The sequence below is a fragment of the Streptoalloteichus hindustanus genome (assembly GCF_900129375.1).
In the GTDB taxonomy this organism is placed as follows: domain Bacteria; phylum Actinomycetota; class Actinomycetes; order Mycobacteriales; family Pseudonocardiaceae; genus Streptoalloteichus; species Streptoalloteichus hindustanus.
This window is the reverse complement of the sequence record NZ_FQVN01000006.1, coordinates 227643-342985: the sequence shown is the minus strand read 5'-3', so window position 1 is coordinate 342985 and position 115343 is coordinate 227643. Positions and strand designations below refer to the sequence as shown.

At 73.5% G+C, this 115343-nt stretch carries 102 protein-coding genes, 2 tRNA genes and 1 pseudogene (2 of these 105 cut by a window edge); 29 read left to right on the top strand and 76 right to left on the bottom strand.

All coding sequences use genetic code 11. The annotated features are described in order from the left end of the window. The 16 genes from BUE43_RS20350 to BUE43_RS20275 form a co-directional block, all read right to left on the bottom strand. A protein-coding gene (locus BUE43_RS20350) for a YifB family Mg chelatase-like AAA ATPase (protein ID WP_073485561.1) crosses the window boundary here: on the bottom strand, positions 1-48 show its beginning. Its footprint begins 1464 nt before the window's first position; only the first 48 of its 1512 coding nucleotides appear in the window; it begins with the start codon at positions 46-48; its stop codon lies off the left edge, out of view. 1 nt (position 49) lies between these two features. Continuing rightward, a complete protein-coding gene (locus BUE43_RS20345) occupies positions 50-457 on the bottom strand; it encodes a YraN family protein (RefSeq protein WP_083959867.1) in 408 nt (135 codons plus the stop codon). A 327-nt stretch (positions 458-784) separates the two neighbouring features. Further along, positions 785-1108 carry a DUF2469 domain-containing protein gene (locus BUE43_RS20340; RefSeq protein ID WP_073485559.1) on the bottom strand — a complete coding sequence of 108 codons (324 nt, stop codon included), beginning with the start codon at positions 1106-1108 and terminating at the stop codon, positions 785-787. 20 nt (positions 1109-1128) lie between these two features. Next, entirely contained in the window at positions 1129-1893 is a 765-nt protein-coding gene (locus BUE43_RS20335) for a ribonuclease HII (RefSeq protein WP_073485556.1), read from the bottom strand. Then, positions 1890-2849, bottom strand: a complete 960-nt coding sequence (lepB, locus tag BUE43_RS20330) for a signal peptidase I (protein ID WP_073485554.1) — start codon at positions 2847-2849, stop codon at positions 1890-1892. Before lepB ends, BUE43_RS20335 begins: the two co-directional genes overlap by 4 nt. Before the next feature lie 35 nt (positions 2850-2884). Then, on the bottom strand, positions 2885-3241 hold the full coding sequence (rplS, locus tag BUE43_RS20325) for a 50S ribosomal protein L19 (RefSeq protein ID WP_073485552.1): 357 nt from the start codon (positions 3239-3241) through the stop codon (positions 2885-2887). Between the two features lie 146 nt (positions 3242-3387). Next, complete coding sequence (trmD, locus tag BUE43_RS20320; protein ID WP_200797622.1) at positions 3388-4170, bottom strand: tRNA (guanosine(37)-N1)-methyltransferase TrmD; 783 nt, start codon at positions 4168-4170, stop codon at positions 3388-3390. A gap of 4 nt (positions 4171-4174) precedes the next feature. Beyond that, the gene (rimM, locus tag BUE43_RS20315; RefSeq protein WP_073485548.1) at positions 4175-4693 is read right to left on the bottom strand and encodes a ribosome maturation factor RimM; all 519 of its coding nucleotides are present in this window, start codon (positions 4691-4693) and stop codon (positions 4175-4177) included. 27 nt (positions 4694-4720) lie between these two features. Beyond that, a complete protein-coding gene (locus BUE43_RS20310) occupies positions 4721-4960 on the bottom strand; it encodes an RNA-binding protein (RefSeq protein ID WP_073485546.1) in 240 nt (79 codons plus the stop codon). Next, positions 4957-5412 carry a 30S ribosomal protein S16 gene (gene rpsP, locus BUE43_RS20305; RefSeq protein WP_073485544.1) on the bottom strand — a complete coding sequence of 152 codons (456 nt, stop codon included), beginning with the start codon at positions 5410-5412 and terminating at the stop codon, positions 4957-4959. The genes BUE43_RS20310 and rpsP overlap by 4 nt, the downstream gene beginning before the upstream one ends. A 487-nt stretch (positions 5413-5899) precedes the next feature. Further along, the gene (locus BUE43_RS20300; RefSeq protein WP_083959866.1) at positions 5900-6706 is read right to left on the bottom strand and encodes a CPBP family intramembrane glutamic endopeptidase; all 807 of its coding nucleotides are present in this window, start codon (positions 6704-6706) and stop codon (positions 5900-5902) included. Between the two features lie 319 nt (positions 6707-7025). Beyond that, complete coding sequence (locus BUE43_RS20295) at positions 7026-8105, bottom strand: amidohydrolase family protein (RefSeq protein ID WP_200797605.1); 1080 nt, start codon at positions 8103-8105, stop codon at positions 7026-7028. Between the two features lie 7 nt (positions 8106-8112). Beyond that, positions 8113-9666 (bottom strand): signal recognition particle protein, encoded by a 1554-nt coding sequence (gene ffh, locus BUE43_RS20290; RefSeq protein WP_073485541.1) that lies wholly within the window; start codon positions 9664-9666, stop codon positions 8113-8115. Positions 9667-9751: 85 nt separating this feature from the next. Next, on the bottom strand, positions 9752-10357 hold the full coding sequence (locus BUE43_RS20285; RefSeq protein WP_073485538.1) for an AAA family ATPase: 606 nt from the start codon (positions 10355-10357) through the stop codon (positions 9752-9754). Between the two features lie 61 nt (positions 10358-10418). Next, positions 10419-11645 carry a glycosyltransferase 87 family protein gene (locus tag BUE43_RS20280; protein WP_143174269.1) on the bottom strand — a complete coding sequence of 409 codons (1227 nt, stop codon included), beginning with the start codon at positions 11643-11645 and terminating at the stop codon, positions 10419-10421. A gap of 668 nt (positions 11646-12313) precedes the next feature. Further along, positions 12314-13912: a putative glycoside hydrolase gene (locus tag BUE43_RS20275; protein ID WP_234995809.1), complete on the bottom strand. Its 1599-nt coding sequence runs from the start codon at positions 13910-13912 to the stop codon at positions 12314-12316. 392 nt (positions 13913-14304) lie between these two features. Between BUE43_RS20275 and BUE43_RS20270 the strand changes: the two genes are divergently transcribed. After that, positions 14305-15357, top strand: a complete 1053-nt coding sequence (locus BUE43_RS20270; protein ID WP_073485536.1) for a polysaccharide deacetylase family protein — start codon at positions 14305-14307, stop codon at positions 15355-15357. 43 nt (positions 15358-15400) lie between these two features. Here the strand turns inward: BUE43_RS20270 and BUE43_RS20265 are convergent, their stop codons facing one another. From BUE43_RS20265 to BUE43_RS20250, 4 genes are all read right to left on the bottom strand, one after another. Then, positions 15401-17860, bottom strand: coding sequence for a [protein-PII] uridylyltransferase (locus BUE43_RS20265; protein WP_234995808.1), 2460 nt, complete (start codon positions 17858-17860; stop codon positions 15401-15403). Next, positions 17857-18195, bottom strand: coding sequence for a P-II family nitrogen regulator (locus BUE43_RS20260; RefSeq protein ID WP_073485534.1), 339 nt, complete (start codon positions 18193-18195; stop codon positions 17857-17859). Before BUE43_RS20260 ends, BUE43_RS20265 begins: the two co-directional genes overlap by 4 nt. Then, entirely contained in the window at positions 18192-19622 is a 1431-nt protein-coding gene (locus tag BUE43_RS20255) for an ammonium transporter (protein WP_083959863.1), read from the bottom strand. The genes BUE43_RS20260 and BUE43_RS20255 overlap by 4 nt, the downstream gene beginning before the upstream one ends. Before the next feature lie 218 nt (positions 19623-19840). Continuing rightward, complete coding sequence (locus BUE43_RS20250; RefSeq protein ID WP_073485532.1) at positions 19841-20800, bottom strand: GlxA family transcriptional regulator; 960 nt, start codon at positions 20798-20800, stop codon at positions 19841-19843. 99 nt (positions 20801-20899) lie between these two features. Between BUE43_RS20250 and BUE43_RS20245 the strand changes: the two genes are divergently transcribed. Then, positions 20900-21538 carry an HD domain-containing protein gene (locus BUE43_RS20245; RefSeq protein ID WP_073485529.1) on the top strand — a complete coding sequence of 213 codons (639 nt, stop codon included), beginning with the start codon at positions 20900-20902 and terminating at the stop codon, positions 21536-21538. 105 nt (positions 21539-21643) lie between these two features. Here the strand turns inward: BUE43_RS20245 and ftsY are convergent, their stop codons facing one another. Next, on the bottom strand, positions 21644-23149 hold the full coding sequence (gene ftsY / locus BUE43_RS20240; RefSeq protein ID WP_073485527.1) for a signal recognition particle-docking protein FtsY: 1506 nt from the start codon (positions 23147-23149) through the stop codon (positions 21644-21646). Positions 23150-23298: 149 nt separating this feature from the next. On the opposite strand from ftsY, the gene BUE43_RS20235 reads away from it, so the two are divergent. From BUE43_RS20235 to BUE43_RS20210, 6 genes are all read left to right on the top strand, one after another. After that, positions 23299-24513, top strand: a complete 1215-nt coding sequence (locus BUE43_RS20235; protein ID WP_073485525.1) for an anhydro-N-acetylmuramic acid kinase — start codon at positions 23299-23301, stop codon at positions 24511-24513. Between the two features lie 12 nt (positions 24514-24525). Then, entirely contained in the window at positions 24526-26088 is a 1563-nt protein-coding gene (locus BUE43_RS20230) for a sodium:solute symporter (protein WP_083959861.1), read from the top strand. 33 nt (positions 26089-26121) lie between these two features. Then, a complete protein-coding gene (locus tag BUE43_RS20225) occupies positions 26122-26457 on the top strand; it encodes a GNAT family N-acetyltransferase (RefSeq protein WP_234995807.1) in 336 nt (111 codons plus the stop codon). Positions 26458-26731: 274 nt separating this feature from the next. Continuing rightward, positions 26732-27079: a type VII secretion target gene (locus BUE43_RS20220; protein WP_073485523.1), complete on the top strand. Its 348-nt coding sequence runs from the start codon at positions 26732-26734 to the stop codon at positions 27077-27079. Continuing rightward, the gene (locus tag BUE43_RS20215) at positions 27079-28011 is read left to right on the top strand and encodes a hypothetical protein (protein WP_073485521.1); all 933 of its coding nucleotides are present in this window, start codon (positions 27079-27081) and stop codon (positions 28009-28011) included. Before BUE43_RS20220 ends, BUE43_RS20215 begins: the two co-directional genes overlap by 1 nt. A 24-nt stretch (positions 28012-28035) precedes the next feature. Continuing rightward, complete coding sequence (locus BUE43_RS20210) at positions 28036-28464, top strand: hypothetical protein (protein WP_073485518.1); 429 nt, start codon at positions 28036-28038, stop codon at positions 28462-28464. 564 nt (positions 28465-29028) lie between these two features. Here the strand turns inward: BUE43_RS20210 and smc are convergent. Together smc and BUE43_RS20200 are read right to left on the bottom strand one after the other, a co-directional pair. Next, positions 29029-32631, bottom strand: coding sequence for a chromosome segregation protein SMC (gene smc, locus BUE43_RS20205; RefSeq protein ID WP_073485516.1), 3603 nt, complete (start codon positions 32629-32631; stop codon positions 29029-29031). A gap of 168 nt (positions 32632-32799) precedes the next feature. After that, positions 32800-33120, bottom strand: a complete 321-nt coding sequence (locus BUE43_RS20200) for an acylphosphatase (protein ID WP_073486112.1) — start codon at positions 33118-33120, stop codon at positions 32800-32802. Between the two features lie 237 nt (positions 33121-33357). Between BUE43_RS20200 and BUE43_RS33570 the strand changes: the two genes are divergently transcribed. The 4 genes from BUE43_RS33570 (at position 33358) to BUE43_RS20180 (ending at position 35368) form a co-directional block, all read left to right on the top strand. Next, on the top strand, positions 33358-33888 hold the full coding sequence (locus BUE43_RS33570) for a CAP domain-containing protein (RefSeq protein ID WP_143174268.1): 531 nt from the start codon (positions 33358-33360) through the stop codon (positions 33886-33888). Then, positions 33885-34418, top strand: coding sequence for a hypothetical protein (locus BUE43_RS20190; RefSeq protein ID WP_073485512.1), 534 nt, complete (start codon positions 33885-33887; stop codon positions 34416-34418). The genes BUE43_RS33570 and BUE43_RS20190 overlap by 4 nt, the downstream gene beginning before the upstream one ends. Beyond that, a complete protein-coding gene (locus BUE43_RS20185) occupies positions 34415-34618 on the top strand; it encodes a hypothetical protein (protein WP_073485509.1) in 204 nt (67 codons plus the stop codon). The genes BUE43_RS20190 and BUE43_RS20185 overlap by 4 nt, the downstream gene beginning before the upstream one ends. Before the next feature lie 111 nt (positions 34619-34729). After that, positions 34730-35368 (top strand): Pycsar system effector family protein, encoded by a 639-nt coding sequence (locus BUE43_RS20180; RefSeq protein ID WP_073485507.1) that lies wholly within the window; start codon positions 34730-34732, stop codon positions 35366-35368. A gap of 288 nt (positions 35369-35656) precedes the next feature. Here the strand turns inward: BUE43_RS20180 and BUE43_RS20175 are convergent, their stop codons facing one another. From BUE43_RS20175 to kdpF, 10 genes are all read right to left on the bottom strand, one after another. Then, positions 35657-36706: a hypothetical protein gene (locus BUE43_RS20175; RefSeq protein ID WP_073485505.1), complete on the bottom strand. Its 1050-nt coding sequence runs from the start codon at positions 36704-36706 to the stop codon at positions 35657-35659. Beyond that, positions 36703-39456: a hypothetical protein gene (locus BUE43_RS34300; RefSeq protein WP_073485503.1), complete on the bottom strand. Its 2754-nt coding sequence runs from the start codon at positions 39454-39456 to the stop codon at positions 36703-36705. Before BUE43_RS34300 ends, BUE43_RS20175 begins: the two co-directional genes overlap by 4 nt. After that, positions 39453-40271, bottom strand: a complete 819-nt coding sequence (locus tag BUE43_RS20165) for a hypothetical protein (RefSeq protein ID WP_073485501.1) — start codon at positions 40269-40271, stop codon at positions 39453-39455. The genes BUE43_RS34300 and BUE43_RS20165 overlap by 4 nt, the downstream gene beginning before the upstream one ends. A 115-nt stretch (positions 40272-40386) precedes the next feature. Continuing rightward, complete coding sequence (locus BUE43_RS34295) at positions 40387-41052, bottom strand: Crp/Fnr family transcriptional regulator (protein ID WP_073485499.1); 666 nt, start codon at positions 41050-41052, stop codon at positions 40387-40389. A 200-nt stretch (positions 41053-41252) separates the two neighbouring features. After that, positions 41253-41933 (bottom strand): response regulator, encoded by a 681-nt coding sequence (locus BUE43_RS20155; RefSeq protein ID WP_073485497.1) that lies wholly within the window; start codon positions 41931-41933, stop codon positions 41253-41255. Beyond that, positions 41930-44500 carry a DUF4118 domain-containing protein gene (locus BUE43_RS20150; RefSeq protein ID WP_073485494.1) on the bottom strand — a complete coding sequence of 857 codons (2571 nt, stop codon included), beginning with the start codon at positions 44498-44500 and terminating at the stop codon, positions 41930-41932. Before BUE43_RS20150 ends, BUE43_RS20155 begins: the two co-directional genes overlap by 4 nt. A gap of 92 nt (positions 44501-44592) precedes the next feature. After that, on the bottom strand, positions 44593-45228 hold the full coding sequence (locus tag BUE43_RS20145; RefSeq protein ID WP_073485492.1) for a potassium-transporting ATPase subunit C: 636 nt from the start codon (positions 45226-45228) through the stop codon (positions 44593-44595). Between the two features lie 7 nt (positions 45229-45235). Next, a complete protein-coding gene (kdpB, locus tag BUE43_RS20140; protein ID WP_234995832.1) occupies positions 45236-47275 on the bottom strand; it encodes a potassium-transporting ATPase subunit KdpB in 2040 nt (679 codons plus the stop codon). Between the two features lie 89 nt (positions 47276-47364). After that, a complete protein-coding gene (gene kdpA / locus BUE43_RS20135) occupies positions 47365-49026 on the bottom strand; it encodes a potassium-transporting ATPase subunit KdpA (RefSeq protein WP_073485487.1) in 1662 nt (553 codons plus the stop codon). Beyond that, a complete protein-coding gene (kdpF, locus tag BUE43_RS35255) occupies positions 49026-49124 on the bottom strand; it encodes a K(+)-transporting ATPase subunit F (protein WP_073485484.1) in 99 nt (32 codons plus the stop codon). Before kdpF ends, kdpA begins: the two co-directional genes overlap by 1 nt. Positions 49125-49517: 393 nt before the next feature. On the opposite strand from kdpF, the gene asnB reads away from it, so the two are divergent. From asnB to BUE43_RS35810, 3 genes are all read left to right on the top strand, one after another. Beyond that, positions 49518-51356, top strand: coding sequence for an asparagine synthase (glutamine-hydrolyzing) (gene asnB, locus BUE43_RS20125; RefSeq protein WP_073485482.1), 1839 nt, complete (start codon positions 49518-49520; stop codon positions 51354-51356). Between the two features lie 32 nt (positions 51357-51388). Further along, a complete protein-coding gene (locus BUE43_RS20120; RefSeq protein ID WP_143174267.1) occupies positions 51389-51811 on the top strand; it encodes a MarR family winged helix-turn-helix transcriptional regulator in 423 nt (140 codons plus the stop codon). Positions 51812-51985: 174 nt separating this feature from the next. Beyond that, the gene (locus BUE43_RS35810) at positions 51986-52276 is read left to right on the top strand and encodes a helix-turn-helix domain-containing protein (protein WP_073485477.1); all 291 of its coding nucleotides are present in this window, start codon (positions 51986-51988) and stop codon (positions 52274-52276) included. A gap of 108 nt (positions 52277-52384) precedes the next feature. Here the strand turns inward: BUE43_RS35810 and BUE43_RS20110 are convergent, their stop codons facing one another. The 11 genes and pseudogenes from BUE43_RS20110 to BUE43_RS20060 form a co-directional block, all read right to left on the bottom strand. Then, positions 52385-53602 carry an HAAS signaling domain-containing protein gene (locus tag BUE43_RS20110; protein ID WP_073485475.1) on the bottom strand — a complete coding sequence of 406 codons (1218 nt, stop codon included), beginning with the start codon at positions 53600-53602 and terminating at the stop codon, positions 52385-52387. Continuing rightward, positions 53599-53919, bottom strand: coding sequence for a PadR family transcriptional regulator (locus BUE43_RS20105; protein WP_073485472.1), 321 nt, complete (start codon positions 53917-53919; stop codon positions 53599-53601). The genes BUE43_RS20110 and BUE43_RS20105 overlap by 4 nt, the downstream gene beginning before the upstream one ends. Positions 53920-54015: 96 nt before the next feature. Then, positions 54016-54879 carry a bifunctional DNA-formamidopyrimidine glycosylase/DNA-(apurinic or apyrimidinic site) lyase gene (gene mutM, locus BUE43_RS20100; protein ID WP_073485469.1) on the bottom strand — a complete coding sequence of 288 codons (864 nt, stop codon included), beginning with the start codon at positions 54877-54879 and terminating at the stop codon, positions 54016-54018. Positions 54880-55001: 122 nt separating this feature from the next. Then, positions 55002-55838: a ribonuclease III gene (gene rnc / locus BUE43_RS20095; RefSeq protein ID WP_083959858.1), complete on the bottom strand. Its 837-nt coding sequence runs from the start codon at positions 55836-55838 to the stop codon at positions 55002-55004. Positions 55839-55852: 14 nt separating this feature from the next. After that, positions 55853-56035 (bottom strand): 50S ribosomal protein L32, encoded by a 183-nt coding sequence (gene rpmF / locus BUE43_RS20090; RefSeq protein ID WP_073485467.1) that lies wholly within the window; start codon positions 56033-56035, stop codon positions 55853-55855. 2 nt (positions 56036-56037) lie between these two features. Continuing rightward, positions 56038-56619: a YceD family protein gene (locus tag BUE43_RS20085; RefSeq protein ID WP_073486110.1), complete on the bottom strand. Its 582-nt coding sequence runs from the start codon at positions 56617-56619 to the stop codon at positions 56038-56040. Positions 56620-56807: 188 nt separating this feature from the next. Further along, on the bottom strand, positions 56808-57527 hold the full coding sequence (locus tag BUE43_RS20080) for a flotillin family protein (RefSeq protein ID WP_073486108.1): 720 nt from the start codon (positions 57525-57527) through the stop codon (positions 56808-56810). 115 nt (positions 57528-57642) lie between these two features. Further along, the gene (locus BUE43_RS20075; protein WP_073485465.1) at positions 57643-58074 is read right to left on the bottom strand and encodes a guanyl-specific ribonuclease; all 432 of its coding nucleotides are present in this window, start codon (positions 58072-58074) and stop codon (positions 57643-57645) included. Between the two features lie 356 nt (positions 58075-58430). Then, a complete protein-coding gene (gene coaD / locus BUE43_RS20070) occupies positions 58431-58913 on the bottom strand; it encodes a pantetheine-phosphate adenylyltransferase (RefSeq protein WP_073485463.1) in 483 nt (160 codons plus the stop codon). 270 nt (positions 58914-59183) lie between these two features. After that, positions 59184-59732: pseudogene (gene rsmD / locus BUE43_RS20065) on the bottom strand (16S rRNA (guanine(966)-N(2))-methyltransferase RsmD); the annotation flags it as partial. A gap of 59 nt (positions 59733-59791) precedes the next feature. Further along, entirely contained in the window at positions 59792-60526 is a 735-nt protein-coding gene (locus BUE43_RS20060; RefSeq protein ID WP_073486106.1) for an SDR family NAD(P)-dependent oxidoreductase, read from the bottom strand. A 70-nt stretch (positions 60527-60596) separates the two neighbouring features. Here BUE43_RS20060 and BUE43_RS20055 point away from each other — a divergent pair, with 70 nt between their 5' ends. Next, positions 60597-61151: a MarR family winged helix-turn-helix transcriptional regulator gene (locus BUE43_RS20055; protein ID WP_073485459.1), complete on the top strand. Its 555-nt coding sequence runs from the start codon at positions 60597-60599 to the stop codon at positions 61149-61151. 138 nt (positions 61152-61289) lie between these two features. Next, positions 61290-62246: an ABC transporter substrate-binding protein gene (locus tag BUE43_RS20050; RefSeq protein WP_200797604.1), complete on the top strand. Its 957-nt coding sequence runs from the start codon at positions 61290-61292 to the stop codon at positions 62244-62246. A gap of 315 nt (positions 62247-62561) precedes the next feature. Here the strand turns inward: BUE43_RS20050 and BUE43_RS20045 are convergent, their stop codons facing one another. The 4 genes from BUE43_RS20045 to BUE43_RS20030 all read right to left on the bottom strand — a co-directional run bounded on the left by BUE43_RS20045 (position 62562) and on the right by BUE43_RS20030 (position 71050). Next, entirely contained in the window at positions 62562-63392 is an 831-nt protein-coding gene (locus tag BUE43_RS20045; RefSeq protein ID WP_073485457.1) for an arginase family protein, read from the bottom strand. Continuing rightward, a complete protein-coding gene (locus BUE43_RS20040) occupies positions 63392-66772 on the bottom strand; it encodes a pyruvate carboxylase (protein ID WP_073485455.1) in 3381 nt (1126 codons plus the stop codon). The genes BUE43_RS20045 and BUE43_RS20040 overlap by 1 nt, the downstream gene beginning before the upstream one ends. A 233-nt stretch (positions 66773-67005) precedes the next feature. Then, the gene (gene recG, locus BUE43_RS20035; RefSeq protein WP_073485453.1) at positions 67006-69255 is read right to left on the bottom strand and encodes an ATP-dependent DNA helicase RecG; all 2250 of its coding nucleotides are present in this window, start codon (positions 69253-69255) and stop codon (positions 67006-67008) included. 97 nt (positions 69256-69352) lie between these two features. Further along, positions 69353-71050: a DAK2 domain-containing protein gene (locus BUE43_RS20030; RefSeq protein ID WP_073485450.1), complete on the bottom strand. Its 1698-nt coding sequence runs from the start codon at positions 71048-71050 to the stop codon at positions 69353-69355. 204 nt (positions 71051-71254) lie between these two features. Between BUE43_RS20030 and rpmB the strand changes: the two genes are divergently transcribed. Beyond that, a complete protein-coding gene (gene rpmB, locus BUE43_RS20025) occupies positions 71255-71446 on the top strand; it encodes a 50S ribosomal protein L28 (protein ID WP_073485448.1) in 192 nt (63 codons plus the stop codon). A 182-nt stretch (positions 71447-71628) separates the two neighbouring features. Then, positions 71629-72408, top strand: coding sequence for a VOC family protein (locus BUE43_RS20020; RefSeq protein WP_073486101.1), 780 nt, complete (start codon positions 71629-71631; stop codon positions 72406-72408). Positions 72409-72450: 42 nt separating this feature from the next. Here BUE43_RS20020 and BUE43_RS20015 read toward each other — a convergent pair whose 3' ends face one another. The 6 genes from BUE43_RS20015 to BUE43_RS19990 all read right to left on the bottom strand — a co-directional run bounded on the left by BUE43_RS20015 (position 72451) and on the right by BUE43_RS19990 (position 77014). Next, a complete protein-coding gene (locus tag BUE43_RS20015) occupies positions 72451-73128 on the bottom strand; it encodes a uracil-DNA glycosylase (RefSeq protein ID WP_073485446.1) in 678 nt (225 codons plus the stop codon). 91 nt (positions 73129-73219) lie between these two features. Further along, positions 73220-74206 (bottom strand): SDR family oxidoreductase, encoded by a 987-nt coding sequence (locus BUE43_RS20010; RefSeq protein WP_073486099.1) that lies wholly within the window; start codon positions 74204-74206, stop codon positions 73220-73222. Between the two features lie 159 nt (positions 74207-74365). Continuing rightward, positions 74366-74755, bottom strand: coding sequence for an inorganic pyrophosphatase (locus tag BUE43_RS20005; RefSeq protein ID WP_200797603.1), 390 nt, complete (start codon positions 74753-74755; stop codon positions 74366-74368). Positions 74756-74757: 2 nt separating this feature from the next. Further along, on the bottom strand, positions 74758-75279 hold the full coding sequence (locus BUE43_RS20000) for a gamma carbonic anhydrase family protein (protein ID WP_073485445.1): 522 nt from the start codon (positions 75277-75279) through the stop codon (positions 74758-74760). A gap of 162 nt (positions 75280-75441) precedes the next feature. Then, on the bottom strand, positions 75442-75978 hold the full coding sequence (locus BUE43_RS19995; RefSeq protein ID WP_073485443.1) for a GNAT family N-acetyltransferase: 537 nt from the start codon (positions 75976-75978) through the stop codon (positions 75442-75444). 70 nt (positions 75979-76048) lie between these two features. Next, positions 76049-77014, bottom strand: a complete 966-nt coding sequence (locus BUE43_RS19990; protein ID WP_268844437.1) for a thiamine-phosphate kinase — start codon at positions 77012-77014, stop codon at positions 76049-76051. A 98-nt stretch (positions 77015-77112) separates the two neighbouring features. Between BUE43_RS19990 and BUE43_RS19985 the strand changes: the two genes are divergently transcribed. Both BUE43_RS19985 and BUE43_RS19980 read left to right on the top strand, forming a co-directional pair. Next, a complete protein-coding gene (locus tag BUE43_RS19985; RefSeq protein ID WP_073485439.1) occupies positions 77113-77349 on the top strand; it encodes an Lrp/AsnC family transcriptional regulator in 237 nt (78 codons plus the stop codon). Between the two features lie 21 nt (positions 77350-77370). Continuing rightward, positions 77371-78009 carry a DUF3515 domain-containing protein gene (locus tag BUE43_RS19980; protein WP_083959856.1) on the top strand — a complete coding sequence of 213 codons (639 nt, stop codon included), beginning with the start codon at positions 77371-77373 and terminating at the stop codon, positions 78007-78009. Positions 78010-78357: 348 nt separating this feature from the next. Here the strand turns inward: BUE43_RS19980 and BUE43_RS19975 are convergent, their stop codons facing one another. Together BUE43_RS19975 and pdxR are read right to left on the bottom strand one after the other, a co-directional pair. Next, positions 78358-79455: a D-alanine--D-alanine ligase family protein gene (locus BUE43_RS19975; protein WP_073485437.1), complete on the bottom strand. Its 1098-nt coding sequence runs from the start codon at positions 79453-79455 to the stop codon at positions 78358-78360. A gap of 67 nt (positions 79456-79522) precedes the next feature. Next, complete coding sequence (gene pdxR / locus BUE43_RS19970) at positions 79523-80929, bottom strand: MocR-like pyridoxine biosynthesis transcription factor PdxR (protein ID WP_073485435.1); 1407 nt, start codon at positions 80927-80929, stop codon at positions 79523-79525. 134 nt (positions 80930-81063) lie between these two features. Between pdxR and BUE43_RS19965 the strand changes: the two genes are divergently transcribed. Continuing rightward, positions 81064-81660: a pyridoxamine 5'-phosphate oxidase family protein gene (locus BUE43_RS19965; RefSeq protein WP_073486093.1), complete on the top strand. Its 597-nt coding sequence runs from the start codon at positions 81064-81066 to the stop codon at positions 81658-81660. 307 nt (positions 81661-81967) lie between these two features. On the opposite strand, the gene BUE43_RS19960 is transcribed toward BUE43_RS19965, so the two are convergent. From BUE43_RS19960 to BUE43_RS19945, 4 genes are all read right to left on the bottom strand, one after another. Continuing rightward, positions 81968-82444 (bottom strand): cysteine dioxygenase, encoded by a 477-nt coding sequence (locus tag BUE43_RS19960; RefSeq protein ID WP_073485433.1) that lies wholly within the window; start codon positions 82442-82444, stop codon positions 81968-81970. A gap of 407 nt (positions 82445-82851) precedes the next feature. Continuing rightward, positions 82852-84021: a cystathionine gamma-lyase gene (locus BUE43_RS19955; RefSeq protein ID WP_073485430.1), complete on the bottom strand. Its 1170-nt coding sequence runs from the start codon at positions 84019-84021 to the stop codon at positions 82852-82854. Continuing rightward, positions 84018-85040: an NAD(P)H-dependent glycerol-3-phosphate dehydrogenase gene (locus tag BUE43_RS19950; RefSeq protein WP_073485428.1), complete on the bottom strand. Its 1023-nt coding sequence runs from the start codon at positions 85038-85040 to the stop codon at positions 84018-84020. Before BUE43_RS19950 ends, BUE43_RS19955 begins: the two co-directional genes overlap by 4 nt. Beyond that, positions 85037-85759 (bottom strand): lysophospholipid acyltransferase family protein, encoded by a 723-nt coding sequence (locus tag BUE43_RS19945; RefSeq protein ID WP_073485426.1) that lies wholly within the window; start codon positions 85757-85759, stop codon positions 85037-85039. Before BUE43_RS19945 ends, BUE43_RS19950 begins: the two co-directional genes overlap by 4 nt. Positions 85760-85882: 123 nt before the next feature. On the opposite strand from BUE43_RS19945, the gene cofC reads away from it, so the two are divergent. From cofC to BUE43_RS19925, 4 genes are all read left to right on the top strand, one after another. After that, entirely contained in the window at positions 85883-86524 is a 642-nt protein-coding gene (gene cofC, locus BUE43_RS19940; protein WP_073485424.1) for a 2-phospho-L-lactate guanylyltransferase, read from the top strand. Between the two features lie 296 nt (positions 86525-86820). After that, positions 86821-87030, top strand: a complete 210-nt coding sequence (locus tag BUE43_RS19935; RefSeq protein ID WP_073485422.1) for a hypothetical protein — start codon at positions 86821-86823, stop codon at positions 87028-87030. A 97-nt stretch (positions 87031-87127) separates the two neighbouring features. Next, positions 87128-89476 carry an RNA degradosome polyphosphate kinase gene (locus tag BUE43_RS19930; RefSeq protein WP_407697130.1) on the top strand — a complete coding sequence of 783 codons (2349 nt, stop codon included), beginning with the start codon at positions 87128-87130 and terminating at the stop codon, positions 89474-89476. Between the two features lie 130 nt (positions 89477-89606). Continuing rightward, the gene (locus BUE43_RS19925) at positions 89607-90626 is read left to right on the top strand and encodes an NUDIX hydrolase (protein WP_073485419.1); all 1020 of its coding nucleotides are present in this window, start codon (positions 89607-89609) and stop codon (positions 90624-90626) included. Between the two features lie 784 nt (positions 90627-91410). On the opposite strand, the gene BUE43_RS19920 is transcribed toward BUE43_RS19925, so the two are convergent. The 3 genes from BUE43_RS19920 to leuC form a co-directional block, all read right to left on the bottom strand. Continuing rightward, positions 91411-92034, bottom strand: a complete 624-nt coding sequence (locus BUE43_RS19920) for an HU family DNA-binding protein (RefSeq protein WP_073485417.1) — start codon at positions 92032-92034, stop codon at positions 91411-91413. Positions 92035-92328: 294 nt separating this feature from the next. Continuing rightward, positions 92329-92928 carry a 3-isopropylmalate dehydratase small subunit gene (leuD, locus tag BUE43_RS19915; RefSeq protein WP_073485414.1) on the bottom strand — a complete coding sequence of 200 codons (600 nt, stop codon included), beginning with the start codon at positions 92926-92928 and terminating at the stop codon, positions 92329-92331. A gap of 76 nt (positions 92929-93004) precedes the next feature. Further along, entirely contained in the window at positions 93005-94408 is a 1404-nt protein-coding gene (gene leuC, locus BUE43_RS19910) for a 3-isopropylmalate dehydratase large subunit (protein ID WP_073485412.1), read from the bottom strand. A 94-nt stretch (positions 94409-94502) separates the two neighbouring features. Here leuC and BUE43_RS19905 point away from each other — a divergent pair, with 94 nt between their 5' ends. After that, complete coding sequence (locus tag BUE43_RS19905) at positions 94503-95204, top strand: IclR family transcriptional regulator (protein WP_073485410.1); 702 nt, start codon at positions 94503-94505, stop codon at positions 95202-95204. A gap of 1818 nt (positions 95205-97022) precedes the next feature. On the opposite strand, the gene BUE43_RS19900 is transcribed toward BUE43_RS19905, so the two are convergent. From BUE43_RS19900 to gltX, 4 genes are all read right to left on the bottom strand, one after another. Beyond that, positions 97023-97095: transfer RNA gene (locus BUE43_RS19900), tRNA-Glu, on the bottom strand. Between the two features lie 52 nt (positions 97096-97147). After that, positions 97148-97219 (bottom strand) — tRNA-Gln (locus BUE43_RS19895). A 170-nt stretch (positions 97220-97389) separates the two neighbouring features. Then, the gene (locus tag BUE43_RS19890) at positions 97390-98154 is read right to left on the bottom strand and encodes an HAD family hydrolase (RefSeq protein WP_083959855.1); all 765 of its coding nucleotides are present in this window, start codon (positions 98152-98154) and stop codon (positions 97390-97392) included. 70 nt (positions 98155-98224) lie between these two features. Then, the gene (gene gltX / locus BUE43_RS19885) at positions 98225-99727 is read right to left on the bottom strand and encodes a glutamate--tRNA ligase (protein ID WP_073485408.1); all 1503 of its coding nucleotides are present in this window, start codon (positions 99725-99727) and stop codon (positions 98225-98227) included. A gap of 98 nt (positions 99728-99825) precedes the next feature. Between gltX and BUE43_RS19880 the strand changes: the two genes are divergently transcribed. Next, positions 99826-101082 carry an FAD-dependent oxidoreductase gene (locus BUE43_RS19880; RefSeq protein ID WP_200797602.1) on the top strand — a complete coding sequence of 419 codons (1257 nt, stop codon included), beginning with the start codon at positions 99826-99828 and terminating at the stop codon, positions 101080-101082. A 64-nt stretch (positions 101083-101146) separates the two neighbouring features. On the opposite strand, the gene BUE43_RS19875 is transcribed toward BUE43_RS19880, so the two are convergent. Next, complete coding sequence (locus BUE43_RS19875; protein WP_073485403.1) at positions 101147-101932, bottom strand: fumarylacetoacetate hydrolase family protein; 786 nt, start codon at positions 101930-101932, stop codon at positions 101147-101149. Positions 101933-102087: 155 nt separating this feature from the next. Then, positions 102088-103710, bottom strand: a complete 1623-nt coding sequence (gene cimA, locus BUE43_RS19870) for a citramalate synthase (RefSeq protein ID WP_073485400.1) — start codon at positions 103708-103710, stop codon at positions 102088-102090. A gap of 417 nt (positions 103711-104127) precedes the next feature. Here cimA and BUE43_RS19865 point away from each other — a divergent pair, with 417 nt between their 5' ends. Continuing rightward, on the top strand, positions 104128-105378 hold the full coding sequence (locus BUE43_RS19865) for a Tm-1-like ATP-binding domain-containing protein (protein WP_073485398.1): 1251 nt from the start codon (positions 104128-104130) through the stop codon (positions 105376-105378). A 178-nt stretch (positions 105379-105556) separates the two neighbouring features. On the opposite strand, the gene BUE43_RS19860 is transcribed toward BUE43_RS19865, so the two are convergent. The 7 genes from BUE43_RS19860 to BUE43_RS19830 form a co-directional block, all read right to left on the bottom strand. Beyond that, positions 105557-106603 (bottom strand): 3-isopropylmalate dehydrogenase, encoded by a 1047-nt coding sequence (locus BUE43_RS19860; RefSeq protein ID WP_073486087.1) that lies wholly within the window; start codon positions 106601-106603, stop codon positions 105557-105559. Between the two features lie 374 nt (positions 106604-106977). Further along, entirely contained in the window at positions 106978-110415 is a 3438-nt protein-coding gene (locus BUE43_RS19855; protein WP_073485396.1) for a S8 family peptidase, read from the bottom strand. Positions 110416-110733: 318 nt separating this feature from the next. Then, entirely contained in the window at positions 110734-111192 is a 459-nt protein-coding gene (locus BUE43_RS19850) for a hypothetical protein (RefSeq protein ID WP_143174264.1), read from the bottom strand. Positions 111193-111396: 204 nt separating this feature from the next. Next, positions 111397-112995: a phosphoglycerate dehydrogenase gene (gene serA / locus BUE43_RS19845; RefSeq protein ID WP_073485394.1), complete on the bottom strand. Its 1599-nt coding sequence runs from the start codon at positions 112993-112995 to the stop codon at positions 111397-111399. A 346-nt stretch (positions 112996-113341) separates the two neighbouring features. Beyond that, entirely contained in the window at positions 113342-114355 is a 1014-nt protein-coding gene (ilvC, locus tag BUE43_RS19840) for a ketol-acid reductoisomerase (protein ID WP_073485393.1), read from the bottom strand. A 69-nt stretch (positions 114356-114424) separates the two neighbouring features. Further along, positions 114425-114931, bottom strand: a complete 507-nt coding sequence (gene ilvN, locus BUE43_RS19835; protein ID WP_073485392.1) for an acetolactate synthase small subunit — start codon at positions 114929-114931, stop codon at positions 114425-114427. Next, a protein-coding gene (locus BUE43_RS19830) for an aspartate/glutamate racemase family protein (RefSeq protein WP_083959934.1) crosses the window boundary here: on the bottom strand, positions 114928-115343 show its 3' portion. The gene runs 379 nt beyond the window's last position; 416 of the gene's 795 nt are visible here — the last part of the coding sequence; its start codon lies beyond the right edge, outside the window; it ends in the stop codon at positions 114928-114930. The genes ilvN and BUE43_RS19830 overlap by 4 nt, the downstream gene beginning before the upstream one ends.

The window sequence follows — 115343 nt, the reverse complement described above, 5'->3', positions numbered from 1 at the left end:
GCCGTCCACTCCGGACAACGCGACCGACCACGTCCTGGCGAGTGCCATCTCAGAACGCCCCTTCCAGGTGGTGGAGGCGCACGGGGCCGTCCGGCGGCCAGGTCACGCCCACCAGGTCGAAGCGGAGGTCGCACCACGGCACCCGGAAGGTGGACAGCCACGCCATGGTCGCGTGGCGGATCCGTCGGCGTTGGGCCTCGGTGAGGACCTCGACCGGTTTGCCCCAGCCGGGTCCCGCTCTGGTCTTCACCTCGCAGATGACCACCCGGTCCCCGTCGGTGGCGACGATGTCGAGTTCGCCCTGCGGGCACCGCCAGTTCCGCGAGAGCACCACGAAGCCCTGTTGTTCCAGGTGGGCGGCGGCCATGTCCTCGCCCTGCCGGCCCAGTTGCGCGGTCGTGCGCTTCGGCGCCTTCCCTGGGGCGGTTTTCGTCCCCGATCCGATTCCCCGGTTCACGGCTTCTCCCTTCGTCGGCTGTCACGACGACGGTGCCGGGTCGGGGAGGCCGGGGCCAGGGCGAACGCGCTGGCTGGGGACAACTCGTGGCCCTGTGGACAACTGCTTTCCCCAACGGGTGAAGCAGGGCGGAAATGTCAGGCCGGTGCGCTACAGGCGGCGGGTGCGGGTGCGGAAAAACCGGAAAGCCACCCGCTGTGAACGGGTGGCTTTCTGGTTTCGTTCGATCCGCTGATCCTGCCGGGTGACAGTCCCGGCGCGGCGATCACGGAAGGTTCTGTCAGGCCCGCGAAAGGATGCCCTCCGGTCCGCCGGAGGAGCGAGACGTCAGCTCCCGAACGGGCCGGCCTCCGGCAGTCTCAGCTCGGGCTTGTCGAGCTCCTCGACGTTGACGTCCTTGAAGGTGATCACCCGGACGTTCTTCACGAACCGCGCCGGGCGGTACATGTCCCACACCCACGCGTCGGACATGCGCACCTCGAAGTAGACCTCGCCCTCGGCGTTGCGCACCTGCACGTCGACCGCGTTGGCCAGGTAGAAGCGCCGCTCGGTCTCCACCACGTAGGAGAACTGGCCGACGATGTCGCGGTACTCCTTGTAGAGCTGCAGCTCCATCTCGGTCTCGTACTTCTCGAGATCCTCCGCGCTCATCGCCCCCGCGCTCCTCCTCGTCACCAACCGCCGGACCCCGCGGCGCGGGGCTCCCCATTGTTCACCACGGAGGCCATCACACCACCGCGCGCCACCCGGTGTGGCGGGCGCATGCCGTGCCTCGCTCCTGCCGTGGCCACGTTGACGTACGACCACCGGTGCTCCGCGCTCGGCCCGTGCTCCGCCAGAGCCGCGGTGTGCTCACCCGTGCTGTAGCCCTTGTGCACGTCGAAACCGTAGACCGGGAGGTCGGCGTGCAGCTTCGCCATGATCCGGTCCCTGGTGACCTTGGCCAGCACCGACGCGGCGGCCACGCAGGCGGCGACCCGGTCCCCCTTCACCACCGCCACGGTCGGGGCGGTCAGTCCGGGGACGGGGAAGCCGTCGGTGAGCACGTAGCCCGGATGCACGGACAGCCGGGCCACCGCCCGGCGCATGCCCTCCAGGTTCGCCACGTGGACACCCAGCCCGTCCACCTCGGCCGCCGGGATCACCACGACCGACCACGCCAGCGCCCTGGCGACCACCGCGTCGTAGACCCGGTCCCTCGCCAACGCGGTGAGCAGTTTCGAGTCGGCCAGTTCGGTGAGGCGTCGACCGTCGCCGGGGCGCAGCACACAGGCGGCCACCACCAGCGGACCGGCACAGGCGCCACGACCGGCCTCGTCCACGCCGGCGACCGGGCCGAGTCCTCGGCGATCCAACGCGCCCTGTAGCGCCCAACTCCCCGTGCTGCGTCGCACGACGGCCCGTGGCGGGCGCAGGACCTCGGGTCCCGCCGTCACTCCTGGTCGCGCCTCCCACGCTGGATCGGCAGCCGCGCGCGCTGGATCGGCAGCCGCGCGCGCAGCCGACGACCGATCCACAGCACCGGGAACGCCCCGGCCACACCGATGCCCAGCGGGATGCCGGCCTGCCAGACCGGCGCGCCCAACGCGGACGCCTGGGCCTGCGGGTTGTGGTCGCCGATGCCCTGCCACCGCGACGGCGGCAGAACGATCACCCTGGCCTTGCCGATGACGTTGTCCACCGGCACCGTGCCCTGGGCGTCGTCCTGCATGTGGGCGCGGGAGTCAGCCGAGAAGTTCCGGTTGTCGCCCATCATCCACAGGTGCCCGGCCGGCACGGTCACGGGTCCGAACGGCTCGACGTTCTCCGGCCCGGTGCCCTCTTCCCAGTGGATGTAGGGCTCGTCGAGCAGCTTGCCGTCGACCTTGACCTTCTTAGCCTCGGCGTCCCACTCGACCGTCTGGCCGCCCACCGCGATGACCCGCTTCACGAAGTCCCGCTCGTCCGGCTGACCGATCCCGACCGCCGATCCCAGGTCCTGGAACCACCGCACCACCGGATTCGACGACCGGCTCCCGGCGAACTCCGAGTTCCGACCCCACGAGTCCGGGCCCTTGAACACCACCACGTCGCCCGGCCCCGGGTCCGAGAACCGGTACGTCACCTTGTCCACCAACACCCGGTCGTTGGTGCACCCCCCGCACCCGTGCAGGGTCTGCTCCATCGACTGCGACGGAATCACGTACACCCGCGCCAGGAACGTCTGGATCAGGAACGTGAGCACCAGCGCGGTGAGCACCAACAGCGGGAACTCCCGCCAGAAGGAACCCTTCTTCTTCCGCCGCTCGCCCGAAGACGACCCGGACCCTCCGGGGTCCGAGGACCCGCCGGCGGCGCCCGCCGTGCGGTCCGGGTCGTCCTGGGGTGCTGTCGAAGGCACTACGTCGGCCACGTGAGCCAGGCTACGACAATGATCGGCGCTCGGCCTCAGGAGGCCGGGGTCTCGCGGCGCTCCTTGATCTTGGCGGCCTTGCCGCGCAGGTTGCGCAGGTAGTACAGCTTGGCCCGGCGGACGTCACCACGGGTGGCGACCTCGACCTTGGCCAGGTTCGGCGAGTGCACCGGGAAGGTCCGCTCCACGCCGACACCGAAGGAGACCTTGCGCACGGTGAAGGTCTCGCGGAGACCGCCACCCTGACGACGGATCACCACGCCCTGGAAGACCTGCACCCGCTCGCGCGAGCCCTCGATGACGCGGACGTGGACCTTCAGAGTGTCGCCCGGGCGGAAGTCGGGGATGTCGGAACGCAGCGACTTGGCGTCCAGAGCGTCCAGGGTGTTCATCGGAAGTCCGTCCTCGTCGGTTCGCGTTGACTCTCGTACCCCGCTGGTAGCCGCGCGTCAGCCCGGCTGGCGGGGGTGGCTTGTGGCGCACGCCGGCACCTGGCCGGCTGCAGCAACCGGTCCAGTGTGCCAGACGGCCGCGCGCCTCAGGAAATCGACCCCTGCTCGGCCGCTCGTTCTCCCTGGTCGGAGTGGAGTCGGTCGAGCACCTTGCGATCGTTCCGGTCCAGCGCCTCCGCCGGCAGCGCGGCCAACAGGTCCGGCCGCCGGTGGAAGGTGCGCTCGAGCGCCCGGTCACGCCGCCAACGGGCGATGGCGGCGTGGTTGCCGGAGCGCAGCACGTCGGGCACCGCGAGGTCGCGCCAGACCTCGGGGCGGGTGTAACAGGGGCCCTCCAGCAGGCCGTCGGAGAACGAGTCCTCCTCGGCCGACGCCGGGTTGCCCAGCACGCCGGGCAGTAGCCGCGCCACCGCCTCGACGATGACCAGCACCGCGACCTCGCCGCCGACGAGCACGTAGTCGCCGATGGACACCTCGTCCACCGGCATGCGCGCGGCGTAGTGGTCCAGCACTCGCTGGTCGATGCCCTCGTACCGGCCGCAGGCGAAGACCAGCCAGGGCTCGGCCGCGTACTCCCTGGCCACCTCCTGGGTGAACGGCCGTCCCCCCGGCGTGGGCACCACGAGGCGGGGCGGGGTGGGACCCGCGCACACCTCGTCGAGTGCCTCGCCCCACACCTGGGGCTTCATCACCATGCCGGGACCGCCGCCGTAGGGGCTGTCGTCCACCGCCCGGTGCACGTCGTGCGTCCAGTCGCGCAGGTCGTGCAGGCCGAGCTGGAGCAGCCCCCGGTCGAGGGCCTTGCCCAGCAGGGCCGCGCGGAGCGGGGCCAGGTACTCGGGAAAGATCGTGACGACGTCGATGCGCAACGCTTCAGGCCTCATCCAGCAAGCCGGGGGGTGGGGTCAGCACGAGGCGCCCGCCGGCGACGTCGACCTCCGGCACGATCTCGCCGACGAACGGCACCAGGATCTCGCCGCCACCCTCCCCGGCGAGCACCAGCAGCTCGCCGGCCGGGCCGTGCACGACCTCCACGACCCTGCCGACCCGGGTGCCGTCGGTCAGTTCGGCGACCAGGCCCTCCAGCTCGTGGTCGTAGAACTCGTCCGGGTCCTCGGTCGGCGGCAGCGTCGCCGTGTCGACGGTGAGCAGGGTGCCGCGCAGGGCCTCGGCGGCGTCCCGGCTCGCCACGCCCTCGAAACGCACCAGCAGCCGCCCGGCGTGAGGCCGGGCGGCTGCCACGGTGACCGTGCGGGACGTGCCGTCGCGCAGTCGCGCGCCGAGGACCGAGCCGGCGGCGAACCGCTCCTCGGGGGAGTCGGTCCGCACGTCGACGACCAGTTCACCTCGGATGCCGTGCGCCTTGGCGACACGGCCGACAACGACGTCCATGGGTCCCAGAACCACCAGTACGAGTGATCAGCGGTCGGTGTCGACCACGTCCACGCGCACACCTCGACCACCGATGCCGGCCATCACGGTGCGCAGCGCGGTCGCGGTGCGGCCACCACGCCCGATCACCTTGCCGAGGTCGTCCGGGTGCACGTGCACCTCGAGCGTGCGGCCGCGGCGGGTCGTGACCAGGTTGACCCGGACCTCGTCCGGGTTGTCGACGATGCCGCGAACCAGGTGCTCCAGGGCGTCCGCGAGGACGGTCACGCCTCGCCGCCCTCGGCCTTCTCGGCGGCCTCGGCCTCGGCGCCCTCGGCCTTGTCGGCCTTCTTGCCACCCTTCTTCTTCGGGGTGGTGGCCTCGACGACGGGCTCCTCGCCCGCGGCGGCGAGGGCGGCCTCGAACAGGGCCTTCTTGTCCGGCTTCGGCTCGGCCTTCTTCAGCGTGCCCTCCGGCACGGGCAGGCCCTTGAACTTCTGCCAGTCGCCGGAGATCTCCAGGAGGCGCTGCACCGGCTCGGTCGGCTGCGCGCCGACGCCCAGCCAGTACTGCGCGCGCTCCGAGTCGACCTCGATGAGGCTCGGCTCGTCCTTCGGGTGGTACTTGCCGATCGTCTCGATGGCCTTGCCGTTACGGCGGGTGCGGGCGTCGGCGACGACGATGCGGTAGTACGGCTGACGGATCTTGCCAAGCCGCATGAGCTTGATCTTGACGGCCACGGTGCGGAGTGCTCCTAGCTCTCGTGTGCTCACGGGTGAGCGCCCGTGGCCCGTGTGGGGCAACGGGTCCGAGCGCTCGGACGTTTGCGTCCACGGCGCGGCGAGAGGGACCGGCCGAGGCAGACAGCATGCCATTCTGCCAGACGAAACCGGGTCGCGGGAAACGCGGCCGCCCCGGACCGTCGCGAACGGCCGGAGCGGGACGCCAGCGGAGATCAACGCCGGGCGCGCCGGACGCGCGTGCGCGACGGCTCCGGACGCGTCCCCGTGCAGGCAGAGCGACCTGGCGAGGGGTCGCCAGCACGGTGCCGACGACGGCCACGACCTCGCCGTGCTCGGCCAGGCGGAGGGCCCGCCCGACGACGGCGTCGGTTGGCCGTGGGCAGCGCGCCAGGTACGCCCGCGGGGCACGAGCGACCCGCCGGGGCGTAGCCGCAGTCGACGACCGCCTCGGGGGCCGAGGGGAGCCCAGCGGCCTCGGCGGCGGTCAGACCGGCATCATCCCGGACACGGTCAGCAGGACGCCGACCGCGGCCAGGAAGTTGTTCACCTGGTGCGCGATGATCGCGGCGGGCAGGCCACCGGTGACCAGGCGGGCCAGCCCGATCGGGATGGCGATCACCAGCAGCAGCGGGGTGCGGGACGGTTCGAGGTGGCCGACCGCGAACACCGCGGTGGACAGCACGAACACGCTCCAGCGGCTCCAGCGCAGGCGCTCCATCGCGCCCCACAGCAGCCCGCGGTAGATGATCTCCTCGCAGATCGGGGCGACCAGCCACACGTGGAGGAACACCACCACGGCCAGCGTGGGCGAGAGCCGGATGTCGGACAGCAGGGAGCCGACGGCGGAGTTGGCGTTGTCCTCCCCCACCCACCAGGACCACAGCCGGGCGGCGACGAGGGTGGGGACGAGCCCCAGGACGCCGATGGCCAGGCCGACCCGGACCTCCGCCCAGCTCCACCGCAGCCGCAGGTCGCGCCAGGGGCCGTTGCCGCGCACGACGGTGATGACGATCGCGGCGACGGCGGCGAGCACGGTGGGGACGACCAGGGCGACCACGATGCCGGTCGGGGGCAGCCGCTGCTCGTCGCCCGCCGGTCGGAACGGGATGACCACGAACACCGACGTGATCAGGAAGACGGCCTGGACCAGCAGGAACGCCCCGAAGCCCCAGCGGTGTCGCGGCGGGTCGCCGCTGCCGGGCAGGCTCTCGACACCCGGGACCAGCGTCCGCAGCAGCCGGGAGCGGAGGGCGGGCCGGCGCGGTGGCTCGGGTGTCTGCGGTGCGTGCACGGGCGCCTCCGAACGTCAGGGACGGTGCCGGTCCGGCATCGCTGCCCTCGCAGCCCTGGTGTCCTCCAGCCGACTGAGCCTATCCGCAGGTGAGCGGCCCCGATCGGATCAATCCGGCGGGACCGCCCCGCGGGCCGCGGTCGGCGCCGGCGGACGGGCTCGTCACGCGGGCCTCCTCCCCCGACCGGCTGGTCGTGGTGCGCCGGTCGAGGAGGCGGACCGCTGACGTGGCGACGGACGGTCGAGGCGAGCGTCCTCCCGGTGGTGCTTCACACCTTCCGGTTACCCGAACACCGTGAACCGATCACATCCTGGGTGGTCAACGAACGACGCGGCCCCGCAGCACGACGCGCGCGGGCTCCCGCAGCGCCCCCAGGTCGGCCCGGGGGTCGGTGTCGTAGACCACGAAGTCCGCGGGGTCGCCGTCGTCGAGCGCCGGCCAGCCCAGCCAGCGGCGCGCGGCCCACGAGGCCGCGCCGAGCGCCTGTTCGGCGCTCATGCCGACCTCGTGCAGGGCGACGACCTCGTCGGCGATGCGGCCGTGCTTGATGCCGCCACCCGCGTCGGTGCCGGCGTAGACCGGGACACCGGCCTCGACGGCCTTGCCGACGGTGGTGCGGACCCGCGCGTGCAGGTCGCGCATGTGGGCGGCGTAGGTCGGGTACCGGTCGGTCCCGTCCGCGATCGAGGGGAAGTTCTCGATGTTGATGAGGGTGGGCACGAGCGCGGTGCCCCTGGCCGCCATCTCGGCGATGGTGTCGTCGGTCAGGCCGGTGCCGTGCTCGACGCAGTCGATCCCGGCGGCCAGCAGGCCCGGCAGGGCGTCCTCGCCGAAGACGTGCGCGGTGACCCTGGCCCCGGCCTCGTGCGCGACGCGGATCGCCTCGGCCAGGACGTCGTCCGGCCACAGCGGCGCGAGGTCGGCGGTCGCCCCCTGGGACCGGTCGATCCAGTCGCCGACGAGCTTGACCCAGCCGTCGCCCGCGGCCACCTGCTCCGCCACGGCGGCGGGCAGCAGCTCGGGGTCCTCCAGCTCGGCGCCGAGGTAGCGGATGTAGCGCCGGGGTCGGGCCAGGTGCCGACCGGCGCGGATGATCCGCGGCAGGTCGAGGCGCTCCTGGAGCGGGCGGGTGTCCAGGGGCGAGCCGCAGTCGCGGATCAGCAGGACGCCGGAGTCCCGGTCGACGACGGCCTGCTCCTCGGCCTCGGCGAGGTTCACCGGGCCGGCGGGGCCGATGCCGACGTGGCAGTGCGCGTCGACCAGGCCCGGCACGAGGTAGCCGCCGTCGCTGACGGTGGTCGCGCCGGGCGCCGGCCGGGTGCGGACGCGCCCGTTGACCACCCACAGGTCGCGCGGCTGGCCCTCGGGCAGGACCACGGCGCGGAAGTGCAGCGCCATCAGCGGCTCACTTCTTGCCGAAGTTCAGCTTCGACGGGTCGAAGCCGGCGGGGAGCTGGTCGAGGCCGGACAGGCCGGGCGGCAGCTCGTTGAGGCCGGGGGGCAGGTGGGACAGGTCGGGCATGCCGCCGGGCATCCCGCCCGGCAGGCCGGGCAGGCCGCCGCGCAGCTTCGGCGGCGTCGGGCCGCGCCCCTTCTTGCCCTTCTTCCCCTTCTTGCCCTTGGCCTTCTTGCCGAGGCCGCCGGAGCCGGGCAGGCCGAACCGCCCCGCCATCTGGGCCATCATCTTGCGGGCGTCGAAGAACCGGTTGACCAGGTCGTTGACCTCGCTGACGGTGACGCCGGAACCGCGGGCGATGCGCTGCCGACGCGAGGCGTTGATCATCTTGGGGTCCTGGCGCTCGGCCGGGGTCATGCCGCGGATGATCGCCTGCACCCGGTCCAGGTGCCGCTCGTCGACCTGGGCCAGGGCGTCCTTCATCTGGCCGGCGCCGGGCAGCATGCCGAGCAGGTTCGCGATCGGCCCCATCCGCCGGACGGCGAGCATCTGCTCCAGGAAGTCCTCCAGCGTCAGCTCGCCGGAGCCGATCTTGGCGGCGGTCTGCTCGGCCTGCCGGGCGTCGAAGACCTGCTCGGCCTGCTCGATGAGGGTGAGGACGTCGCCCATGCCCAGGATGCGGCTGGCCATCCGGTCCGGGTGGAAGACGTCGAAGTCCTCCAGCTTCTCGCCGTTGGAGGCGAACAGGATCGGCTGGCCGGTGACCTGGCGGACGCTGAGCGCGGCGCCGCCGCGCGCGTCGCCGTCGAGCTTGGTGAGCACGACGCCGGTGAAGCCGACGCCGTCGCGGAACGCCTCGGCGGTGGTGACCGCGTCCTGGCCGATCATCGCGTCGACCACGAACAGGGTCTCGTCCGGGCGCACCGCGTCCCGGATGTCGGCGGCCTGGCGCATCATCTCCTGGTCGACGCCCAGCCGGCCGGCGGTGTCGATCACGACGACGTCGTGCTGGGCGTGCCGGGCCTGCTCGACGCCGCGGCGGGCGACCTCGACCGGGTCGCCGACGCCGTTGCCGCGCTCGGGCGCGAAGACCGGGACGCCGGCCCGCTCGCCGACGACCTCCAGCTGGGTGACGGCGTTGGGGCGCTGGAGGTCGCACGCGACCAGCAGCGGGGTGTGGCCCTGGCCGCGGAGCCAGCGGGCGAGCTTGCCGGCCAGCGTGGTCTTGCCGGCGCCCTGGAGGCCGGCCAGCATGATCACGGTGGGCGGGTTCTTGGCCAGGTTGAGCCGGCGGGTCTCGCCGCCGAGGACGCCGACCAGCTCCTCGTTGACGATCTTGACGACCTGCTGCGCCGGGTTCAGGGCCTGCGAGACCTCCGCGCCCTTGGCCCGCTCCTTGACGTGCGCGATGAAGCCGCGCACCACGGGCAGCGCGACATCGGCCTCAAGCAGGGCGATGCGGATCTCGCGGCAGGTGGCGTCGATGTCGGCCTCGGACAGCCTGCCCTTGCCGCGCAGGTTCTTCAGGACCGAGGTGAGCCGATCGGAGAGGGTGTCGAACACGGGCCGCCAGACCTCACTGCGTCGTCGATGCCGGGCGCGTGCCGCCGGAGTGCGGGCACGCAACACCCGAGGGTAGCCGGCGAACTCACGGTGAGGTGACGGCCAGGCGCAGGCCGTCCGCCGCCTGCCCCCGGGTGAGCACCGTGACGGCGCTCCAGCCGAGGGGCGTCCGGCCGTCCCGCAGGGCCCGGCGCAGCCGGACGGCGCGGCGGACGTGCCGCTCGAAGGAGCGCCCCGGGATGACCCGCCCCCGCACGCGCTGTCCGGCCAGCGCCTCCCACGGGTTGGCGTCGAGCCACAGCAGCCGCCGGGGCCGGCGCGACAGCACCCCGAGGACGACCAGGCCCGCGCGGGTGGTGACCCGCGTCGCGGGCTCGTGCACGACCAGCGGACCGCTGCCGAACAGGGCGTACGCGCCGATGCGCAGCCGGTGCAGCAGGTGGACCAGGGGCCGGTACCAGGCGTAGGGCAGGGCGTCGGGAAAGGCGGAGCGGAGCGCGTCGCGCACCTGGTCGGAGTCCAGGACGTGAACGCTGTCCCTGGCGCCGGCGCGCAGCCGGCCCAGCAGGGTGCTCTTGCCGGCGCCGGGCAGGCCGGCGACGACGAGCAGGTCGCGGCGGCCGACCAGCAGGGTCAGCGGCGGCGCCGCGGCGGCGGGTGGGGATGCCGGGGCGGGAGTGGCTGGGCTCATAGCCGCACAACGTGCCACGCCCGACGCGCCGTTCCTCCCGGGATGGGCGAATCGCGCGATTTCAGGGTGCGGTCAGGGCCGGCTCGGGGTTCTCCCCGACGGCCGGCCGCGACGCGGGCCGCCGCCGGTGGGCCATGACGAACGCCACACCGAGGCCGACGAGCGCGACGAGCACGAAGGAGTCACCGGGCAGGTGCTGCCACAGCGCCCATTGGCGCTCGCGCTCCTGCTCCCGGGGCAGCAGCCAGTGCAGCCCGAAGAGGAACAGCGCGCCGGCGAGCACCGGAGCCCACAGCCGCTGGCGGTGTGCGGCGGCCCAGTAGCCGAGCGCCAGGACGAACGGCACCGCGTAGACCCAGTGGTGGTCCCACGAGACCGGGGAGATCAGCAGCGCGGCCGCCGCCACGGCGAACCACGCGGTGACCTCTCCGTGCTCGTCCTCGCGGGTGCGGTGCGCCACCAGCGCCGCGACCACCACGACGACGGCCGCCAGCACCAGCCACAGCAGCTTGCCGGTCGACCCGGGCAGGTCGAACCGCTCCAGGACGCCGCGCAGCGACTGGTTGCCGGCGTAGGCCAGCCCGCCGACCCGGCTGGGGTCGAGCACCGCGCGGAACCAGAAGTCGGTGGAGCCCGACGGCATGACGGCCCAGGCCAGGCCGGTGCAGACGGCGAAGCTCGCGATCCCGGCGAACACCGGCCGCCACTGCCGGCGGGCGGCGAAGAACAGCAGGAACCCGGCCGGGGTGAGCTTGATCGCGGCGGCGACGCCGATCAGCACGCCCCGGGGCCAGCGGGGGTTCTTGCTCAGGCAGTCCACCGCGACCAGGCCCAGCAGCAGCAGGTTGATCTGGCCGAACTGCAGGGTCCCGCGCAGGGGCTCGGAGAGCGTGCCGACGAGGGTGGCGCCGGCGGCGACGAGAAGGGCGCGCCCGGGGTCGACGTCGAGCCGCCGGGCGACCAGCAGGCAGGCGGCGAACAGCGCCGCCACGCCCAGCAGTGTGAGCAGTGCCGCACCCACGTACAGCGGGGGCGTGAAGAGCACGAGGAGGGGGAACATCGCGAACGGTGGGTACGTGAAGGGCAGGTTGACGCCGGAGGTCGGGATGGAGGCGCGGTAGACGTCCTGGCCGGACAGCCACACCTCGACGCCTCCCCGGTACACCTGCGCGTCGATCAGCGGCGACGTGAGCGCGAACGCCAGCGCGACGACGGCGGCGCCGGCGACCAGCGCGTAGACCACCCGGCGGGCGCGTGCGGACGCCCCCGTCCGTCCCTCGATTCCCACGATCTCGATTCCCCTCGAAGTCCCCGACCGGGTGCGGGCAGACGAATGCCCCACCGATAAGGGACTTCTATCAGGGGATCGGTGTTGCCTGGTTGTCGCCCAGAACACAGAGGGGCGGAGCGCAGGACGGAGCGACGCCCAATTGGTGTAGCCCAAATGGCGTGCCCGTCGGACAAAACGTTGTCACGCGCGTCAAGGGGGAGAGATCGCGTTTTCCGGCCGAGGAGAGGCGGAAATCACGGGCGGACCGCACAGCGGGGCGGGTCGGCGGGGCGGCACGAGCCGGGATGACGGCGTGACCTCGGACATCCGGGGTTCGAGCCCGGGGCGGCCCGACCCCTCGTACAGGCCGCCCCGGTCGCTCGTGGTGTGACTGGATCGCCGCGTGTGGCCCCACCGCCCCACCCCCAGTGCACGGGCGGTTCCCCTGGCCGTCGCGTCCCTCACCGCGTCACGGGGCACAGCCTGCCGGCTCGGCGTTCACCCCGATCAGCGGGAACACCCGCGAATGGAACTGGGTAGATCTACTCAATCCGCCCAGGGGGTCGGACGGCGCGGGCGGGGGCACGGGCGCCGCGCGGGAGGGACCCGGAGAACTCGGGTCGCGCTCGGACAATGAGTAACACGTCGCCGGCCGGTGTGTGACAACTTCCGACGAAATCCGGTGTTCAGCGTGGCGACATCGCGTCACCGTGGTAGCGACACCCGGCGTTCCAGAGCAGGAAGGAGTCGATCCCGTTGTCCTTGGCGGCGCGGATCTGCGCGGCCACCTCCTCCGGGCCGTAGGAGTGCCCGAGGGAGAAGTCCTGCAGCCAGGGGATGATCCGCACCCCGGTGTTCTCCACCTGCTTGTTGAAGTCGGCCAGCGACCGCTGCGTGATGTCGTAGGGCTGCGCGTTCGGGTTGTCCACGCCGTACTCGCCCGGACCCCAGTGCGAGGGGTAGGTCATCGGCGCGATGTAGTCGGCGTGCCTGGCCATCGCCGGGATGTCCTGCGCGATCTCCTTGGGCCGGCTGGCCGCGACCCCGAAGACCGAGGCGCCCAGGATCGCGCCGTGCGGGCGCAGCTCCCGCTGGGTCTCGGCCAGGAACGAGGCGATGCTCTCCTCGGGCGTGCCGGTGAGGCCGGGCACGCTCATCTCCTCCAGCGGCCCGTCCGGCCGGCGCACGTAGTCGTAGAGGATGTCGTCGAAGCCGAGCTTCGCCGCCTCGACCGCGAGGTCGATGTTGTACCTGCGCACGTCGCGGTTGGCGTAGTTGGTGAACGACGCCTCGCCGTAGTGGGCACTCCACGGCGCGCCGCCGCCGTTCTGGACGAGCCAGTCGGACTTGCCGTTCTTCCACGCCCACGAGCCCAGGACCGGGTCGCGGAAGGCCACCACCCGGCCGACCACCCGCAGGCCCATCCCGTGCAGCTCGTCGAGGGCCTTCCTGGGGTTGTAGTGGTCGCGGGTCGCGCCGATCTCCCTGGCCAGCGGGACCTCGGACTGGTAGCCGACGTCGCCGGCCTCGTCCTTGATGTCGAGCTCGACGGTGTCGATCCGCTTCTCCCTGGCGAGCTGGAGCACCGGCTCGCGCAGGTCCGCCGACTCCCACGCGCCCGAGCTCATGTGCACCCCGCGCATCCCGGGGTGGACCACCCGGACGGGCACCTCCTGGCGGGTCGTGTTGCCGGCGACGTCGGTCGCCACGACCTCGGCGGCGGCCACCGGCCCCGGCAGCGCGGCGCTGAACCGGCCGTCGCCGTCCAACGGGACCTGCTGCCCCTGCACGGTGACGGCGCTGGCGCCGCGGGTCTGCCCGCTGACCGTCGGCGCCTGGCGCGGTGAGGAGACCTCCAGCCGCTCCGGGAGGGAGAGCTGCGGCGGGGTGGTGTCGACCACGAAGCGGCGGCGCTGCTCGTCGCCGGAGACCACGAACCCGCCGGGCACCCGCGCGGTGAGCTCGTAGGTGCCCTCCGGCAGGCCGGCCAGCTTGACCACCAGGACGTCGCCCCTGCGCTCGGTCTGGACGGGCTGGTTGTTCAGCCGGATCTGCACCCGGTTGAGCTCGTGCGGCCGGGCCATGCCCACCGCGACGGTGTTGGCGGCCAGCGTCTCGGTGCCGACGACCGCGGCCTCGGCCAGGCCGGAGATGGTCAGCATCGACCAGGTCGACCGGGCGAGAACCGTCCCGGTCGCGGCGAACGACGCGATGGTGACGCCGACCGCGACCAGCATCAGGAAGCGGTCCCGGTCGGACCGCCGGTGGGCCGAGGTGCCGCGCACGGACGGGGGTGGTCCCGGCGGGAGGTCGGGCGGCGCCTGCGGTGGCCGGTGGCCCTCGCCCGCCCACGGCGTCGTTCCGGGTGGGGGCGTCGGTCCGGGTGCGGGCGCTCCGCCGGGCGCGGGAGGCCCGCCGAAGACCGTCGGAGGTGTTCCGGGGCGGTCCGCTCGGTCTTCCGTCCACGGACGCCGACCGGGGGCGGATGCCCCGCGGAACAGTGGTCGTCTCATGGCGTCACCTCCAGTCGGGGCGCGCGGCGTTCGACCCTTCGGCGGTTGAGTGAGGGGTCCCTGGATGCTAGGAGCGATCGAGGGGGCGCGCTGGGTGACAATCCACCTTCTCAGCGACATCGGCGTCCCGGCGCGGCGGCGGGCCCGCCCCTACGGTCAAGCGCATGGGACATCAGCCGCACGGCTCGCTCCCCCACCACGCGGCCCTGCTGGCCGGCGCCACGTTGTTGGCGGCGGTCGCCTGCGGCACGTCGGGCGAGCCGGTCTCCGTGGAGGTTCCGGCCCCCGACGTCAGCAGCGCGGCCCCGGCCACCGGCGCCGCGGCCCCGGTGGATCCGGCGAGCGTGCGGGCCGACGAGCTCGGGATGGTCCCGGTGCTCATGTACCACCAGATCACCGACCAGCCGAGCAGCGTCTATGACCGCACGCCCGGGGACTTCCGGGACGAGCTGGAGCGGCTCGTCCGCGAGGACTACGTGCCGGTGCGCACCGTCGACTACGCGACGGGCCGGATGGACGTGCCCGCGGGGAAGCACCCAGTCGTGCTGACCTTCGACGACAGCACGGTGAGCCAGCTCGCGTTCGACGAGCGCGGCGAGCCCGCGGCGAACACGGCCGTGGGCATCCTGCTGGACGTCGCGCGCGCCCACCCGGAGTTCCGCCCGGTGGCCAGCTTCTACGTCAACAGCGCCCCGTTCAACGACCCCGGCGGCGAGCGCACGCTCAAGTGGCTGCACGAGCACGGGTTCGAGATCGGCAACCACACGGCCACCCACGCCAACCTGAGCAGCTCCGGCTCCGACCAGGTGCAACGGGAGATCACCGACGTCCAGCGGGAGATCCAGCGGGCGGTGCCCGGCGTGGAGGTGGTGACGATCGCACTGCCGTTCGGCGCCATGCCGGAGCCGGACGACCTCGCGGTGCGCGGGTCCTCGGGCGACTCCCGCTACGAGCACCGGGCGGTGCTGCTCGTCGGGTCGAACCCGGCGCCGTCGCCGTTCGCCAAGGACTTCGACCCGGCCCGGGTGCCGCGCATCCGGTCGCAGGGCAGGGACGGGGAGGAGGCGGCGTTCGGCTCGACCGCCTGGCTGGACAAGCTCGCCTCCGGCGAGGTCCCCCGTTACACCTCCGACGGCGACCCGGACCACGTGTCGTTCCCGAAGAACACCCGCGCGTCGGTGGCCCCGGAGCACGAGGGCAAGGCCCGCCCCTACTGACTCCGTCCCGCCGCTGACCGCTGAACAGTCGTGCTGGCCGCCCTCAGGAGAGGGCGGCCAGCACCGTTCGCTCGACCCGCGCGCGCTCCGCCGCGGGAAGCCGGGCGGCGGAGGGCGCCCCGGGGTCGACGTGGACGCAGAACGCGTCGACGGCCGTCGGCCCGTAGGTGGAGGCCCTGGCCCACCGCACGTCGAGGCCGCAGGACTCCAGCGCGGCGGCCACGTGGTGCAGGAGCCCGATGCGGTCGGCCGCGCGCAGTTCGAGCACGACCGCGCCGCTGGCCTCGTCGTCGAACCACAGCAGGCGGGGCGGCGGCGGGTCGACCGGTGGCCCGCCGTAGTCGCGTTCCTTCGCGGCCAACCGCTCGGCCAGGGGCAACGAGCCGTCGAGCGCCCGGTTGAGGTGCTCGCGCAGCAGCGCGGCGTCGGGCGGGGAGCCGAAGCGCGGCGAGACGGTGAAGACGTCGACCGCCGCCCCGGCGTGGCCGCGGAGCTCGGCCGCGTGCACCTGGAGCGAGTGGAGTGCCAGCACGCCGGCGGCCCTGGACAGCAGGCCGGGCCGGTCGGGGGCCACGACCGTCACCGTGGCGAGGTGGTCGGCGACGCTGACCAGCACGTCGGCCCGGCCCCCTGCCGCCACCGCCTCGGCCCGGCGCCGCTGCTCCTCGTCCAACGGCGCCGGGCGCGGTAGCGCGCCCTCGGCCATCGCGGCCCGGCAGTGCCCGACCAGGTCGTTGACCAGGGCGGCCTTCCACACCGTCCACACGCCGGGGCCGGTGGCCAGCGCGTCGGCCTCGGCCAGCGCGTGGAGCAGGTCGAGCAGCACCGGATCGCGGCCGAGGGTGTCGACCACCCGCCGGACGGTCGCCGGGTCGGTGACGTCGCGGCGGGTGGCGGTGTGCGGCAGCAGCAGGTGGTGTCGGACGGCGGCGGCGAGCAGGTCCACGTCGGCCGGCCACAGCCCGATCCGGTCGCCGACCTGACGGGCCAGGTCGGCGCCGACCGCGGCGTGGTCCCCGCCCCTGCCCTTGCCGACGTCGTGCAGGAGGGCGGCCAGCAGCAGCAGGTCGGGCCGGGACACCCCGGTCACCAGCCGGTTGGCCTCGACCACGGTCTGCACCAGGTGTCGGTCGACGGTCCAGGTGTGCGCGGCGTCGCGTGGCGGCAGGTCCCGCACCGCGCCCCACTCGGGGAACAGTCGGCCCCACAGCCCGGTCCGGTCCAGGGCCTCCACCACGTCCGGCAGGCCGGGGCCCGAGCCGAGCAGGGCGAGCAGCTCCTCGCGCGCCGGGCGGGGCCAGGGGCGGCGCAGCTCCGGCGCGCTGTCGGCCAGCCGGGCGAGCGTGCCGGCGGCGATCGGCGCGCGGACCCGCGCCGCCGAGGCGGCGACGCGCAGCAGCAGGCCCGCGTCCCTGCTGGGCAACGCCTCCCTGGCCAGCGCCACCTCCCCGGCGGCGGGCGGCGCGTCCCCGCCCCGCCGACCGCCCCGCGGCTCCGCGACACCGCCGTGCAGCACCACGCCGTCGTCGAGGGGCACCCGGTGGGGTGATCCCTTCCCGGCCCCGCGGTGCCATGCCACCCGGCCGAGTGGGCCCAGCCGGCGGCGGGGCGCGGCGGAGCGGGCCGCGCGCAGGGCCACGTCCACGGCGTAGGCGACGGTCCTCCCCGCCGACGACAACGCCCTGGCCAGGTCGAACCGGTCCGCCATCCCGAGCGCCGCCGCCACCTCGTCGCCGTCCTGCGCGCGCAGCACGTCCCTGGCCCGGCCGGCGAGCCGGTGCAGCTCGGTGCGCACGTCCAGCAGCAGCGCCCTGGCCCGGAGCACCTCGCCGCCGGGCCGGTCGACGACGTGCGCGGCGGCGAGGGCGTCGAGCAGACCGAGGTCGCGCAGGCCGCCCCGGCCGTTCTTCAGGTCGGGCTCGACGCGGTGGGCCACGTCGCCGCTGCGCGCCCACCGCGCCGCCGCGGCCTCGGTCAGCTCGCCCAGCCGGTCGCGGATGCCGGAGCGCCACGCGCGCCGGACCGCGTCGGTCAGGGCGCCGCTGACCAGCGGGTCGCCGGCCAGGTGCCGGGCTTCGAGCAGGCCAAACGCGACCCGCTGGTCCCTGCCGGCGACCCGCACCGCCTCGTCCGGGGTGCGGACCGCGTGGTCCAGGCCGATCCCCGCGTCCCACAGCGGGTACCAGAGCCGGTCGGCGAGCTCGGCCGGCGCGCGACGGCCGGTGTGGGCCAGCACGAGGTCGAGATCGGAGCAGGGGGCCAGCTCCCGCCGGCCCAGCGCGCCCACGGCCACCAGCGCGACGCCCGAGGAGCCGACGCCGGCCGCGGCGGCGTGCGCGGCCAGCCAGAAGTCGTGGAGGTCGGTCAACGCCGTCCGCAGGTCGGCCGCGGCCAGCCGGCGCTGGCCCGGCGCGGGCGCGAGCAACGCCGCCCGCGCCCGCACGAGGTCCCCGGCGGCGGGCCGGGCGCCGCGCCCGCCGAACCCCTCCGCGTCGCGGATCACAGCGCGTCGCTGCCGCGTTCCCCGGTGCGGACCCGGACCAGGGTCTCGACCGGCGTCACCCACACCTTGCCGTCGCCGATCTTGCCGGTGCGGGCGGCGCGCACGACCGCGTCCACCACCTTGTCGACCACGCTGTCGTCCACCACGACCTCGACCCGCGTCTTGGGCACGAAGTCCACCTCGTACTCGGCGCCCCGGTAGACCTCGGTGTGCCCCTTCTGCCGGCCGTACCCCTGGACCTCGCTGACGGTCATGCCCAGCACGCCCAGCAGCTCCAGCTCGGTCCGGACGTCGTCGAGGACGAACGGCTTGACGATGGCGGTGACGAGCTTCATGCCTTGCTCCCCTCCAGGGCCGCGCCCGGGTCGCCGGCGGCGGCGGTGTTCGTGGTCGGGTTGGCCGGGTGGGACACGGTCGGGGACGACACGGTCGGGTTGGGCGCGGTCGGCGGGGCTGCTCCGCTCCTGGTCGGCGTGGCGAGCCGACCGCCGGTCCGGATCCCGCCGAAGTCGTATCCGGTCTCGGCGTGCTCGGCCTCGTCGACGCCGCCGATCTCGGCCTCCCGGTCGACCCGGAACCCGAACACCGCGCGGACCGCGAGGGCGAGCGCCAGGCTGAGCGCGAACGAGTAGGCCAGCACCGCCAGCGCCCCGACCGCCTGCCGCCACAGCTGGTCGAGACCGCCGCCGTAGAACAGGCCGTTGACGCCGGCGGGCGCGGTGTCCGAGGCGACCAGGCCGATCAGCAGGGTGCCGGTCAGACCGCCGACCAGGTGCACGCCCACCACGTCCAGCGAGTCGTCGAAGCCCCACCGGTACTTCAGGCCCACGGCCAGCGCGCACAGGGCGCCGGCGACGCCGCCGACGGCCAGCGCGCCCACCGGGGTGACCGAGTGGCAGGCCGGGGTGACGGCGACCAGGCCGGCGACGATCCCGGAGGCCGCGCCCAGCGTGGTGGCGCGCCCGTCCCGCACCCGCTCGACGAGCAGCCAGGTCAGCAGGGCGGCGCAGGCGGCGGCGAGGGTGTTGACGAAGGCGACGCCCGCGGTGGTGTTGGCGGCCAGCGCCGACCCGGCGTTGAACCCGAACCAGCCGAACCAGAGCAGGCCGGCGCCGAGCACGACCAGCGGCAGGTTGTGCGGCTTCATCGGCTCCCTGGGCCAGCCGACCCGGCGGCCGAGGACCAGCGCCAGCGCCAGGCCGGCCGCGCCGGCGTTGACGTGGACCGCGGTGCCGCCGGCGAAGTCGATCGCCAGCAGCCGGTTGGCGATCCAGCCGCCGGGGTCGACGACCGCGCCGGCCGCGTTCCTGCCGTCGAGGTCGAACACCCAGTGCGCGACCGGGAAGTAGACGAGGACGGCCCAGGCCGCCGCGAAGGCCAGCCACGGGCCGAACCGGGCCCGGTCGGCGACCGCCCCGGAGATCAACGCGACCGTGATGACGGCGAACATCGCCTGGAAGGCGACGAACGCGGTGCTGGGCACGGTCCCGGCCGCCGCGTCCCTGCCGAGCAGGCCGTCGAGCCCGAAGAACTCGGTCGGGCTGCCGAGCAGGCCGCCGCCGAGGTCCCTGCCGAAGGCGGTGGAGTAGCCGAACAGCACCCACAGCACCCCGACCACGGCCATGCTGCCGAGGCTCATCATCAGCATGTTGAGCACGCTCTTCGCGCGGACCATGCCCCCGTAGAAGAAGGCCAGGCCCGGTGTCATGAGCAGCACCAGCGCGGCGCTGGTCAACACCCAGGCGGTGTCTCCGGTGTTCACAGGCTGTCCTCCGTGCTCGGCGTACCGGCCCGGTCCGCTGGCGGGCGCCGCGCGGGGCGGGCCACGCGCCGGGACCTGGCACGCAAGCCTCGGAGTGACGTGTTTCACCGGCCGACCGGCCACGTTTCCCGCCGGTGAACTTCCTGACCTGCGGTGTTACGCCTGGGTTGCGAAAACCTCACCGCGTGTCGTGGCCGGGGGCGGTGCCCGAGCGGGGCTCAGGGCGAGGGGGCGGTGGCGCGGAAGGCCTGCCGGTAGGCGCGGGGCGGGGTGCCCACCAGCCGCGCGAAGTGGTGCCGGAGGGTGGCCGGCGTGCCGAAGCCCGCCTCCTCGGCGATCCGGTCGACGGACAGGTCGGTGGTCTCCAGCAGTTGCTGGGCCCGGCGCACCCGGGCCCCGAGCAGCCAGCTCAGCGGGGAGCTGCCCGTCTGCTCGCGGAACCGCCGGCTCAGGCTGCGCACGCTGGTGCCGGCGTGCCGGGCGATGTCGACCAGCGTCAGCGGCTCCCGGAGGTGGGCCTCCAGCCAGGCGAGCGTGGGGTGCAGCGAGGCGGCCGGGTCGGCGGGGTCCGGGTGCCGGATGAACTGCGCCTGTCCCCCGTCGCGGTGCGGCGGCACCACGACCATCCGGGCCACCTCGGCGGCCAGGGACGCGCCGTGGTCGTTCCGCAGCAGGTGCAGGCACAGGTCGAGGCCGGCGGCCACCCCGGCGGAGGTGAGCACAGCGCCCTCGTCCACGAACAACACCGACGGGTCGACGTCGATCTCGGGGTGGCGGCGCGCCAGCTCGGCCGCGTACTTCCAGTGGGTGGTGGCCCGTCGACCGTCGAGCAGCCCCGTGCGGGCGAGGTCGAAGGCGCCGGTGCAGATGGCGGCGACGCGCGCGCCGCGCTCGGCCGCCGCGCGCAGGGCGGTCAGCACCGCCGGCGGCGGCTCCTCCAGGAAGCCGGCGCGGGCCGGCACGACGACCGTGTCGGCGGTCGCGAGAGCGTCCAGCCCCCACGGCGCGCGCAGCGCGAAGTGGGTGGCGGCGGTGCTGATCTCGGCGTCGTCGGCGGCGCAGACCCGCACCTCGTAGGGGGCGCCGGCGACCATCGCGGCGGTGCCGAAGACCAGGCACGGGGTGGTGAGCTCGAACCCGACGACCCCGTCCAGGGCCAGCACGGCGACCACGGTCATGGCCAGATGTTATCGATCATTGGTGTTCTGGCCACTGTTTCTCCGCCTCGCCCGCGACCGAGGATCACCACGAGACCCGAACGAGCGAGGAGAACCGCCGTGTCCGACCCGTACGAGACCTTCCACCTGCCGGAGAGCGAGATCAGCCGCGCCGCCTTCCGGTTCGCCGCGGAGATCGAGTCGCCCGCCGTGTTCCACCACAGCGTGCGCAGCTACCTGTTCGGCAGGGAGCTGGGCAGGGCGCGGGGGCTGGAGGTCGACGACGAGCTGCTGTTCCTCGGCTGCGTGCTGCACGACGTGGGCCTGTCCGAGGCCGGCGACGGCGACCAGCGGTTCGAGGTCGACGGCGCCGACCTGGCCGCGTCGCTGCTGCGCGAGCACGGCGTCCCCGAGGAGCGGGTCGAGGTCGTCTGGGACGCGATCGCCCTGCACACCAGCCCCGGGATCGCCTCCCGGAAGCGCCCGGAGATCGCCCTCGCGCACGCGGGCACCGGGGCCGACGTCCTGGGCCTGCACGCCGACCAGCTGCCCGGGGACCTGGTGGAGCGGGCGTTCGCGGTGTTCCCCCGCCTCGACCTGGGTCGGGTGATCACTGACGAGATCGTCCGGCAGGCGGTCGCGAACCCGGCGAAGGCTCCCTTCGCGAGCTTCCCCGCCGTGCTGCTGGCCGATCGCGGGCTCGCGCCCGAGCAGCCGAGCTGGGACCAGCTCGTCTCGGCCGTCCCGTGGCGGGACTGACGGCCTGACGAACCTCCGGCGGTCAGCTGGGCGGCAGAGCCCGAAACGCCGTGGCGCCGGCGGGGACCGGGTCCCCGCCGGCGCCACGGCCGCACTGCGAAGGGGTCAGGAGAGCAGGGCGTCCACGAAGGCGGCCGGCTCGAACGGGGCCAGGTCGTCCGGCCCCTCGCCCAGGCCGACCAGCTTCACCGGCACGCCCAGCTCGCGCTGGACCTGGAAGACGATGCCGCCCTTGGCGGTGCCGTCCAGCTTGGTCAGCACGATGCCGGTGACGTCGACCACGTCGGAGAACACCCGCGCCTGCGTCAGGCCGTTCTGGCCGGTGGTGGCGTCGAGCACGAGCAGCACCTCGTCCACCTCGGCCTGCTTCTCGACCACGCGCTTGACCTTGCCCAGCTCGTCCATCAGGCCGGTCTTGGTGTGCAGGCGGCCGGCGGTGTCCACCAGCACGGCGTCGACGTGGGTCTGCACGCCGCGCTTGACGGCGTCGAAGGCCACGGCCGCCGGGTCGGCGCCCTCGGCGCCGCGCACGACCTCGGCGCCGACCCGCTCGGCCCAGGTGGCGAGCTGGTCGGCGGCGGCGGCGCGGAAGGTGTCGGCCGCGCCGAGGAGCACCTCCCGGCCGTCGGCCACCAGGACGCGGGCCAGCTTGCCGGTGGTCGTGGTCTTGCCGGTGCCGTTGACGCCGACGACCAGGACCACGGCCGGCTTGCCGTCGTGCGGCAACGCGCGCACGGCGCGGTCCATCCCCGGGTGCAGCGCGTCGATCAGCACGTCCCGCAGCACCTGGCGGGCCTGGCCCGGGGTGCGCACGCCGCGGGCGGCGATCTCGGTGCGCAGCGCCTCGGTGATCTCCATCGTGGTGGCCGCGCCCAGGTCGGCCATCAGCAGGGTGTCCTCGACCTCGGTCCAGGAGTCCTCGTCCAGGTCACCGGCGCCGAGCAGGCCGAGCAGGCCCTGGCCCAGGGCGCCGCGGGACCGGGAGAGCCGGCCGCGCAGCCGCTCCAGCCGGCCGGCCGTCGGCTCGATCTCCTCGGCGACCTTCGCCGGAGCCTTCTCGGGGGCCTTCTCCGGCTCGGGAGCCTTTTCGGGAGCCTTTTCCGGGGCCTTCTCGGGGGTCACCTCGACCCCGGGCTCCGCCGGTGCGGGCCGCTCGGGGGCGACCGGCTCGCGCGGCGGGGCCTCCGTCGGGATCTCGGTCGCGGCCTCGGCCTCCGCCGGCCGGGCCTCGGGGCGCGGCGCGGGCAGCTCCGGCTCCTCGACCACCGGCGTGGTCTGCTCGGGCAGGGTCACGTCGACGATGCCGCGCCGGGGGGTGTCCCTCGGCACCGCGGCGTCGTCGCCGACCCCGGGCTCGCCGTCGACCTCGGTGCGGTCCCGGATTGGGTGCGGGGGTGTCTCGGGTGGGGCGGGCGCGGTGGTCGCGCCGCCCGGCGACAGGCTGATCCCGCCGCCGGCGCGGTAGCCACCGCCCTTGGGGGCGGCCGGTCGTCGCTCGGCGGCGGTCAGCCTGATGCGTCGGCGGCGGGCGAGCACCACGCCGGTGACGAGCGCGACCAACAGCACCGCGGCGACGACCGCGCCGATCCAGATCAGCGTCGAAGTGGACACACCGCCATCCTCGCATCTGGCGCGGCCCGCGCCGCGCACCCAGGCGGCGCCCCCGTGACGTCAGATTGTGACCACTTATGCCAACATTCGGGTAGTTATTCACAAGGACTCTTGCCAGGTCCGCGCCCTGTGCCGTAGACCACAGCGCTGTGCCCCGATCACGCGTCCTCGGCCTGCTGTCCGGAACGTCGGTCGACGCGATCGACGTCGCGGCGGCCGAGTTCCACCTGGTCGGGGATTTGCTGGAGCTGACGCCGCTGGGCTCGCTGGCCGTGCCGCACCCCGAGGGGCTGCGGGAGGAGATGCTCGCCGCCCTGCTCCCCGCACCGTCCGCGCCGTCCGTACCGTCCGTGCCGTTCTCGGCCCGTCGGCTGTGCGAGCTGGACACCCGGCTGGGCCTGGCCTTCGCCGCGGCGGCGGCCAGGGGCCTGGCCGAGCTGGCCGACGGCGCGGCCGACGTGGTGGCCTCGCTGGGCCAGACCCTCCACCACTGGGTGGAGGACGGCCGGTGCCTCGGCACGCTGCAACTCGGCCAACCGGCGTGGATCGCCGAGGCCACCGGCCTGCCGGTCGTGGCCGACCTGCGCGCCCGCGACGTCGCGGCGGGCGGGCAGGGCGCGCCGCTGGCCGCGGCCCTGGACGACCTGTGGTTACGGGACCACGCCCCGGCCGTCGCGCTGAACCTCGGCGGCATCGCCAACATCACCGCCGTCGGCCGGGACGGGGCCACCGCGGCCTACGACACGGGCCCGGCGAACGCGCTGCTCGACGCGGCCTGCCAGTGGCTGAGCGGGGGCGCGGCCACGCGGGACACCGACGGCGCCACGGCCGCCGCCGGGGACGTCCGGGGTGACCTGCTCGCCCGACTCCTCGCCGACCCCTACTACGCCCTGCCGCCGCCCAAGTCGACCGGCAAGGAGCGCTTCCACCTCGGGCACCTGCGCGCCGCGCTGGCCGGCCTGCCCACCGTCCGGGCCCAGGACCTGCTGGCCACCCTCACCGAGCTGACCGCGGTCACCGTCGCCGACGCCTGCCGCCGGCACGACGCCCGGCTCGTCGTGGCGTCCGGCGGCGGGGTGCGCAACCCCGCGCTGCTGCGCGCCCTGCGCCGTCGGCTCGCCCCCGCCGAGCTCCGGGTCAGCGACGAGCTGGGCCTGCCGGCCGACGCCAAGGAGGCCTACCTCGCCGCCCTGCTCGGCTTCCTCACCTGGCACGGTCTGCCGGGGAACCTGCCGGCCGCCACCGGCGCCGACGGCCCCAGGGTGCTCGGCTCGGTCACGCCCGGCCGTCGCCCGGCCCGCCAGCCCACCCCGGCCGCCCGCGCCCCCATCAGGCTGCGCCTCGCTCCCCCGACCAGCCGCTGAGCAGGAGGAACCGTGCACGCGCTCGACCTGATCGTGATCGTCGTCTACCTGCTGGCCGCACCCGTCCTCGGCATCGTCCTCGGCGGGCGGCAGAAGTCGGCGAACGACTTCTTCGTCAGCGACCGGGACCTGTCGTGGTGGGTGGTGTGCTTCGCGATCGTCGCCACCGAGACCAGCACGCTGACCGTGATCAGCATCCCGGCGACGGCCTACCTCGGCTCGTTCACCTTCCTGGCGCTGGCGGCGGGCTACGTGGTCGGCCGGATCGTGGTGTCCCTCGTGCTGCTGCCCCGGTACTTCGCCGGCGAGCTGGTCACCGCGTACGCCTTCCTCGGCCGGCGGTTCGGGCCGGTCCTGCAGGGGACCGCGTCGGCGACCTTCCTGGTCACCCGGCTGCTCGCCGACGGCGTCCGGCTGTTCGCCACCGCCATCCCGATCAAGGTGATGCTGGCGGCCTACGGCGTCCCGGTCGAGTACTGGCACATCGTGCTGGTGATCAGCGTCGTCACGATCGTCTACACCTACCTCGGCGGGACCAGGGCCGTCATCTGGGTCGACGCCGTGCAGATGCTGCTGTACGTGGTCGGCGCGCTGGTCGCGGTCGCGGTGCTGGCCGGCCGGCTGCCCGAGGGCTGGCTCGGCCGGGCGGTGGAGGCGGGCAAGTTCGAGCTGTTCGACACCGGCAACCCGTTGACCAACGAGTACTCGCTGGTGGTCGCGGTGCTCGGCGGCGCGTTCCTCTCCATGGCCTCGCACGGGGCCGACCAGCTCATCGTGCAGCGCCTGCTGGCCTGCCGGAGCCTGCGGGAGGGGCAGCGCGCCCTGGTCACCAGCGGTGTCGTGGTGTTCCTGCAGTTCGCGTTGTTCCTGCTGATCGGGACGATGCTGTGGTCGTTCTACCGGGGCGCGGCGCCGAGCGCGCTGGGCCTGACCAAGCCGGACGAGCTGTTCCCGACCTTCATCATCCACGAGCTGCCGCCGGGGGTGTCCGGTCTGCTCATCGCCGGCATCCTGGCCGCTGCCATGACCTCGTCGCTGAACTCGCTGGCGACCTCGACCGTGACCGACATCTACCTGAAGTTCAGCCGGCGGACGCTGAGCGACGGCGCGGTGCTGCGCCAGGCCAAGGTGTGGACCCTGGTGTGGGGCGTGGTCCTGTTCGGTTTCGCGTCGATGTTCACCAACTACAACGACCCGGTGGTGAAGCTGGGGCTCAGCGTCACCGGCTACACCTACGGCGCCCTGCTCGGCGCGTTCCTGCTGGGTCTGCTCGTGCGGCGGGCGACCCAGGCGGACGCGGTGGCGGCGTTCGTGGTCACCGTCGCGGTGATGGCGGTCGTGATCCTCGTCCCGAGGTTCCCGGCGGCCGACGGGAAGGAGGTCGCGCTGGCCTTCCCGTGGTACACCCCGCTCGGGGTGGCGGTGACCCTGCTGGTGGGCGGTCTGCTCGCGGTCCGTCACCGGGGCACGCCGGGCCGGGCGGACGAGGTGGCCGCGCCGGCGGGGCGGGCCGACGGCGAGGAGGCCGCGGCCAGCCCCAGGAATGGCGGTCCCGGCACGGCCGTTGCACCGTGAACGGGGCCCGTCCCTCCGCGGAGGGCGGGACCGGTGGACCGGGAGGAGGCCGTGGTGGACGTGGTGGTGACCGACTCTGCCGAGCGGGCCCGTTTCGAGGCGCACGTCGACGGCCGGATCGCCGGCTTCGCCCAGTACGTCAGGCTCGGGAACAAGCTCCTGTTCACCCACGTGGAGGTGGGTGAGGAGTTCGCCGGCTCCGGGGTGGCCAGCACGATCACCAGGCACGCCCTGGACGCGGCCCGCGCGGCGGGCCGGGCCGTCCGGCCGCTGTGCCCGTTCGTCGCCGCGTGGATCGGCCGCCACCCCGACTACCTGGACCTGGTGGACCCGGTCGACCGGGACCGGGTCACCGAGACCACCCGCTGACGTCACGCGGCTGGCTGACCCACGGAAGTGGTGTGCCCGGCCAGCCGCGTCGTCCCGGGCCTTGGCCGCCCTTGACGCCGTCCTGACGCTCCCGCCCTGGTCTCCGCGGTCGGCTCCGGCCGGCCGCCGCCCGGCCGGTTGACCAGGACAATCACGCGCCGTGACCCATGTGACCCGGGCATTCCCCAATTCGGACGAATCCGGGGGAACCACCGCCTGATCCACTCCGTCGGACCTCCCAACACATCAAGGTCGCGTCAAGACGGAGGACGGCGTGTCAGAGCACTTCAGGGTCGTGCCCGACGAACTACGGGGATATTCGGAGCTGCTCAAGCGGAACTCCGAGCACTTCCTGGCCATCCGCGACTACGCCGAGGAGAAGGGCGGCGACACCAGCGGGTTCACCGGGGTGCTCTCGCTGCTCCACCCGGCCGTGACCGGCGTGGCGAACCTCTACGGCATGACGCTCGAGTTCGCCAACGAGCGGCTGACCAAGGTCGCGGCCTCGCTGGAGGCGGCGGCCGGCGGCTACGAGCGGGCCGACCGGACCGGCCAGCAGCGGGCCGACGAGATCCACACCATGCTGGAGAGCGCCCGCGCCGTCCCGGGGGGTAACGCCTGATGACCGCCTACGCCGACGTCGAGGACCCGCGCTCAGCGCTCAAGGAGCCGGAGGCCAAGGACCGCCCCGGCAACCAGACCTCCGAAGAAATGATCAAGGCGGCCGGCTGGCGGCTGCGCGGCGTCAACTGGGTCTACGAGAAGATCGCCGGCGAGGACCTGATCGAGGCGCTGATCACCCCGCTGGTCGGCGACTTCGAGAAGATCGACAAGAACGCCGCCGCGTGGGACAACGTGGCCGCCGCGCTGGACTCGGTGCGGCACAACCTCAACGAGGGCCTCAAGCAGCTTGACCCGAACTGGGAGGGCTCGGCCGCCCAGTCCTTCGAGCGGCACATCCAGGTGCTGTGGACGGTCGCCATCGAGGCCGACTCGCAGATCGCCCGGATGATCGGCAACAAGTTCCAGTCCGTGGCCAACAGCTGCCGCACCGCCGTCAAGGTCGCGCTGTTCCTGCTGGACAAGCTGATCGACATCCTGATCAAGGCCGCGATCAAGGCGTGCATCCCCGGCCCCGGCTGGGCGGCCGCGGTGACGCTGGTCTACGACGCGATCAACATCGTCGACGACGTCCGGAAGCTGATCAACAGCATCGAGATGATCATCGACGGGATCAAGGGCATGGTCGAGGGCGTCAAGGCCATGGGCACCGCGCTGATGAAGCTCAAGGACGTCCGCGACCTCAACGACGCCGCCGACGTGCTCGACGACTTCCAGGACGGCCAGCAGACCTACCAGGACGGCGCGAAGGCGGCCAAGTCGGGCGCGCTCGGCGCGGCGATGGCCGGGTACAAACTGGGCAAGCACACCAGGGGCGCCCGGCAGAGCTACGGGACGGCGCGGGACTCGTTCGGCAACTCGGCCAACACGGCGGGCGCCGGCGCGGCCGGTGGCGGCGGCGCCGGTGGTGGCGGCGGTGGCGGCGGAAACTGACCCGGAGCGACGAGGAGCACTGACGTGTCCAACCCCCTTGAGAACCCCCAGCTCCAGGAGCTGCAGGCCGAGCTCGACCGCCGGTTGGCCGACCTGGACAGCATGGCGAAGGAGCTGAGCGAGCGCGCCCGGCCCTCGGCCGAGGTGACCGCCGAGGACATCGCGGAGATGGAGCGCTTCGCCCGCAGCGACAAGGCGCCCCAGGAGCTGCGCGAGCTCCAGAAGCGCGTCGACGAGGGCGAGCTGTCCTGGCAGGACCTGGCCGAGGGCCGGGGCTGGGACGACGAGCGCGTGCAGAAGGCGCTGTCGTCGGGGCTCGGCGACCTCCAGCGCGCCTACCTCCAGATCCAGGAGGGCGCGGACCTGGACGAGGTGATCGCCGCCGGCCAGCCCCGGCCGGTGTCGGGTCGTCCGGACGACGACGATGACGACGGCGACTCGTACCTGGTGTGAGCGTTCGCCGGAGGGGCGGAGGTTCCTCGCCGGGGCCGAACCCGGGACCGAACCCGGGCTGGGACCGGGCTGGGACCGGGCTGGGACCGGGCTGGGACCGCGCCGGGCGGCGCCGCCCGGCGCTGGTCGGGGCGGCGTTCCCCGGCGCCGCGACTCGCCCGGCCGCCGGCGTCCGCTGACGTGTCGTCGCTCGGCTGGCGGATTTCTCCGGCCCACGTCCCCCGATGTGGTGATCGCCGCCGTCGTTCCGTCAGACCCGCGTGAGACGTTCTGGAGTGGGGGGTTGCCCCCTAGGAAACTCTGGAGAGGGCACAGGAAATACGTGGGCCGGCGGTGGGCGGCGCGGGGCAGCGGCGGGCGACAGGCGGCGTTAGTCCACAGTGGACTGATACTGCGGCGAGGAGCACGGGGCCGTGGGGCCACACTGGAAGATGTGGCTCCACGGCCCCGCCGGTTCGGGAAAACCGGCCCGCGCCAAGCAGGTCCAGATGCCCACGCCAGGGCTGAAGTCCACAAAGGACTGACACTGTCCACAAGGGGCTGACTGTCGACGCCCGGCCGGGATCAGCGGCCGCGCAGGCGCTGCGAGATGACCGCGGAGATGCCGTCGCCCCGCATGCTCACGCCGTACAACGCGTCGGCGATCTCCATCGTCGGCTTCTGGTGGGTGATGATGATCAGCTGCGAGGTCTCCCGCAGCTCCTCCAGCAGCCCGATCAGCCGGCGCAGGTTGGTGTCGTCCAGCGCCGCCTCGACCTCGTCCATCACGTAGAACGGCGACGGCCGGGCCCGGAAGATCGCCACCAGCATCGCGACCGCGGTCAGCGACTTCTCCCCGCCGGAGAGCAGCGACAGCCGCTTGACCTTCTTGCCCGGCGGCCGGGCCTCGACGTCCACGCCGGTGGTGAGCAGGTCGTCCGGGTCGGTGAGCAGCAGCCGGCCCTCGCCGCCGGGGAACAGGGTCCGGAAGACCACCTCGAACTCGCGCGCGACGTCCTCGAAGGCGGAGCCGAACAGCTCCAGGATCTTCTCGTCGACCTCCTTGACCACGGTGAGCAGGTCGCGCCGGCTCGCCTTGAGGTCCTCCAACTGCGTGGAGAGGAACTTGTAGCGCTCCTCCAGGGCGGCGAACTCCTCCAGCGCCAGCGGGTTGACCTTGCCCAGCAGCGACAGGTCCCGCTCGGCGCGCTTGGCCCGCCGCTCCTGGGTCGCCCGGTCGTAGGGCACCGGCTGCGGGGCGGTGACCTGCTCGCCGCGCTCCTTCGCCGCCTCGTACTCGGCCAGCTCGCCGGGGCTCGGCGGCACCGGGACGGTGGGGCCGTACTCGGCGACCAGGTCGTCCAGGCCGATCCCGTGGTCGTCGCCGATCCTGGTCTCCAGCTGTTCGATGCGCAGCCGCTGCTCTGCCCGCAGCACCTCGTCGCGGTGCACGGCGTCGGTGAGCTTCTCCAGTTCGGTGGACAGCTCGCGGACCCGGGCCCGCACCTTGGCCAGCGCCTCCTCGTGCTCGGTGCGCCGGCGCTGCGCCTCGTCCCGCTCCTCGGTCGCCCTGACCAGCGACAACGCGATGCGGCCCAGCGCGGTCTCACCGCCGGCGACGACCGCGTGGGCGACGGCGGCGCCCCTGGCCCTGGTCCGCCGGGCCCGCTCGGCGCGCTCCCTGGCCTCGCGCTCGGCGCGGGCGGCCCTGCGCAGTTGGTCGGCCCTGCCCTGGAGGGAGCGGTGGCGCTCCTCGGCGGTGCGCAGCGCGAGCCGCGCCTCCACCTCCTCCTGGCGGGCCACGGCGAGCCGGCTGGCGATCTCGTCCCGCTCCTCGGTGTCCGGCTCGTCCTCGGCCGACTGCTCGGAGTGGGCGGCCGCGAGCCGCTCCTCCAGCTCGGCGAGCCGGGCCAGCGCCTCCTCGCGGGCCTGCTCGACCCGGACCCGCTGCCGGGTCAGGCGCTCCACCTCGTTCTCGGCGGAGCGGGCGGCCTGGTCGAGCCGGGCCAGCCGCTCGGCGCCGCGCGCCCTGCGCACCCGCGCGTCGTTGACCGCCTCCTGCGCGGCGGCGACCGCGGCGCGGCGTTCCTTCTCCTCGGCGCGGGCGCCGGTCAGGGCGGCCGACGCCTGCTCGCACCGCCGTTCGGCGGCGGTCAGCGCCTCCTCCGCCTCGTCGACGGCGGCCTGGACCTCGATGACGCTCTGGCTGCGGCTCGACCCGCCGACCGCCCAGTCCGCGCCGAGCACGTCGCCGTCCACGGTCACGGCCCGCACGCCGTCGTGCGCGGCGACCAGCGCCCGCGCCGCCGCGAGGTCGTCGACGACGGCGAGCCGGTCCAGGGCCCGGCCCAGGGCGGGGCGCAGCTCGCGGGGCGCGCGGACCAGGTCGACGGCCCACCGCGCGCCGGCGGGCAGCGCCGGCCAGCCGGCCCGCCGGGCGCTGTCGGCGGCAGCGTCCACACCGGCGGTGTCGGCGCCGACGAGCAGGCCGGCCCGTCCGGCGTCGTCGGCCTTGAGCAGCTCCAGGGCGGCGAGCGCGGCGTCCGGGTCGGCGACGGCGACGGCGTCGGCGATCGCGCCCAGCGCCGCGGCCAGCGCGACCTCCGCGCCGGGCTCGACGGTGAGCAGGGCGGCCACCGAGCCGAGCAGGCCGGGCAGCCGGGCGCCGGCGGCCAGCAGCGCGCCGGCGCCGTCCCTGCGGGTCAGCCCGAGCGACAGCGCGTCCACCCGCGCCCGCCAGGAGGCGATCTCCTTCTCGGCCGCGCGCTCCGCCGCGACCAGCTCCTCCACCCTGGCCCTCGCCTGCCGGTGCGCCTCGTCGGCGGCCGCGCGCCGCTCGTCGAGGTCGAGCCCGCCCTCGTCCTCGGCGGTGCTGGCGGCGCTCGCCTCCTCGTGCTCGAGGCGGGCCCGTTCGGCGCGGTCGGCGGCCTCGGCCAGCGCCGCGGACATCCGCTCGATCTCCTCGGCCCCGGCCTCCGTCTTGCTGCGCAGCGCGTCGACCTGGCCGGAGAGCCTGGCCAGGCCCTCTCGCCGGTCGGCGACGGCCCGGACCGCGGCCAGGTGCGCCCGCTCGGCGGCCTTGAGCGACTCCTCCAGCTCGGCGCGGGTCTCGGCGGCCTCGGCCAGCGCCTCCCTGGCCACGGCCACGCCCTCGGCCAGCTCCGCCTCCTGGCCGGCGGCCAGTTCGGCCTCGGCGTCGAGCTGGTCCGGGTCGCGGCCGCCCCTGGGCTGCTCGACCTCGGCGGACAGGTGCCTGGCCCGCTCGGCGGCCAGCCGCACGGTGCCGCGCAGCCGCTCCTCCAGCGCGGACAGCCGGTACCAGGTGTCCTGCGCCCCGGCCAGCCGGGGCGCGTCCGCGGCGACCTGCTCCTCCAGCGCGTTCTGCTCGGCCTGACCGAGTTGCAGCGCCCGTTCGACCTCGCCGCGCCGCGCCCGGGCGGCGGCCTCGTCGGCCTCGTCCCGCGCCAGGTCGGCGCGCGCGGTCACCAGGTCGTCGGCGAGCAGGCGCAGCCGGGCGTCCCGCAGCTCGGCCTGCACCTGCTGGGCCCGGCGGGCGATCTCGGCCTGCTTGCCCAGCGGTTTGAGCTGGCGGCGCAGCTCGGCGGTGAGGTCGGTGAGCCGGGTGAGGTTGGCCTGCATCGCGTCCAGCTTCCGCAGCGCCTTCTCCTTGCGCTTGCGGTGCTTGAGGACGCCGGCGGCCTCCTCGACGAACGCGCGGCGCTCCTCGGGTTTGGCCTGCAGGATGTCGGCGAGCTGGCCCTGGCCGACGATGACGTGCATCTCCCTGCCGATGCCGGAGTCGCTCAGCAGCTCCTGGATGTCCAGCAGCCGGCAGCTGTTGCCGTTGATCTCGTACTCGCTGGCGCCGTCCCGGAACATCCGCCGGGTGATCGACACCTCGGTGTAGTCGATGGGCAGGGCGCCGTCGGAGTTGTCGACGGTGAGGGTGACCTCGGCCCGGCCCAGCGGCTGCCGGCCGGCGGTGCCGGCGAAGATCACGTCCTCCATCTTGCCGCCCCGCAGGGCCTTCGCGCCCTGCTCGCCCATCACCCAGGCCAGCGCGTCCAGCACGTTGGACTTGCCGGAGCCGTTGGGGCCGACCACGCAGGTGATGCCCGGCTCGAAGCGCAGCGTGGTGCTGGAGGCGAAGGACTTGAAGCCCTTGAGGGTCAGGCTCTTCAGGTGCACGGCGGGGCGGCCTCCCGGCTCACGGTCTCGTTCTCGCCGGCGTCGCGTCTCCTCCAGCGGGACACCCACACCTGGGGCTACCGGTCTGGGAGAGGGTACTGGGTGGGGCCGACCGCCGGCGGCGACCGCGGGCCGACCGTGTCGGTCGCGGGCCGCGGGCCGCGGCGGTCAGCGTTCGACGAAGCCCGTGAGCCCGCCCCTGGGCGGTGTCCACCGCTCCACGACGGTGGACACGGCGCCGGGCGTCTCCGCCGAGCGCAGGTGGTCGAGCAGCCGCTGGCACGCGGCGCGCGGCCCCTCGGCGACCACCTCGACCCGGCCGTCCCGCAGGTTGTTCGCGCTGCCGACCAGGCCGAGCTCCAACGCGCGGGCGCGGGTCCACCACCGGAACCCGACGCCCTGGACGGCGCCGTGGACCCAGGCGGTGAGGCGGACCTCCTCGTCCGTCTCGTCGAGATCCGACTCGTCGAGCTCGTCCGGCTCGACCAACTCCGCCGACTCGTCCGGCCCGGTCGCCGTCGCGCCGTCGACCACCGCGCCGTCGACCGCCGCGCCCGGAGCCTGGTCCGACCCCGGCTTCACGGTGTCCCTGCCGGGGTCTGCCTCGGTGTCTGCCACGCGGGCATGGTGCCGCACGGCACGCGGTCCCGCCGGCCGCGCCCCGGGGAGATGACCTTCCCGACAGTCACGCGTTCGTGATCACTCTTTCGTGTAGCCTGCCGCGCCGTGAGTGCGCCCCGTCCCGCCCGCGCCCCCGCCGTTCCCGGCCTGGTCGCCCCGGACGCGGCGGTGGCCGTCCCACCCCTCGCCGGACCTGGCACAACTCCGCCCGGGACCCGGTCCGGCCACGCCGGAGCCGGCCGGGCGCCGGCCGCTTCCACCACCCCGACGCCGACCGCCAGCGGCACCACGCCACCAGCCGCCCGGACCGCCCCGTCATCCGGTCCGGTGAGCGCCGTCGCCGATCTGGTGATCAGTGAACGACGCGGCAGACACAGCGTCGGCACGGCGGAGCGCGGCCACTTCTCGCACACCAGCCCCGAGTGCGCGACGTTCACCGACCGGTCGCGGGCCGCCGGGTACCCGACCCCGGGCGGCGAGACCATCGCCAGGGGACAACGCAGCGCCGAACAGGTCATGGAGCCCTGGATGAACTCACCCGGCCGCCGGGCCACCACCCGCAACCGCGAACTGACCACCACCGGGACCGGGCCGGACGCGCGGGCGCGCCACCGGGCACGGGGGTTCGGGCGATGAGCGAGCCGCTCCCGACCGAGGACTCCGCGCCGGGGAAACCCGCGCCCCGCAACCCGTTCAACCTGCCGCCCGCCATGTCGCTCGGCGTCGCCGGGCTGTTGACCGCGACGGTGCTCGCCGGCGTCGCGGCGCTGGCCGCGCCGGCCCAGCCGGACGCCGGCCCCGGCCAGCAGCCCGTGCCCTCCGCCGCGTCGGTGATCTCGGTGACCCCGGCCGGCGCGCCCGCTCCGGCCTCGGACACCAGCGGCGCCGCGACGTCGACCTCGGGGACGACCACCGCCGCCACGGGCACGTCGGCCGCCACGAGCGCCGCGCCCCACCGGACCGGGACCGGCACCGGCACCGGTGCCACGAGCGCCCCGAAGACCACCCCCCAGGGCCAGCAGCCGACGCCGTCGCCCGGCCGGCCCGGCGGCGGCCAGCCGAGCGGCGACACGACCCCGCCGGTCCCGTCGCACTCCTCGCCGTCGTCCCCGCCCCCGATGACCGTGCCCCGCCCGTCGCCGACGAGCTCCGCCGCGTCGCCGTGAGCGGGCTGGCGGTCCACCCGTGCCGGTCCCTGTGCTCGTGGCACCGGACGCGAGCCGAGCTCGACGGCCTGCCGGTGGTCGCCTGCCGGGGGTGCGGCTCGCAGTGGGTCCGCACCGAGCCGTGGACGCCGATCGACTCCACCGGGCGCATCCCGGACGTGGTGCGCGCGGAGGTCGCCCGGCGGGCGGAGTCCGGCTGAGCTGGTTCCCGCTCACCCCAACGGCTCTTTCGACCAGGTGGGCGGGCTGCGATGGTGAGGAGAGGCGTGGTCGGACGACGGGGCAACCCGGGCACCGGACGAGGAGGCGCGATGGATCCTCCGTCGCGCGAGACGTCCGCCCCCTCCAGGAGCGGTCCGCCCGAGGCCGGGCCCGCCGCCGGCGGCGGCGACCCGTCGCCCGACGGCAGACACAGCCGCCGGGACGCCGGTCGCGGGGAACCCGCCCCCGAAGTGTCCACTCAGGACAGTTCACCGTCCACTGAGGACGCCCGGTTCGCGATCAACCACTTCGCCACCTGGATCGGCAACGCCGACACGAAGGCCGGGCTGCTCGCGGCGGCGACCACCGTGCTGGCGGGCGCCCTCGTCGGGCAGCGGTCGGCGGTGGTCGCCACCCTGGCCCGCCCCACCGGGTGGCAGGTCGTCGCGCTCGTCGCCCTCGCGCTCTCCGCGGTGGGCGTCGTGGTGACGACGTTGTTCCTGATCCGCGCGGTGGCGCCGCACGTGCGCCAGGACGGGTTCAGCCGCTACTCGTGGCCCACGGTCGCCGACGCCGACCTGACCGCGCTCCTGGCTGGGCAGCGGGAGGACGACCGGCGCGAGGCGTGGTTGAGCGCGTTGACCCTGGCCAGGATCGTGCGGCGGAAGTACGCCAACCTGCGGTGCGCCTTCGCCACCTGGCTGGTCGGGGTCGCCGGGCTCACGGTGTGGCTGGTGGTCGTGCCCTGAACCCGGCCGCGGCCCGCGGGAGGCGACGAACGGCGACGGAGACGCGGAACGGGCGGGCCGCACGGGCGCGAGGGGCGGCGATCGCCCCCGGCCCAGCGGGTCGGGACGGCAGGGGACCGCGGGGAGTTCCGGTGTCCCGCGTCCGGTCCGTCCCTCGGTGTGATCGCCCGGTGTCACACCCACCGCCCGTTCGCCGCGACCCGTGCCGGGCGGGCGAATCCCGGCACACCCCCGGTTCTCGGCCGAAGCGCGCCCGGCGGTCGTCCGCCGGGGAGTCGGCTTCCCGGTCTAGGGCGCGGCGGGCTCGGGCTCCGCGCCGTTCGGCGCCGGCTCGGCCGGCCCCGCGACCGGGGGCAGTCCCGGGACGTCGTCGGCCGCGGCGAGGTCGCCCAGCGCGCGGCTCGCCCCGGTCCGCAGGTGTTTGATCACGATCCGCAGGGCCTCCACGCCGAACTCGTCGAGGCCGATCCCCTCCAGGTCGACATCCCTGGCCAGCCGGCGGTCCAGCAGCTGGGCCACGATCTCCCGCGCCGCCTCCAGGCTGGTCCGCTCCTGCTCGGCGAGCAGTCGGACCACCCCGGCGACGTCCGCCGGCTGCTGCGCCAGGTGCCGGGCGAGCAGCGCGTGCTGGCCCTGCCGGACCGCCTCGACGACCTGCGCGCACCGGTAGTCGTGCAGCTCCGCCTGCTGCTGCTCCCTCACCATCGTGAGCTGGTGCTCCTTCAGCAGCGGGTCGGCGTCCAGGCGCAGCGCGCAGTGGAACAGCAGCACGCCCTCCTCCAGCCGGATCGGCGCCTGCCCGATCAGCCGGTTGAGGCGGACCTCCGCCTCGGCCACCGCCATCGGGTCGAAGGCCCGCGCCACCGGCCACAACATGCCGACCAGGTGCCGCAACCCCAGCTCGTGGACGTCGGCCAGCCCGCGTTGCACGACCTGCACCGGGTCGTGCACCCGCCAGCCGAACCGCACCTCCGCCACGAACCGCAGCCCGATCCGCGCGGTCGGCAGGTCCAGCGGCGGGCTGGTCCAGTGGTGGTCGGACATGTCGACCCAGTAGCAGCGGCAGAGCCCCGCCGACCGCCACTCGGACAGCGTCGGCATGCGCTTGAGCCCGATCAGCCGGCCCTCGTCGGTGTCGAAGACCAGCGCGGTGTGCGCCATGGGCACGGGGCGGCGGCTGAACCGCCGGCCGGCCGGCAGCTCGGACATCTCCAGGATCGGTCCGGGCGGGGTCTCGGCCGCCGGCTCCCGCTCGGGGTCGGGCGGCTCCGCGCCCGCCACCCGCTCGGGCGGGGTCGACTCGTCCCTGGTCTCGGTGGTGGTGTCGGCCTTGGTCACGGGCTCCTCCTCAGCCTGAGGTCACGCACGGTCGGGCGGTGGCGGGCGGGCGACGGGGCGCGCGCCGCCTCGGGGGGCAGGCACGCGAACACCGCGGCGGCGGCGTTCGGCGCCGCCGGCGCGGGCGGCGGCGGTTGCTCCCTGACCCGGAAGAGGGGCTCGTCCCGCCGGTGCCAGGGCGGCCGCTCCGCTTTGGTCCAGCTGCCCACGACGAGGCGGACGATCGCGCGGTCGCGCGCGGTCCGCGCGGCGAGGACCAGCAGGCGGGCGAGCGCGGCGCACGCCTCCTGGTCGTCCTCGCAGCTCCGGGCCCAGTTCGTCAGCACGTCGCGGGCGTAGTAGTGGCAGAAGGAGGCGTTGAGCAGCCGGCGCCAGAGGGCCGCGAGCACCTCGCGCCTGCTGTCGTCGGTGTCGGCCCAGGCCAACAGGTCCGGCGCCCGGCCCTCACCGGGGCGGGCCTGGTCGATGGCCAGCGACAGGGCGGCCAGCACGCCGGTGAGGTGGCGCTCCAGCTCGTTGCCGCAGACCCAGTCCCGGAGGGCGCGCACGATCCGCTCAAGCTGCTCGGGGTCGGCCCGGACCGCCAGCTCGATCACGCTGTCGACCACGGCGGTCCGCAGGGGCACGCCCTTCGGCCCGGCCAGTCTGTCCAAACAGGACAGTGCCTTGTCGAAGGCGGTGCGGCCGAGCGGGCCGCCGTAGGCGCGGACCGCCGTCCACTGGACCACGCTCCACGGCTCCTGGCCCCCGTTCGGGTCCTGTCCGCGCTGGGACCACCGCTCGACGATGCGTTCCGCCGCCGCGCTCAGCCGCGGGTCCGCGGCCACCAGCTCCAACGCGGTGAGCGCCGTCTCCCGTTGCTCCTGGTGCGGACTGGCCGCCCAGGGTTCGAGCACCTCCCGGCGCACGACGTCGAAGTCCTCCGACATCAACACGCCCACGACCGCCGCCACCGAGTCGCGCACCAGCCACGACTCGTGCCGGCCCAGGTTGTGCAGCCAGCGCAGCAGGGCCGGGCGCACGCGGTCCAACTCCGCCCACAACAGGCGGACCACCGCCGCGGCCTCCCTGGGGCGCTCCCACCGCACGACCTCGACCGGCACCACTCCGATGTCGCTGTGCTGCTCGTCGGTGGCGAACCCGGCGCGGAGCCGGTACGCCCGCGCCGCGCGGCTCTGGTCGAGCCCGCCCACCGACCGCTGACCGCGCATGCGGCGCAACAGGTCCTCCGTGACGTCCAACGCCACGGTGTAGGCGAGGTCGTGGCACATCACGACGCCGAGCAGGTACGGCAGGTCCGGCTCGGGCAGCTCGGCGAGCCACCGGCGCAGCTGCAGGAGCACCGTCCCGGCGAGCCGGTCGCCGGCCCGGTCCTCGGGGCAGGTGGCGAGAACCCTGGTCAGCTCGACGAGATCGCCCACGTCGGGCTGACCAGCGCAGCGCTGCTCGAACAGCTCGGCGATCTCGTCGTGCCGGTCGAGCAGCTCCCGCCCGCGCTCCCACGCGCCCATCGCCAGCAGGTGGGCCGTGACGACGTCCCTGGCGGGCGGCGCGTCCACCTCGACCACCCACTCGGCCGGAATCCGGTGGTGCGCGGGGAGCTCCCCCGCCGTGGTGAGCACGAGGCGGATGTCGCGGGCCCGGAACTCCTTGTCCAGCCGGCGGAACGTGTGCTCGTCGGTCCGCGCCGTCCGCTGCGGGTCGAGGTCCACGGCGAGGACGCCGTGCGGGCCGTCCGCCGCGGCCGGCCCCTCCTCCGCGACGCCCAGCGCGGTCAGGTCGGCGATCCGGCCCAGCGACCGCAGGTTCGCCCCGCAGATCTCGCCGAGCAGCACGGTGGCCAGGGTGGCCTTGCCGCTGCCCCTGGGGCCGGTGAGCACGACCAGCCCGGGCTCCCGGAGCCGGGCGCGCACGCGGTCGACGCAGGGCGGCGCGACGAAGACCTCGTCCAGCGCCGCGAGGTCGGTGGCGTCGACGGAGAGCGCGGCGTGCCCCGACGCGGCGCGCCGGCCGAGCCGGATGTCGCGCCCCGCCATGTCGCCCTGGACGTTGTAGACGTTGAGGTAGGTGGGCCGGTACCGGTCGACCAGGTCGTCGGTGTACTCGCGCCGCGCCCGGTTCAGCTGCTGCTTCTCCTCGTCGTTGAGCCGGTCGGCGACCTCCTTCTCCGCCTCGGCGAACGCGTTGGCGCGCTTCTCCCTGGCCTCGGCCTCCTCCCTCGCCTCCTTCGACTCCCTGGATTCCTTCGACTCCTTGGCGTCCTGGGATTCCTTGGCGTCCGGGGGATCCTTGTCGTCCTTGGGCTCGTTGGCCTCCTTCCCCTCCTTGGCGTCCTTCGACTCCTTCGACTCCTTCGCCTGCCTGGCGTCGCCGCCCTCGCCGGGGTCGTCGGCCTCCCGGGGCTTCCCCGCGTCCTTCGCCGCCGCCCGGCCCTTCGCCCCACCGTCCTCAGGGGACGCGCCGACGTCCCTGGCCCCGCCGGCCTCCGACGACCTCGCCGGGGCGGCCCCTCCCCGGTCCGCGTCGGACCTCTCCCTTGCCTGGTCGGGTTTTCCCGCGCGGTCGCCGGCCTCCTTCTCTCCCCTCCGCGCGGCCGGCTCGTCCTTCTCGGCACCGCCCTTCCCGACCGGGTCCTTCCCGCCCTGGTCGGACGAGGCGGCCCGCTTCGCTGCCCGCAGGCCCAGCAACCCCGCCATGCCGCGGAGCCGCCGCCGGTCCGGCTCATGGCCCTCGTCGTCTCCCCGGGTCACCTGGCCCCCCAGACGTGCTTGTCCCTGCCCACGACGTCGTTGCCCACGCTGCCGATGTGGCCGATGCTCACGTTGCCCTCGCCGGCGACCACGGTTCCGCCGGGCGGGGGCAGGGGCTGGGGCGGCGGCCCGGTGGCCGTCAGGGGCGGGGGCCCCGCCGGAACCCGGCCCCCGGCCCCGAATCCGGCTCCGGCTCCGGTGTCGGGTTCGCCGTCGGGCTCGGCGGGCAGGGGGCGGTGGTCCAGGCCCGGCACCCGGATCCAGGCCGTGGTCCGCACCTCCTTCTCGCCCACCTCGACCGGGTGGTAGTGCGCCGGGTCGATGCCGCCGTAGCCGTGCCGCACCACCGCGCGGTGCATCTCGGCGGAGACGACGACCACGAGGTCGGCCTCCGGAACCCGGTGCAGCGCGCGGTAGGCGGGCGCGCAGTCGACCAGGCGGCAGGCCAGGTTGAGGTCGGTGCCCGCCCAGCCCTCGGCGTCGCGGTGCACCTCGCCCGCGTGCGCGGCCATCCGCATCCGCATCCTGGCCTGCTCGCTGGAGCGCGCGTTGTGGTGGCGCAGGGCGTCGGCGAGGTGCCGGACGAACCCGTCGACGACGTCCACTTTGGACACCGTGGGCGGGATGACCAGGATCTTGCTGTCGCCGCGGTCCTCCACCGCCAGCTCGTCCCACGGCATCTGGGCGCTGCCGGCGGCGTACCGGACCACCGCGGCCAACGCCTCGCGCAGCCACAGCTGGAACCGGTCGTCCCGCCGTCCGAACTCGGCGATGTCCACCACGATGATCGATCGGTGTTCGGGCAGGTGTCGCATGCCGCCTCCGCTCCGGCCGTCCTCTGGTCGTTGGGTGTACGCCGGACCGCCGCCGGCGTCCGTGACCCAGCGCACGGAACGACCGGTACCGGCCGGCATCTCGTCGACGTGGTCGTCAGTCGGGGTTGCGCGCGAGGCGGGCGAGCTCGGCCAGGCGCAGCACGGTGATCCGGCGGCGGGAGGTGCTCAGCACCCCCGCCCCGCGCAGGTCGGCCAGGGCGCGGGAGACCGACTCCCTGGTGGCGCCGATGGCGCTGCCCAGCTCCTCCTGGCTGAGCACGGCCACCTCGTAGCCGCCGGTCGGCGTCGGCCGACCCCGGCTCTGCACGAGGTCGACGAGCAGGCTGGCCAGTCGCTGCGGCACCAGGCAGGTGCCGACCTCCATCCGCCGGCGGTCGGACTCGTCGACCCGCGCGACCAGCAGGCACAGCACGTCGTAGGCGAGGATCGGGCGTTGTCGCAGGAGCAGGCGGAAGCGGTCGGCGGGCACGGCCACGACGACCGAGTCGGTGGCGGCGACGACCGTCGCCGAGCGTCGGCGCGCGGTGATCACACCGAACTCGCCGACCAGCTCGCCCTCGCCGCGGAGGGCGAGCACCAGGTTCTGACCGTCCACTGTGTCGGCGGAGATGCGCAGGAGCCCGTGTTCGATGAGCAGGACGGAGTCGGACTCCTCGTCCTGGCGGAACAACACGGTCGCGCGGGGCACGAGGCGGCGGGTTCCCTCGGCCGCGAGCAACTCCCGGTTCTCGCGGCGCAGTTTGTCCCCCACGGTGGTCACACCGTGAGCGTCTCCGGCGGGCGGGACTCGGCAAGGAGCCGCGGCCACGTTCACCCGCTGGCCGCGCGATTCCACCCGCCCGGCCCAGTGCGGTGTACTGGACGGCCGGAACTCCGGGCGCGCCCACCGCTCCACTGTGTCCACCAGCGGGGGCGATCGGCCGCGGCCGTCAGCGGGGCGCCGGCGGGGGCGCGCCCCGGTCAGGGCTCGAAGCGGTAACCCATGCCGGGCTCGGTGATCAGGTGGCGGGGGCGCGAGGGCTCCGGCTCCAGCTTGCGGCGCAGTTGGGCGAGGTACACCCGCAGGTAGTGGGTCTCGGTGGCGTAGGCCGGGCCCCAGACCTCCTTGAGCAACTGCTTCTGCGCCACCAGGCGCCCGCTGTTGCGCACCAGCACTTCGAGGATGCCCCACTCGGTCGGCGTCAGGTGCACCTCGGCGTCCTCCCGCAGCACCTTCTTGGCCGCGAGGTCCACGGTGAACGACGCGGTGCGGACGACCGGCTCGCCGTCGCTGACGGAGGCGGCGGAGCGGCGCACCGCCGCGCGCAGCCGGGCCAGCAGCTCGTCCATGCCGAACGGCTTGGTCACGTAGTCGTCCGCGCCCGCGTCCAGCGCCTCGACCTTGTCGGCGGAGTCGGTGCGCGCGGACAGGACGATGATCGGGACGGTGGTCCAGCCGCGCAGCCCGGCGATCACCTCGGTGCCGTCCACGTCCGGCAGGCCGAGGTCGAGCACCACCACGTCCGGCCGGCCCTCGGCGGCGGCCTTCAACGCGGTCGTCCCGTCGTGCGCGGTGAGCACCTGGTAACCCCGCGCCGCGAGGTTGATCCGCAACGCCCGCACGATCTGCGGCTCGTCGTCCACCACCAGGACCTTCGTCATGCCTCCGCGACCTCCTCGCGCTCGTGCCGCCGCGCGACGGGCAACGAGACGACCACGGTGAGGCCCCCGCCCGGGGTGTCCTCGGCCCTGATCGTGCCGTCCATCGCCTCGGTGAACCCCTTCGCCACGCTCAGGCCCAGCCCGACGCCGGTGCTGGCGTCCCGGTCGCCCAGCCGCTGGAACGGCGCGAACACCTCGTCGGCGGCGTCCCTGGGCAGCCCCGGGCCGTGGTCGACGATCCGCAGCTCCACCCGGTCGGCGTGCGCGCTGGCCCGCACGGCGACCTCCGGCCGGAGCTGGTCGGGCCGCCGGCCGTACCGCAGCGCGTTGTCGACGACGTTGGCCACCACCCGCTCCAGCAGGCCGACGTCGGCCCGCACCAGCGGGAGGTGGTCGTCCACGTCGACGGCGACCCACCGCCGGCCCTCCAGACCGGTCAACGCGCGCGCCACCACCTCGTAGTACCCCACGGCCCGCAGGCGGGGCCGCACCGCCCCGGTGGCCAGCCGCGAGGAGTCCAGCAGGTTGCCCACCAACGCCGTCAGCCGGTCGGCCGACTCCTCCACCGTGGCCAGCAACTCCTGGGTGTCCTCTTCGGACAGTCGGAGGTCCTGGTCGCGCAGGCTCCCCACCGCCGCCTTGATCGACGTGAGCGGTGTGCGCAGATCGTGCCCCACGGCCGACAGCAGCGCGGTGCGCAGCTCGGTGGTGGCCGCCTTCCGCTCCGCCTCCATGGTCGCCACCGCCATCCGCTGCTGCCGCAACGCCATCAGCGCCTGGCCGGCGGCGGCCTCCAGCACCCTGCGGTCGGCGGCGGCGAGCTTTCGGCCCCGCAGCGCCAGGTGCACGTCCCTGGTCACCGGGATGTCCAGGTCCGCGTCCTCGGGCCGCTGGCAGCCGTCGTCGCCCACCGAGGTCACCCGCTCCCACCGGCCGTCGCGGCGTTCCAGCAGCGCCACCGAGTTGAGCGCGAAGTTCTCCCGCACCTTCTCCAGCAGCCGGGCCACCGGGTGCGGGTGGGTGAGCACGGTCCGCGCGTAGGAGGCCAGCAGCGCGGCTTCGGTGCCGGCCCGCGCCGCCTGCTCGGCGCGCCGGGCCGCGCGGTCCACCACGATCGCCACCATCACCGCGACCACCACCATCGCCACCAGCGTGATGATGTTCTCCTGGGTGGAGATGCCGAGCGTGTAGACCGGCTCGGTGAAGAAGAAGTTGAGCATCAGGCCGCTCAGCGCGGCGGCGAGCAGCGCCGGCCCCAGCCCGCCCACGAGGGCCACGATCACCGTGGCCAGGAAGTAGTCGATGACGTTGGTGGACAGGATCAGGTCCTGGGCCATCCACAGCCCGAGCGCGGTCGCCACCGCGGGCAGCAGCACCGCGAGCAGCCAGCCCAGGACCTTGCGGAACGAGGTGAGCCCGCTGCGCACCCACTGCATCGCCCTGCCGTGCCCCGCCTCGTCGTGCGTGACCATGTGGACGTCGATCGGCCCCGACTCCTGCACCACGGTCGCGCCGATGCCCTCGTCGAACAGCCGGGCCAGCCGGGACCGCCGCGAGGTGCCCAGCACGAGCTGGGTGGCGTTGACGCCCCTGGCGAAGTCCAGCAGCGCGGTCGGCACGTCGTCGCCGACCACGGTGTGGAAGCTGGCGCCCACGTCGTCGGCGAGCTTGCGGTAGCGGACCACCGCCTGCGGCGGAGCGCCCGCGAGCCCGTCGCCGCGCAGGATGTGCAGCACCAGCAGTTCGGCGCCGGCGCGGTTGGCGATCCGGCGCGCCCTGCGGATCAACGTCTCGCTCTCCGCGCCGCCGGTGATCGCGACGACCACCCGCTCCCTGGCCTCCCAGGTGTCGGTGATCGCGTGGTCGGCCCGGTAGCGCTGCAACGCCACGTCGACCTGGTCGGCCACCCACAGCAGCGCCAGCTCCCGCAGCGCGGTGAGGTTGCCCGGCCGGAAGTAGTTCGACAGCGCGGCGTCGACCTTGTGCGCCGGGTAGACGTTGCCGTGCGCGAGCCGGCGGCGCAGCGCCTCGGGCGTGAGGTCGACCAGCTCGACCTGCTCGGCGCGGCGCACGACCTCGTCGGGCACGGTCTCCTGCTGGCGCACCCCGGTGATGCTCTCGACGACGTCGTTGAGGCTCTCCAGGTGCTGGACGTTCACCGTGGACAGCACGTCGATGCCGGCGTCGAGCAGCTCGTCGATGTCCTGCCAGCGCTTGGCGTTGCGCGAGCCCGGCGCGTTGGTGTGCGCCAGCTCGTCGACCAGCGCGACGGCCGGCCGGCGCGCGATGACCGCGTCGACGTCCATCTCGGTCAGCTCGACGCCGCGGTGCGCCAGGACCATCCTCGGCACCACTTCGAGCCCCTGGAGCAGTTGCGCCGTCCTGGCGCGGCCGTGCGTCTCGACGTAGCCGACGACGACGTCGGTGCCCCGCTCGGCGCGCCGGTGCGCCTCGCCGAGCATCGCGTAGGTCTTGCCGACGCCGGGGGCCGCGCCGAGGTAGATGCGCAGTTCCCCGCGTCGTCGTCGGGTTGGTCGGTCCGTGCTCACGTTCTCAGTGTCCGTCATTCCTGGGCCGGGTCGACCAGCGGTGAGACCGTCGTCGACAGACAAGGGACCCCGTAGCCGCAAGAGGCGGCCACGGGGTCCCCCGGTGGTTGTCAACGCTTGGCCTCGCGCTGGACGGCGAGGTTGAGTGTTGTCACGTTGACCCCGGGTTCGCCGAGCACGCCGAGCGCGCGGCCCCGCGTGTGCTCGGCGACCAGGTCGCGCACCCGCTGCTCGGCGATGCCGTTCTCCCTGGCCACGCGGCGGGCCTGGAGGTCGGCGTAGGCCCGGCTGATGTGCGGGTCGAGGCCGCTGGCCGAGGCGGTCACCGCGTCGGCGGGCACGCTGGCCGGGTCCACCTGCTCGCGGGCGGCGACGGCGCCCCTGCGCTCCTCGACGGCCTTGCGCAGGTCGTCGTTGTCGCCGGCCTTGTTCGAGCCGCCGGAGGGCAGCACGTCGTCCGGTCCGAGCTGGTCGGTGACGGTGGCCGACGGGCGGGTGTGGAACCAGCGGTCGGCCGTGGGGTTGTCCTTGGCCCTGGGGTCGACCGGGTCGACGCCGATCAGCTCGGAGCCCATCGCGGTCTCGTTGACCCGGACCACCGAGCCCTCCGCGTTGTCGCGCAGGCCGGGCAGCCGGGTGACGCCCCACACGGCGAGCGGGTAGAGCACGCCGAGCAGCACGGTCATCACCAGCAGGACCCGCAGACCGGCTCCGGTCTGCCGCAGCAGGTTGGTGAGGGACTTCATCTCGTGATCACCCGATTCCCGGGATCAGCCGGACCAGCAGGTCGATGAGCCAGATGCCGACGAACGGCGTGACGATGCCGCCCAGGCCGTACACCAGCAGGTTGCGCCGCAGCAGCGCGGAGGCCGTCGACGGGCGGTAGCGCACGCCGCGCAGCGCGAGCGGGATCAGCGCCACGATCACCAGGGCGTTGAAGATGACCGCGGACAGGATCGCCGACTCCGGGGTGGCCAGCCGCATGATGTTGATCTTGTCGAGCTGCGGGTAGATGGCCATGAACATCGCCGGCAGGATGGCGAAGTACTTCGCCAGGTCGTTGGCGATGCTGAAGGTGGTCAGCGCGCCCCGCGTGATCAGCATCTGCTTGCCGACCTCGACGACCTCGATCAGCTTGGTCGGGTCGGAGTCCAGGTCGACCATGTTGCCGGCCTCCTTGGCCGCCATGGTCCCGGTGTTCATCGCCACGCCCACGTCGGCCTGGGCCAGCGCGGGGGCGTCGTTGGTGCCGTCGCCGGTCATGGCGACCAGCCGGCCGCCCTCCTGCTCCCGGCGGATCAGCTCCATCTTGTCCTCGGGCTTGGCCTCGGCGAGGTAGTCGTCGACGCCCGCCTCCTCGGCGATCGCCCTGGCCGTCAACGGGTTGTCGCCGGTGACCATGACGGTGCGGATGCCCATGGCCCGCAGTTCCTCGAACCGCTCCCGCATGCCGGGCTTGACCACGTCGGACAGCCGGATCACGCCGAGCACCCTGGCCGAGCCGTCGCGCGCCTCCGCGCACACCAGCGGCGTCCCGCCCTCGGCCGAGATGGCGTCCACGACATCGTCCACTTCGGACGGAACCGTGCCGCCGTGCTCGCGGATCCACGCCTTCACCGAGCCGGCGGCGCCCTTGCGGACCTGCCGGCCGTCGAGGTCGACGCCGCTCATCCGCGTCTGCGCGGTGAACGGGACGTTGACCACCTCGCCGGCCGGGGCGCCGTCGCCCGCCGCGCCGTTGTTGTCCACACCGTGGTTCTCCGCGCAGAAGGCGACGATGCTGCGCCCCTCGGGCGTCTCGTCGGCCAGGCTGGACAACCGCGCGCCGGCGGCCAGCTCGCCCCGGTCGACGCCGCCGACCGGGATCAGCTCCGTGCACCGCCGGTTGCCGAAGGTGATGGTGCCGGTCTTGTCGAGCAGCAGCGTGTCGATGTCGCCGGCGGCCTCGACCGCGCGACCGGACTTGGCCAGCACGTTGCGCTGCACCAGCCGGTCCATGCCGGCGATGCCGATCGCGGAGAGCAGCGCGCCGATGGTGGTCGGGATCAGGCAGACCAGCAGCGCGGTCAGCACGATCACCGAGACCTGCCGGCCGGAGTAGGCGGCCATCGGCTGCAGCGCCAGGGCGACCAGCAGGAAGATGATCGTCAGCGTGGACAGCAGGATGGTCAGCGCGACCTCGTTCGGCGTCTTCTGCCGCTCGGCGCCCTCGACCAGCGCGATCATCTTGTCCACGAAGGACTCGCCGGGCTTCGTCGCGATCCGCACGACGATCCGGTCGGACAGCACGGTGGTGCCGCCGGTGACCGCCGAGCGGTCACCGCCGGACTCGCGGATCACCGGGGCGGACTCGCCGGTGATCGCCGACTCGTCGACGGTCGCGATGCCCTCGACGATGTCGCCGTCGCCCGGGATGACCTGCCCCGCCTCCACGACCACCAGGTCGCCGACCCGCAGGTCGTTGCCGGGCACCTCCTCCTCGGCGCCGTCCTCGCGCAGGCGGCGCGCCACCGTGTCCCTGCGCATCTTCCGCAGCGACTCGGCCTGCGCCTTGCCCCGGCCCTCGGCGACCGCCTCGGCCAGGTTCGCGAACAACACGGTGAACCACAGCCACGCGGCCACCGCGATGCTGAAGACGGTCGGCTCCAGCACGGCGAACACCGTGACCAGCACCGACCCGACCCACACCACGAACATGACGGGGTTCGGGAGCTGGTGCCGGGGGTGCAGCTTGCGGAACGCGTCCGGCAGCGAGGTCACGAGCTGGCGCGCGTTGAACGCGCCGGCGCTCATCCGGCGCCCGGTGCGCTCGGCGTGCAGCTCCTGGGCCTGCTCCGGGGTGTACGGGTCGTGCTCCGGCGTGCGGAGCGGGGTGGTGGTGCTCATGCCAGAGCCTCCGCGATGGGGCCGAGCGCCAGCGCCGGCAGGAAGGTCAGCGCGGCGACGAGGACGACGGTGCCGAGGAGCATCCCGGCGAACAGCGGGCTGCCGGTGGGCAGCGTGCCGGCGGTGGCCGGCACCTTCCGCTGCTGGGCCAGCGAGCCCGCCAGCGCCAGCACCGCGAGGATGGGCAGGAAGCGGCCGAGCAGCATCGCGACGCCCAGCGTGGACTGGAAGAAGTCGCTGGTCACGGTGAGGCCGCCGAACGCGCTGCCGTTGTTGTTGCCGGTGGAGGCGTACGCGTAGAGCACCTCGGACAGCCCGTGGGCGCCGGGGTTGTTGAGGGCGCCCGTGGTGCTGGGCAGCAGCAGCGCGACGCCGGTGCCGAGCAGGACGACCGTCGGCATGGCGAGCATGGCGATCGCGGCGGCGGTGACCTCCCGGCGGCCCAGCTTCTTGCCCAGGTACTCGGGGGTGCGGCCGACCATCAGGCCGGCGAGGAAGACCGCGATCACGGCCATCACCAGGATGCCGTACAGGCCGGCGCCGACCCCGCCCGGCGCGACCTCGCCGAGCAGCATGTTGAGCAGGGTGACGCCACCGCCGAGGCCGGTGAGGCTGTCGTGCGTGCCGTTGACCGCGCCGGTGGAGGTGCCGGTGGTGCTCACCGCGAACAACGCCGTGCTCGGGATGCCGAACCGGACCTCCTTGCCCTCCATCGCGGCGCCCGCGGCGAGCGAGGCCACGCCGTTGGGGTGCGACTCGGCCCACCACGCGACGCTCAGCAGCGCCGCCCAGAGCAGGCCCATCACCGACAGCAGGACGTAGCCCTGCTTCCGGTCGCCGACCATCGAGCCCAGCGTCCTGGTCAGCGCGACCGGGATCAGCAGGATCAGGAAGATCTCGAAGAGGTTGGTCCAGGCGTTGGGGTTCTCGAAGGGGTGCGCCGAGTTGGCGTTGAAGATGCCGCCGCCGTTGGTGCCCAGTTCCTTGATGACCTCCTGGCTGGCGGCGGGGGCCAGCGCCAGCGTGCGCTGCACGCCGTCCACCCCGGTGATCTGCACGCCCTTGGCCAGGCTCATCACCGCGCCGAGCGCGACCAGCACGATCGCGGCCACGAAGGCGATCGGCAGCAGGACGCGGGTGACGCCGCGGGTCAGGTCGACCCAGAAGTTGCCGAGGCGGTCGGTCCGCGCCCGGACGAAACCGCGGACCAGCGCCACCGCGACGGCCATGCCGACGGCGGCGGAGACGAAGTTCTGCACGGTCAGGCCGGCCATCTGCACCGTGTGCCCCAGCACCGCCTCGGGCGAGTAGGACTGCCAGTTCGTGTTCGTCACGAAGCTGACGGCGGTGTTGAACGCGATCCCGGGCTCGACCGCGCCCCGACCGAGGTCCAGCGGCAGCAGCGGCTGGAGGCGCTGCAGCAGGTACAGCAGGACGATCGAGACGAAGGAGAACCCGAGGACGCCGGCGGCGTAGGTGGTCCACCGCTGCTCGGAGTCCGGGTTCACCCGGACCAGGCGGTACAGCGCGCGCTCCACCTTCCAGTGCCGGTCGGTGGTGTAGACGCGGGCCATGTGGTCGCCGAGGGGCCGGTAGCACACGGCCAGGGCCACGACGAGGAGGCCGACCTGGGCCAGGCCGGCCAGGGTTGGGGACATCAGAACTTCTCCGGACGGACGAGGGCGACGAACAGGTAGACGATCAGCAGCACCGCGAGGACCGCGCCGACGACGTTCGCCACGAGGCCGGTGCTCACAGCCGCTCCAGACCGCGCAGGGTCAGCGCGAGGAGCAGGAACACACCAATCAGCAGCACCGCGTAGGCCAGATCGGCCATCTGCGTGCACCCCTCTTCGGTGACGGGTCACCCCTTCTGGTGACCGGTTCGCCGGAAAGCGTGCTCTGCGGGTAGGGCCGTTCGGGCGCATCTGATGGTCTCTTGACGCCGCCCCCACCCGCGTTGACGCGTTCTTGACGGGAGACGGTGCGGATTCACCCGTTTTGGTGGAACAAACAGGACCGAACGGACCATCGGTGACCGAGTGCAACAGGTCACGTCGACATGACCACCCAGTCGCGGGACTGTTACCGTCCGCTCAAGTACATAGATTGCCTATGTATGTGAACCCGAGCGCAGGAGGAGTAGCGACGTGTGCGGTATCGCTGGCTGGGTGGCCTTCGACCGGGACCTCACCACCGAGCGTCCGGCGCTGGACGCCATGACCGAGACGATGCTCTGCCGGGGGCCGGACGCCTCCGGCGTCTGGCTCAGCCGGCACGCCGGCCTGGGCCACCGCCGGCTGTCGATCATCGACCTGGCCGGCGGCCGGCAGCCGATGACCGTGGACACGCCCACCGGCCCGGTCGCCATGACCTACAGCGGTGAGGCGTACAACTTCGTGGAGCTGCGCGCCGAGCTGCGCCGCCGGGGCCACGAGTTCCGGACCGACAGCGACACCGAGGTGGTCCTGCGGGGCTACCTGGAGTGGGGCGAGGCCGTGGCCGAGCACCTCAACGGCATGTACGCCTTCGCGATCTGGGACGGCCGGGCGGACAAGCTCGTGCTGGTCCGCGACCGGATGGGCATCAAGCCGCTGTACCACTACCCCACCGCCGACGGCGTGCTGTTCGGCTCGGAGCCCAAGGCGATCCTGGCCAACCCGCTGGTCGAGCCGGTGGTCGACGCCGACGGCCTGCGGGAGCTGTTCAGCTTCAGCAAGACGCCGGGGCAGGCCGTCTACGCCGGCATGCGCGAGGTGCTCCCCGGCACCGTCGTGACGGTCGACCGCAACGGGCTGCGGGAGCACACCTACTGGCGCCTGGAGGCCGTCGAGCACCGCGACGACGTCCCCACCACCGTCGGCCGCGTGCGCGAGCTGCTCGACGACATCGTGCGGCGCCAGCTCGTCGCCGACGTGCCGAGGTGCGTGCTGCTGTCCGGCGGCCTGGACTCCAGCGCGATCACCGCGCTGGCCGCGCGGCAGCTCGACGAGCAGGGCGAGCGGGTGCGCAGCTTCGCCGTGGACTTCGTCGGGCAGGCCGAGAACTTCCGACCCGACGACCTGCGCGGCACCCCGGACGCGCCGTACGTGCGCGACGTGGCCCAGCACGTCGGCTCCGAGCACCGCGACATCGTGCTCGACCACACCGCGCTGGCCGACCCGGAGATCCGCCGGCAGACCGTGGCGGCCAGGGACTTCCCGATCGGCTTCGGCGACATGGACTACTCGTTGCTGCTGCTGTTCCGGTCGATCCGGGAGCACTCGACGGTCGCCCTGTCCGGCGAGTCGGCCGACGAGGTGTTCGGCGGCTACAAGTGGTTCCACGACCCCAAGGTGCAGCAGGCCGACATGTTCCCCTGGGTGGCGACCGCGCTGACCAGCCCGCACCTGCCCACCTCGCTGCTCGACCCCGGCCTGTCGGCCACCCTCGACCTGGGCGGCTACCTCCGGGACCGGTACGCCGAGGCGGTGGCCGAGGTCCCCGCGCTCGACGGCGAGGACGAGCACGAGCGGCGCATGCGGCGGATCTGCTACCTGCACCTGACCCGGTTCGTGCGGATGCTGCTGGACCGCAAGGACCGGATGAGCATGGCGGTCGGCCTGGAGGTCCGGGTGCCGTTCTGCGACCACCGGCTGGTCGAGTACGTGTTCAACACGCCGTGGTCGATGAAGACCTTCGACGGCAGGGAGAAGAGCCTGCTGCGCGCGGCGACGCAGGACGTGCTGCCGCGCTCGGTCGTCGAGCGGGTGAAGAGCCCGTACCCGTCGACCCAGGACCCGCAGTACCTGGTCGCCGTGCAGCGGCAGGTGGGCGACCTGGTCGCCGCCGACCACCCGGCGCTGGAGCTGTTCGACCGCGACGCGGTGCGCGACCTGGCCCGCCGGGCGCCGGAGGAGGTCGCCCCCGGTCAGCGCAACGGCATGGAGCGGCTGCTCGACGTGGCCACCTGGTTGGACATTCGCCGCCCAGTGCTCAAACTGTCCTGACCGGGAGAAGTCGGACAGGCGGGAGAGTGCCGGTGGAACGTCAGGTGACCGAGGACGACGCGCTCCAGCTCGTGCTGGCCGTGCACCGGTTGAACCGGACCTTGCGGTTGTCGACCACCGACCTCCCGCCGACCCAGCTCATCGTGCTGTCGCTGCTCGCGGAGCACGGCCCGATGCGCATCGGCGAGCTGGCCGCGCGGGTCCCCTGCTCCCAGCCGACCGCCACCACCGTGGTGGCCGTGCTGGAGGCGGCGGGGCTCGCGCGGCGCGAGCCGGACCCCGCCGACGGGCGGGCGGTGCTGATCATCCTCACCGACGAGGGCCAGGAGCGCATCACCTCGGTCGCCCGCCGGGAGGCCGAGCTGCTCGACCGCAGGATGGCGGAGCTGGAGCCGGACGAGCGGGAGATCGTGCTGGCCGCCACCCCCCTGCTACGCCGGCTGGCGGGCCGCTGAGAGCACTACCACTCACCCCGGTCCGGCACAAGGCTGCCCGACCGGATCAGGTCAGAAATGCGCGGATTTCGTGGAGCGCCGACCCCGTTCGTTGCTAATGTTCCACTCATCTTCGATAGATAGTGAATTACTCACCTCATTCCCTCCGAGGAGGGCAAGGAGAGGGGAACGACGGTGCACGAGCGGGAGTTACGTGCGTTCGTCCGCATCGCCGAACTGGGCCGGATGGACCTGGCGGCCCGGGCACTGGGGTACTCCCAGCCGGCGATCAGCTACCAGATCCGCTGTCTGGAGAAGACACTGGGGGCACGACTGTTCCACCGGGAGCCCGCGGGGTCCCGGCTCACCCCCGACGGTCACCGCATCCTGCCCTGGGCGCGGGCCGTCCTCACCCTGATCGAGAACATGCGCGAGGTCACCGGAGCCCGGCTTCCGCTCCACCTCATGGAGCCGGCCGCCTCCTGAGGCGTTCCCGGCGGCGGGAAGCCGGGGACGTCGAGCGCGTGTTGTCGACCAGGTAAGCACACCGGGAGCGCCGGGCCACTGCGGTGGCCCGGCGCTCCTCCTCTCTTCTCAGCGACCGGCCGTGGTCGCCGGAGCGGATGTCGCGCTCGGAGCGGACGTGGTGGCTGGAGCGGACGACGGAGCGCCGGACGCCGACTGCTCTGGCGTCGCGCTGGTCGACGGCTTCGCCGACGAGCTGGGCTTCGACTTCGGGATCGCCACCGAGAACGGGGTTCCCTCGACCTCCCGGCACTTCCCGTCACTGCCGAAGCGGGCCATCGGACGCGGGTACTGGTTCCCCTTCTCACCGGGGTGTGTGAAGTCGCAGGACCGGCTGACAAGGTCGACGGGCCGGCCCTCGTGGTCGTAGACGTACACGTCGGTCAGGGGCTTGCCGTCCCGGTCGAAGACGTACAGGTTCTCCACGTGGCGACCACCGTTCCAGAGCCCCTGCGGGACTGACACGGTGCCGGCCTGGCGGGACGGGGTGGCGATGTCCGAGCCGATGCTCGCCAGGGTCAGGCACAGCCCGGCCGCGAACGCGTTGGCCGGCACGACCAGCCACAACCAGCGCCGGTCGGTCCGGCTCCGCTGACCCAGCCACAGCGAGGGGACCAGGACGACCGCGCTGACGACGACCGCGGTGAGGACCTGGTTCGCCGAGGGCGCGATCCAGGCGGCGAGCAGGCCGACGACCATCGCGCGCACCAACCACCACGCCGGCTGCAACGACGCGAGGTAGGACGTCACCCGCCGGGAGCGCCCCTTCAGGTCGGCGACCCAACCCAGCGCCAGCCGCACCTCGAACAGTCGCGCCGCCTCGGGCACGCCGGGAGAGGTCCGGCTCAGGAACGGCGCTGAGACCAACGCGACCCCGACGAGCAGGAGGACCACCAGCGTGGCCAGCAACCGGACGTCGGTGTAGTGACCCCGGGTGGCCACCATCACCGACGGCAACACGAGGAACACCGCCGCTGCGGCGGCGGCGCTCCAGACCGCCACCCTGGCGGCGACCGCCCCGCCGCGCCCGGTCGACGCGCTCGCGCTCGCGCTCGGCTCCGGGTAGCCGGCCGCCGCCCGCAGCTCGGCGGCGTACGCCTCCGGCTCGCCACACCGCTGCGCCAGCGCCTGGACCGTGGGCGCGCCGCCGAGCTCGGCGGCGACCTCCGCGAGGTGCGGCGCCACGTCCTCCAGCACGTCGGCGACCTCCCCCGGCGGGAGGTCGGACAACGCCGCGCGCATCCGCTCCAGGTAGGCCCCGACGCCGTTCTCCACCGTCGTGTTCATGCCGCCTCCACCAGGTCGTTCATCGCCGTCGCGAACGCCCGCCACGTGGTGGCCGCCTCGGCCAACCGCTCCCGTCCCGTGGCGTTCAGGCTGTAGTACTTGCGGTGCGGGCCCTCCTCGCTGGGGACCACGTACGACGTGAGCAGGCCGGCCCGGTAGAGCCGGCGCAGCGTGCCGTACACCGAGGCGTCGCCGACCTCGGCCAGGCCGGCCTTCCGAAGCCTGCGGAGCACGTCGTAGCCGTAACCGTCCTCCGCGCGCAGCACGGCCAGCACCGCGAGGTCGAGCACACCCTTGAGCAGTTGGCTGGTGTCCACGCCACCTCCCCCTCTGTTGTGGCACGAACACTACTACGCAATGCGCACTAGTGTGCGAAGCAGCCCCCACCACAGGGCCTGACCAGGGAGAGGACGTCAGTCGCCGCGCGGCCGGGGCTGGCAGCTCGGACAGGTGAACGACGAGCGGTTCATGAACGGGTCACGCCGGATCGCGGCACCGCACCGCGGGCACGGCCGGCCCTCCTGCCCGTACACGTTGAGCGAGCGGTCGAAGTACCCCGACTCGCCGTTCACGTTGACGTACATCGCGTCGAAGGAGGTGCCGCCGAACCCGAGCGCCTCGGTCATCACCTCGGTGGCCGCGGACAGCAGCGCGTGCGCCTTCGCCAGGGGCAGACCCGAGGTCGCCCGCGCCCCGTGCAGCCCGACCCGCCACAACGCCTCGTCGGCGTAGATGTTGCCGATGCCCGACACCAGGGTCTGGTCCAGCAACGCGCGCTTGATTTCCGTGCGCCGCCGACGCAGCGCGGTCACCGCGGCGTCCGGATCGTAGGCGGGGTCGAGCGGGTCCAGCGCGATGTGCGCGACCGGCTCCGGCACCAGCGTCCCCGCCGACGGGACCAGGTCGGTCAACGCGAGCCCGCCGAACGTGCGCTGGTCCACGAACCGCAGTTCGGGGCCGCCGTCGGCGAACCGGAAGCGCACCCGCAGGTGCGTCTCGTCCGGCGCGCCCACCGGCTGGACGAGCATCTGCCCGCTCATGCCGAGATGGGCGAGCACCGCCTCGGTCCCGCCGTCGAGGTCGAGCCACAGGTACTTGCCGCGCCGCCGGGCCGCCTCGAACCGGCGGCCGACCAGCCGGGCGGCGAAGTCCGCCCCGCCCGGCAGGTGCCGCCGGACCGCGCGGGGGTGCAGCACCTCCACCTCGGCGACCACGCGACCGGCGACGTGCTGGTGGAGTCCACGACGGACGACCTCGACCTCGGGCAGTTCGGGCACGTCCCCGATTGTCACCGCCGGCGGTGACAGAACCCGCCCCGGGGCCCGCCCTGTGCCCGGAAACACGACAGGACCGGGCCGGGGAGAGATCCCCGACCCGGTCCCGTGGTCGATCGTGCCGCTCAGCTGACGGAGCCGGGCTCCCCACCGTCGGCCACGCCGTTGCGCGCGGCGGCGTCGGGGACACCGGACGCGTCGGCGGTTGCGCCGGACGTGTCGGCAGCGTCACCCGCGTCGCTCTCGGACCCGACGGACAGCGCGCGCCAGGCGGCCTCGGCGGCCTTCTGCTCGGCCTCCTTCTTGGTCCGCCCGTCCCCCGTGCCCAGCGGGTTGCCCGCCACGAGCACGGTCGCGGTGAACTCCTTGCGGTGGTCCGGACCCTCCTCGGCGACCCGGTACTCCGGCACGCCGAGGTTCTCCGCCGCGGTGAGCTCCTGGAGGCTGGTCTTCCAGTCCAGGCCGGCGCCCCGCCGGGGCGCCTCCGCCAACAGCGTGTCGAACAGCCGGTGCACCAGGTCCCTGGCCGTCTCCACCCCGTGCTGGAGGTAGACGGCGCCGATCACGGCCTCCAGGCCGTCGGCGAGGATGCTCGCCTTGTCCCGGCCACCGGTCAGCTCCTCACCCTTGCCCAGCAGCAGGTGCGCGCCGAGCCCGCCCGGTCCCAGCGCACGGGCGACCCCGGCGAGCGCGTGCATGTTGACCACGCTGGCCCGCAGCTTCGCGAGCTGGCCCTCGGCCAGGTCGCTGTGCGCCCGGTACAGGTGGTCGGTGACCACCAGGCCGAGCACCGCGTCGCCGAGGAACTCCAACCGCTCGTTCGGCGGGATGCCGCCGTTCTCGTACGCGTAGGACCGGTGGGTCAGCGCGAGCGTGAGGAGCTCGGCGTCGAGTTCGACGCCGAGCGCTTCGAGCAGCGAGGCCCGGTCCACAGCCCTGCCCCGCGTCGCCCTACCCCCCACGAGCGCCGCCCCGCTCAGGCCGGCTGGACGACCTGGCGGCCGTCGTAGGTGCCGCAGTGCGGGCACGCCACGTGCTGCAGCTTCGGCTGCCGGCACGCGCGGTTGCTGCACGCCACCAGGACGGGCGCGCTCGTCTTCCACTGCGCGCGACGCGAGCGGGTGTTGGCACGCGACATCTTCCGCTTCGGGACGGCCACGACTAGTTCTCCTCCTCGGTGTCGCCGAGCCGCTCCCTCAGCGCGGCCCAGCGAGGGTCAATCCTCTCATGCCCGTGGTCGGGGCCGAGCTCGGCCAGCTTGCCGCCGCACTCCGGGCACAGCCCCGGGCAGTCCGCCGAACACAGCGGGATCCGGGGCAGCGCCAGCACCACGGCGTCGCGGACCACGGGCTCGAGGTCGATCAGGTCGTCGACGACCCGGCTCACCTCGTCCTCGTCGGTGCTGGCCTCGGTCGCGCTGTCCGGGTAGGCGAACAGCTCGGTGACGTCCACCGAGATCCGCCCGGACAGCTCGTCCAGGCAACGCGAGCACTCGCCGAAGGTCGGCGCGGTGACGGTCCCGGAGACCAGGACCCCCTCCACCACCGACTCCAGCAGGAGGTCCAACTCCACGTCGGTGCCCTCGGGCACCTCGATCACACCGGGGAAGCCGAAGCCGACCGGAGCCGGCGCGGTCCTGACCTGGCGACGACTGTTTCCAGCGCGACGGCCGAGGTCCCTGGTGTCGATGACCCAGGGGCTCGTCGGTGCGGGGTGCGCCGCTGCGGCGGTGTGCTCGGGCATGGCGGACTCGGACATCTTCTCCAGAGTTGGCTCGCTGGCGAACGGACGCGGCCAGCTCGCCCAGGGTACGGGACGCGTCGGCGCTTGTGGAAATCGGTGCGCCGGCCCTGGTCAACGGCAGGTGGAGGCCGGGTAACGGCGGAGCGACGGTCAGTGAGGACCGCGCCACGCGGCCGGGCGGCTCAGGCTCACATCTGGTAGTCGAAGCCGGCAACGCCGTTGCCGCTGCCCACCGGGCTCCTCAGCTGCTGACGGCCCTTCTCCACGGTGCGCATCGTGCGCCCGAGCAGGTCCTCGAAGTCGGCCAGCTTGTTGTCGACGTAGGCGTCGCACTCGCCGCGCAGCCGCTGCGCCTCGGCGGTGGCGGCCTCCACGACGCGCTGCGACTCCGCGCGCGCGGCCTGGACCACCTCGGTCTGGGACACCAGCCTGGCCTGCTCGGCGCGGCCGTCCTCGACGGCGCGCTCGTAGGACTCCCGGCCGGCCTGCAGCATCCGGTCGGCCTCGGCCTGCGCCCGGCCCACCAGCTCCTCGTAGTGCGCGCGGCCGGCGGCCACGGCGCGCTCGGCCTCGCCCCGCGCGTCGGAGACCACGCGGTCGGCGTGCGCCCGGGCCTCGGACACCAGCCGCTCCGCCTCCGCCCGCGCCTCGGCCAGCGACCGCTCCACGTCGGCGCGGGCCTGCCCGACGAGCTTCTCCGCCTCGGCGCGCGCGTTGGCGACGACCTCGTCCCGGTGGTCGAGCACGTCCTGGGCGTCGTCCAGCTCGGCGGGGATCGCGTCCCGCACGTCGTCGAGCAGCTCCAGCACGTCGCCCCTGGGGACGACGCAGCCGGAGGTCATGGGAACGCCGCGCGCCTCCTCGACGATGGTGACCAGTTCGTCGAGAGCCTCGAACACCCGGTACACGCCCGTCTCCTCGCCCGCCGGCGGCAACTTCCGCACCAGTCTGCCCTCCGCGCTCACCAGCCCCGGGGATTGCCTTCCCACGCGTGTCAGCCGCGTGGGAAGGCAACCGGACGGATCAAGCGTAGATGTTGACCAGAACGAAGCTGCGGTAGTGGTCGGAGGTGTAGAAGTACTCGCCGTCGTCACCGGTGACGATCCGCCGGGCGCCGCGGTGCGAGCTGCCCGGGGTCTTGACGGTGTACTCGTGGTAGTAGCCCTTGGGGCACTTGGGCAGGATCTTCTCGCGGTTCTTGAAGACCGTGCCGTCCTGCGGGTACGGGAACGGACCGTCGTTCTTGATCAGCCGGACGGTGTCGGCGGCCTGCTTGGGCAGGCTGGAGAGCTTGACCTTGCGGAAGTCGGACGTGTCCCCGCAGGAGGCGGAGGCCAGCGAGGCCGTGGCCTCGGGGGCGGCGAGGGCCGGCGAGGCGAGGCCGCCCACCAGGCCGAGCACCGCGAACAGGGAGACGACTAACGCCTTGGCGGCGCGCACTGAGATGTGACCCATGGCCGCGGACGGTAGTGCGGCGAAGTGATCGTTGGTTGTCGATCACGTGAAATCGACAGCAGCTCGCGACGACTTCCGGTGATTCGCGGGCACGGTTGTCCGCTGTGCCGGAAATGCGGCGTTCCCCTGAGTCTGGCGCGGCTCCGCCCCGGACGACATCCCCCGAAGCGCCGCTCTCACTCCACCGAAGGTCACACGATCGGGTAGGCCAACTCGGCAGTAGAGGAGACACCCGTCGGCACGCCATCCGCGCACGCGGCCGGGCACGGCCGACTCCGGGCGCGCCGACTCGATTCGGCGACGCGGGGCGGGGCGTGACGAAGTGCGGCGTGGCGAAGTGTGAATGGCGACGCGCGTCAGGCGCGCTCGGCGAGCCGCTGCTGGACGCGCTTCTCCACCAGCGGCGGCAGCAGGCCGGAGACGTCGCCGCCGAACTGGGCGACCTCCTTGGCCAGGGAGCTGGCGAGGAAGCTGTAGAGCGGGTTCGCGGCCATGAACAGGGTCTCCACCCCGGACAGCCGCTGGTTCATCTGCGCCATCTGCAGCTCGTAGTCGAAGTCGCTGACCGCGCGCAGGCCCTTGACGATGGCGTTGATCTGGCGCTGCCGACAGTAGTCGACGAGCAGGCCGTGCCAGGAGTCCACCCGGACGTTCGGCAGGTGCGCGGTCACCTCGCGGAGCATGTCCATCCGCTCCTCGACGGTGAAGAGCGTGCTCTTGCTCTTGTTGATCATCACCGCGACGACGACCTCGTCGAACAGCCGAGCCGCCCGCTCCACGATGTCCAGGTGACCGTTCGTGACCGGGTCGTAGGAGCCGGGGTAGACGGCACGCCTCATGAGCCCGGACCGTAGCAGCCGAACGGGCGATCTCCACGAGGTCGATCCCGCAGCGTGACCGTTGTCACCTGGCAGTGTGGCGGGCGGTGAGCGGAGCCGGCGAGGGCGCCTCGCGAAGCCGGACGAACAGCGGAAAGCGGCACGTCCGAACGCCCGTCCGCCGGGTCAACTCCCCGTCGCGGCCGGGTCGTTCCCGGCGCCCGAGTCCGCCCCCGGTCCGGCGTCCGCACCGGCGTCCGCATCGGCACCGGCACCGGCGTTCGCCCCCACGTACTCCGCCCAGTGCACGGCGGTGTCCCCGTACCTGCGGCTGCGCAGGACCGTGAGCGACGCGGGCCACTCCGGGTCGGCGCTCCTCACCGAGCGCTCGACCAGGACCACCGCGCCGGCCGCCAACCACCGCCGGTCGACCAGCCGGGCGAGCACGTCGCGCAGCTCCGCCTCGCCCAACGCGTAGGGCGGGTCCGCGAAGACCACGTCGTAGGGCAGGGCGGGCGTCTCGGCGAGCACCGCGGCCACCGCGCCCGTCCGCACCTCCGCGCCCCGCAACCGCAGGTCGGCCACGTTGCGGCGCAGCAGGTCGGCGGCCTTCCGCTCGGCCTCCACGAACAGGGCGTGCCCCGCGCCGCGCGACAACGCCTCCAGCCCGAGCGCCCCGGAGCCGGCGTAGAGGTCCAGCACGCGCGCGCCGTCGAGGTCGAACATCGCCTCCAACGCGCTGAACAGGGCCTCCCGCACCCGCTCCGAGGTGGGGCGGGTGCCGCGGGGTGGCACCGCGATCCGTCGTCCACCGGCCGTCCCGGCCACGATCCGCGTCACCCGCCCATCGTCGCACCCCGGCGCTCCCCCACTCGTCCGGCTGGGGGAGCGCCGGTGGCCTACAGCCCCCGGTGCGCGCCCCCGTTGACGTGCACGACCTGCCCCGTGACGTGCCCCGCGTCCGGCGAGGCGAGGAACGCGACGGTGGCGGCGACGTCGTCCGGCCGGCCGGCGCGACCGGTGGCGGTCTGGGCGACGAGCCACCGCCGCCGGTCCTCGGGGAGGGCGTCCCCGAAGAACTCGGTGTCCTCGATCAGGCCGGGCGCCACGACGTTGGCGGTGGCGCCCCGCTGCCCGAGGTCGGCCGCCAGCGTGGCGTTCCACGCCTCCATGCCGGCCTTGGCCGCGCCGTAGCCGTGTCCGCCGCCGGTGCGCCCGGCGATCGAGCCGATGCTGACCACCCGGCCACCCGGGGCGATCCGGTCCCGCAGCGCCGTGGTGACCAGCACCGCGGTGAGCAGGTTGGCCTCCAGGTTGGCCAGCCACGCCGCGCGGATCTCGGCGAGACCGGGGTTCTCCGGCAGGGGGTGGTAGTTCTCGACGTTGCCGCCGGCGTTGTTGACCAACACGTCGATCCGGTCCGGCAGTTCGGGCAGCGCGGCCAGCACCGAGTCCGGGTCGGCGGCGTCGAACGCCACCGCCCGCACCCGGTCGCCGAGCTCGGCCGCCGTCGCGGCCAGCCGGTCGGCGCGCCGACCGGTGATCACGACGTCCACGTCGGCGGCGGCCAGCCGGGCGGCGACCGCCCGCCCGATGCCGGTGGCGCCCCCGGTCACGACGGCCGTCCTGGTCATCGTTCCTCCCTCGTACATGCGATTCGTCCTAGATGTTTAGACCTAAACATCTACCGGTAGACTAGATCAGGTGCGCCCACCGGAGAAGCCCGACTTCGACGCCGTCGACGCGATCGAGCACGCGTGGCGCCGCGAACGGCCGGAGACACCGGTGCGCTCGATCGGCGTGATCTCGCGGGTCTGGCACGCCGCCAAGCTGCTCGGCGACGACCGCCGCCGCACCCTCGCCGCGCTCGGCGTCGACCAGGCGACCCTCGACCTGTTGTCCACCCTGCGCCGCGCCGGCCCGCCCTACCGGATGACCCCCGCGCAGCTCGCCGAGCAGTGCCTGGTCAGCGCCGGGGCGATCTCCCAGCGGGTGGTCAGGGCGGAGGCGGACGGCCTGGTCCACGTGGAGCGGACAGCCTCCGGTCGCCGCACCCGGCACGTCGAGCTCAGCGCCCGGGGGCACCACGTCGTCGAGGTCACGGTGGACCGGCTGTTGACCCACGAGCAGGAGTTGCTCGACGACCTCTCGGACGAGCAGCAGGAGCGGCTGGCCGATCTCCTGCGGGTGCTGCTGGCCGGGCTCAGGACGCGCCTCGGGGCGCCGGACGAACCCGGCCAGGTCGGCGACCAGCGGTGATGGGCCCAGCACTGCCCGAATTGTGACCTTCGCCCACCTGACCAGCCCATGGTCGACTCGGGTTAGGACAGGCTAACCTCCCGAGGACCGTTCGGGGGACGGTCAACCCCGAGGCCGCGACCGTCGAAGGAGGACCGAGTGCGCCTACGCCGCATCCGTCCGCTGACCACCCTCATCGCCCTGGCCACGGTGGCCGGGCTGGCCCTGTCCGGCTGCGGCGGGGGCTCGACCCCCGCCGGCGGCGCGTCCACCGGCCAGGGCGCCGAGCGCACCGTCAAGCACGCGATGGGCGAGACGAAGGTGCCGGCCAACCCCCAGCGCGTCGTCGTCCTGGACACCGGCGAGCTCGACAGCGTGCTCGCGCTCGGGGTCACCCCGGTGGGCGCGGTCACCACCGAGGTCTCCGCCGACTTCCCCGCCTACCTCAAGGACCGGCTCAAGGACACCAAGCGGGTCGGCACCATCCCGGCCCCGAACTTCGACCGGATCACCGAGGCCCGGCCGGACCTGATCCTGTCCAACAAGGTCCGCCACGCCCAGCACTACGACAAGCTCAGCCAGATCGCGCCCACCGTGTTCGCCGACCAGATCGGCTCGACCTGGCGGGAGACCTTCCTGCTCTACGCCGACGCCCTGGGGAAGAAGGGCGACGCGGAGAAGCTGCTCGCCCAGTACAGGGACCGGGCGAAGCAGGTCGGCCAGCAGCTGGGCGACCCGGCGTCGAAGAAGGTGAGCGCGGTGCGGTTCGTCACCGGCGCGCAGACCATCCGCGCCTACACGCCGAACTCGTTCCTGGGCACGGTCCTCGCCGACGTCGGCGTGGCCCGACCGCAGTCGCAGCAGGGCGAGAAGGTCTTCCAGGACATCTCCCGGGAGAACATCGGCCAGCTCGACGGCGACGTGCTGATCTACGCCTCCTTCGGCGACCCGGAGAAGTCCGGGGAGAAGGCGGTGACCGAGATGCCGCAGTGGAAGTCGCTCGGCGCGGTGCGGGCGGGCAAGGCGTCCCGGGTGGACGACGACCACTTCTACGTGGGCCTCGGGCTGCTGGCGGCCAACCGGATCCTGGACGACCTCAAGGGCATCCTCAAGTAACGCCCGGGAAAACGACGGAAGAGCGGCGCCCATGGGCGCCGCTCTTCTGCTTTTCCCCGCGAAACGACAACCCCCTGGGCAGACCCCCGCCCTCCCGGGGGACGAGCCCCGCTCAAGCCTATCCGGCGGAGACCGGCCGCCGCCAGGGAATTACCGTCCCCTGTGGACAGACCGCGGCACTTGTCCACAGGCCCGCCACCAGCACTTGACGGAAGTCCACTCTCCACTCACCACGAAAGCGCATCTCTCAACGTGCGATTGACACTCGGGAAACCGCTGTCGTTGTGAACGCTCCGTTTTCCTGATCGCCGCCAGTCACTCCAGCGCCGCGCAGGCGGCTCGCACGATCGGGAGGATTCGGCCGAGCTCGTCGCGGTCGGTGGTCACGCACTCGGTGATGCCCACCCCGACCACCGGCAGCGCCGCCGCCACCGCCTCGATCCCCGCGACCACCTCGTCGACCGTCAACCCGTCCGGTTCCGGACAGCACGCGCCCGAGAAAACACCCGGGTCCAGCACGTCCAGGTCGACGTGGAGGTAGGCCTGCCGCGCGCCCGTCGCGACCAGCGCGCCCGCCACCCGTCGCGGGTCGCGCGCCGCCTCCGGCGGCAGGTGCGCGACCAGACCCGCCTCGATCGCCGGGCGTTCGTCGGCGTCCACGGCCCGCGCCCCCGCCAGCACCACCTGCCCCGCGGTGATCGGGGGGTCGGCGACGAGCGCGGGATCGCCCTCGCCCAACGCCGCCCGCAGCGCCATCCCGTGGAACGCCGCGGACGGCGAGGTCCGCGGCGTGTGGAGATCCGCGTGGGCGTCCCACCACACGACCCCCAGCCCCTCGCCGACCCGTTCCCGCGCCACCGCGAGCGCCGCGGTCTCCACGCCGCAGTCGCCGCCGACGAGCAGGACGGGGTCCGTCACCCGGCGGAACGCGGCGAGCTGCGCCCACCGGTTGGCCACCAGCCCGCTGAGGCTGGCCACTCCCCCGGTGCGGGGCGTGGTCCCGGACGCGACGGCCACCACCCTGGGCGAACGGCGGAGCGCCGCGCCGGCCATTTCGGCCAGCGCGGCGCATCCGGTGGGCAGTCGACCGCCGTTGACGACGACCGCCCCCTGGTGCTGGGGAACAGCGACCAGTTCGACCGGCATCAGGCCAGCTCCAGCAGGAGGTCACCGCCCTCGACCTGCTGCACCGAGCCGATGGCCAGCCGCTTGACCACGCCCGGCTTGGGCGCGGTGATCGCGGCCTCCATCTTCATGGCCTCGATGGTGGCGATCGTCTGACCGCTCTCCACCTGGTCGCCCTCGGCCACGGCCAGCGTGACGACCCCGGCGAACGGCGCGGCCACGTGGTCCTGGTTGGTCCGGTCGGCCTTCTCGGCGGCCGGGATGTCCGAGGCCACCGAGCGGTCGCGCACCTGGATCGGCCGGAGCTGGCCGTTGAGCGTGGCCATCACCGTGCGCATGCCGCGCTCGTCGGCCTCGCCGATGGCCTCCAGGCCGATCAGCAGCCGCACGCCCGGCTCCAGGTCGACCGAGTACTCCTCGCCCGGCCGCAGGCCGTAGAAGAAGTCCTTGCTGCGCAGGACGCTGGTGTCGCCGTAGGCCTCGCGGTGCGCGGCGAACTCCCTGGCCGGGCCGGGGAACAGCAGCCGGTTGAGGGTGGCCCTGCGGTTGTCCACGAGCCCCGCGCGGTCCTCGTCGGACAGCTCGACCAGGCGCCGGGGCGCGGTGCGGCCGGCCAGCGCCCTGGCCCGGAACGGCTCCGGCCAGCCCCCGGGCGGGTCGCCCAGCTCGCCGTGCAGGAAGCCGACGACCGAGTCCGGGATGTCGAACCGGCCGGGCTCGGCCTCGAACTCCTTCGGGTCCACCCCGGCGCCCACCAGGTGCAGCGCCAGGTCGCCGACCACCTTGGACGACGGGGTGACCTTCACCAGCCGGCCGAGCATCCGGTCGGCGGCGGCGTACATCGCCTCGATCTCCTCGAACCGGTCGCCGAGGCCGAGCGCGACGGCCTGCTGCCGCAGGTTCGACAGCTGCCCGCCGGGGATCTCGTGGCGGTACACGCGGCCGGTCGGCGAGGCGAGGCCGGACTCGAACGGCGCGTACACCCGCCGCACGGCCTCCCAGTACGGCTCCAGGTCGCAGACCGCCTGCAGGTCCAGGCCGGTGGCCCGCTCGGTGTGGTCGGTGGCCGCCACGATCGCCGACAGCGCCGGCTGCGACGTGGTGCCGGCCAGCGACGCGGCCGCGCCGTCCACCGCGTCCACACCGGCCTGGATGGCCGCCAGGTAGGTGGCGAGCTGGCCGCCGGGCGTGTCGTGGGTGTGCAGGTGGACCGGGAGCCCGAACTCCGAGCGCAGCGCGGTGACGAGCTTGGCCGCGGCCGGCGGCCGGAGCAGGCCGGCCATGTCCTTGATCGCCAGCACGTGCGCGCCGGCGTCGACCATCTGCTCGGCCAGCCGCAGGTAGTAGTCGAGCGTGTAGAGCTTCTCCGCCGGGTCGGACAGGTCGGCGGTGTAGCAGAGCGCGACCTCGGCCACGGCGGTGCCGGTCTCCCGGACCGCCTCGATCGCCGGCCGCATCTGGTTGACGTCGTTGAGGGCGTCGAAGATGCGGAAGATGTCGATCCCGGTCGCGGTGGCCTCCTCGACGAAGGCCTTGGTCACCTCGGTCGGGTAGGGCGTGTACCCCACGGTGTTGCGGCCGCGCAGCAGCATCTGGATGCAGATGTTGGGCAGCGCGGAGCGCAGCGCGGCCAACCGCTCCCACGGGTCCTCGGCGAGGAACCGCAGCGCGACGTCGTAGGTGGCGCCGCCCCACGCCTCCACCGACAGCAGTTGCGGGGTCATCCGCGCGATGTGCGGGGCCACCGTCAGCAGGTCCTTCGTGCGGACCCGGGTGGCCAGCAGCGACTGGTGGGCGTCCCGGAAGGTCGTGTCGGTGACGCCGACCGCCGGGTTCTGCCGCAGCCAGGAGGCGAAACCCTCCGGGCCGAGCTCCAGCAGCTTCTGCCGGGAGCCCGCCGGCGGCGCGGCGGCGAGGTCGAGCCCGCGCGGCAGCTTCAGCGCCGGGTCGACGGAGGTCGGGCGGGGACCGTTGGGCTTGTTGACCGTGACGTCCGCCAGGTAGGTCAGCATCCTGGTGCCCCGGTCCGCCGAGTGGCGGGCGGTCAGCAGGTGCGGTCGGCGCTCGATGAACGACGTGGTGACGCGACCGTTGCGGAAGTCGTCGTCGTCCAGCACCGCCTGAAGGAACGGGATGTTCGTCGCCACGCCGCGGATGCGGAACTCGGCGACGGCGCGGCGGGACCTGGCCACCGCGGCGGCGAAGTTCCGGCCGCGGCAGGTCAGCTTGACCAGCATGGAGTCGAAGTGCGCGCTGATGCCGGCGCCGGCGTGCACGGTGCCGCCGTCCAGCCGGATCCCGGAGCCGCCCGGCGACCGGTAGGCGCTGATCATGCCGGTGTCCGGCCGGAACCCGTTGGCCGGGTCCTCGGTGGTGATCCGGCACTGGAGCGCGGCGCCGCGCAGCTGGATCGAGTCCTGGCTCAGGCCGAGGTCGGCCAGCGTCTCGCCGGAGGCGATGCGCAGCTGGGACTGCACCAGGTCGACGTCGGTGACCTCCTCGGTCACCGTGTGCTCCACCTGGATGCGCGGGTTCATCTCGATGAAGACCGGGTTGCCCTCCCGGTCCACCAGGAACTCGACGGTGCCGGCGTTGACGTAGCCGATGTGCTTGGCGAAGGCCACCGCGTGCGCGCAGATGCGCTCGCGCAGCTCCGGGTCCAGGTTGGGCGCCGGGGCGATCTCGATGACCTTCTGGTGCCGCCGCTGTACCGAGCAGTCCCGCTCGAACAGGTGGATGACGTTGCCCTCGGCGTCGGCGAGGATCTGCACCTCGATGTGCCGCGGCTCCACCACGGCCTGCTCCAGGAACACGGTGGGGTCGCCGAAGGCCGCGTCGGCCTCCCGCATGGCGGCCTCCAGCGCCTCGCGCAGCGCTTCGCGCGTCTCGACGCGGCGCATGCCCCGGCCGCCACCGCCGGCCACCGCCTTGACGAACACCGGGAAGCCGACCTCGTCGGCGGCCGCGAGCAGCCCCTCGACGTCGGAGGAGGGGGCGGAGGAGCGGAGCACCGGGAGCCCGGCCTCCCTGGCCGCCGCCACCGCGGTGGCCTTGTTCCCGGTCAGCGTGAGCACCTCGGGGGTGGGTCCCACGAAGGTGATGCCGGCCGCGCGACACGCCTCGGCCAGCTTCGGGTTCTCGGACAGGAAGCCGTAACCCGGGTAGATCGCGTCCGCTCCGGCCTCCCTGGCCGCCTTGACGATCTCCTCGACGGACAGGTAGGCGCGCACGGGGTGGCCCGGCTCGCCGATCTCGTACGCCTCGTCGGCCTTCAGCCGGTGCAGCGAGTTGCGATCCTCGTGCGGGAACACGGCGACGGTGTTCGCGCCCAGCTCGTAAGCCGCGCGAAAGGCGCGGATCGCGATCTCGCCGCGGTTGGCGACGAGCACCTTGCGAAACATCCCGCTTCCTCCCGAAGGTGGTCAGGGGTGGATGGCCCGACGGTATCCCGAGTATTCCGCGTCACGGGAGCGATATCCCAGGTGACGGACATCATCTCCGGTCACCGGACAGCCACTTGACGAGCCACCGTACGGCTGTTGTTCGAACGGAGTCGGGAAAGATTTTCGTGGCTCATTTTCACCCGTTTGCCGGCGACACGCCAGAGAATCACCGGCGCGTTCGCCGACGGCGATCACGTCTTCTCCAGGTACTCCGCGCGCTCGTCGTCGACGAGCTCGGCGACCATCCGCGCCAGCCCGGGGTGGCCGACCAGGTCGGGGTCGGCGGCGACCAGGCGCTGCGCCTCCACCCGCGCCTCCGCGATCAGCTCCTCGTCCCGCAGCAGCGACAGCAGCCGCAGCGTCGAGCGCCGCCCGGACTGGGCCGCGCCGAGGATGTCGCCCTCCCGCCGCAGCTCCAGGTCCAGCCGGGCCAGCTCGAAGCCGTCGAGGGTGGCGGCCACCGCGTCCAGCCGCTCCCTGGTGGTCGTGCCGCCCGGCGTCTCGGTGACCAGCAGGCACAGCCCGGGCGCGCTGCCCCGGCCGACGCGGCCGCGCAGCTGGTGCAGCTGGCTGACGCCGAACCGGTCCGCGTCCATGATCACCATGGCCGTCGCGTTCGGCACGTTGACACCGACCTCGACGACCGTGGTGGCGACCAGCACGTCCACGTCGCCGGCCGCGAAGGCCCGCATCACCGCGTCCTTCTCCTCCGCGGGCAGCCGACCGTGCAGCACCCCCACCCGGACGTCGGCCAACGCCCCCGACGCCAGCGCCGGCGCCACGTCCAGCACCGCCAACGGCGGTCGCCGCTCGGTGTCCGAGCCGTCCGGCCCGTCGGACTCGCCCGGCTCCGGCTCGGCCGCGCCCGACGCGGCGTCCGGCGCGTCCTCGTCGCGGCCGTCCTTCCCGCCCCCGCCGTCGTCGCCGATGCGCGGGCACACCACGTACGCCTGGTGGCCGGCCCGCACCTCCTCGACGACGCGTTGCCACACGCGGTCCAGCCAGGCGGGCTTCTCGGCCGCCGGCACGACCGTGGTCGCGATCGGCGACCGCCCCACCGGCATCTCGCGCAGAGAAGAGGTCTCCAGGTCGCCGTAGACGGTCATCGCGACGGTGCGGGGGATCGGGGTGGCGGTCATGACCAGGACGTGCGGACTGGTCTCCTCCCCGCCCCGCGCCCGCAGCGCGTCCCGCTGCTCGACGCCGAACCGGTGCTGCTCGTCCACCACCACCAGGCCGAGGTCGGCGAACGACACCCGGTCCTGGATCAGCGCGTGCGTGCCGACGACGATGCCGGCGGCGCCGGAGGCCGCGTCCAGCAGCGCCTGCTTGCGCTGCGCGGCCGGCAGCGAGCCGGTGAGCAGGGTGACCCGGGTGGCGTGCTCGGCCGCGCCCAGCTCCCCCGCCATCGCCAGGTCGCCCAGCATCTCCCGCAGCGACCGGGCGTGCTGGGCGGCCAGGACCTCGGTGGGCGCCAGCATCGCCGCCTGCCGCCCCGCGTCCACGACCTGGAGGATGGCCCGCAGCGCGACCATGGTCTTGCCCGAGCCCACCTCGCCCTGGAGGAGGCGGTTCATCGGGTGCTCGCCGGACAGGTCGGCGGCGATCGTCTCGCCCACCTCCCGCTGCCCGGCGGTGAGCTGGAACGGCAGCCGGGCGTCGAAGGCGTCCAGGATGCCGCCGGACCGCGGCGGGCACGCCGGGGCGGGGCGGGTCTGGGCCACCTGGCGGCGCTGCGCCAGGGCGAGCTGCACCGCCAGCCCCTCGTCCCACTTCAGCCGGTCCCTGGCCGCCTCGACGGCCGCCCGGTCCGCCGGCCGGTGGATGCCGCGCAGCGCCGCGCCGAGGTCGAGCAGGCGGTGCCGCGTCCGCAGCTGCTCCGGCAGCGGGTCGTCGGGCTCGTCGAGGGTGTCCAGGACCTGCGCGACGCAGCGGGCGATCGACCAGGAGGGCAGGCCCTGCGCCGCCGGGTACACCGGGATGAGCGTGCCGGCGAACTCCTCGGCCTCCGAGCGCTCCTCCCCCTCGTCGACGGCGTCCAGCAGCCGGTACTCGGGGTTCGCGAGCTGGAGCTTGCCCCGGTAGGCGGTCACCTTGCCGGCGAACAGGCCCTTCCTGCCCGGCAGCAGCTCCCGCTCCCGCCAGGGCTGGTTGAAGAAGGTGCAGGTCATGTGCCGGTGGCCGTCGGTGATGCGGACCTCCAGGATGTTGCCCCGCCGGCTGCGCATGCTGCGACTGCTGACGCGCTCCACCTGGGCCAGCACCGTGGCGTGCTCGCCGATCTCCAGGCCCGCGATGCTGGTCAGCTCACCGCGCTCGGCGTACCGCCGCGGGTAGTGCCGCAGCAGGTCGCCGGCGGTGCGCAGGCCCAGCGCCGCCTCCAGCGCCTTGCCGCTCTTCGCGCCGAGCACCCGGTCCAGCTTGTCGTCCAGCGTGGTCATCGGAACTCATTCAACCCCGCGCGACCGACATCGGCCCACGTCGCCGTCCCCGGCTTCACCCCGGTCGTCGTCGCGACCGCCACCGCGGGCCCACCGTTCACTCGACCCCCAGCCGGAGGACGGCCGTCGCCTGCCCGCCCGGGTAGACGGCGAGCTCGACCTCCGGGTGGGAGCGGCGCAGGTGCTCCTCCAGCTCGGCGGCCAGCTCCTCGGGCGCGTCCGCGCCGAGCAGCGCGGTCACCAGCTCGCCGCCCACCGACAACATGAGGTCGGCCAGCCGGCAGGCGGCGCCCGCGAGGTCGGCGGGCTCGGCGATGAGCACCACCTCCCCGTCGGCCATGCCCAGGACGTCCCCCGGCTGGCAGCGGCCCACCCAGGTCAGCGCCTCCCGCTGGGCCACCACCAGCTCACCCCGGCGGGTGGCGGCCGCGGCCTCGGCCATGGCGACGACGTCGTCGCCGGGCCGGCGGGTCGCGTCGTGCACGGCCAACGCGGCCAGCCCCTGCACCGGTGAGGCCGTGGGCACCACGATGACGTCCTGCCCGGACCGCACGGCCTGGTCGGCGGCCTGCTCGGCGACCGGCGTCAACTCGTCGGCGTTGGGCACCACGACGACGTGCCGCGCCCGCGCGCCGGCGATCGCGGCCAGCAGCTCCGCGACGCTGGGCCGGCCGAGGAGGACCGCGGCGCCCTCGCCCCGGAACAGCTCGGCGGTGCCCGCGCCGTCGGCGACGGCCACCACCGCCCGGTCCCTGGCGAACCGGCTGGGCTCGGCCGCGACCTGGTCGGCGAACCGGACCACGGTGATGCGGTGCGGGCGCCCGACCTCGATCCCGACCTCCACCGCCGCGCCCACGTCGTTGGTGTGGACGTGGACGGTCCACAGCCCGCGCCCGCCCGGGGTGCCGTCGGCCACCACGGACACGCAGTCGCCCAGTTCGGCCAGCTCCGCGCGCAGGCGCGCCGCGCCGGCGTCGTCGGTGCGGTCGAGCAGGTACATGACCTCGTACTCGAACTCCGTCGAGCCGCTCTCCCGCTCGGCGCGCAGGACGACCGCCGACCGGGCCACCCGGTGGGTGGCGACCACGGACGGCTCGGCCCGGCCGGTGACCGTCGCCGCCAACGCGTCGAGGAGGACGACCAGCCCCCTGCCGCCGGCGTCCACCACGCCCGCCCTGGCCAACGCCGCGAGCTGGTGCGGGGTCTCGCTGAGCGCGGTGGCGGCCGTCCTGGCCGCGACGAGCACCACCGCAGCCAGCTCAGTCAACTCAGGCAGCTCAGTCAGCTCGTTCCCGTCCCCCTCGGCGGCCGTGGCGTCGGCGACGCCGTCGGCCACCGCGCGCAGGACGGTCAGGACGGTGCCGGGCGCGGGCTCCGCGACCGCGGCGTGAGCCAGGTCGGCGGCCCGCCGGAACGCGTGGCGCAGCGCGACGGCGTCAACGTCGGCGCTGTCGTTGGCGTTGTTGTCGGCGTTGTTGTCGGCGGCGGCGCGGTCGCGGAACGCCTCGGCGAAGCCGCGCAGCACCTGCGACAGGATCACTCCGGAGTTGCCGCGCGCCCCCGTGAGCGCGCCCCTGGCCATGGCCGCCGCGGCGGTCGCCGCCGGCGCCTCCGGCTCCACCCGCAACAGGGCGTCCAGCGCCGCCCGCATGGTGTGCAGCAGGTTGGTCCCGGTGTCGCCGTCGGCGACCGGGTAGACGTTGATGCGGTCGATGTCCTCGCGGCTGACGTCGAGCGCCTCGACGCACGCCGCGGCCCAGCGGCGGAGCGCCGCCGCGTCGAGCACCCGCAGCACGGCTCCGCCTCCCGCCGGTGGTGGTGATCGTCTGACCAGGCGAGACTAGACGGGCCGAAGGGGGGCGGTTTGGCTGCCCCAGCGCTCACGGGCTACCCTGTCCGAGTTGATTGCCCGGCCCGGCCCGGGCACGTGCATTTTTCCGCGCCCCGCATCCGTGTGGTGCGGCCGCGCGTTCCAGGAACGACGTAAGGAGTGTCTGACGTGGCTGCCGTCTGCGACGTCTGCGGCAAGGGGCCGGGCTTCGGCATGTCGGTCTCGCACTCCCACCGGCGTACCCACCGCCGGTGGAACCCGAACATCCAGACCGTGCGCGCGAAGGTCGGCGTCTCGCAGCGCCAGCGCATGAACGTGTGCACCTCCTGCCTGAAGGCGGGCAAGGTCGTTCGCGGCTGACGCGACACGGTTCCGCGGTTCGACCGGAAGGCCCGGGTGGCTCGCCACCCGGGCCTTCTGCCGTGCGCGCCACCCGGTTCACCGCCGCGCGGCTCGGATGGCGGGGCGCCGGGGACGGTGCCAGCATCGGCGCGACGGTGGCCGGCGGCGGCACGCACCCGGTCCGCGCGGGGAGGTCCGGCATGAGCGAGGTCACGTCCTACGCCCAGGGGACACCCTGCTGGGTCGACCTGTCGGCCTCCGACCGGGAGGAGGCGATGGACTTCTACCGGGAGCTGCTGGGCTGGGACTACGCCGTCGGGACGGCCGAGACCGGGTACTACACCCAGGCGCTGGTCGACGGGCGGAGCGTCGCCGCGATCTACACCCCGCCGCCGGACCAGCAGCAGCCGGTCACCTGGCTGACGTACCTGGCGACGGACGACACCAGGGCGACCGCCGAGGCGGTCGCCACCCACGGCGGCCGACTCCTGATGGACGTCATGGACGTGATGGACTTCGGCACGATGGTGGTGGCCGCCGACCCGTCCGGCGCGGTGTTCGGGGCGTGGCAGGCGGGGCGCCACATCGGCGCGAGCCTGGTCAACCAGCGCGGCGCGGTGGTGTGGAACGAGCTGGCCAGCCGGGACGCGCCCGCCGCCCGCCGCTTCTACTCGGCGGTGTTCGGGGTGGAGATCTCCCCGCCGGTCTCGGACCAGTTCGACTACACGACCTTCCGCGCCGACGACCGCGAGGTCGGCGGGATCATGACGATGGACGCGGGGTGGCCGGCCCAGCTCCCCTCGCAGTGGCAGGTCTACTTCGCCACTCCCGACGTCGACGCCGCCCTGAGGGTGGTCGAGAGCCGGGGCGGTGGCGTGTTCCACGGCCCCCTGGACTCCCCGCACGGCCGGACGGCCGCGGTCCGCGACCCCCAGGGCGCGTTGTTCTCCCTGATCAGCCCGCCGGCCGAGGGCTGGTGAGCCCCCGGACGGCTTGGCCGGCCCCGGGTCACCCCGGGCGGGCTACGGCAGCTTCCAGTCCACGGGCTGCACGCCGAGCTGCTCCAGCAGCTCGTTCGCCCGGCTGAACGGCCGGGAGCCGAAGAAGCCGCGGTCGGCGGACATCGGGCTGGGGTGCGCCGACTCGACGCACGGCACCCCCTCCAGCCACGGCCGCAGGCCGCGGGCGTCGCGTCCCCAGAGGATGGCCACCATGGGCTTGCGGCGGGCCACGAGCGCGCGGATCGCCTGCTCGGTGACCTCCTCCCAGCCCTTGCCCCGGTGCGAGTTGGGCCGGCCCGGCTCGACCGTGAGCGACCGGTTGAGCAGCAGCACGCCCTGCTCGGTCCACGGCGTCAGGTCGCCGTTGGACGGGGCGGGGTGCCCCAGGTCGGCGCTGTACTCGCGGAAGATGTTGATCAGGCTCTTGGGCAGCGGGCGGGTGTCCGGCGCGACCGAGAAGCTGAGGCCGACGGGGTGGCCGGGAGTCGGGTAGGGGTCCTGGCCGACGACCAGCACCCGGACGTCCTCGAACGGCTGTTGGAACGCGCGCAGCACGTGCTCGCCCGCCGGGAGGTACCGGCGACCGGCCGCGATCTCGGCCCGCAGGAACTCGCCCATCGCCCCGATGCGCTCGCGCACCGGAGCCAACGCCTCCGCCCAGCCGGCTTCCATGATCTCGTGCAGGGGACGTCCACTCACGGGCAGTGACCCTAGTCCAACGCGCCGCTGGTCCATTCCGGCCTCCCCGCTGGCCTCCCCACCGTCCTCCCGGCCCGGGTCGACCCCGTGGTCAGCGATAGCCCGTGTCATTGGCTGGCAGCCCCCTGTCCTGTACCTCGACGACGTAACGCCAACAGTCCGGTCGCGTTCCGTCGGTGTCCGTGAATCCGTAGATCGGCGCGAGCTGGCCGCTGGAGACGACCTGCCCCGACCAGCGAGCGCGCTCCGGGTCCCCGGCCAGGGCGACGACCGCCCTGGCCACGTAGGTGGGGGACTCGGAGATGCAGAAGTGCGGCTCGTACGCGGGGAGCCGCTGGTCGTGCCCGTGTTCCTCCGGCGCCCCGGACCCGCCCTCGGGCGCCGGCCCGGGCACGGTCGCGGCACGCCAGTTCCGCTCGGTGACGCCGTAGAGGTCGAGCATCGCCTCGGAGCGCAGCCACCCCGGGGTGACGGCGACGGCCGTGCCGCCGTGGGGCGCCAACTCGACGCTCTGGGCCAGGGTCATCCGCTCGACCGCGGCCTTGACCAGGTCGTAGAAGAAGCCCTCGCGGTGGCGGTAGGCCCGGTTGTACTCGGCGGTGCCGTCCGTCATCTCCACCACCAACCCGCCCGGCCGGCGGATCAGCAGGGGCAGGGCGTGGTGGCTGGTGATGACGTGGGTGTCGATCCCCAGCCGGAGCATGCGCAGCCCGCCGTCGAGCCGGTGCTCCCAGAGCGTGCTGCCGAAGTCCGCGTGGATGTCGCCGCCGAAGATGTCGTTGACGAGCACGTCCAGTCGTCCGTGGTCGAGGTCGATCCGCCGGACGAGGTCCCTGACCTGGTCGACGTCGAGGTGGTCCACGCGGAGCGCGACGCCGTCGCCGCCGGCCGCGGTGATCAGCTCGCCGGTCTCCTCGATCGTCTCCGGCCGGTTGATCTCCGACCGGCCGGCGCGGCTGCTGCGGCCGGTCGCGTACACCGTCGCCCCGGCCCTGGCCAGCTCCACCGCGATCGCCCGCCCGGCACCCCGGGTCGCGCCGGCGACCAGCGCCACCTTCCCCGTCAACGGCCCGCTCACCACCGCCACCTCCACCCGAGCTCGGCAACCGGACGCGCTGAGTGTTCCGGGCGGCACTGACAGTTTCCGGCGACGCCGGGTCTCCGCAGGTCGGAGCCGGCGGATCGGCACGAAGTCGATTGGGGAGGGACCGATCGGGGCGGGCCGCCGTCGGCGGGGTCAGCGGGTGCCGGACGGTGGCGGCGACGGGGACGAGGCCGGGGACGGGGGCGGGCGCGGCACCAGCTCGCCGCCGATGCGCAGGACGTCGGCGCAGAACGCCCTGGCCGCGGCGATCTCGTCGGCGGTGCAGTCGAGCAGGACCTTCGTCTCCACGTCGCCCTTGGCCAGGTCGGTCGTGAGCAGGACGCCGACGACGCCGAGGCCGCGCGCGGAGCCCACGAACACGTCCACCTCCGCGCCGTCGCCGCCCCGCGTGCCGAGGAGGTGGCCGTAGTCGAGCGGGTAGACGGCCTCGGGGATCCGCGGGTGCGGCCGTCCCCTCGGCCGGTCGACCACGAGGTCGTTCCCGCGCGCCAGCGCGTCGAGCAGTGCGAAGAAGTCGCCCACGGTCAGTCGAGCCGGCGCAGCTTCTGCCGGTAGAGGTCGATGTTGGCGACGTACTTGTCGACCGCGAACTGCCAGGCCCCGTCGGGCACCTCGAAGTTCTCCCTGATCCGGGCGGGCACGCCGAGGGCCATCGCGCGGGCCGGCACGTGCCCGTCGAAGGAGACCACCGCGCCCGCGCCGACGATCGCGCCCGTCTCGACGACCGCGCCGTTGAGCACGACCGAGCCGGAGGCGATGAGGCACCGGTCGGCGATGGTGGCGCCCTCGATGTGGACGTTGTGGCCGATGACGCAGTCCGCGCCGATGACGGCGGGGTGGATCTCGGTGCAGTGCACGACCGTGCCGTCCTGCACGGACGTGCGCTCGCCGATCTCGATCCGGCCGTAGTCGCCCCGCAGCACGGCCTGGGGCCAGACGGACGCGTGCGCGCGGATGCGGACGTCGCCGATCACGGTGGCGTCCGGGTGGACGTAGGCGTCGGGGTGGATCCGCGGCTCGACATCACCCAGCGCGTAGATGGGCACGGGCGGCTCCTCTTCGGCTCGACGGGAGCAGTGATCCGCGTAACGTTACGTATTGAGGCCGTTGCGACGCGCGAGTGGTCGTCACTTGCCCTCAAGTGGCGCGAGTTGTCACCGCCGGTCTCCGCCGGTTCGCCTGCCGTCGCGGGAGCGGTGGAGTGGTCGTCATCCGGCGGCGAGGCCGGTCGCGGCGACCCCTGGGTCACCGGCATCGGAGCCGACGGCGGGCCCGAGGAGGGACTTGGCGAAGCAGCGGCTTTCCGGCTCCGTCTTGTAGACGCCGAAGTTGGCCGACGGGGCGTAGCCGGACGAGGTGTAGAGAGCGATCGCCTCGGGTTGCCTGGTGCCGGTCTCCAGCACGAGGCGGCGACGTCCGGCGGCGAGGGCGGTGCGCTCCAGCTCGGCGAGCACGGCGCGGGCGAGGCCGCGGCCGCGCGCCGCCGCCACGACGTACATGCGCTTGAGCTCGGCGTCGCCGTCGACGAAGTCCTCCTCGTCGCCGTCGTGCGCACGCCACCCGCCGCAGGCCACCGCGGCCCCGTCGACGTAGGCGACCACGAACAGCCCGCGGGGCGGGGAGAAGTCGGCGGGGTCGACCGGCGTGACGTCGATGTCGCCGTAGCGGCGCACGTACTCCTGCTGGACCTCGGCGACCAGCCTGCGGGCGTCGGGGTGGTCGTAGGCGACCGCGCGCATCTCCATGGCCCCGCACCCTAGGCAGGACCCGACCGCGTAACAATCCCTTTTAGTGCATAACTATGCAATCAGCTGCTCAGCGCCAGTGCTCCCAGCCCTGCGGCCCCTCGTAGGGCTGGCCGTCCACCGTGACTCCCTGCCCCTGGCGCACGGCGCCGATCACCCGCCAGTCCGGGGGCACGGCCTCGACGGTCGGGAAGGTCGCGGCGAGCGCGTGGTCCTCGCCGCCGGTCAGCACCCAGTGCCGGGGGTCGGCGCCGAGCGCGTTCGCGATGTCGACCAGGCGCTGGTGCACCTCCAGCAGCTCGGTCCGCACGTCGATGCCGACCTGGGAGGACTCGGCGACGTGACCGAGGTCGGCGAGCAGCCCGTCCGAGATGTCGATCATCGCGGTGGCGCCCGCCGCCGCGGCGGCCGGTCCCGCCGCGTACGGCGGCTCGGGCGCGCGCTGCGCGCCGACCACCGCCACCGGCGACCGGAATCCTCGGCCGAGCACCGCGAGCCCGGCCGCGGCCCACCCCAGGCGGCCGGCCACGGCGAGGACGTCCCCCGGCCGCGCTCCGGAACGGGTCACCGGCGCGCGGCCCTGGAGGTCGCCCAGCACGGTGACCGAGATCACCAGGCGCTCCGAGGTCACCATGTCGCCCCCGACCACGCCGGCCCCGGCGCGCGCCGCCTCAGCCCACATGCCGTTGGCCAACTCGTCCATGACCGACGCCGGGGTGTCGGGCGGGCAGGCCATGCCGACCAGCAGGGCGGTGGGCACCGCGCCCATGGCGGCGACGTCCGCCACGTTCACCGCGACCGCCTTGCGCCCCACCTGCTCCGGAGTGGACCAGTCGAGTCGGAAGTGGACGTTCTCGACGAGAACGTCGGTGCTGGCCACCACCCGTCCGTCCGGGGCAGCCACCACGGCGGCGTCGTCGCCGGGACCCAGCAGGGTGCTCGGTGGCTGAACGCGCCCCTCCGTCACCCGTCGGATAAGACCGAACTCACCCATTCCAGCGACAGTGTCCGCGGGTGACGGTCCGTCCGCGCCCAACTCAGCCTCCGATCACGAGCGTCGCGCTCACCTGCTGGGGTACTTTGCTCGTCACTGTTCCTACCCCGAGCATCGCCGTCGAGACGAAGGGGCGCGCCGTGGTCCAGGCATACATCCTGATCCAGACCGAGGTGGGCAAGGCTGCCGCCGTGGCCGAGCGGATCGGCCAGATCACGGGTGTGATCACCGCCGAGGACGTCACCGGTCCGTACGACGTGATCGTCAGGGCCGAGGCCGACACGGTGGACGACCTGGGCCAGCTCGTGGTCGCGCAGATCCAGGCCGTCGACGGCATCACCCGCACCCTGACCTGCCCGGTCGTCCACATCAAGTGAGCCGCGTGCTGTAGTGAGCGGGTGACGAGCGAGGAGCCCACCGGACAGCCACCCACCGCGTCCACCGCACCGACCGCGCCCCGGCCCCCGGGTCCGCCCCGCCCCCTGCTCCTGGCGGCGCTGGGGTTGGCGGTGCTGCTCGCCGGCGCGGTCGCCGTGGTCGGCGTCCTCTCTGGATCGTCCACTTCGGACAGTCAGACTGCCCGGCCCACGCGGTCGGCGGGCTCGTCCGGCTCGTCGGGGCCGCTGTCGGTCTCCGCGACGCCCGCGCCGCAGGCCGGCGCCGAGCAGTGCGCGGCGTTGCTCGGCGCGTTGCCCGCCGAGCTGCCGGCGCCGAACACCACGCTGCCGCGCCGCCCGCTCGCCGATCCCGCCCCGCCCGGCGTCGCCGCGTGGGGCGGCGCGGAGTACGAGCCGGTGGTGCTGCGCTGCGGCGTGCCCCGGCCGGCGAGCCTGGTCCAGACCTCGCAGCTCTCGGTGGTGGACGGGGTCGCCTGGCTGAGCGACTACAGCCCGGCTGGTGTGGTGTGGACGGTCGTGGACCGGCCGGTGTACCTCACGGTGAACCTGCCCGAGGCCAGCGGCACCGGGCCGATCCAGGAGATCTCGGCCGCCGTGAAGCGCACGCTGCCGGAGCAGCCGGTCGACCCGAACCGCTGAATTCCGTTCACATCCTGTCGAGCGCGGGCCCCGCCAGGTCGGTGTGCTTCACCTAACAATCGGGTGATACAACACGACCGGTGGGGCCCGTTGTCGCGCGGGTCGGGTTCGCGGGGGCGTGGCCGGCGGCCACGGTGAGTGGAGCCGGCCGGCCTCTGTCAAGCCGCTGTCCACAGGGGCCGGCAGTTGTCCACAGCGACCCGATCTCCGGGTGAACGGCGACCCCGCCCGAGGCGAGTTGTCCACAGGGCGCGGATTCACCCTCGGGCCGGGGGCGTCGTCGGGGATAGGCTGGAGCGGGGCTCGCCCCCCAGGGCGGGTGGGGGCTGTCCTGAGGGGCGCAGTGGGTCAGCGCAGGCCGGTGCCGCGCGCGACGGCGGTCTCGATCAGCGTGGTGAGCAGCTTGGTCAGGTCGACGCCGGTGGCCGCCCACATCCGCCAGTACATCGAGGCTCCCGTGAAGCCGGGCATCGTGTTCGCCTCGTTGACCACGAGCTCGCCGGCGTCGGTCACGAAGAAGTCCACCCTGGCCAGGCCCTGGCACTCCAGCGCGCGGAACGCCCGCACCGCGAGGTCGCGCAGCCGCTCGGACACGTCGTCGTCCAGCTTCGCCGGGATGTCCAGCTCGCAGACGTCGTCGAGGTACTTGGCCTCGAAGTCGTACCACTCCACGCCCTCGGCGACGAACCGGATCTCGCCCGGCAGCGACGCCTCGACCCGGCCGTCCGGGTGCTCCAGCACGCCGCACTCGACCTCGCGGCCCACGATCGCCGCCTCCACCAGCACCTTCGGGTCGGTCTGCCGGGCGAACGCGACGGCATCGGACAGCTGCGACCAGTCGGTGACCCGGGTGATGCCCACCGACGACCCCGCCCTGGCCGGCTTCACGAAGACCGGCAGGCCCAGGCGCTCCCGCTGCTCCCCGGTCAGGGTGTCCTCGCCCCGCCGCAGCACGACGTAGTCGCCGACCGGCAGCCCCTCGGCCACGAGCAGCTTCTTCGTGTACTCCTTGTCCATCGCGACCGCGCTGGACAGCACGCCGGGACCGACGTAGGGCACCCCGGCCATCTCCAGCAGGCCCTGGATCGTCCCGTCCTCGCCGTAGGCGCCGTGCAGCACGGGGAAGACCACGTCGACGCCGGAGAGCACCTCGCCCGCCCGCCCGGGCTCCAGCAGCAGGATGCCGCCCCGGGTCGGGTCGCCGGGCAGCGCCAGCGCGGCGCCGCCCGCGTCCACCGCGGGCAGCTCGCGGTCGCGGATGGCCAGCGCCTCCGGGTCGTCCGCGCCGAGCACCCACGCGCCCTCGCGGGTGATGCCGACCGGCACCACCTCGAAGCGGTCCCGGTCCAGGTGGGACAGGATGGTGCCCGCCGACACACAGGAGATGGCGTGCTCGGTGCTGCGACCGCCGAAGACGACAGCCACCCGGATCTTCCGCTCGGTCATGAGGCCCGACCCTACCCGGATGGCGGTTGCCGTCCGGCGCAAGCACACGGGGTTCCGCACGCGAGGGCTACTGCGCGGATCGCAGCAGGTCGACCAGCACGGGCACGGCCGCGCGCAGCCGCGCCCTGGTCGGCGCGGTGTAGCCGACGGGGATGCCGTGGCGGTCCGGTACGCCGTTGTAGTGCCGGGAGAGCACGTCCAGCCGCAGCCCGCGCCGCTCCCCCTCGGCGACGACCCGGCGTTCCGCCTCGGCCGAGCGCACCGGCACCAGCACGTGCGCGCCGGCGTCGTCCCCGAGCACGGGCAGGCCGGCCGAGGTCAGCGCGTCCACCACGAACGCCCGGCGGGCGGCCAGCTCGCGGCGCAGCCGCCGCAGGTGGCGCCCCAGGTCGCCGTGCCGGGCCATGGCGACGACCACGCGCTGCCCGGCGGCGGCCGGGCTCGTGCCGGTGCGGTCCCGGTGCTCCAGGACGGCCCCGGCCACCGCCGGCGGCGCGACCATCCAGCCCGTGCCCAGCACCGGGCTGATGATCTTGCTGGTGGTGCCGAGGTGGACCACGACGTCCGGGGCGAGCGCGGCCAGCAGCGGCAGTGGCGCGACGTCGTAGCGCAGCTCGCCGTCGTAGTCGTCCTCGATCACCAGCCAACCCCGCGCGCGGGCGCGCCCGACCAGCTCGACCCGGCGAGCGGCCGGCATCCGACCGCCGACGGGGTACTGGTGCGCCGGCGAGCAGAACACCGCGCGCACGTCGTCCGGGATCGCCGCCACGACGAGGCCGTCGGAGTCCACCGGCACGCCGACGACCTCCATGCCGGCCGCGCGGAACACGCCCACCGCGCGTTGGTAGCCGGGTTCCTCCACGGCCACCCGGTCGCCGCGCCGGAGCACGGTCTGCGCCAACTCGGCCACCGCCGCGGTCGTGCCCGCCGTGGCCAGGACCGGGTCGCACCGCTCGGACTCGGCCGGCACGACGAGGCCGCGGTGCCGCAGGAGGTGCTCGGCGACGGCCGCCCGGAAGGAGGGCAGCCCCGCTCGGCGCGGCAGGATCATCGGCGGCTCGTCGGCCGCCGCCCGCCACGCCCGCCGCCACGCGGCCCGGTCCAGCCCCTCCGCCCACGCCGCGCCGGGCACCAGGTGCACGACGTCGTCCGGCGCCGGCTCCTGGCGGGGCACGGCCCTCGGCCGCAGGCGCGCGCCGGGCGGGGTCGTGGTCACGAAGGTGCCGGAGCCGTGCCGCCCGTCGATCCAGCCCTCCGCGTGGAGCTGCTCGTACGCGGCCGCGGTGACGGTGCGGCTGACGCCGAGGTGGGTGGCCAGCGTGCGGGTGGAGGGCAGCCGGTCGCCCCTGCGGAGCTGCCCGGCGGCGGCCGCGGCCCGCAGCGCGTCCGCGAGCTGCACGGCCAGCGGCACGTCCCGCGCGCGGTCCAGCGCGATGGGCAGCTCGGCCGGCAGCGGCTGGGACGGCACGGACATCCCGGTGGCCTTTCGTCTTCGGCGGGGAATGGCCCTTCAACGATGCCACTGGTGGCCACCAGTCTGGGCTGGTGACCCGCCCCGACCTCTCCCCCACCGACCGGTCCACCATCAAACGAGGCAAGAACCGGGCGATGACCGATCGCTCGGCCCTGCACGACGTCCTGGACGCGGGCCTGGTCTGCCACCTCGGTGTGGTCGTCGACGGTAGCCCGCTCGTGTTGCCGACCGGTTACGGCCGCGACGGCGACACCCTCTACCTCCACGGGTCGACCGGAGCGCGCAGCCTGCGGGCCGCCGCCGACGGGGTCGACGTGTGCGTCAACGTGACCGTGCTGGACGGCGTCGTCTACGCGCGTTCGGTGTTCCACCACTCCATGAACTACCGCTCCGCCGTCGTGCACGGACGGGCGACCCTCGTGACCGACGACGACGAGAAGTTGCACGGGCTGCGCGTGCTCACCGAGCACCTCGCGCCCGGCTCGTGGGGGCACGCCCGGCTGCCGAACCGCAAGGAGCTGGCCGCGACCGCGGTGCTCGCGCTGGACCTGACCGAGGCGGCGGTGAAGGTCCGCACCGGGGGCCCGGTCGACGACGAGGAGGACATCGGCACCGTCCCGGCGTGGGCCGGGGTGCTGCCCGTCCGCCAGGTGTTCGGCGAGCCCGAGCCGTGCCACCTGCAGCCCGAGGGCACCCCGGTGCCCGGGCACGTGCGGCGCCGGGCCGGCTGACTCGCCGCGTGGGGCGGCGGGTCCGCGCCACCTCCCGCCCCGCCGCCCCACGCGGCTTCCCTCCCCGCTCCAACTCCCGCTCCAGCTCTCCGCTGCGGGTTTCCCGGCGGACACGTCGGGTTCGGGTGTTCGGGCCACCAGGCTCGGGCGCCCGGAAGTCCACGGGTGCGCGTGACCCGCAGACCACTGGGGGTGTGGGTGTCCCGCGCGCGTTGACGCGCGCGGGACACCCACCGGACACCGCGCGGGGTGACCGCCCTGGGACACCGGCGGCCCCGTCGGCGTCCCGAGGCGCGGGAGGCAGCCCCTAACCGAGGCGGATCGGGCCGGCGGGGCTCATCCGGTACCGGTTCATGCCCCGCCGGCCGGGGCGGAACACGTGCACGCTGACCGCGGGGTCCGCTCCCTCGTTGGACACTTCGTGCACGTGCCCGGGGCCGAACACGCGGGTCTGCCCGGCCCGGACGACGTGCATCACCTCGGCGGCGGGGGTGTGGCCGGCGCCGCGGGCGACCCGTTCGGTCAGCACGCCGGAGACGACGGTGAACGCGCCCGCCGAGCCGCCGTGGTCGTGCAGGGCGGCGCGCTGCCCCGGCAGCCAGGACATGAGCCACACCTCGTGGTCCTCGGTGCTCTCCAGCGGGGCGGTCCAGCGCTGGTCGGGGTCGTACCGCAGCAGGCGCCGCCACCGGCCGTCGGCGGCATGGGCCAGGGCGACCAGGGCGGGGTGGGCGAGGGTGTGCGATGCCGTCACGGCGACGGTGTTGGGGGGAACGGCGAACACTGTGCTCTCCGGGATGCGTCCGGCACGGGCCGGCCACGGCGCGCGGCTCCTCCGCTGGGGAGGGCGGTCAGTGGCCCGGCACGGCCCGCTGCTGCCGAGGATCAGGGACGGGCGGGATGCGTCACCGGGTCGAACAGAGCGCGCTGGCCACGCGGCGGAGGTCGATGTGACCCCTCCGGAGTTCCATGGCACGCGTCAGCACGGCAACGAGGGAACCAGGCGCCGCCGTTCGGGTCAAGCGCGTCCACGTGCTGGAACACGCGGGCGCCGGACGGCCGCCCGCCACCGGCGCGGGCAACCGCCCTCCACTGGGGCGGGTAGCCGCCGAGTTCGCCACCTGAGGTCGACACCCGAGGTCTCTGCCTGACGTCTCTGCCCGAGGTCGCCGTCCGAGGACACGCCCGGGGTCAGGGCCAGCTGATCCCGTCCAGCGCCGCGCGGATGTCGGCGACGAGGTCGGCGGTGTCCTCGCACCCGACGGACAGCCGGAGGAAGCCCTCGGGAACGGGGTCGCCCCAGCGGGCGCGGCGGTCGGCGGTCGTGTGCAGGCCGCCGAAGGACGTGGCCGCGCCGACGAGGCGGCTGCGCTCCAGGAACCGCCGCACGGCGTCGGCGTCGGGCAGCTCGAAGCCGAGCACGCCGCCGAACCGCCGCATCTGGCGCGCGGCGACGGCGTGCGCGGGATCGCTTTCCCAGCCGGGCCACCGGAGTCCGCGCACGGCGGGGTGGTCGTGCAGCGCCTCCGCGACGGCGCGGGCGTTCTCCGCCTGCCGCGCGAGTCGCAGGTCGAGGGTTCCCAGGCCGCGCAACGCCAACCACGTCTCGAAGGGGCCGGGGATCGCGCCGCTCAACGTCCTCGCCCGGCGCAACGCGTCGGCGAGGTCGGCGTCCCGCACCGTGACGTGGCCGAGGAGCACGTCGCTGTGCCCGGACAACGCCTTGGTGTCACTGGCGATCACGACGTCCGCGCCGAGTTCCAACGGGCGCTGGCCCAGCGGGGTCGCGGTGGTGTTGTCGACGGCGACCATGGCGCCGGCGGCGTTCGCCCGCCGCGCCAGTTCGCGGATGTCGCAGACGTCGAGGCCGGGATTGGACGGGGTTTCCAGCAGCACCAGCACGGCGCCGTCGAAGACGTCCTCCGTCCACGGCCCGGCGGTGGGCGCCTCGCGGACCGAGACCCCGCTCAGCTCGGTGCGCGCCCACTCCCGCACGGCGAAGTAGCCGTCCGAGGGCAGCACGAGGCGGTCTCCCGGGCGGAGGAGCACGCGCAGCAACGTGGTGATCGCGGCCATCCCGGACGGGAAGACCACGCACCGCCCGCCGTCGAGTTCGCCGATCGCCTGTTCCAGCGCCCGCCAGGTGGGGTTGCCCGCGCGGCCGTAGACGTCGGTTTCGCCGCCCTCGCCGCCGGGCGAGAGGTGGTACTGGGTGGACAGAACCGGCCCAGCCACAAGGGGTTCGCCGGGCACGGCCGCGTGTTGTCCCGCGTGCACGCACCGGGTTCCGTCGCCCCACGCGTGGTCGAGGTCCGCGAATTCCGGGTTCCCACCGACGGGAACGCGCTCCCCCGCGCTCACGCGAACTCCGCCTTCCGTTGCCGTCCCAGGAGATCCGCCGCCATGGCCCTCGGGCTCAGTCCCTCGTGGCAGACCCGGTGCACCGCGTCGGCGATCGGCATCTCCACGCCGTGCCGCGCGGCGAGCTGCCGGATCGAGGAACAGGACTTCACGCCCTCGGCGACCTGCCCGTGCGCGTGGGCCTGCGCCTGCTCCATGGTCTCGCCCCTGCCGAGCCGTTCGCCGAAGGTCCGGTTGCGGGACAACGGCGAGGCGCACGTGGCGACGAGGTCGCCGAGGCCGGCCAGTCCGGCGAAGGTCTGCGGGTCCGCGCCGAGCGCGACACCGAGCCGGGAGGTCTCGGCGAGCCCGCGGGTGATGAGCGTGGCCATCGTGTTGTCGCCGTAGCCGAGGCCGCTGGCCAGTCCACACGCGAGCGCGATGACGTTCTTGCCGGCCCCGCCGACCTCGCAGCCGACGACGTCGGTGTTGGTGTAGGGCCGGAAGTAGCCCGTGGAGCAGGCGTGCTGCAACGCCACCGCCCGCTCGTGGTCGACGCACGCGATGACCGTCGCGGTCGGCTGCTCCTCGGCGATCTCCCGCGCCAGGTTGGGCCCGCTCACGACCGCGACGCGGTCCTCCTCGACCCCGGCGACCTCGCGCACCACCTCGCTCATGCGCGCGAGGGTGCCGAGCTCGACTCCCTTGGCCAGGCTGACCAACGTCACGTCGGGCGGCAGAACGTCGCGCCACGCCGCCAGGTTCGCCCGCAGCGTCTGGCTCGGCACCGCGAGCACCACGGCGTCGGCGCCGCGCACCGCGGCCAGCGGGTCGGAGGTCGCGCGCAGCGCGTCCGGCAGCCGGATTCCCGGCAGGTACCCGGAGTTCTCCCTCCGCTCCTGGATCTCGTCGGCCACGGCGGCGCGGCGCGCCCACAGCACGACGTCGCGGCCCGCGTCGGCGAGGACCTTGGCGAAGGCGGTGCCCCACGATCCCGCGCCGAGCACCGCGACCCGCCCGACCGGCGTCGCGCCCGTCACCGGGCCTCCCCGTGCTCCCGGCTGCGGCCGGGGTGGAACTCGCTGGGCGGCTCCTCCCCCCGCACCTGGCCGAGCTGCTCCCGGATCCGGGTCATGAGCAGGTCCGTGACCTCGCGCAGCAACGCGTTCGTGACCGGCCGGCCGCGGTACTCGGAGAGGTCGACGGGCTCGCCGGCGCGCACGGTCACGGTCCGGCGCGGGCGGAGCCGCAGCTTCTTCTTGTAGTGGTCGTAAACCTCGTGCGTTCCCCAGTGGACGACGGGCACGACGGGGACGTCGTGCTCCAGCGCGAGCCGGGCGACGCCGGTGCGGGAGCGCATCGGCCAGAAGTCGGGATCCCTGGTGACGGTGCCCTCGGGGTAGATCACCACGACCCGGCCGGCGACCAGGGCGTCGCCGGCGGCGGCGAGGCTCTGCTGCGCGTCCGCGCTGCCGCGCCGCACCGGGATCTGGAGCGCGCCGACGAGGACGTTCCGCAGCACCGGGACCTTCCACAGGCTGTCCTTGGCCATGAAGCGGGGGACGCGGCCGCGCTTGTGCGTGAACACGGCGGTGTAGGGCGGGTCGAGGTAGGAGATGTGGTTGCAGACCAGCAACGCCGGCCCGTCGGCGGGGACGTGCTCGAGCCCCTCGAACCGGCGGCGCGCCAGCAGCCGCGTCGCCGGGTGGAACAGCACGGCGGCCAGTCCCACCCAGAAGCCGCCCTTCTCCTTGGCCACCCGTCCTCCTCGTTCTCCTCGCGGCTGGTGCGCCGTGGCGAATCCCGCGTGAGTCTTCCCCGGTGGGGCGCGTGGAGTCCAGCCGGGCCGCCTCCCGCGCGGCGCGTCGAGGAGGATGGACCCGTGCGTGCGGTGGTGGACGTGCTCGTCCCAGTCAAGCGGCTGAGCGCCGCGAAGTCCCGGCTGCGCGGCGCGGTGGGCGCCGTGGAGGACCGGCGGACCCACACGGCGTTGGCGTTGGCACTGGCGATGGACACGGTGCGGGCGGCGCGGGCGGCCGGGGCGGTGCGCCGGCTGGCCGTGGTGACCGCGGACCCGCTCGTGGCCGAGATGCTGCGCGAGGACGACGTGGAGATCCTCGCGGACCAGCCGGACGACGGCCTGAACCCGGCTCTGCGGCACGGGGCCGCGGTCCTGCGGTCCGAGGACCCGGGAGCCGCGTTGGCGGCCCTGCAGTCCGATCTGCCGGCCCTGCGGCCCGCCGAGCTCGACGCGGCGTTGACGGCGGCGCTGGCCGCGGGCCGCGCGTTCTGCCCCGACCGGCAGGGAACCGGCACGACGCTGCTCGTGGCCGGCCGGGGGCAGCCGTGGGACCCCCGGTTCGGGCCGGGCTCCGCGCTGGCGCACGCGGCGTCCGGGGCGGTCGCCCTCGACGGCCCGTGGCCCTCGCTGCGGTGCGACGTGGACACCGAGGTGGATCTCCGGCTGGCCACGGAGTTGGGCGTGGGACCGCACACCACGGCGCGTCTGGTCGCCGCCAGCTAGCGCCCTTCGCCGTGCCCGTGAACTCGCGGTACCGGTGAATTCGCAGTACCAGCGAACCAGCGTCCCGTGCTGGCCGCTCGTTCACCGCCGGGCCTGCTTTACCGCCTGCCCGCCGAACGCGCGAGGTCCTCGCGCATGACGACCGCGGAGTGAGAAGCCCCGCGCGTGCGCCTCATCACAGCAGGTGCCCACTTCTGTGTTTCGGCACGGGAATCGGGGCAACCCATCTCCCGAAGCACGGTGTCCACGGCCTTCGGGCGGTCTGACGACGCCGAACCGCCGCTTACGATCGGGGGGTGAACCCGCAGCAGGAACAGGCCACTGTGCACACCGTCCACCCGGACGGTTCTGTGGTGCTGCTCCGCGACGACGGCGTGCTGGTCGACGCGCCAGCCGCGGCCGTCGCGGCGGGCGGGTGGCGCGCGCCGCGCCAGGGCCAGCGGGTGACCGTGCGTCGTCAGGAGGGCACGATCAGCGCAGTGCTTCCTCCAGTCACCCGCGCGTAACGTCGGTGTCGCACGGCCGTGTGCGTGGTGGAGGAGAATCGGAGCTGTGAGCAGCGGAAATCGCGAGGATCGGGTGACTGACCGATCCCCCGATCAGGTGACAGCGACCACGTCGGCCACCCCGACGTCGGCGGTGTCCTCGGCGACCTCGGCGTCCATCGGAACCCAGGGGACCACCGCGTCGGCCAAGGCCGCGCCGAAGTCCGGGGACTCCCGGTCGGGCAACGGACGCCGGACCACGACGCGGAGCCGGACCCCGCGCGCCGCCACCCGGCGCGAGGGCGGGCGTTCCTCCACCACGACCACCCGCCGCCGCGCCGACAGCGGCCAGCAGGCCGCGCCCACCGTTCCCGCTGTTCCCCCCGCGGTGACCAGGACGGAGCGGTCGACCGACCTGCCGGACGACCGCTACCTGAACCGCGAGACCTCCTGGCTGGACTTCAACGCCCGGGTGCTCTCCCTGGCCGAGGACGTCTCGCAGCCGCTGTTGGAGCGGGCCAAGTTCCTCGCGATCTTCGCGTCCAACCTGGACGAGTTCTACATGGTCCGGGTGGCCGGCCTGAAGCGCCGCGACGAGACCGGGCTGTCGGTGCGCAGCGCCGACGGACTCTCGCCGCGCGAGCAGCTCGCCCGCATCTCCACCCGCACCCAGGACCTCGTCGAGCAGCACGCCAAGGTGTTCCTCGGCAGCGTGCTGCCGGAGCTGGAGAAGCAGGACATCCGCATCGTCACCTGGGACGACCTGGACGACCCCGACAAGCTGCGGCTGTCCGACTACTTCACAGAGCACATCTTCCCGGTGCTGACGCCGCTGGCCGTCGACCCGGCGCACCCGTTCCCCTACATCTCCGGCCTGTCGCTGAACCTGGCCGTGACCGTGCGCGACCCCGAGGGCGGCACCGAGCGGTTCGCCCGGATCAAGGTGCCGGACAACGTGCCGCGCCTGGTGCGGGTGGAGACCGACCGCGAGTCCGACCTCGCGACGTTCCTGCCGCTGGAAGAACTCATCGCGGCCCACCTGGGCAAGCTGTTCGCCGGCATGGACGTGGTGGAGCACCACATCTTCCGGGTCACCCGCAACGCCGAGGTCGAGGTCGAGGAGGACCGCGACGAGGACCTGCTGCAGGCGATGGAGCGCGAGCTGGCGCGCCGCCGCTTCGGCCCGCCGGTCCGGCTCGAGGTCGCCGACACGATGAGCGAGCACGTGCTGGAGCTGTTGCTGCGCGAGCTCGACGTGGACCCGCACGACGTGGTCGAGGTGCCCGGCCTGCTCGACCTGTCCTGCCTGTGGCAGCTCTACTCCCTCGACCGGCCCCCGCTCAAGGACGCCCCTTTCGTGCCGGCGACGCACCGGGCCTTCGGTGAGGGCGAGACGCCGAAGAGCGTGTTCGCCACGCTGCGCGAGGGCGACGTGCTCGTGCACCACCCCTACGACTCGTTCTCCACCAGCGTGCAGCGGTTCGTCGAGCAGGCTGCGGCCGACCCGCACGTGCTCGCCATCAAGCAGACGCTGTACCGCACCTCCGGCGACTCCCCCATCGTCGACGCGCTCATCGACGCGGCGGAGGCCGGCAAGCAGGTCGTGGCGCTGGTGGAGCTGAAGGCCCGCTTCGACGAGCAGGCGAACATCAAGTGGGCCCGCGCGCTGGAGAAGGCGGGCGTCCACGTCGTGTACGGCCTGGTGGGCCTGAAGACGCACTGCAAGACCGCCCTGGTGGTGCGGCAGGAGGGCTCGACGATCCGGCGGTACTGCCACATCGGCACCGGCAACTACCACCCGAAGACGGCGCGGACCTACGAGGACCTGGGCCTGCTGACCGCGGAGCCGTCCATCGGCGCCGACCTCACCGACCTGTTCAACGTCCTCACCGGCTACGCGCGGCAGAACACCTACCGCAGTCTGCTCGTGGCGCCGCACGGCGTGCGCCGCGGCATCATCCAGCGCATCGAGCGGGAAATGGAGCACGCGGCCGCGGGCCGGCCGTGCGGCGTGCGCCTGAAGGCCAACGCGCTGGTGGACGAACAGGTCATCGACGCGCTCTACCGGGCGTCGCAGGCCGGGGTTCCGGTGGACGTGGTCGTCAGGGGGATCTGCGCGTTGAAGCCGGGCGTGCCCGGCCTGAGCGAGAACATCCGCGTCCGCTCCATCCTCGGCCGTTTCCTGGAGCACTCGCGGATCTTCCACTTCCGCGGCTCGGACGAGCACTGGTTCGGCAGCGCGGACATGATGCACCGCAACCTCGACCGCCGCGTCGAGGTGCTGGTGCGGGTGACCGACCGCAAGCTCACCGGCGAACTGGACGCCATCTTCGACTCCGCGATGCACGAGGAGACCCGGAGCTGGGTCCTGGAGTCCGCCGGCACCTGGCGTCCCTCGCCCGAGCCGGGGCGGCGGGTCCGCGACCACCAGGCCGAGATGGCCCGGTTGCACGGCGCGAAGGCGTGACACCGAGCGGAGAACGCGGACACGGGGAGTTCCGGCGGTCGGCGACGGCGTCGTTGCCCGCCGCCGGGACTTCCCACGAGCCGAACGCGGCATGCCGTGGGGAAGGCACGAGCGGAGGCGGGACAGCGGCATGACACCGACCGGCCGAACCGGACAGGCGGAGGTGCGGGCGGCGGGCGCCGTGCTGTGGCGCGACGCCCACGGCGGAGCCGGGGACGGCCGCGACGGCGTGGAAGTGGCCCTGGTGCACCGCCCCCGCTACGACGACTGGTCGCTGCCGAAGGGCAAACTGGACGAGGGCGAGACCGTGCCGGCGGCGGCGGTCCGCGAGGTGGCCGAGGAGACCGGTCTCCGCGCGGTGCTCGGCCGCGGTCTCGGCCATGTCAGCTACCCGGTGTCCACAGCGGACGGCCGCGAGCTCCGCAAGCGCGTGGACTACTTCGCCGCCCGCGCGGTCGGTGCGGACGGCGAAGCGGGCGTCATGCCCGAGCCGCACGACGCCGACGAGGTCCACGACGTCGACGAGGTCGACGAGGTGCGGTGGCTCCGGCCGGAGAGCGCCGAACGCCTGCTGACACACGCCTCGGACCGCCGGGTGCTCGGCGCGTTCACGGCGCTGCCCGCCCACACGAGAACACTTCTGCTGGTGCGGCACGCCAAGGCCGGCAAACGCTCGGAGTGGACCGGGGACGACGACCTGCGCCCGCTCACCAAGAGAGGTTGGCGTCAGGCGGCCGCTCTGCGGAACCTCCTGCCCCTCTTCGGCGCGAGCGCCGTGCACTCCGCCCCGCGCGTGCGTTGCCTGCAGACGGTTCAGGCGCTCGCCGACGACCTCGACGTGGACGTGCACGACGAACCCCTGCTGTCCGAGGAGGGCTACTGGCCCGATCCGCCGGCCGGGCTCGCCCGGCTGCTCGCCGTCGCCGCCGGGCCCGGCGTACCGGTCGTCTCCAGTCAGGGCGGCGTGATCCCGGACGTCGTGGCGCGCCTGGCCCGCGACTCCGGCGTCGACCTCGTTCCGCTGCTGGACGACGAGGGCGACGTGCCGAGCAGGAAGGGCAGTCTGTGGCTGCTCTCCTTCACGCCGGCCGACGAGCCGGGGCCGCCGCGTCTCCTCGCCGCCGACTACTTCGCCCAGCCGTTCGCCTGATCCCGGTTCCCCGCCCCGCCGTCAGCCGCGGCGGGGCGGGGCGGAGTTCCGTTCGGGGTCCGGGGAATCCCGCGTCGGGCGCGTGAAGTCGTGCCGCCGCCGGGAACACCGGTCGCCTCGACCAAGGAAGAGCTGGGGAGGAAGCGGCCACTCGTGGACGCGGTCGTCACGCCCGGGCGCGAACGGGCGCGGAGAAGTCCGCGCGGAGATTGGTGGCGCGCCCGGCAACTTCCCGGCCGCCGAGAACGGACCGGGTGCCCTGACACTGGCACGCACGAAGACCCGATCGGGATGTTTGAAATCCGATTCCCCATCGGACGGTGTAAGGACGCGCGCTCGATGCGGGGCGTCGGGCCATCGACGCGACAGGACCCGTTGGTGGGGGCGGAGCGTCGCGGCGGCAGGAAATCCCGGAATCCCGTGTGTTCCCACCGCCGTCACGACGAGGGACACCCCGTGTGGAACACCCCCGAACGGCCCCTCAGCTGGCACCAGAACGCCGAAGAGGCCCGCACCGGCACTGGGGAGCGGACCGGACGCCAGCGACGGCGGAGGGGGCGCTGAGACCGCGCTGACGGCCCGGCAGGAGCTCGCGGCCGACGTCCCGGTTCGTTCCGGGTCACGAGGCCCGCCGCCGACTGTCCCGGTGGGCCGGTCAGTCAGTCCCCCGGGTTCCGCCCCGCTCTCGGCGTGGGGTCGGGGAAAAAGAGCCGGGGCCCGGCCATGTGGATGGCCGGGCCCCGAACGGCCGCGCCGCGGGGGCGGTGGGCTCGGGTGAGCCCACTCAGCTCTTCTTGGTGCGGGTGGCGCGCTTCGGCGCCGCCTTGGCGGGAGCGGCGGCGGCGGGAGTGGCGGCGGCCTTCGCGGTGGTGGCGCGCTTCGGCGCCGCCTTCGCGGTCGTGGCCTTCGCCGTGGTGGCGCGCTTCGGCGCGGCCTTGGTGGCGGTGGTGGCCTTGGCCGTCGTCCGGGTCGTCGCCTTGGCGGCGGTGGCCCGGGTGGTGGCGGCGGCCTTCTTCGGCGCGGCCTTGGCGGTGGCGGTCGCGGCCTTGGCCGGAGCGGCCTTCGTGGCGGCGGCGGTGGTCGCCTTCGCCGGAGCGGCCTTCTTCGGCGCGGCCACGCGCGGCAGCTTCCGGGTGCCGCCGATGACCTCCTTGAAGGTGGTGCCGGCGCGGAACGCCGGAACGTTGGTCTTCTTCACCTTCACGGCCTCGCCCGTGCGCGGGTTGCGCGCGGTGCGGGCGGCGCGGGCGCGCTTCTCGAAGACGCCGAAGCCGGTGACGTTCACCTTGTCGCCCTTGTGCACGGTGCGCACGATGATGTCGACCAGGCCGTCGACCGCCGACGCCGCGGTCTTCTTGTCGCCGTCGAGACGCTCAGCGAGCGCCTCGATGAGCTGGGCCTTGTTCACTTCAGTCCCTCCCGAGGGAAAACACACTCAACGGCCCCGTCGGACCGACTTTGGTCACGGTAAGCCGAAGAGCTGCGGATTTCCAATCGCCACGCCCGGAATCCCGTTGGGGCGCGGGTGGTTCCGCTCCTCCGAGGGACGGTCGCGGGGCTCGTGCCGTCGTGGGAGGCGAAGTGCTCCGGTGCCGAAAGGCGCTGGTTACGGCGTTGCGGACCGCCGCGATGCCCTGTCCTGACGAGGAATCGCGGCGGTCCGCGACGCCGTCGACACCGTCCGCAGCCGTTTTCCGGCGCTTCAGCCGGCGACGGACTGCGTGGTGGGCAACCAGGACGGTCGCGCGCGCTCGAACGCGTCGACCTCCGCCGAGTGCCGCAGCGTCAGCGCGATGTCGTCCAGTCCCTCCAGCAGCCGCCAGCGGGTGTAGTCGTCGATGGCGAAGGGCACCGCGAAGTCCTTGGCCCGGACGGTCTTCTCCCGCAGGTCCACGGTCACCTCGACGCCCGGCTCCGCCTCCAGCGCCCGCCACAGCCGCTCCACATCGGACTGCTCGCACTGGGCGGCGAGCAGCCCCTGCTTGCCGGCGTTGCCGCGGAAGATGTCGGCGAACCGGGAGGAGACGACCACCCGGAAGCCGTAGTCGGCCAGGGCCCACACGGCGTGCTCGCGGGACGAGCCGGTGCCGAAGTCCGGCCCGGCCACCAGCACGCTGCCCGAGCGGTAGGGCTCCGCGTTGAGCACGAAGTCCGCGTCCGCGCGCCACGCCGCGAACAGGCCGTCGGCGAAGCCGGTGCGGCTGACCCGCTTCAGATAGACGGCCGGGATGATCTGGTCGGTGTCCACGTTGGACCGGCGCAGGGGGACGCCGACGCCGGTGTGCGTGGTGAACGGTTCCATTGCTGCAAGCCTCCTGCGTGAGCGGGGGCGGCCGGCGCGGCTCCCGCCAGGGGCGCCGGCCGCCGGTGCCGGGTGGTCAGTCCAGGTCCTCTGGCGAGGAGAGGGTGCCGCGCACCGCGGTCGCGGCGGCCACGAGTGGCGACACCAGGTGGGTCCGGCCACCCTTGCCCTGCCGGCCCTCGAAGTTCCGGTTGGAGGTGGACGCGCTGCGCTCGCCGGGCCGGAGCTGGTCCGGGTTCATGCCGAGGCACATGGAGCAGCCGGCGGAACGCCACTCCGCGCCGGCGGCCAGGAACACCTCGTGCAGGCCCTCGTGCTCGGCCTGGGCCCGCACCCGCATCGAGCCGGGAACCACCAGCATCCGCACGCCCTCGGCCACCCTGCGCCCGCGCAGCACGTCCGCCGCGGCGCGCAGGTCCTCGATGCGGCCGTTCGTGCACGAGCCGAGGAACACGGTGTCCACACCGATCTCCCGCAACGGCGTTCCGGGGTTCAGGCCCATGTAGGCGAGCGCCTTCTCCGCGGCGACCCGCTCGACCTCGTCGGCGATCCGGGTCGGGTCCGGCACCCGCTCGGCCAGCGGCAGGCCCTGCCCGGGATTGGTGCCCCAGGTGACGAACGGCGTGAGTTCCTCGGCGTCGAGCCGGATCTCGCGGTCGAAGACGGCGTCGGGGTCGGTGCGCAACGTCCGCCAGTACTCCACGGCGGCGTCCCACTCCGCGCCCGTCGGGGCGTGCGGGCGGCCGCGCAGGTACTCGAACGTCGTCTCGTCCGGCGCGATCATCCCGGCCCGCGCGCCCGCCTCGATCGACATGTTGCAGATGGTCATCCTGGCTTCCACCGACAGGGACTCGATGGCGCTGCCCCGGTACTCCAGCACGTAGCCCTGGCCGCCGCCGGTGCCGATCCTGGCGATGACGGCGAGGATGACGTCCTTCGCCGTCACGCCCGGCCGCAGCCGACCGTCCACAGTGATCGCCATGGTGCGGAACGGCCGCAGCGGGAGCGTCTGCGTCGCCAGCACGTGCTCGACCTCGGACGTGCCGATGCCGAAGGCCAACGCGCCGAAGGCGCCGTGCGTCGAGGTGTGGCTGTCGCCGCAGACGACCGTCATCCCCGGCTGGGTCAGCCCGAGCTGCGGGCCCACCACGTGGACGATGCCCTGTTCCGCGTCGCCCATGGGGTGCAGCCGCACCCCGAACTCGGCGCAGTTGCGCCGCAACGTCTCCACCTGGGTGCGGGACACCGGGTCCGCGATGGGCAGGTCGACGCCGACGGTCGGGACGTTGTGGTCCTCGGTCGCGATCGTCAGGTCCGGCCGGCGCACCGGCCGGCCGGCCGCGCGCAGCCCGTCGAACGCCTGCGGGCTGGTGACCTCGTGCACGAGGTGGAGGTCGATGTAGAGCAGGTCGGGCTCGTCGCCATCACCGCGACGCACCACGTGCGCGTCCCAGACTTTCTCCGCGAGGGTGCGACCCATCGCTCCTCCCCGTCGAGGTGTCGTTCGAGGTTGCTTCGGTCGATTGGCCCGTTCGCGCTAGACTTCCCACATGTCGGGAAGCTAGTATCGGGTCGTGGGACAGCATAGCGGTATCGGCGTGCTGGACAAGGCAGTGGCCGTCCTGCAGGCAGTGGCGAAGGATCCGTGTGGGCTGGCGGAGCTGTGCAACCGCACCGGCCTGCCGAGGGCGACCGCGCACCGGCTCGCCGTCGGCCTGGAGGTGCACCGGTTGCTCCGGCGCGGCCCGGACGGCCGGTGGCGGCCGGGCGCGGCGCTGGCCGAGTTGGCCGGCGGCGCGACGGATCCGCTGTTGGACGCGGCGGCGGCGGTGCTGCCACGGCTGCGCGACATCACCGGCGAGAGCGTCCAGCTCTACCGCCGGGACGGGATGCAACGGGTCTGCGTGGCCACGGCGGAACCGCCGAGCGGCCTCCGGGACACGGTGCCCATCGGCGCGCGGCTACCGATGACGGCGGGCTCCGGCGCGAAGGTCCTGGCGGCGTGGGCCGATCCCGGCACCCAGCGCACGGTCCTCGCCGAGGCCGTGTTCGGGGAGCGGACCCTCCTGGAGGTCCGCCGCCGCGGCTGGGCCCAGAGCGTCGCCGAACGGGAACCCGGCGTGGCCAGCGTCTCCGCCCCCGTGCGCGACAGCTCGGGCGCGGTGGTCGGCGCGGTCTCGGTGTCCGGCCCGATCGACCGCATGGGCCGGCGCCCCGGCGCCCGCTGGGCCGCCGACCTCCTGGCCGCCGCGGAGGCCCTCCAGTCCCGACTGTGACCCCACAGGCCCGACTGTGACCCCACAGGCCCCAGAAACCCCATCGGCACCAGGGAAACCACCCAACCCGAACCCCGGGCGCGCGACACCCCGCGCACCCGGGGTTTCCTTTCACCCCACCCCCACCCGAACCTCCACACCAGACGTCCCATCGGACGCCCCGAAGCACTCCGGACAGAGCAACGCCTTGCCCGCCAAGCGACCCCGGCCCCGCACCCGCACTGTCCACACGCAACAAGAAGCTGTCCGAGCAGTGAAACCGCGAGCAGCCACATCGGACCGAGTACTACGTGGACAGCACCCACGCCCCTGCCCTCAACCCGACCAGAAGCCGTTGAGAGGCCAAACACCCAAGCCGCAGCCAGCCGGAACAAGAAGTTCGAGGTAGAGCAAGGTCAGCGGCGACTGCGCCACCCAACCACCCACCCCAAGTGGACCATCGAGCAAGGTCAAGGTCACAGGTTGAACGATCACCTTGGCCGACTGCCTTACTCCGTCAGCTAACCGAACAGCAAGAGGACGCCGGCACGCTGCACCCCCACCCCGAAGTCGGTGGCAACCGTCTGAGGTCGCAGAGCCCTTTCATCCAAGCCCCAAGACAAACGGCGCGAGGAAGCACCAACCGGCCAGACACCACCGAGGCCGGACCCCTGACATGCGACAGCCAAGCGAGCTTTCGGCAGCGCCGCGAGGACAGGCGCCGACAACCTGAAGCTCAGGCGAGCTGCAGATCACCCAACCCGTACGACAGCATGGCGAAAGAGAGACGAGCAACGGCAACGAACAGGCGACGCCGCCCGCGAAGCGCATCCCCCTCAACCATGCGACAGCCAGCCGAGACGCAAGCAAGAAGCGGCATCACAGCACAGCGAAGCCCGACGCCCTCAGACCTTGTGACTGCGACGACGAAACAAGGCGCGGAGTAGGTGTTGGGTCCATCAGCACAACCAAGCCCCGCACCACTTCTCCTCGACCACACCCCCAAGTCGGCGGCAGCCGACTGAGGTGGCAGAGCCTTTCATCCAAACACCAAGACAAACGGCGTAGGGGAGCGCCCAGCAGCCAGACACCACCTAGGCCGGACACCTGCCATGCGACAACCAACCGAGGCGCAAGCAAGAAGTCATGCGCAGCACGGACGAAGCCCAGCGTCCCCAGGCCTTGTGACTCTGACAGCGAAGCAAGGCGCGGAGTAGGTGTCACCAGCGGAGCCCGGCACCACTTCTCCTCAACCACACCCCCAAGTCGGTGGCAGCTGGCTGAGGTGGCAGAGCCTTTCATCCAAACACCAGGGCAAACAGGCAAGGAGCACCGAGCAGCCAGGCGCCCGCAGGCCAGACACGCGTCGGGCGACAGCCAGGCCAAGCCACAAGGAAGAAGTTGTGTCGCAGCGCCGGCGCAGCCAGGCGCCCCCAACCTGAAGCTCAAGCAAGCAGAAGACCGCTCAAGCCTCAGACCGACCAGCACCGAGTGTCGAGGTACCGGCCGATCCACCCGAACCCGTGCGACAGCACGGTGAAAGAGAGGTAAGCGGCGGCAAGGGGCAGTGGCACGCCGGCGAAGCAAGCCCTCCTCGGCCATACGAGGGAAGCCGGGGCATCCCCAGACCTTGTGTCATGTCAGGTGAGGCGCAAGGAAAGTGCGGTGCGTAGCAGCGCCGGCGAAGCCAGGCGCCCCCACCAACCAAAGCCGAGAAAAGCCGACCGCAAGAAAGAGCCAAAAAGCGCCCAGCAGTTCGTGGGGGGCCTGGGGGGCTCGGCCCCCCAAAATAATGGCGAAAGGGGCGTGTTCCAAAGGAACACACCCCTCCCACCCCTGTAGCCCCGACGGGATTTGAACCCGCGCTACCGCCTTGAGAGGGCGGCGTCCTAGGCCGCTAGACGACGGGGCCTTGTTCTTTTGTAGTGAGGAAACCCTATCACAACCGATTTGGTTTCTCACAGCTGGGGTACCAGGACTCGAACCTAGACTAACGGAGCCAGAATCCGTCGTGCTGCCAATTACACCATACCCCACCGGCGTCGGCCATCGTCCCGGGTTTCGGTCCGCTGTCCGCCCGACGTGTAGGAATACTAGCCCACGATGGGGGCCGATGCCTAATCGACCCCCACCACCGGGCTCTAGCTGGGCAAACGGGCGGGGGTCCCGGCGTGGCCGGCGGGTGGCGGGCTGTTCACCGGATCGTTCACCGGCTCCCGACCGGGGCCGCGGGCGCCAGGTCCAGCTCGAGATCGCAGACCAGCAACTCGGGCAGCTCCGCGAGGGTCGTGATGACGGACACCCCGCTGGGCGGCGCTGTGCGCGTCGCGGCGCGGTCCAGCCACACACCGTGCAGACCGGCGTCTCGGGCGCCGACCGCGTCGAGGTCGAGCCGGTCGCCGACGTGCACCGTCTCGGCCGGGTCGACACCCAGCGCGAGGCAGGCGGTGTGGAAGATCACAGGCTCGGGCTTGGCGGTGCGGAGTTCGCCGGCGATGGCCACGTAGTCGAAGAACGGGGTGAGGCCCAGCACGGCGAGCTTGGCCCGCTGGTGGGCTCCGGACGCGTTGGTCACCGCCGCCAGGCGCAGGCCGGCGGCGCGCAGCCAGTCGAGGCAGGGCAGGGTGTCGCCGTAGAGCTGCCAGGAGCGCTCCATGGCGAACTGGCGACGGGACTCGCGTTCCGCGATCCCGGCGTCGTCCAACCGCTCGCCCAGATCGTCGTAGAAGGTGCGGGCGCGGTCCCGGCGCATGGTCTCGTAATCGACCTCGCCGGCGAGCAGGCGCGCGAAGTGGTGGGCGTTGGCGCGTTCCCACACCGGCCAGGCGTCGTCCCGGCCGGCGGCGGTCTCCAAAGCGATCCGCGCCGCCTGCCCGTAATCGACGAGGGTGTCGTCGATATCGAGGCAAACGGCGCGGATCGGGGTCGTGGTCGTTCTTTCGGGGATGTCGGTCGCCAAAGCGGATGTCACCCAGCGAGGCTAGTTGCGCACGCCTTGTGTCCGATTCGGCTGAGAAGGTGATAATCCGCCACTGGCACGGTCAAGCGCCGGCGGTCACCGACTCCAGCGCGCGCCCGAGCCGGCCGAGCGAACGGTCCCTGCCGAGCAGTTCCATCGACTCGTAGAGCGGCGGCGAGACCGTGCGGCCGGTGATCGCGACGCGCACCGGGCCGAACGCCTTGCGCGGCTTGAGCCCGAGCCCGTCGACCAGCGCGGTCCTGAGCGCCTCCTCGATCGCGGCGGTGGTCCACTCCGGAAGGTCGCGCAGCGCCTCGACCGAGGCCCGCAGCACGGGCTCCGCGTCGGCGCCGAGCGTCTTGGCCGCGGCGTCCGGCTCCGGCGCGAACGCGTCCTCGTCGGCGAACAGGAAGCCGACCATGCCCGCGGCGTCGCTCAGCACCACGCAGCGCTCCTGCACCATCGGCGCGATGGCGGCCAGCACGGCGCGCTGCTCGGCGCTGACCTCCGCCGGCAGCACGCCGGCCTCGCGCAGGTGGGGCAGCACCCGCTCGACGAACTCCTCCGCCGACAGCGCGCGCAGGTGCGCGGCGTTGATGGCCTCGGCCTTCTTCAGGTCGAACCGGGCGGGGTTCGCGCTCACCCGGCTGATGTCGAAGGCCTCGGTCATCTCCGCCATGGTGAAGACGTCCCGGTCGTCGGCGATCGACCAGCCCAGCAGGGCGAGGTAGTTGAGCAGGCCCTCGGGCAGGAACCCGCGCTCGCGGTAGAGGAACAGGTTGGACTGCGGGTCCCGCTTGGACAGCTTCTTGTTGCCCTCGCCCATCACGTAGGGCATGTGTCCGAAGTGGGGGGTGAACTCGGCGACCCCGACCCGCCGCAGCGCCTCGTAGAGCGCGATCTGGCGGGGGGTGGAGGGGAGCAGGTCCTCACCCCGCAGCACGTGGGTGATCCGCATGAGCGCGTCGTCGACCGGGTTCACCAGCGTGTAGAGCGGCTCGCCGTTGGCGCGGACGAGCACCGGGTCCGGCACGCTGCCCGCCCGGAAGGTGATCTCGCCGCGGACGAGGTCGGTGAACGTGATGTCGTGGTCGGGCATGCGCAGCCGCAGGACGGGCTCGCGGCCCTCCGCGCGGAAGGCGGCCTTCTGCTCGTCGGTGTGGGTGCGGTCGAAGTTGTCGTAGCCGAGCTTGGGGTCGCGGCCGGCGGCGCGGTGGCGCGCCTCGACCTCCTCCGGGGTGGAGAAGGACTCGTAGACCTCGCCGGCCTCGACCAGCTTGGCCACCACGTCGGCGTAGATCTCCCGGCGCTGGCTCTGTCGGTACGGCTCGTACGGGCCGCCGACCTCGGGCCCCTCGTCCCAGTCCATGCCGAGCCACCGCAGCGCGTCGAGCAGCGCGGCGTAGGACTCCTCGGAGTCCCTGGCGGCGTCCGTGTCCTCGATGCGGAAGACGAAGTCGCCACCGACGTGGCGGGCGTGGGCCCAGTTGAACAGGGCGGTGCGGATCAGTCCGACATGCGGCGTCCCGGTCGGCGACGGGCAGAAGCGGACCCGGACCTTGGTGGTGGCGTCTGGCGTGCTCATGGCCCGATCAGCCTATCCGCCCCGCCGGGGCTTGACCGAGTCGCGGTCCGGGAGCATCCTGAGGTTATTCAACCAGCGTTGAAAAGAAGGTGATGGCCATGTCGTCGACGGAGCGGACCAGGGTCTGCGTGGTGGGCGGCGGACCGGCCGGGATGGTGCTGGGCCTGCTGCTCGCCAGGGGCGGGATCGACGTCGTGGTGCTGGAGAAGCACGGCGACTTCCTGCGGGACTTCCGGGGCGACACGGTGCACTCCTCGACCCTCACCCTGCTCGACGAGCTGGGGTTGGGCGAGGCGTTCGCCCGCGTCCCGCACCGCCTGGTCGACCAGTTGGGGGTCATCCTCGACAGCGGGCCGGTCCGACTGGGTGACATGCGGCGACTGCCCGGACCGCACAAGCACATCGCGTTCGTGCCGCAGTGGGACTTCCTGGACCTGCTCGCCAGGGCGGGCGCCGAGGAGCCGTGCTTCACGCTGCGGATGCGCACCGAGGCCACCGGTCTGGTGCGGGAGGGCGGACGGGTCGCCGGCGTGCGGTACCGCACGGAGGAGGGTGAGACCGGCGAGCTGCGGGCCGACCTGGTGGTCGCCTGCGACGGCCGGTCCTCGGTGCTGCGCGCCGCGGCGGGCCTGCGGGCCAGGGAGTTCGGCGTGCCGATGGACGTGTGGTGGTTCCGCCTGCCCCGGCACGAGGGCAACATCGCCGGGGCCGGCGGCCGCTTCGGCGGCGGCCGCGCCCTCGTGCTCATCGACCGCGGCGAGTACTACCAGTGCGCCTTCCTGATCAGGAAGGGCACCGACGCCGCGCTCAGGGCGCGGGGCATCGAGTCGTTCCGCCAGGGGCTGGCCGACCTCATCCCGTGGCTGGCCGACCGGGTCGACCACGTGCGGTCGTGGGACGACGTGAAGCTGCTCGACGTGCGGCTCGACCGCCTGCCCCGGTGGCACACCGACGGCCTGCTGTGCGTCGGCGACGCCGCGCACGCGATGTCACCCATCGGTGGGGTGGGTATCAACCTGGCGGTGCAGGACGCGGTGGCGGCGGCCCGGCTGCTCGCCGAGCCGCTGCGGCGCGGACGGGTCACCGGACGGGACCTCGCGAAGGTCCAACTGCGGCGCTGGCTGCCCACCGCGGTGACCCAGACCGTCCAGCGCCTGATCCACAGGGGACTGCTCGACCGGGCGCTGAGCGGTCGGATCAGCGTCGTCAACCGAACGCGCCCACCCCGCGTTGTCCGCCTCCTGCAACGTTTCCCGCGTCTGCAGGTCGTCCCGGCCTACCTGTTCGGCGTCGGGCTGCTGCCCGAGCACGCGCCGGACTTCGCACGCCGGACACCGGCATCGGCCCCGCGGTAGCGCGAGGGGCGGAAACGACGGTCCCCCGGCACGCGGGATGCGTGCCGGGGGACCGTTCGCGGTGTCAGGAGCGCCGGCCGACCGGGTTGCTGAGGGTGCCGATGCCCTCGACGGTGACCGACACCGTCTGGCCGGGCCGGACCGGTCCCACGCCCGCCGGGGTGCCGGTGAGGATGACGTCGCCAGGCAGCAGGGTCATCACCGAGGACACCCACTCGATCAGCTTCGGCACGTCGTGGATCAGCTGCGAGGTGCGGGAGTCCTGGCGCACCTGGCCGTCCAGCTCGGTGCGGATGGCCAGGTCCGCCGGGTCGACCGTGGTGTCGATCCACGGCCCCAGCGGGCAGAACGTGTCGTAGCCCTTGGCCCTGGCCCACTGGCCGTCGGCCTTCTGCTGGTCACGCGCGGTCACGTCGTTGGCGATGGTGTAGCCCAGCACCATCTGGGCCGCGCGCTCGGCGGGGACGTCCCGGCACGGGCGGCCGATGACCACGGCGAGCTCGCCCTCGTAGTCCACGCGCTCGGAGTTCGCCGGCAGTCTGATCTCGGCGTTCGGGCCGACCACCGCCGTGGGCGGCTTGAGGAAGATCACCGGGTCGGCCGGGGCCGGACCCCCCATCTCCTCGGCGTGCTCGGCGTAGTTCTTGCCGACGCAGACCACCTTCGACGGCAGGATCGGGGCGAGCAGCCGGACGTCGGCCAGCTTCCACGCCCGCCCGGTGAACGTCACCGTCCCGAACGGGTGCTCGTCGATCTCCGAGGCGACCAGGTCGTCCAGCGCGGCGCCGGGCTCGCCTTGGACGGCCGCGAACGCGATGCCTTCGGGGTGGACGATGCGGGCGATGCGCACGGACGCTCCTGTCGTCGGGTCGGAGGGGACGGCGGCAACGGTAACCCAGCGCCGGACCCGGTCGCCGCGAACGCCCGCCCCGCCGGGTGACCCGCCGGCCCCGCGCCGTCGAACCGGGGCCGGTGGCCCCGGTGACCGCGCCCCGGACCGACGACTCAGCCCACCGGCTCCCGCACGGACAGCGCCTTGTGCACGAGGGCGTCGCAGAGGGCGAGCCAGCTCGCCTCGACGATGTTGCCGTGGACGCCGACGGTGGTCCACTCCCGCTCGCCGTCGCTGGACTGCACCAGCACCCTGGTCACCGCGTCCGTTCCCGGGTGCTCAACCAGGATGCGGACCTTGTAGTCGGCCAGCTCGACGCTCGACAGCCACGGCAGCGCCGGCTCCAACGCCTTGCGCAGCGCCGCGTCCAGCGCGTGCACCGGGCCGTTGCCCTCGGCGGTGGCGATCACCCGCTCCCCCGCGACGAGCACCCGCACGGTGGCCTCGGAGACCACCTCGCCGTCGGCGCGGTGGTCGAGCACGACGCGGTAGGACTCCAGCGCGAACGGGGCCTCGGTCTCGGCCTCGTCGATCTCCCTGCGCAGCAACAGCTCCAGCGACGCGTCGGCGGCCTCGAACGACCAGCCCCGCGCCTCCAGCTCCTTGACCCTGCGCACGGCGCGCCCCAGCGCGTCGTGCCGACCGGCCAGGTCCAGCCCGAGCTCACGCCCCTTCAGCTCCAGGCTGGCCCGGCCGGCCATCTCGGTGACGAGCACCCGCATCCCGTTGCCGACGGTGGCCGGATCGACGTGGTTGTACAGCTCCGGGTCCACCTTGATCGCGCTCGCGTGCAGCCCCGCCTTGTGGGCGAAGGCCGACGACCCGACGTAGGCCTGGTGGGTGTCGGGCGCGAGGTTCGCGATCTCGGCGAGGGCGTGCGAGACGCGGGTGAGTTCGGGCAGCGCCGCCGCGGGCAGCACCGGCATGTCGAGCTTGGTCACCAGGTTGCCGACGACGGCGAACAGGTCGGCGTTGCCGGTCCGCTCGCCGTAGCCGTTCGCGGTGCACTGCACGTGGGTGGCGCCGGCCTGCACGGCTGCCACGGTGTTCGCCACCGCGCAGGCCGTGTCGTCCTGGCAGTGGATGCCGACGCGGAACCCGGTGCGGGCGACCACCTCGGCCACGGTCTCGGCGAGCTGCAGCGGGAGCTGGCCGCCGTTGGTGTCGCACAGCACGACGACGTCCGCGCCGGCGTCCACAGCGGACTGCAGCACCCGCAGCGCGCAGTCGGGGTCGTGGGCGTAGCCGTCGAAGAAGTGCTCGGCGTCGAGGAAGACGCGGCGGCCCTCCCCCACCAGGAACCGGACGGTGTCGAACACCATGGCTGCGGCCTCGGCGACGTCGGTGCGCAGCGCGCGTTCGATGTGCCGGCGGTCCGACTTCGCCACCAGGGTCACCACGGGCGCCTGGGAGTCGAGCAGCGCCCGCACCTGCGGGTCGTCGGCGGCGGCGACGCCGGCCCTGCGGGTGGCGCCGAAGGCCACCAGCGCCGCGTGCCGCAGCTCCAGCTCACCGGCGGCGGCGCGGGCGAAGAACTCGGTGTCCTTGGGCAGCGCCCCCGGCCAGCCGCCCTCGATGAAGCCGACGCCCAGGGAGTCCAGCAGCCGGGCCACGGCCAGCTTGTCGGTCGCCGAGTAGGAGATGCCCTCGCGCTGCGCGCCGTCCCTGAGGGTCGTGTCGTAGACGTGGAACGAGTCGCCGAGCGGGGTGCCGGTGGGGGCGGTGGGCCGGTTCACGGTGGTCTCCCTGGAACGGTCGGGGCGGTCTGGGAGGACGGGACTGCGGAACGGAAGTGCTGGAGCGGGAAAACAAAAAGACCCCCCGCGGATGCGAGAGGTCTGCGCGCCGGGTGCTGCGGGACGAACGCCCCGAGGCACTTACCCGGCGCGCCAGCAAATGATGATCACGCTGGAGCGAGCCACGCCCCGATGCTGCCACAGCCCTCCCGCGCGTACCAATTCACGGACGGGTGATCCCAGGTACTGGAACAACGGGCGGGCCACCGCCGGGTGACGCACCGACCTGCCGCTCCGCGCCGGCGATCGCGCAGCGTGGTCAACGGCCGGCGATTTCCACCCCTGAGGAGGCTGGGCGGGGTGCTTGGGGCTCGGCAGCCTGTGGCCGATGTGGTGGGTGGGACCGGAGGACTGAGAATGACGACTGTTGTGCTCGTGGGGACCCTGGACACCAAGGGGTCCGAGTTCGGCTGGCTCGCGGAGCGCGTCCGCGCGGCGGGCTGCCAGACCGTGTTGGTCGACACCGGAGTGCTGGGCACACCCGCAGTGCCCGCTGACATCGACCGCGCCGAGGTCGCCGCGGCGGCCGGACACGACCTGGGCGCGCTCCGCGCGCACGGCGACCGGAACACAGCGGTGAGAGCGATGGCGGAGGGCGCGGCCGAGGTGCTGCGCCGGCTGCACGGCGAAGGCCGTCTGCACGCCGCTCTCTCCCTGGGCGGCTCCTGCGGCTCGGTCATCGCCAGCAGGGCGATGCGCGCGCTGCCGGTCGGCGTGCCCAAGCTCCTCGTCTCGACGATGGCGGCCGGCGACTGCGCGCCGTTCGTCGGCTCGACGGACATGACGCTCATGCACAGCGTGCTGGACATCGCCGGGATCAACCGGTTCTCCGAACGCATCCTCGGCAACGCCGCGAGCGCCGCGGCCAGCATGGCGATCGCCTACCGGGCGGCGCAGGGCGCGCCGGACGAGCACCGGCGCCCGCTCGTGGCCACCACGATGTTCGGCGTCACCACCCCCGGCGTCACCGCCGCCCGCCGCCGGCTGGAGGAGCTCGGCTACGAGGTCCTCGTGTTCCACGCCAACGGCGCCGGCGGCCGGGCGCTGGAGGAGCTGGCCGGCAGCGGGGTGCTGACCGGCGTCCTGGACCTGACCACCACCGAGCTCGCCGACGACCTGATGGGCGGGGTGCTGTCGGCGGGCCCCCGGCGGCTGGAGGCCGCGGGTCGGGCGGGCCTGCCGCAGGTGGTGAGCCTGGGCGCCCTCGACATGGTGAACTTCGGGGCCAGGCCGACCGTGCCGGAGCACCTGCGGCACCGCACGATCCACGAGCACAACCCGACCGTCACGGTGGTGCGGCTGACCGCGGCCGAGCTGGCCGAGCTGGGTCGGCGGGTCGCGGCGAAGCTGGTGGCGGCCAGGGGGCCGGTCAGCGTGCTCGTCCCCCTGGGCGGCCTGTCCGCCTACGACGCGCCGGGACAGCCCTTCCACGACCCGCTGGCGGACCGCGCGCTCGTCGAGGCGCTGCGGGCCGGGGTGGCGGGCTCGCACGTGGAGCTCCGCGAGATCGACGCGCACATCAACGACGAGCGGTTCGGACACGCCGCCGCCGAGCACCTGCACCACGTGCTCGCCACGGCCCCGGCCCGCCGCCCCCTCGCCGGTTGACGGCCGTCGTGGGTCGTCGCCAGCGTCGCCGCGGTGATCCTGGCGGCGACCCACGACACCGCGGGACGACGCCGGGACCGACTTCGGGAGTCGTCGGGTGGTTTTCCCGGCCCGGAACCGAAAAGGCCCCCGACCGCGTGGTCGGGGGCCTCTCGGACCGTCCGGGTCGCCTCGGGCGTCAGACCTCGGCGCGGTGGTGGGTGTTGGAGGAGACCAGCGCGGCCAGCCGGTCGCCGATCGCGTAGGTCGCGCCCGGCGCCGAGTGGTCCCTGGTGGCCAGGTCGAACGCCACCGCCGCCTCGATCCGGCGCGCCGCCTCCTGCTCGCCCAGGTGGTCCAGCAGCAGCGCCACCGACAGCACGGCCGCCGTCGGGTCGGCCACGCCCTGACCCGCGATGTCCGGGGCGCTGCCGTGCACCGGCTCGAACATGCTCGGGTTCCGCCGCGTCACGTCCAGGTTGCCCGAGGCCGCCAGGCCGATGCCACCGGTCACCGCGGCCGCCAGGTCCGTGATGATGTCGCCGAACAGGTTGTCGGTGACGATCACGTCGAACCGGCCGGGGTCGGTGACCATGTGGATGGTCGTCGCGTCCACGTGCTGGTAGGCGACCGTCACGTCGGGGTACTGCAACGACACCTCCTCGACCACCCGCGACCACAACGAGCCCGCGTGCGCGAGGACGTTGGTCTTGTGCACCAGCGTCAGGTGTCGGCGCGGGCGGCCCTGCGCCCGCTGGAACGCGTCGCGCACCACCCGCTCCACGCCGAACGAGGTGTTGATGCTGACCTCGGTCGCGATCTCGTGCGGGGTGTCCTTGCGCAGCAGGCCGCCGTTGCCCGCGTACAGGCCCTCGGTGCCCTCGCGCACCACCAGCATGTCGATCTCCGGTGGGTCGGCGATCGGGCTGCGCACGCCCGGGTAGAGCCGCGCCGGGCGCAGGTTCACGTGGTGGTCCAGCTCGAAGCGCAGGCGCAGCAGCAGCCCGCGCTCCAGGATTCCGCTGGGCACCGAGGGATCGCCCACCGCGCCCAGCAGGATCGCGTCGTGCTGGCGCAGTTCGCCCAGCACCGACTCCGGCAGCAACTCCCCGGTGGCGTGCCACCGCGCCGCGCCGAGGTCGTAGCGGGTGATCTCCGCATCGGGCACGACCTCACCGAGCACCTTGAGCGCCTCGGCGATCACCTCGGGTCCAATCCCGTCACCTGGGATCACCGCGAGCCGCATCGACACACCTCCCGGGTTGTAGGTCCCACCCATCGGAACCCATCCACTTGCGCGAAGGCTACCCGCCGCCGCGTCGCTATCCGCAGCGCGGACACGCCTCCGCACTGATCTATCCCGTTCTGCGGGACACCCGTTCGGGTGATGCCGCGTCGGGTCCGCCGTCACCGTCCACGCTGGGCCGGCTGGCGCGGCGCGAGACGGCGCGAACGGTCGGAATGCGCATTCTGCCCGGCGCCGCAAGGCAAAGCGCCCCCGGGGTCCAACTTGTACCGACACCGGCCACCGGTGGGGGCCGGCGCCCGGCCGGAGAAGGCCGGTGCCCGGGCCGGCGGTCAGCCGACCCGGGCACCGGTACCCGCCAGGACTCCTCGACGTCAGGAGGAGTGACGGCCCTCCCCTGGCCCGCCGCGCAGGTCCAGATCCGCCCAGGTGCGCGAGCCGTCCACCGACACGAGCTGGGCCCGCTCGCCGCTCGCGTTGTGGTGGTGCAGCACGAGCAGCTTGTCCACCCGGTCCATCGCCAGGGCGCCCGCGTCGCGGTTGACGACGAGCGCGGTGGCCGGCTTGGCCACGTAGGACAGCGCGGCGTCGCCGCCGCCCTGCGCCCACAGGCCCGGCTTGAGCGGGTCGAACGACATCGGCTTGGCGATCTGGTCAATCACCCCGTCCTTGTCGCCCGGTCCGGTGTAGAACCCGGACACCCCGACCGTGTAGTTCAGGCGCGCCGTCGCGGCGTTCGGGTCGATGCCCAGCGCCTTGAGCGTCACCGGTAGCACGATCACGTTGCTGTCGAAGACGTTCGTGTCGACGTCGCCGAACTGCCCGTTGACCGGTTGCAGGTCAACGGACTGGAAACCGCCGTTGGGCAACGGCTTGTTGAGGTCCACCGTGGACGCGACGAGCACGTCGGTGCCGCTCGGCCTCGTCACGAAGGTCTCGAAGTCGGGCTTGCCGTCGCCGTTCACGTCGATGTCCACGTAGGGAACCGTGTTCGAGCCGACGTTGTACCAGTTGCCCCACGTCGCGATGCCGAACGCCACCTGGGCCTGGTCCAGCTTGCCCTGGGCCTTGGCCAGCGGCGCGGTCGAGGTGGCGCCGACGTAGCGCAGGTCGCCGCCCTTGGCCGTCTCGTTGGGCGTGCAGTCGCTGGTGACCTTCTTGCCGCACTGCGGGAGCTGCGGCGAGCTGCCCTGCAACTCGAAGACGCTCACCAGCGAGCGGTACGCCGAGGAACCCTGGCCCTGCTCCACGCCGCGGCCCTTGAGGTTCAGCACCGCCTGCGAGTCGCCCCGGTTGAACCTGATCCTGTCGGTGGCGCTGATCTTGGCCACCGGCTTGGGCGCGGCGTAGACCGGAACGCGCAGCGGCGTGCCGGAGCCGTTCTTCGGCGTCAGCACCAGCCGGCCCGACGCGTCGGCCAGGAACTGCCGGGCCACGTTGAGCTGGGTCGTCTGGACGGTCGGGTCGACCGTCCTGCGCAGCGCCGCCGGGTCGTCGATCCGCAGCGTCAGCTTGATCTTCGCGACGCCCCGCGGGCTGAGCCGGATGCTGCTCGTGGAGACCTCGTAGCGCACCCCGGGGATCTGGGTGGCCGCCTGGAAGCTCGGCGACAGCTCGACCGCGTTGACGCCCTTGTTCACGATCTTCACGGTCTTGCTGATCTGGGTCTTCCCCGAGACCTCGACGGTGCCGAACGAGACGCTCACCGCGCCCGGGTCGTCCTCGACCATCGCCAGCACCTGGTTGTCCAGCGCGGACTTCGCGTCGATCCGCCCGGCGCCCACGCGGTTCGGCGCGAGCACCGAGCCGTTCGGACCGGTGCGGACGTCGGCGCCCGCGGTGTTCATCACCGCGGCCTTGACCTCCTCCGGCGTCCAGTCCGGGTGCGCCTGCCGCACCAGGGCGGCGATGCCGGAGGTGTGCGGCGCGGCCATCGAGGTGCCGCTGATCACCAGCGTCCCGTTGCCGCTGCCGACGAGGGCCGACGCGATCGTGTCGCCGGGCGCCGCGACGTCCGGCTTGACGACCTTCTGGTGCACGCCCCGCGAGGTGAAGGTGCTGGGCGTGTCGGAGATCTCCGGCGCGTGCGTCTTCACGCTCGTGCGGAGGTCGCCGGCCATGCGGACCTGGAGCGAACCGGCCTCCAGCGCCGGGCGCACCGCCTTGGTGGCGGAGCCGGTGAACTGGAACACCGGGAGGTCCTTGTTGCCACCGATGCCCGCGTTGAAGTTCTCCACCGAGGACGAGAAGATCGCGCCCACCGCGCCGGCGGCGCGCGCGTTGTCCGCCCGGACCCCGGAACCACAACGCCGGCTGGCGTCGTTGTCGTCCCACTCCAACCAGACGAACCGGTTCAGCACCGCCACCTTGTCGGCGCTGGAGAACGGACGGCAACCGTCCTTGTTGGACTCCTCCGTCAACGCGACCACGGGCTTGGTGCGCTCGAGGCCGGCGTAGTCGGCGTAGTTCTGGCTGTACTGCCCGGCCTTCACGCCGGCGACGCCACCGGGGGCGACGACCTCGGCGCCGTCCCGCAGGACGAACGAGTCCCTGGTGCTCGCCACGGTCAGCGCCTCCGGCGTGCTGCCCGGCGAGCCGCCCACGTCGTACAGGTCACCGCCGTTGCCGGCGGAGATGACCGGGAGCACGCCGTTCTTGACCAGCTTGCGCACGAACAGGCTGTCCGGGTCGTCCGGGGCGCCGTAGTCCTGGCCCAGCGACAGGTTCACGACGTCCAGGCGGTCGCTGAAGTCGCCGTCGCCGTCCGGGTCGAGCGCCCAGTCCAGCGCCTGGCCGGTGAGGTTGGTCGAACCGGTGCAGCCGAACACCTTGATGCCGTACAGCAGGGCCTTGGGCGCGGTGCCCGGGCCGATCCGCATCTCGTTGAGCTGCTTGTCGTCGAGCTTGCCGTAGTCGCCCCGGAAGGTGCTGCCGTCGGCGTTGACGCCGAAACCGGCCGCCGTGCCGGCCACGTGCGTGCCGTGGCTGTGGCAGTCCATCGGGTTGGGGTCGGGCTTGGGCACCATGGCCTCGGGCCCGCTCTTGCCGCTGCCGTCGTAGGCGTCGCCGGCGAGGTCGACGCCGCCGACCACCTTCGCGGTGGGGAAGAACGACGGGTCGACCTTGGTGCGGTCGATCGCGTCGTAGGCGGCCTTGGTGCCCGGCCCGCCGAACATCGCGTGGGTGTAGTCGATCCCGGTGTCGATGATGCCGACCCGGACCCCGTCGCCCAGCCGGCCGGTCTGCTGCCAGGCGGCCAGGGTCCTGGTGAGCTGGACGGCGTTGGCGTTGCCCGGCTCCTTCGGCACGACCGCGTGCACCGCCCTGACCTCGGGCAGCTCGGCCAGCTCCCGCACCTTGTCCGCGTTGGCCGTGACGACCACGCCGGGGACGGCGTTGCTGGTGCGGTAGGTCTCCTTGGCCGCGGAGTCCTTGGCCCGCAGGGTGTCGACCACCTTCTCGGCGGCCTGCTGGGTGTCCTGCTTGGCTTCCCTGGCGGCCTGCTTGGCCTGTTCCTTGTCGGAGCCCTGCTTCTCGGTGAACGCGTCGACGGCCGGCTTCTTCTCCAGCTCCACGAAGGCCGTCACGCTGCCCCGCGCGTCGGCCAACCGGGGCTTGATCTTGTCCTGGAGCGCCCTGGCCGGCAGGCCGCCGGCACCGGGCACCGACGGGGCGAGATCGCCCCGGTCGTCCTGACCGCTCGCCACGCCGGCGCCGGCCACCCCGGTCGCCAGCACCGCGGCGAACAACACCGCGGCCGAGCGCGCCGCGACCCGGCGGACGCCGTGCCCCGGTCCTCGGGTTCGACTCACTGCTGCCCTCACTACGGGGCCGTCTCCGACCATGCCCACCGGTCCGCTCGTCGCGAACCGGCACGCGCTCCCCCACGGCCGGCGGATCGCACCACACCAGGGCAGCGCCGGCGTGGTGCCGAGCCCTCCGCGGCACCTGGTCCGGCCTCGTGAACGCCGAACCTAACGCGGCTCACCCCACCGTGTACTGCTCCATTGGGGTGATCACACCGGCTTGACAGCGAAGTTGGACACGGGGCGTGGCCTGGTGGGGCCGGTTCCGCCCGGGCGACCGGAACGGGTCATGGTCCGGATTGCTCTGTTCGGGGAGTTCGTGGCTCAGAGTCCCCAGCCGTCCGGCCGGGCCGAGACCCGGCCCAACCACCACGCGATGACCACCAACATCCCCGCCACCGAGCCGAGGTACGGCACACCGGTGGTGTTGATCAACGTCGCGCCGCGCACCGCGAGCAGCTGCCACGCCGCGCCCAGCAGGGCCAGCCCGGTCAGCGAACGCCACCGGTCCGGCCGGGCCACGACGAACGGCGGCAGCGCCGACACCACGGAGTGCGCGACGAAGCCGAAGCGGAAGTAGCCGCGCTGGAGGGACTTCCACCACGTGGGGTCGGGGTCGACCCGGCCGGCCAGGTGCTCGGCCCGGAACTCCAGGAAGGACTCGCCCGGCCACCACGGCAGGACGTACAGCCCCAGCAACGTCACCACCGCGGCCACCGCCGCCAGCCACCGGGCGGCGAGGAGCCCGCCCGACGTGTCGTCCGGCCCCTCCCCCACACCCATGATCACCGAAGTTAGGGCACGCCGGCCCGTCCTCGCGTGCGCCGAACGGCTGTCACGCGTCCGGTCCGGCCGTTCTCAGGCGGTGCCGCGAAGTGCCCGGGCGACGCGAACTTCCGCCTGGTAACAGGAAAACGCCGTCGGCGACGGCCTGGCGGCGGGCCGGCGGGCAAGATCGCGCCGCCACCGGCCCACCGCCAGCAGCGGTCACTCGAACGCGAGGTCGCGCACCGTGCGCGCGCCGATCGCGGCGCCGATCGGCTCCAGCACCCCGGCGGCCACCGGCCGGTCCACCCGAAGCAGCATGATCGCCTCGGCCCGGTCGGTCGTCTGGCTGATCTGCGCCGCCTCGACGTTCACCCCGGCCTCGCCGAGCAGCGTGCCCACGGTGCCCATCACCGCCGGGCGCTCCGGGTAGACCAGCAGCAGCACGTGCCCCTCGGCCCGCAGGTCGAAGTGCCGGCCGTTGATCTCCACCAGCTTCTCGACCTGGCGGGGGCCGGTGAGGGTGCCCGACACGCTGACCGTCGCGCCGTCGGCCAGCACCGCGCGCAGCGTCACCACGCTGCGGTGGTCGGCGCTCTCCGACTCCTTGCGCAGCTCGACCTTCACCCCCAGGTCCTCGGCCAGCCGCGGCGCGTTGACGAAGGTGACCTGGTTCTCCACCACGCCGGAGAAGACGCCCCGCAACGCGGCGAGCGGCAGGACCGTGACGTCCTCGTGCGACAGCTCGCCCCGAGCCTCCACGGTCACCGCGGCCGGCGGCTTGCTGGTCAGCGCGGCCAGCACCGTGCCCAGCTTCTGGGTCAGCGGCAGGAACGGCCGGACCTCCTCGTTGACGACGCCGCCGCTCTGCACGTTGACCGCGTCCGGCACGAAGTCGCCGCGCAGCGCCAGCAGCACCGAGCGGGCGACGTCGGTGCCCGCCCGGTCCTGCGCCTCGGCCGTCGACGCGCCCAGGTGCGGCGTGACGACCACGTTGGGCAGGCCGAACAGCGGGCTGTCGGTGCACGGCTCGGTGACGAACACGTCGACGCCGGCCCCGCCCACGTGGCCCCCGCGCACCGCCTCGGCCAGCGCGGCCTCGTCGACCAGGCCACCGCGGGCGGCGTTGACGATCAGCACGCCCTTCTTGCACCGGGCGAGCTGCTCGGCGCCGATGAGGCCGAGCGTCTCCGGCGTCTTCGGCAGGTGGATGGAGATCGCGTCCGCGCGCTCCAGCAGCTCGTCCAGGCTCACCAGCTCGATACCGAGCTGCGCGGCCCGCGCGGCCGACACGTACGGGTCGTAGGCGATGACCGTGGTGCCGAAGGCCGCGATGCGCTGCGCGAAGAGCTGGCCGATCTTGCCGAGGCCGACCACGCCCACGGTCTTGCCGTTCAGCTCGACGCCGGTGTAGGCGCTGCGCTTCCACTCGCCGGCCCGGAGGCTGGCGTCGGCGGCCGGGACCCGGCGCGCGACCGCGAGCAGCAGCGCCAGCGCGTGCTCGGCGGCGGAGACGATGTTGGAGGTGGGCGCGTTGACCACCATCACGCCGCGCTCGGTGGCGGCGGGCACCTCGACGTTGTCCAGGCCCACGCCCGCCCTGGCCACGACCTTGAGCCGCTTGCCGGCGCCGAGCGCCTCGGCGTCCACCCGGGTGGCCGAGCGGACGAGCAGGGCGTCGGCGTCGGCGATCGCGGTCAGCAGGGCCGGTCGGTCGGTGCCGTCGACATGACGGACCTCGACCTCGTCGCCGAACACCGAGAGCACCGACGGCGCGAGCTTCTCGGCGATGAGGACGACGGGGCGGCTGGAGTTGGTCACGGGTTCGCTCCTGGATCAGGCGATGCGTGCGCTCGGGTGCGGGCCTCCCGGACGTGTCCCACCGGGCTCCGGCGGGTTCGGGCGCGGGTGACTCCGCGGCACACAGGGGTACCGCGCTGTGCCCCGGCGTGAGGCCGTGAGTGTATCCACCGCGAGAACTCCGTTTCCCACCAGGCACGTCCCACGTTTCGTGACAGCCGTCCCACTCTCTGCGACACCAGTCGACGGGCGGCGAACGGCGGCCAGTCGACGGGCGGCCAGTCGGCCCCAGCCGGACGCGGGCGGGCGCGCCGCGAACGCGAAGGGGGCCGACGGCGCACCGTCGACCCCCCTGACGCGATCCGGCTCAGGCCGTCTCGGTGATCGGCCGGTCCACCCAGGACATCAGGCCGCGCAGCCGCTTCCCGACCTCCTCGATGCCGTGCGCCGCCAGCTCCTCGCGGTGCCGGGTGAAGTTCTCTCGGCCGGAGTCCATCTCGGCCACCAGCTGCCTGGCGAACGAGCCGTCCTGGATCTCGCCGAGGATCCGGCGCATCTCCTCCTTGACCCGCTCGTCGACGACGCGCCGGCCGCGGGTGTAGCCGCCGTACTCGGCGGTGTCGGAGACCGAGTAGAACATCCGCGCGATGCCGCCCTCGTACATGAGGTCGACGATCAGCTTCAGCTCGTGCAGGCACTCGAAGTAGGCCACCTCGGGCGTGTAGCCGGCCTCGGTCAGCACCTCGTACCCGGCCTGCACCAACGCGGAGGCGCCGCCGCAGAGCACCGCCTGCTCGCCGAACAGGTCGGTCTCGGTCTCCTCCTTGAAGGTGGTGCGGATGACGCCGGCGCGGGTGCCGCCGATCGCCTTGGCGTAGGACAGGGCCAGCGCCTGCGCCTTGCCGCTGGCGTCCTGCTCCACCGCGATCAGGCAGGGCACGCCCTTGCCGTCGACGAACTGGCGGCGCACCAGGTGGCCGGGGCCCTTCGGGGCGACCATGGCCACGTCCACGCCGGCCGGCGGCTGGATCAGGCCGAAGCGGATCGCCAGGCCGTGCCCGAAGAACAGGGCGTCGCCGTCCTTGAGGTTCGGCGCGACGTCCTGCGCGAACAGGTCGCGCTGCTTGTGGTCCGGCGCCAGGATCATGATCAGGTCGGCCTCGGCGGCGGCCTCGGCCGGGGTGACCACCCGCAGGCCCTCCTCCTCCGCCTTCGGCCGCGACTTCGAGCCCTCCGGCAGGCCGATCCGGACGTCGACGCCGGAGTCCCGCAGGCTCAGCGCGTGCGCGTGGCCCTGGCTGCCGTAGCCGATCACGGCCACCGTGCGGCCCTGGATGATCGACAGGTCGGCGTCGTCGTCGTAGAAGATTTCGGCAGGCATGGGGTTGTGCTCTCTTCTCTCTGCTGGACTTGTTGTTGACCGGTGCTTGTTGACCGCGCCGCGAGGGCCTCAGCGGACCGCGGTGGCGGTGATGGAGCGGGCGCCGCGGCCGATGGCCACCATGCCGGACTGCACCATCTCCCGGATGCCGTAGGGCTCCAGCATGCGGAGCAGGGCGTCGAGCTTGTCCTGGGTGCCGGTGGCCTCGACGGTGACCGCCTCCGGGGACACGTCGACGACCTTGGCCCGGAACAGCTGCACGGTCTCCAGCACCTGGCTGCGGACCGTGGCGTCGGCCCGCACCTTGACCAGCAGCAGTTCCCGCTGCACGGAGGCGGGCCGCTCCAGCTCGACGATCTTGATCACGTTGACCAGCTTGTTGAGCTGCTTGGTCACCTGCTCCAGCGGCAGCTCGTCGACCGAGACGACGATGGTCATCCGGGAGACCTCGGGGTGCTCGGTGGGGCCCACCGCCAGCGACTCGATGTTGAAGCCGCGGCGGGAGAAGAGCCCGGCCACCCTGGCCAGCACGCCGGGCTTGTTCTCCACCAGCACGCTCAGCGTGTGCCTGCTCATGCGCTGCGCTCCTGTCGCGTCTCGGGGGCCGGGTCGGGGACGGCGGCGGGGGCCGGCCGGGCGGTGGCGCCGGACGTGGCCGTCCCGGGCAACGCCACGTCGAGCAGTGCCGCGTCGAGCAGTGCCGTGGCGTGCAACGCGGTGGAGTCCAGAACGGTGAGACCGTCCACTTCGGACTGTCCGAACAGGAGAGTGATCTCGGTGCACCCGAGGACGACCGCCTCCGCGCCGCGCTCCGCCAGCCTGCCCACGATCTCCCGGTACCGCTGCCGGGAGGAGTCCAGGACGACTCCCCGGCACAGCTCGTCGTAGATGACGTCGTGCACCACGCGCCGGTCGTCCTCGTCGGGGACGACGACCTCGATCCCGTGGCGCGCCATGCCCTCCGTGTACAGCGAGGAGGTCATGGTGA

Coding starts and splice junctions, on each gene's coding strand:
- BUE43_RS20340 (WP_073485559.1), bottom strand. CDS start 1,108: ATGAGCGCGGAGGATCTCGAGAAGTACGAGACCGAGATGGAGCTGCAG.
- rplS (WP_073485552.1), bottom strand. CDS start 3,241: ATGAACACCCTGGACGCTCTGGACGCCAAGTCGCTGCGTTCCGACATC.
- rimM (WP_073485548.1), bottom strand. CDS start 4,693: ATGGACGTCGTTGTCGGCCGTGTCGCCAAGGCGCACGGCATCCGAGGT.
- BUE43_RS20295 (WP_200797605.1), bottom strand. CDS start 8,105: ATGGCGCTGCACTTCCGCGCCGTGGTCCTGCCCGAGGGCCAGCCGCGC.
- BUE43_RS20285 (WP_073485538.1), bottom strand. CDS start 10,357: ATGAGCCCAGCCACTCCCGCCCCGGCATCCCCACCCGCCGCCGCGGCG.
- BUE43_RS20270 (WP_073485536.1), top strand. CDS start 14,305: ATGGGACATCAGCCGCACGGCTCGCTCCCCCACCACGCGGCCCTGCTG.
- BUE43_RS20260 (WP_073485534.1), bottom strand. CDS start 18,195: ATGAAGCTCGTCACCGCCATCGTCAAGCCGTTCGTCCTCGACGACGTC.
- BUE43_RS20250 (WP_073485532.1), bottom strand. CDS start 20,800: ATGACCGTGGTCGCCGTGCTGGCCCTGGACGGGGTCGTCGGGTTCGAG.
- BUE43_RS20215 (WP_073485521.1), top strand. CDS start 27,079: ATGACCGCCTACGCCGACGTCGAGGACCCGCGCTCAGCGCTCAAGGAG.
- BUE43_RS20190 (WP_073485512.1), top strand. CDS start 33,885: ATGAGCGAGCCGCTCCCGACCGAGGACTCCGCGCCGGGGAAACCCGCG.
- BUE43_RS20180 (WP_073485507.1), top strand. CDS start 34,730: ATGGATCCTCCGTCGCGCGAGACGTCCGCCCCCTCCAGGAGCGGTCCG.
- BUE43_RS20165 (WP_073485501.1), bottom strand. CDS start 40,271: ATGCGACACCTGCCCGAACACCGATCGATCATCGTGGTGGACATCGCC.
- BUE43_RS20155 (WP_073485497.1), bottom strand. CDS start 41,933: ATGACGAAGGTCCTGGTGGTGGACGACGAGCCGCAGATCGTGCGGGCG.
- BUE43_RS20150 (WP_073485494.1), bottom strand. CDS start 44,500: ATGACGGACACTGAGAACGTGAGCACGGACCGACCAACCCGACGACGA.
- BUE43_RS20145 (WP_073485492.1), bottom strand. CDS start 45,228: ATGAAGTCCCTCACCAACCTGCTGCGGCAGACCGGAGCCGGTCTGCGG.
- kdpB (WP_234995832.1), bottom strand. CDS start 47,275: ATGAGCGCCGGCGCGTTCAACGCGCGCCAGCTCGTGACCTCGCTGCCG.
- kdpA (WP_073485487.1), bottom strand. CDS start 49,026: ATGTCCCCAACCCTGGCCGGCCTGGCCCAGGTCGGCCTCCTCGTCGTG.
- BUE43_RS20110 (WP_073485475.1), bottom strand. CDS start 53,602: ATGAACACGACGGTGGAGAACGGCGTCGGGGCCTACCTGGAGCGGATG.
- BUE43_RS20085 (WP_073486110.1), bottom strand. CDS start 56,619: ATGCCCGAGCACACCGCCGCAGCGGCGCACCCCGCACCGACGAGCCCC.
- BUE43_RS20075 (WP_073485465.1), bottom strand. CDS start 58,074: ATGGGTCACATCTCAGTGCGCGCCGCCAAGGCGTTAGTCGTCTCCCTG.
- coaD (WP_073485463.1), bottom strand. CDS start 58,913: ATGAGGCGTGCCGTCTACCCCGGCTCCTACGACCCGGTCACGAACGGT.
- BUE43_RS20060 (WP_073486106.1), bottom strand. CDS start 60,526: ATGACCAGGACGGCCGTCGTGACCGGGGGCGCCACCGGCATCGGGCGG.
- BUE43_RS20045 (WP_073485457.1), bottom strand. CDS start 63,392: ATGCCGGTCGAACTGGTCGCTGTTCCCCAGCACCAGGGGGCGGTCGTC.
- BUE43_RS20040 (WP_073485455.1), bottom strand. CDS start 66,772: ATGTTTCGCAAGGTGCTCGTCGCCAACCGCGGCGAGATCGCGATCCGC.
- recG (WP_073485453.1), bottom strand. CDS start 69,255: ATGACCACGCTGGACGACAAGCTGGACCGGGTGCTCGGCGCGAAGAGC.
- BUE43_RS20020 (WP_073486101.1), top strand. CDS start 71,629: ATGAGCGAGGTCACGTCCTACGCCCAGGGGACACCCTGCTGGGTCGAC.
- BUE43_RS19995 (WP_073485443.1), bottom strand. CDS start 75,978: ATGGAGATGCGCGCGGTCGCCTACGACCACCCCGACGCCCGCAGGCTG.
- BUE43_RS19975 (WP_073485437.1), bottom strand. CDS start 79,455: ATGACCGAGCGGAAGATCCGGGTGGCTGTCGTCTTCGGCGGTCGCAGC.
- pdxR (WP_073485435.1), bottom strand. CDS start 80,929: ATGTCCGTGCCGTCCCAGCCGCTGCCGGCCGAGCTGCCCATCGCGCTG.
- BUE43_RS19965 (WP_073486093.1), top strand. CDS start 81,064: ATGACCGATCGCTCGGCCCTGCACGACGTCCTGGACGCGGGCCTGGTC.
- BUE43_RS19925 (WP_073485419.1), top strand. CDS start 89,607: ATGACACCGACCGGCCGAACCGGACAGGCGGAGGTGCGGGCGGCGGGC.
- leuD (WP_073485414.1), bottom strand. CDS start 92,928: ATGGAACCGTTCACCACGCACACCGGCGTCGGCGTCCCCCTGCGCCGG.
- leuC (WP_073485412.1), bottom strand. CDS start 94,408: ATGGGTCGCACCCTCGCGGAGAAAGTCTGGGACGCGCACGTGGTGCGT.
- gltX (WP_073485408.1), bottom strand. CDS start 99,727: ATGAGCACGCCAGACGCCACCACCAAGGTCCGGGTCCGCTTCTGCCCG.
- BUE43_RS19880 (WP_200797602.1), top strand. CDS start 99,826: ATGTCGTCGACGGAGCGGACCAGGGTCTGCGTGGTGGGCGGCGGACCG.
- BUE43_RS19865 (WP_073485398.1), top strand. CDS start 104,128: ATGACGACTGTTGTGCTCGTGGGGACCCTGGACACCAAGGGGTCCGAG.
- BUE43_RS19860 (WP_073486087.1), bottom strand. CDS start 106,603: ATGCGGCTCGCGGTGATCCCAGGTGACGGGATTGGACCCGAGGTGATC.
- BUE43_RS19850 (WP_143174264.1), bottom strand. CDS start 111,192: ATGGGTGTGGGGGAGGGGCCGGACGACACGTCGGGCGGGCTCCTCGCC.
- ilvC (WP_073485393.1), bottom strand. CDS start 114,355: ATGCCTGCCGAAATCTTCTACGACGACGACGCCGACCTGTCGATCATC.
- ilvN (WP_073485392.1), bottom strand. CDS start 114,931: ATGAGCAGGCACACGCTGAGCGTGCTGGTGGAGAACAAGCCCGGCGTG.